The following is a 115,343-nucleotide window of genomic DNA, read 5'->3' as shown; positions in this document are numbered from 1 at the left end:
TACAGAAGTTGGCTGTACATTACCCTTTAGACTCCTTGATCTAAATGATTTTCAATATATTGAAGACTCTATAGGCGAAGGAGAATATATGCCACAATATTGTGAATCACCAAAAGACGGAAGCAAAGATGCATTAATATGGTTTTTTCATGGTGATACATGGGGCCATTTTGGCTATGACTTTGATAAAAGAGTCATACATGCTTATACAGAAGAAGGAATGGAAACTGTATATAACGATACCTATCCAAAAGGTAAAGATTTCCCTTATTCTCACCACTGGCATGCTACTGAAATAAAAACTGGTATAGATATAAAAGATGATTTATTCACTTGGTAAAGGAGAAGATTATGAAAAATAAATTTATTGTATTACTAATTTCAATAATGCTTTTAAGCACAGCTTTAGTAGGCTGTGGTGCTAAAGAAAAGGTTAATGAATCACAAATTGCAGACAAAAGCACAGAACAATCAGAAACTAAACAAGAACAAGTATCAGATAATGATGTGCAAAATGAACTAGCAGAAAGAGCAAAAAAAGAAGGTGTATCAACATCAAAAATGCAAGCAATGATAGATGAGCTAACTACCATGACTGCTGAGAAATATGGGGATACGGCTGAAAACTATAAAGCTAGCCTAAAGTCTGAAGGCAAAACTCCTTTTGACGAGTTTGCTACTGCCGCTGACTATATGGGAATTACTATCAAAGAGTATTATGAATTTGAAAAACAAAAGCCTGAAATGTCAGCAGAAGATAAAGAAACTATGCAAGGCATGCAGGATGCCGTGAAGGAACTTGAAGGTCTTGACATGTCTGAATTTAATGGAGATGTTGAGGAAGCTCAAAAAGTATTAGAAGGATTAACCGGTGCTGGCGACAGGGAGGTTACTGGAGATTATCGTAAAGTTGGCAAATATGAGGTAGCCGAAATATTAAGCGAAGAAAACAATGTAAGTGCAGGTGTATATCAAGTTATGTATAATAGTACAGCAAAAACTACGGATATTGTAGAATATTTTAACAACTTATTTGTAGGAACTCCTGATTATGTCTGTTTTAATGGTGGTGATATGGGTGCTAATATGCAAGGCACTCTAAATGGCAGCATAGCAACTGTACTAATTGACAATGAAGATGGTGATGATGTGACAGTTGTAGAGTTTGGATACATGGGGGAGCTTACGAAAAAGTAGATAGTTCTATTGCAAAGCAAAAAACACGGCCTATTAGATAGAGATTTTACACTTAAATTCCAGTAAAAATTTCACTTTTACTGGAATTATATTTTTATGCGAACATATTTTCTTGTTATGATTCTTTTTGGTCAAAACTAAAATAGTAGATTTTGATATGATAGCAAGGCGAAATATATTCTTCTGGCTTTTCAAATATATTTGCCCTCACTGGATTTAAATATGTATATGATGCACTTCTTCTTCCTATTAACTTTCCTAATGGTTCGGTATCTGTTTCAATCATTAAATGAACATGATTATCCAAATTTTTTTTCTACCCAGTGTTCCTTGGCGAACCTTTGGTGCGCCTAAAGGATACTAAATTCTATTGTTAGAATAAAATAATCTAATTTTTTTCTTTACTATTTTAGATACAGAAGTATCTATCACCGAAAGTATTCTTTTGGGATCATATATCTCTGAATTTTCTTCCAAAAATTTTCTTAACTCTTCATTAAATGCTTTTCTCAAATCAGTATCAATATTAAATTTGTTTATACCTTTAGCAATTGCTTTTTTTATACTTTCTTCCGGAACTCCAGATGATCCATGTAGCACTAATGGTACGTCAATTGCATTTTTTATATCTTCTATCCTTTTAAAGTCAATTCTAGGTTCCCCTTTATAAGGACCATGAGCTGTCCCTACTGCTATTGCTAAGTAATCTACTCCTGTCTCTTCTACAAACCTTTCAGCCTCTTTTACGTCAGTATACATAGCCTCAGTTTCTTTTATACTCACCTCATCTTCAGTCCCTGCAATTTTACCAAGTTCTCCTTCCACTGACACACCCATACCATGGCAAATATCTACTATTTGTTTTGTTCTTTTAATATTTTCTGCAAATTCATATTTTGATCCATCAAACATTATTGAAGTAAATCCACATCTTAAACACTTCATAATAATATTAAAATCAGTACCATGATCCAGATGCAATGCTATAGGTATCCTGATTTTCTTTGCAATTGTTGATACAATAGCAGCTAATTCTTCTACTCCCGCATATTTTATCGCACCCTGACTAACTTGAAGTATTACAGGAGATGATAATTCTTCTGCTCCTTTTACTACTGCCTTGCAAAATTCAAGATTATTAACATTAAAAGCTCCGACTGCGTAATTATTATTGTGTGCATCTAATAATATTTTTCTTCCTGTTACAAGCATTATATTACACCTCTTTCATATAAGTTCAATACATCCTCAATTGAGGGTATTGAAACTCTACCACCATTTTTTTCAACAGATAGTGCTGCTGTTATTGATGATATTTTTATTGATTTAACTATATCAAATCCTCTAGTTATACAATAAGCAAATGCTCCATGGAATATATCACCTGCTCCTGTGGTATCTAATGCATTTACTTTGTACGTATTTTGATGAATAACTTTTCCATCAGCTTTATACAAACTTCCCTTTTCTCCAAGTGTGATTATTATATTTTTCTTATTCAATTGTTCTAACTTTTTAAAAACATAATTTATACTCTCTTGTGTGTCAAACTTCTCTAATCCTAAATAATCTCGAACAAAATCCTCAGAACAGACTAAATAGTCAACTATTCTAGCAAGTTCAACATTGGCTACTTTATAAGAACCTGCATCTAATATTGATTTTGCATTTGGATATTTTTTTATTGCTTGAATAGATGCATCCAGCTCATGCCCATCTACTAAAATAGTTTCCGGTTCATCATCATCAAATGTCAATTGCAGTTGTGAGTTGTTTTTTTTATGATTAAATAAGGTTCTACTTCCATTTTTATTATTGGCTATTATAAAACTAAATGGTGTTGTGCTATTGTCATCCATTATTAAGTATTTTAAATCTACACCAATATTTTCATATTCTTCTCTAATTTTTGTACCATAAATATCATTTCCTAAGATTCCTGCATATCTACAACTCATGCCCCATTTAGCTATTAGGTATGCTGCATTTCCAGCAGGTCCACCACCACACTCTAAAACTGTTTTAACACCGTATTTTCTGTTTTCTACTGGAAATTCTTCAAGTGGAAGTGTAATATCATATGCAGAATGCCCTATGCATAATATTTTTGTCATGGTTTCCTCCAATTTTAAAATGCCCTTTCGGGCATTTTAATTATTTAATTAGTTTATTTTTCCCTACTCATACATTTCAATATTATTATTTATTGCATCATGCTTTGTTTTCATAAAATTTGGTATAAGCAATACTGCTAAAATCACAGCAATTATCGCATAAATTCCAACTGTGCTAAAACTACTAGCTGTCTTTCCAATTAAGATACCAAGAACACCAAAATCAAAATCACCAAATGTTGTATTTTCAAATCCTAATCCGCCTAACACTGGCAATAATACAGCTGGTAAAAACGCTAGTCCAAGTCCATTAACAAATGATCCAAATATAGCTCCTCTTCTGCCTCCTGTAGCATTTCCAAATATACCTGCTGTAGCACCGCAGAAGAAATGTGGTACTAGTCCGGGAATAATAAGAACTCCACCAATTCCTCCAAGTATAAACATTCCTACAACTCCACCTACAAAGCTACAAAGGAATCCTATAATTACTGCAGTTGGTGCATATGTGAAAAATACGGCACAATCAACTGCTGGTACTGCATTAGGTATAATTTTCCTTGATATCCCTTGAAACGCCGGAATTAACTCTGCTAAAATCATTCTTACACCGTTATATACAATTGTTACTCCAACAGCAAATTTAAAAGATGACATTATTGCAAATACTATAAAGTTTGTACCACCAGATAATTCAGCCTCTATATAAGTAGGTCCTGCTGCTATAGCACCTATCAAATAAAACACCAACATTGTAACTGCAGTTGAAATAGTAGTATCTCTAAGAAAACCATATTTTTCAGGTATTACAATATCCTCTGTACTCTTTGATTTATCTCCGACTAATTTTCCTATCCAAGCAGATAAATAATATCCCAAACTACCAAAATGTCCCATAGCGATGTCATCACCATCAGTTACTTGAAGTGTATACTTTTGACCAATAGCTGGTGATATTGCACTCCAAGCGCCTAGAATAAAACCACCTATTAATATTAAAGAAAATCCTTCAAATCCTGCTGTCCCTAATACAGCTGATAATAAACAAGCCATATAAAAACTATGGTGTCCAGATAAAAACACATATTTATATTTTGTGATTCTAGCTATTAAAAGGTTCATAAGTAGACCTGTCAATAAAATTGACATTGTTTCTACACCCAGCACCTTTTGTGCAACAGCAACAATAGCCTCATTGTTAGGAACAACTCCTGTGATATTAAAACCTTTTTCTATCATGGAGCCTAGTGGTCCTAAATTTGCTACAATAAAATCAGCTCCTGCACCAAGCATAATAAATCCTAGTATCGGTTTTAATGTACCTACAATGACTTTACTTGCTTGTTTCCGTAATGCTATTAACCCTACTAATGAAATTAGTCCCATAAGTATTGCTGGTTGAGTTAATAAATCTTGAGATATAATTTTTAATAATTGCATAAAACTACCTCCTTTTATTTGACTGGTATTTATTTACCAGCTTTTTTCAGTAAAATTTCTAAAATATCCTCTTTTATTTTCCTTTTATTTGTATAGCTTCTAATAACAGCTACATCCTTATTTTCAAATTGCTTGGCCAATTCTTTTATTGTTACTACTAAATCACATGGTTTACCCTGTGCTGAATTAAAGTCAGTAGATTCTACATCAGCTTTTATCCCATATTCTTCACATATTTCTTCTATTTTCATTTTAGCCATAATACTACTGCCGATTCCATTACCACAAACTGTGTAAATTTTTAGCATACTAACTCCTCCTAAAAAATATTTTATTTACCTAAAGAAATTCTTTCTATAACTTCTAAAACATCTTCTTTTTCTTTTGCATTTAATATACTTTGCACTGCTTCTTCATCTTCAAATAATACCATCAAATCTGATAGTGCCCTTAAGTGACTGCTTGAATTAATAGATGCAAAACATATCACAAGAGAAACAGGATCATTTTCTTCATTTCCAAAATTAACTGGATTTTTTAGTGTAATTAGACTTGCCCCTATTTTTTTCGCTCCCATTTCAGGTCTTGCATGAGGCATAGCTATACCTTTTTCCATTACGATATATGGCCCTATGTTTTTTACTGTGTCAACCATTGCTTGTATATAGTTATTGTTGATAATATTTTCTGCCTCTAATAGTTTTCCTCCTTTCCTTACAGCCTCCTCCCAGTCTTTTGCTTCAACATTTAGTCCTATCGTTTCCTTAAATACAATGTCTTTTAACATCTGTCCAACCTCTCTTTTATTTGAATTAATAAAACCAACCTTAATTAATTGTTCTACATCACTTTCAAGTTTTTTATAATCATTAATCGTACAACTTCTCTTTATTATTTCAATTAGATTTTTAATTTCTATTTTGCTTTCTTTTGCTCTTAAAAAATGTTTATCTAGTTTTTCTTTATCACTATCCGTGAGTATTGGATGAACACATAAAATCTTATTATCAAATTGATCCTCTATATGAATAGTACTAAGTATTATTTCCGCTTGATTTCTATTTAAGGAATCTTTCAAGTCCTTATGCGAAACTACATCAATTATTTTTACATGATAAATCGATGTAAGCTGTATAGATAACAATTCTGATGTTCCATATCCTGTATGACACACAAGTATTACTTTAACAGGTTTGATATCTTCATTTTTTATTCTCTCTATCGCCGCCGCAAAATGGATGGTTAAGTAACCTATTTCGCTGTCAGATATCTTTTTCCCTAAGCCTTCTTCAATTATCTCAGAAGATGATTTAACAATTTCATATAAACTCATATAGTTGCTTTTCACATTTGATAATATTGGATTATCTATCTCTATATCGTATTTGATTCTGTAAACCATTGGTTCTAGATGAATTAGTAAGCTTTTGTATAATTGCTTATCTTTCGTTAAATTTAATGAAATGCTTTTATCTACTTTGTCTATAAGGTTACGTGCCAAAAGTTGTTGGTAAATTAATTTATTTATATTATCATCATTATTTTCTTTCGAGTGGCTACCACCAAGAATATACTCAGCTATGTACGCAATATCATAATTCTCAAATTCTACTTGAAATTTCCCATTTAAGGTGCGACACATATGAGAAGTTACATCAAATTCTTTCGTATTAAACATACTTTCTAATTTACTAACTGAATACTCAATAATCCTAAAGTCATTTTTTATTCTCTTTATTGATGAATAAATATGAGATATTATTTTTACATATGAAATATCCGAAAATTTCATCTTTAACTCTTGCTCTACGTTTTTAATCATATCCTGAATATAACAAACCTCTTCAACGTCAATAATTCTATTCTGTATTAATTTATAACTCACCTCATTAACACTTCCATTAGAACTCTTTGACGAATTCAAAATATACCTAATTATGTCGGAATACATCTCAGAAATACATCTTCTGATGTCTTCTTCTTTCCCTTCTAATTTCAATCCATATCTTTGTTTAAAAGTAATATTGACTTTTTTTTGTTTAAAGTATTCCTTAACTAGTTTAATATCCTTTTTGATTGTACTGTTACTAGTGCAAAGTTTATGCGCCAACATATCTGTTGTAAGATAATTTTTTTCATTTGCAAAAGAATCAATTATTATATAAAATCTTTCTTCTTGAGTAAATGAATAATTTATATCATTTAAACAAGAAATACTTAAAAGAATCTTATCTTTTTCATCCTTTTCTCCAATAAACATTACTCCTCTATTTGTTTTCTTATATAGAGTGTTAACTCCTATTTCAGAAAGAAAATCATCAATTCTTTTTAAATCGTATCTAATTGCTCTTTCAGATACTGGCATTAAATTTGATAATTCTCGTACAGTTATAAAATCATTATGGTTTAATATATGAAGTAATGTTTCTGTACTTCGCTTATCTAACATTGGTGTTTCCTCCTATTCTCCTTATGGGAGATTACAAATTAATGGTATCATACACATGTATAGGTTTACAGTGTAATTTTTGACATAAATATTATTACAAAACTACCTTCCAAAAATTGTAGAACTCAAATTCTAACATTCACTATGGAACCCAGAGTAGAAAAAACTTCCACCCTGGGTTCCTTGTGAAATTGGATTAATATGATTTATACTTCATGTAAATTAATTTGTTTACTTAAATACAGTCCATGAGCAAATACTATGGTTAAATTTTTAGCATTCCCACTTAGTCACATCAAAACCTTAAAAACTATATATTATTATAACCCAATTTTTAAAGAGGTGTTAATATGAGAAATCTTAATTTAAAAAATTTTATTATAGGGGCTAATACCCCTATTGAAACTACAATGGGATTAACCCAAAGGATTTACTTTAACAATTCAGCTACCACCTTGATTTTAAAACCTGCAATGAAAAAGTTTTTTAGTCTTCTTCCAATATACACTTATGTAAATGTACCTTCATCTAATTCTGAGCTAATCACTAAAATGTACGAAAATACCAGAGATGTCATTCTTGAATTAGTTGGTGGCGACCCAAATAAGGATATAGCTATATTTACAAAAAACTCAACTGAAGCTATGAATGTATTAGCCGATGTATTCCAACAAGATGATCCTAATCAAGTTGTACTTTCAACAACCATGGAACACCTTGCAAATTACCTTCCTTATGATACGAGGATGCAAACCGAACTCATTAAGATTGGCGAAAATGGAAATATTGATTTAAATGACTATGTTTCGAAACTAGAAAAATATCAAGGCAGAGTTAAGCTAGTTGCAGTAACAGGTGCCTCAAATATTACTGGAGTAATTCCACCATACTATGAAATGGCAAAACTTGCTCACAAATATGGTGCAAAAATATTTGTAGATGTTGTTCAAGTGATTCAGCATTTACCATTCACAATGAAACCTCATAATTGTGAAGATCACATTGATTTTGTTGCTTTTAGTGCTCATAAAGCCTATACCGGTTTAGATGGTGGTACTCTAGTTGGGCCTTTTAATTTTCTAGAAAAATATCTTCCCCTTGATTTTGGTTCAGGGATCACAAAGTTTATTGATAACTCTCAAATAATATACTCCGATCCTCCTAAAAAGTATGAAACTGGTTATCCTGATGTGCTGGGAATAATAACTATGAGTACTGCACTTCAATTTTTAATGAAGGTAGGATTGTATAATATTTCCATATACGAGAGAAAACTTTATAAATATTTGTTACGTCAGATGCAAGAGGTATCTGGTATAACAATATACGAAGATAATTCTCCTTTTGTAGGTATTCCATATATATCTTTTAACTTAAAAGGGATTAGTTTTAAAACTGTTGCTAGTAAGCTAGGATCAGACTATGGAATAGAAATAGGTAACGGTAGGTTAGGTGCAGATTTATATGTGCAATTTTTATTAGGGCTATCTAACGAAGAGGCTTTTCAAGCATATATTAGTGGCAAGGGTTATGGTGTTAACCGTGTAAGCTTGGGTATGTATAATACCTTTGAGGAAATAGATTGCTTTATATATGCATTGAAAAAAATTGCATCTAGATGTTAAAGAAAATATTTATTTAGCCTTTGTAGCTGCCATTTTATAATTATCCCCACTAGCTTCATACCCATCAATCTAAGTTTGTTAACTTTTAGAACTAGTTGATGGGGATACTCCACTTATTATCAAACTAATAGGAGTTAATCCCTTTTAGAACTAAATATACGTGATCTTTGAAAATACTCAATGCAACATACAATAACATAATCGCCATAACGGTATTAAACAATTTGATTACATCTTTTCTTTTAATAAAAGTACTGGAAAATGAACCGATTACTGCATAAGATAATGGTGGGCAGGTAGCTAGCAATCCTAAAATAACTGACATGATTAATATTTTGATACCTACAATATCGTTTGCTGGGAAATTAATCGTTGCAATGGGCAGGGTTGCTAATGTTTCTTTTAGTTTTTTGTTAATACCCAAATTCAAACCCAAAAGGTTCATGGGACCTGGAGTATACATAATCCCTATAGCATATAAAAACATTTCTAACATATTAATACCTCCTATAACATGATGAGATAGATTTAATGTTTGAAAAAAGACTGATATTTATTTGGTGGTACACCATAGGCTTTCCTAAAACGATTTATGAAATGACTTAAATCGTGGAATCCATATTTATACCCAATATTTAAGGGTAGAAACCCCATTTCTAAATACTAACTGATCTTTTTTCATCTAATCACCTATCATTATTATAAATTAATTAATCAAAAAAACATTGCAAAAAATTGCTCATATCAAAAAATTCCAAACTAGTAAGGCATATATAGCTAGAAGGCCACTCCTCTTCTCTTAAATGTTCTATGTAAACTGAATAAACGAAACTCCTTCTTGGTAATAATTGAGATTACAATATATTACAAGAAAGAGTTGTTTATAGAAAAACCTAGCAGAACATTCAATCTCTACTAGGCTAATACTTTATTATTTTACTTGCTTTTATTTGCAAGAATCAATACTTTTTTCGAAAGCTTTCATCATAAGCATTGCTACTGCAGCACCTGGATCTAATAAAGTTCTAGAATCTTCTCCTCTAATTGCTGCTCTTCCGTGAACCGCAATCATAGTAGTTGTATTTTTGTAACCTTCTTCTGCTCCTACTAATGCTGCTTTTGCTCCTACAGAAAGAGATTCCCCTCTATTTAATGAAGCTTTTAATGCTTCTACTGCAGGGAACATTCCGTCAAGAAATGTTTTTTCACCAATTTTAGCTTTCCCTCTATTAGCTACTCCATCCATATAAGATTGAAATAACTCAGCAATATCTATATCTTGTAGTTCTGTTTTTCCTTTTAAAATTTTACCAGCATTCATAAAACCTGATGCCATAAGGGTTCCCATTGTTGAAGGTACAGCTACTGACATTGCTTTACCACTAGTATATAAAAGTTTACCAGCGTCATCACCTTCAAAATTTTCAGCTGCTTTATAAGCTGCTGAAAAACCATCACTCATAGTTAAACCTAAATCACCATCACCAACCATACTATCAAGGTCGATTAAATAATCTTTATTTTCTACCATAATATCCATTAAGTTTTTTAGCAAACTTCTCAAATACTTATTATCCATTTTCATGCCTCCATTTATCCTCTTATATTTCTATTGTCTAAAGAATGGTGTGTGAGCTGATTGTTCCATCAAATCTTTCAATTCATCATCAAGCTTAAGTATAGAAATAGAAATTCCTGCCATTTCTAATGCAGTAGCATATTCGCCAACATACAAATGGTGTACTCTAATCTTTTTTTCTGCCATGTACTGACTTACACGACGTGTAACTATATATTGTTCATCTAATGTAGTTGCACCTAATCCATTTATAAGAATATCAACTTCGTCACCTTCAACATATGGAATATCTGAAACAATCTTATCTAACATTTCATTAGTGATATCATCCGCACTTTCTATTTTCCCGTGACGAATACCTGTTTCACCGTGAATTCCCATTCCAATTTCCATATCATCTTCACCAATAGTAAAGCCTGGTTTACCTACTCTAGGAACTACACAAGGTGTAAGTGCAACTCCCATAGTTCTTACATTCGCTGCAGCTTTTTCTGCAACACGTTTAACTTCTTCTAATGTCATCATTTTATTTGCTGCTGCACCAGCACATTTGAATACAAAGAAAATACCAGCAACACCACGACGAGTATTTTTTTCATCTTCTGCAGATGGACCAGCAGAGGCTACATCGTCTCCTGCAACAACGCTTAACACTTTAATTTCCTCTTCAAAATCTGCCATTTCAGCAGCCATATCAAAATTAAAAATATCTCCATTATAATTTCCATAAATATAAAGAACGCCTGAACCAGAATCTATTTCTTTTGTTACAGCAAGCATCTGTTCTGCACTTGGTGATTGAAATACATCTCCAACAGAACATCCGTCTAGCATTCCCTTACCAACATATCCCAAAAATAATGGAAGATGCCCAGAACCTCCACCTGTAGCGATTCCAACTTTTCCTTCAACTTTATTTGCTGTTACAAGACAATGAAGGTCATCTCCTGTATAAGTAATCAAATCGCTATGGGCTATATAAAGACCCTCCAACATTTCTTTAACATAATCTTCAGGTTTATTAATAATTTTTTTCACAATTGTTACCTCCTTGTATAATGTAGTCATAATATTTGAAAGTAAACAATCTTATTTTCTTACAAATATTACAATTCATTTCTTTTATATTTTTCATAGAACCCAAATCTTTTAGGTTTACTATTCTCATCTAACTTAGTTTTCTAATATTCCTTAATTGGAACCTAAACTAATTAACTACATATTTCTATCTATAAATTCTTTTTTAATTTTATTTGACTACTACTAGCTGTTCTAAATTTTATTGGATGTTCTTGAAGTATCGCTTTTACAACCATTACTACAATTAACAAAAGCCCCCACGCAAGTGTTTTAATAAATGCGTTGAATCTTAAAATATTAAATGCACTTGATATCATTTGCAAAATAATAACAGCCAATGAAACACCTAAAACTTTTCCTTTTCCTCCTGAAGGTGCTACTCCACCAAGTACAACAATTAGTAAAGTTAATAGTATGTATGATGTACCATAATCAGACTTTGCAGACCCGTAGTGAGAAATTATTATTATTCCTGCTATAGCTGCCAATATTCCAGATAACATATATGTAATCAATGTTACACGCAAATTATTTATTCCCGCATAACGTGATGCAGATTCATTAGTACCCATAAAACTAAGCTGCTTTCCGTAAACAGTGTATTTAAGAATAAAATTTAACCCAATAGCAATTAGCACAAATATTACAAAAGCTATTGGAATAAATCCCAAAATAGAACCATTTGCAATTATTTGAAGTGATTCAGGTAAACCAGTAATAGCAGGTCCTTTAGTAATTACAACTCCTAGTCCCGTAAACAGTTGCCCTCCACAAAGAGTTACAAGCATAGCTGGTATTTGTAATTGCCCAATCAAATAACCATTAAACAATCCGCACAATGCACCTACAACAATAGCTGCAATAATTCCAATAATAATTGAAGTTTGAGTACTACCCATTGTAATAATAATTAGTGCTGCCACTATACCAGATAAATTAGCCGTACCAACCAATGATAAATCAATACCGCCTGAAATCATACAAATCATCATACCGAAACAAAGAATTCCAAACTCTGGAAACTGAAATGCCATAGAACTAACATTACTAACCTGTAAGAAATCAGGAGTTATAAAAGTCATAACAACAACAATACCAACAGCAATTCCAAATAGCGTTAAGATACTTTTATCATAACTTTTGATACCGTTTTTTAATTTTTCCATCTATCTAACCCTCCTATATCTTATATCTTAGGGCGATTTTCTTTGCTCTAAGGGAAGTAATTGATGTACCTAATACGATAATCAATCCAACAGCAAATGTCTGCCAGTAGTTAGGAATACCTAGCATAATAAGGTTGTTAGATACCAATGTAATAAGTAGTACACCCAAAACCGTTCCAATAACTGTACCATGTCCCCCAGTAATTCGTGTTCCGCCGATTACAACAGCAGCTATAGCCATCATTTCTGCGCCCATAAGATTTGAAGGATGTGCATTTCTCATAAGTATTGCATAAGTTATACCAGTAATACCAGTTAAAAAACCAGCAAACATATATATAATAAACTGTGTTCTAATTACATTAATACCAGCAATTCTTGCTGCATTTGCATCACCACCAATAGCATAAATTTTTCTACCTAACATTGTATACTTTAAAATCCAATGAAGAAAAAAGCATAGTACAATTGGTAATATTACAAATATAGTTATTGATGTTTTACCACCTGTAACATTTGCAATAGAAAATAAATATTTTTGTGATAATGCATCAACAGAAGTGGGAATATTTGAAATTTCTCTTCCATTACTGTAAACTAACGTTGCTCCATTTGCTAAACTGCTCGTCCCTAAAGTAGCAATCAGTGCTGGAATTTTAAATTTTCCTACAAGAAATCCATTTACCACTCCCCATAAAAAACCCAATAAGCCTGCAAAAGCAAATGCAAAAGCAACACTATCAATATTAAAAATATTCATAATTGAAATTGTAAAATACAACGAAAAACAAGCAATAGCAGGAAATGAAACATCTATTCCACCAGACACTATAATAATCATTTCACATAAAGCAAAAATCATCATAATAAGCATAGACCGTGATGTATCAAACACTGTACTCATGCTAAAAAAAGCTGGATTAACAAATCCTATTAATAGTGCAAGTGTTATTATAATATAGACAACAAACATTTCATTTGTAGTCAAATTCTTTGTGGAAATAATTTTTTTCATATTACTCCCTCCTGTTTATTTTTTCCATTAAGCATTGTTGCTAGTGCTGATTCATTAGTTTCTGAGCTATTAATTTCAACACTCACCCGCCCTTCACTCATTACAATAATTCTATTACAATTTTGAATAAGCTCAGAAAGGTCATCTGAAATAATAATAACTCCTACGCCATTGGAAGCAAGATTGTGTAAAATTTCATGAATATCTGATTTTGCACCAATATCTACACCTACAGTGGGACCATTTAAAATAATCAGATCCGGCTTAGTATTAATCCATTTAGCTATAACAACCTTTTGTTGATTACCACCAGAAAGTGTTTTAATCAAAGGTTCTGAAGATGGAGCTACAATATTCAAATCTTCAATCCATTTTTCAGCTACCTGTGTCATCTCACTATATTGAAGTCTGAATTTCTTGAAATAATTTTCAATAGAAGCTGCAATAGTATTATCAGCTATAGATCTTTCCAAAAACAGTCCTTGTGTTAACCTGTCTTCAGGCACATACGCAAATTTATGATTAATTGCATCTCCAATATTCTTGATGCATATTTCTTTCCCATGTAAAAATATCTTTCCGGAATTTGCGGGCATAACTCCAAATAAAGCATCTGCTATTTCACAACGTCCAGAACCCAAAAGACCTGATATTCCTAGTACTTCGCCTTTTCTTAAGCTTAAATTAACATCATTGAACGCACCTTTTCTTGATAAATGTTCTAGTCTTATAACTTCATCGCCAATTTCAGAAGGACGATAATTAGATTCTACTATATCTCTTCCCGTCATATATTTTACAAATGTGGGTCGATCAAAATCTTCAATGTCACCTGTAGCTACATTTGCCCCATTACGCAAAATGGTAAGCTTGTCTGCAATGCCATAAACTTCTTCTAATTTATGCGTTACAATAACAACTGCAATACCTTTTGCTTTAAGTTTCTCAATAATTATAAAAAGCTTATCCACTTCTTTTGCTGTTAAAGCAGTTGTTGGCTCATCAAGTATAAGCAATTTAGCATCTTCCACAATCGCCCTACATATGGCTACCATTTGTTTGTTTGCAACAGACAACCGTTCCACTAAAAGATCAGTATCCATATGTGCACCAATCTGTTCCATAGCTTTAATAGCAACTTCTTTACTCTTTTTCCAGTTCATTGTTTTTTTTCCGGTTTGTAATGCACTATTCATAGCAATATTTTCTGCAACCGTTAAATTAGGAAACACGGCGAAGTCCTGATAAATAACCTGAACACCTAATCGGATCGCATCAATTGGACCAAAGTTTTTCATTTGATTTCCATCAATATATACTTCACCTTCTGTTGCAGGATGGACTCCTGATATCACCTTAATTAAGGTAGATTTCCCACAACCATTTTCTCCAGCAAGGCAATGTACCTCACCTTTTTTTACGGTTAAATTTACTCCTTTTAAGGCATGAACTCCACCAAAGGATTTTTTTATTCCTTTTAATTCAAGGAAAACCTCTCCCACTCTCATCATCCACCTTCATTTTTTTTTAAGACACAAGCCCCATGATTTTATTAACATGAGGCTTGTACAACTTGAATATTAGGAATTAGAAGTTTAACGCTGGATCGTCTACATTGTTTTTATCAACATCAACCCAAGCCTCACCAGTTAATACTTTTCCGTCTAAAGTAAGCTTTTCATAACCACTTACGCCAAGGTCAATACCATCTGCAACAGTTTCACCAGATAGAATTTTTTCAGCAAGAACGTTCATAGCATAACCTGCATCAGCTGGGTCCCAGAATGAAATCATATCAATTGTACCTGATTTTACATATTTTCCTGAAACAGATACTAATGATGTACCAACAACTTTAATTTTTCCAGAGAGTCCAGATTCTTCAACAGCAAGTGCAGCACCGGCTACATCTCCCATTGCACTACCTTGTATAGCTGCAATATCAGGATTTGCTTTAATAGCCTCTTTTACTTTATCATAAGAAATTGATTGATCATCTTTTGTTTCAATCTTGTCACCAAACATTTTCATTTTAGGGAATTTAGTTTGTTGTAAAGCTGAAGCTGCATCTGTCCATTGTTTATGTGATTGAGAAGTTAAAGCTCCAACTTCTTGAATATATTGTCCTTCTCCACCTGTTAACTCCCCTATCTTTTCCATAAAATGTTCACCATAAGCATCATTATCAAATGCTTCTATATCGTAATCTATATTTGTCATACCAGCAGCTTCATGAGTTATAACTAGGATGCCCGCATCTTTCGCCTTTTTAAGAACAGGTTCAAGAGCTTCTGTTGAAAATGGTACAACACATATCGCATCTACTTTTTTTGCAATTAAATCTTCGATAACCTGTGCCTGTAATGCAGCATCACCAGTTGCAGGACCAGTATAATATGCATCCATTCCGCTATCACTAGCATATTTCTTTACTCCTTCTTCCATCCTTTGGAACCAAGCAATACTTGTTAATTTAGGAACTGTTACAATTGTATACGCTTCTTTAGCGTCTTTTGAATCTACTGTCTTATTGTCTGAAGATGTTCCACAACCTGCAAGACTTAAAGTAAGAACTAATGCCGTTACTAAAGATACAATTTTTTTCAAATAAATTACCCCCCTGGTTTTCGTTTAGAGATTAGTAAACATTTAGTCAATTATCATCTAAACGTTTTCTATATTGGAATTAATATACCACATATTAATTATAATGTCAATATATACATATATTTCTATGTATTATATTGACACTTTTGGTTAATATGATTAATTTTCCATTTTTGTGAATATGTAAACATTACTAAACTCATTTATTCGTTTATCAAATACACTCTTCGCATTTAATGAAAATCGGGTAAAATATAAGAACGTCCCAATTAATGAAACGTTCGATATCTATTAAATTTATTTTTCTGTATTTAAAACAGTACTGGATCTAAGTATGAGTTCTCCACCAACCTTAATCTTAACATCACTATAAGAAGCATGCTCTATCATATCACAAATCTGTCTAACTGCAAGTGTACCAATCAAAGCCTTAGGAATACGCATTGTAGTAAGAGGAGGTGAATTAATTTCAGAAAAGTAAATATCATCAAATCCTATTACTGAAATATCTTCAGGAACATGATAACCCGATTCTTTAAGAGCTTTTATCGCACCAATGGCAATTGAATCATTATCCGAAAAAGCACAACTTGGCAACGAAGTAGTAGTTAATAGTTTTTTCTTCATTTCACCATATGCACCAACTAAAGTAGGAGTAACCTTAAATTCAAAATCAGAAATAAATTCTAAACCAAACTCTTTACAGTACTTTCTAAAAGCAATATTTCTCTCATTAAAATTTGCAATAGCTACATTACTATGAAAATAAGCAATTCTTTTGTGCCCTAACTCAGCAAGATGAGAAAGTGCAAAACGTACCGTTTTATCGTTATTAATGGCAATACTGTTACACCAATGAATTCCAGCTGCATTATCTACCACTATAAAAGGCTTTACAATACCCTCTAAACAATTATACTGTTCTTCCTCTAATTCAGTACCCAACACTATCAACCCATCAAACATGCTAAAATCTATATTTCTAACAGTTTCTTCAAAATTATTATTAGATACAACAATACTAAGATTATATCCTTGCAAACGGCATTCAGCTTCAATAGCATCTAAAATTACGGATATAAACCCTTCGTTTTGTTCTACAAGCATGCCATGTTTTCTATGTTTAAGGAAGCAAATATTTTTTACAGAAACTTTAGTTTTTTTGTTATTTGTATAATTACATTGCTTCATAACATCCAAAACATGTTTCCTTGTCTTTTCACTTACTCCTTTTTTATTGTTTAGAACAATAGAAATCGTTGCAGGTGATACCCCCGCTATTTTAGCTAATTCTCTTACCGTCACATCAAACCCCTCCGTAAATGTTTTTACGATTGCTATTATATCAAACATATAATCACAACTCAATGTTTATTAAACAATTACTAAACTTTTTTTCTTTAAACCTAATTCTGTGAAAGTTTTTTGTTCAATACTCTTTATTCTATTATTATCTTTGTCTATTATATATCTCTGGATTGGATAATTAGAACATTCATAAAACTTCTTACCTTTATTGGGTCCTCTTCTAGTTTCTCTAAGCACCATAGGTACACTACATTTAGGGCATAGTGGTGTCTCATTTACTGTAGCTGCTAAACAACCTGAATTATTTGATCTATTATTTTTTATCTTTTACTACTTAATTTTACAATATTGGATATATTTAATCAATCTATATGCATTTTGCATTCCATTAATTTTCCTACTAAAAGAAACCAGTATCTACTTTCAATACTGGTTTCTTTTAGTAGGAAATAAAATTCATATTGATAACAAGTGGTATAAATATTATAACTATTTTTTTCTTGCATAAGATATAAATAATTGAAAGGAGTTGTTCCTAGAATATATAATAAATTTACATAATATATTATATAAGGGGGTGAGTCCTAATAAAAAAGTTTAAAAAAGTACTTTTAATAATAATAGGAACATTTTCAATAATATTAGGTTTAATAGGTATAATCTTACCACTTTTACCCACAACTCCTTTTCTATTACTAGGAGCTACATGCTATATAAGGAGTTCAAAAAAACTTTATAATGCTCTTATTAATAATAAATGGTTAGGAAACTATATTAAAAATTTCAAGGAAAACAAATCAATTTCCAGAAAGACTAAAGTACTATCTATTAGTTTATTATGGATAACCATTGGATATTCCGCTATTTTTTTAATTGCAATTCCGTGGGTTAAGCTTATATTATTCTTTATAGCTGTTGGAGTTACTTTACATCTATTATCTTTCAAAACCTTACCAAAAGAGGATCAATGAATTATGGAATAACAGATTGTAAATGATGGAATATCAATAGGTAATCCCTCTTTCATAGAAGCTTGCCTGCATGTATTCTGACCTAAGCCAGCTTGTAAAACGTTTCCCATAATTACTTCGTCTACTAACTCTGGTTTTATACTTGCTCTTTTAACCGCCTCTTTAATTACTAAAGCCCCAAAATCTACTGCTGAAACATTTTTTAAACTACCACCAAAACTTCCATGGCTGTTATAACCGCACTAGCAATTACAACTTCTCTCATTTTAAAACCCTCCTATAAAGTCTTAATACAATACATGGAGTGTTAAATTCTCTCTAGAATTAACACTCCATGTATTGTATTATTTTTTTCTATTTTGGAGGTATTACCGTAGCAATACCTTTAAGAACTACTACTCCATCTTGATTTGTGCAAATTGTATTTAACTTAATCTTATTTTTTTCTTCTATTTTTTCAATTACTTCTACTTCTGCTTTTATAGTATCACCAAATCTCACTGGTGCTGTAAACTTAAGCTCTTGACCTAAGTAAATTGTTCCTGGACCAGGCAATTTCATCCCCAATACAGCAGATATAAACCCTGCTGTTAACATCCCGTGAACAATTCTTCCTTTAAACATTGAATTTTCAGCTTCACGTTGATTTATATGTGCTGGATTTAAATCACCTGTTACACCTGAATATAAATAAACATCTGTTTCTGTAACTGTTTTTTCAAAGAAATCTTTATCGCCTATATTTAATTCCTTTATAGTTAATCCTTTCATTTCTATGACTCCTTTATATATTAGTTAAATTATTTTGAATAATCATAGAACCCTTTTCCAGTTTTCCTACCAAGTAATCCACCTCTAACCATTTTTATAAGTAAAGGATGTGGTCAATAAATTTTTGTTTTTCTTAGGAGGAATAACTATACACTCTCCATCAACCACAAGCATATTATTTTGATTTTTTACTATAGTTTTTAATTTAATTCTTTCTCTATCCATCTTCTCAATAACTTCAACCCTTACATGTATCCTATCGCCTATCCTAACAGGTGCTCTAAATCTAACATTTTGCGAAACATAAATAGTACCTGGCCCTGGTAATTGTCTTCCTAAAACAGGAGAAATGAAACTTGCTATTAACATTCCATGGCAAATCCTTGTCTCAAATATCATATCTTTAGCAATTTCTTCATTGATATGAAAAGAATCCAAATCCCCAATAATAGCAGCAAAGGTATTTACATGATTCTCATCAATTTTTTTTTCTATAAATGCTGTATCTCCAATATTTATTTCATTATAGGCTTTACCAAATTTCATTGTTTAGCACTCCTTATAGTAAGTTTCATATTAATCTTTTCCTTATTCTGATTTTGCTTCTCCCCATAATATTGCAGTGGCAGCCCATGTATATCCTGTACCAGAACCTAACATTACCGTAAGATCTCCATCTTTTAAACGACCAAGCTTCTCGCCTTCTACTAAGGAAATATATGCATCAGCAGATTGACAATGTCCATACTTTTCTAGAACAAAAGAGTTTTCTTCTGTTAGATGTATTCTTTCAAGTATTTTGTTTAGTATGGACCTTTTCATAAAAATAGGTGCTAGGAAATTAAGATCCTCAATTATATATCCACTTTTTTCAACTGACTTTGTGATGACCTTGCAAAAATTATCCAATGATATGGGATCAAGTCTTTCCTTCATAGATTTTGGATCTTTAACATCTAAATTTCTTAAATCATAGTTCAAAGTTTCATTATTATAATAATTCTGTGAGCCTACTCCATACACCGCAACATCCTCTGCAAATCTACCATCAGTTATCATATGAGTAGATAAAATCTGATTTTTTGTACATCCTTTAACTAGTAATGCTCCAGATGCTCCATCTCCAAAATTAAACATAAATCTTGCCTTTTGATTTTTATAATCAACTAAATCAGTTTCTTTTGAAGAAGATATTAGTAACACATTATTTATATCAGAATTAGTTAACATCATACTTTTCAAAACATTTAGCGACCACACCCCTGCTGAACACAATGAGTGTATTTCAAAGGCATTGGCATTCTTTGCTCCTATCTCATTTTGTATTTTAGCAGCCAAGTTAAATAAATAGTAATCCTTATATTCACTACCACAATAAACAACGAGATCTAAATCCATAGGATCAAAATTCTCAAGTGTAATTTTAGCAGCCTTTATTGCCATATCGGAAACATGTTCATCAACGCCAGCTTTATGTTTTTCAATAATCCCAAATTTATTTTTTATTACATCCTGTGGGATACCTGACTTTTCTGCAATATATTCACTACTCTCAGTTTCTTTTGGTACATATATTCCTATATTTTGTATTCCAACCACATCATAATTTATCATATCAATTTCTCCTTCCTAGTCCTGTGCTTTTCCATAAAGTTTCATCACACTTGCCGCTACAATTTTTCCTACATTGTTCTTTGGAAGTTCTTTAATAATCTGTATATATTTAGGAATTTTATAACGTGCCAATTTACTACTTAAATGATTTAATATTTCTTCTTTTGTAATTTTACTATCTGATTTTAACACAATTACTGCCTTACCTACTTCTCCCCAATTTTCATCAGGTACACCAATGACACATACTTCATGAACTTCTTCAATATCATATAATGCTCTCTCTATTTCTGGTGGAAAGACATTTTCGCCACCACTTATAAACATATTTTTCTTTCTTCCAACGATATAATAAAATCCATCTTCATCTTTCTTCGCCATGTCACCAGTATATACCCATCCATTTCTTATGGTTTTTGCAGTTTCTTCCTCATTATTCCAATATCCTGAGAAAATTTGTGGTCCACTCCAAATTAGTTCTCCAGATTCATCTATTCCTACTTCATTTCCTTCATTGTCTACAATTTTGGCTTGTGTAAAGTACATAGGCTTGCCCACAGACTGATATTTATCCTTTATCTGTTCAAATGTCATAAATTCTGCTGGAGCTGTAAGGTTATTAGGTCCTGCTTCTGTCATACCATAACCTAATACAAATCTAATTCCTCTCTCCCAGAATTTTTCCATAATGTTAATTGGTGTAGGCGCAGCACCTGCCATTACCCATTTAACAGAAGAAAAATCTGTTGTTTCAAATTCTGGTAAATTTACCATCATCCTAAAAATTGTAGCAGCTCCAAATATAAAGGATGGTTTCTCATCATTTATAATTTTTAATGATAGTTTTGGGTCAAATTGTTTATTTATAATAATTCTTCCTCCAGCATGCAATAATGGCAATGTGAGCAAATTCCATCCACCAGTATGAAATAGTGGAAGTAAAATGTGTGCACTATCATTGTGTGTTATTCCCCATGTCAATACCTCGTTCATTGAATTAAACAACATTGCTCTATGAGAAATCATTCCGCCCTTTGGTAAACCAGTAGTTCCTCCTGTATGGATAATCATATGAATATCCTCTAGATCTAAATCGCTACAATATATATCAGCATTATTACCATAATCAAGTATTTCCTCATAATGTAAATCATTATTTTCTGAATCTCCATTTGATAAAACAATATATTGATTAAGTTCTACTCTTTTCTTTAATTCTTCTACAATATCTTTGAATTTCTCTTCATAAAACAGCATTTTAGGAGTTTCATTTTTTATTAGTTGTTCTAATTCATCGACAGACAATCGTGCATTATATGGCACAAAGATTGCTCCTACCTTAGCAGTGGCATAATAAGCATCAAACAATTCTATACCGTTTCTAGAAATAAAAGACACTCTATCCCCTTTTTTTATGCCTAATACTTCAGCCATATAATTGGCTAAAATATTAGATCTATTGTCTAAATCATCAAAAGTATAATGCATATTATTATCCAAATCATAAATCGCTTCTTTTTCAGGTGATATTCTTGCTCTAAAATAAGAATAATTCCCTATCCATCCGGTATTCTTCATTATGCTTTTCCCCCTCTATAAATTTATTTCTTTAATTGCTTAATTACATGGGCCATATTATCCCCTAAATGTTTCATAATTCCTATACCTTCCATATCTTCATCTGCATCAATGTTTCCACCTTTTCCAGCAACACCTACATTCCAATAATGAGATCCTACTACAATACAGTCATTTACTGTAGCCCATAATAAAAGCTGTGCAAAGGTAAAATTTTGTCCAGCTCTTCTTGCCACTGTAATTGGGGCAACAACCTTGCCTGAAAAAGCAGTTCCATTCCATTCATAACTATCAGATTTATTCTTCATATCGTTAGATACCCACCGTCCAAGAAAACCTGCTCTATCTAATAATGCTTTTAATTTAGGTGTAATAGAGGAATGGTAGACTGGAGATCCTAACAGAATACCATCTGCTTCTATCATTTTCTTAAACACTTCTTGAAAATCATCTTTTATACTACACTCCTTGCTCTTTGTACATAAATAGCATCCATTACACTCATCAATTTTTTTACCTTTAAGCCTTATTAACTCAATATCAATTCCTCTATCTTTTAATTGTTGCAATGCTGTATTAATTAAAAATTCTGTGTTCCCTTCCTCTCTTGGACTACCTGTAATACCAATAACTTTCATCTTTTCTCCTCCTTAAAAAGATCTACATCAAATAGAGAAATTTATCTATTTGATGTATTTATCTTACAAATCTATTACAGCCTCAACTCTCTTATCAAGTTCATCGCCTGTAGCCCCTTTGGTAAATAACGAAACAAGCACTGTTACCACCAATGCAGCAGTAATTACGTTGACATACCAAGGCAAACCACCAGGCCATTTAAATCCATTTCTATTTAGAATTAGTGCAGTAACATTAAGTACTAATGCAGTTATCAAACCTGAAAATACTCCTTGACTGCTTGCTTTTTTCCATAACAACCCTGTTATAAAAACTGGGAAAGTTGCCGACATTAATGTACCCCATCCAAATGTACCTAATATAGCCACTGCTTCTCCACTTGTTAATGCAAACATGATAGCGAATATACCTATTACAAAAGTAGTAACTCTTGAAACTCTCAGTTGCTTTTTTGTATCTAATTTTTTACCCAAAGCACTAGGTAAATCTCTTGAAATTATATTAGATGATAGAGTTAAAAACATACTAGCTGTAGACATTGAAGCTGCAAGTATTGCGGTATAAACAAATAATTGAGCATATACTCCAACATGGTCTGCAACAGCAAAAATTGCATTATCGCCCTTTACTAATGGGGGAATAGCTCCCTTACCAACAAGATAAAGAGCTGCATATGCCATTGTTACTGCAAATAGACCCACTATCATATGTCCCATTGCTGCATATAATCCTAGTTTTGGCATATCTTTCGGATTCTTTAATGCATACATTCTTGTTAATACTTGTGGCTGTCCCATTGTTCCAAGAATAGGAATGAACATCCATGTCATTGCAATTGAACCCGGAAGTATTCCCCAAGCATCTAACATTCCTGGACTGAATGCTTTGGTAACCTCTTGCCCATCAATATTTGCAGTAATATTTCCTGCGTTTGAAACAACTTCAACAACGTTTTCAAATCCTCCAGTAATTGAGAAGAAGGCAATGATCATAATTATTCCAGCTATCACCATAACTAATCCTTGGAAAGCCTGTGTCAGAACTCCACCCACTTCTCCACTTATAGCAGTGTATATAGTAAGAATACCGAAGATGATAAAGCCTGCTAACATTGGATTCCATCCTAATAAATGAGCAAATAATGTTGAAACAGCACTGATTTGGGATGCTAAATATGCTATTGCACCCAAGAAAAGCACTACAGATAATGTAGCCTTAATTCCCCTATGGCTATTAAATCTTAGATCAGATATATCCCCTAAACTTGCTATAGGTCCTACTTCTGCCATTGCTCTTATTTTTTTACCAATAGCTAGATAAGCCATTGCAAATGCTGCCGATGATAACATCCATAACGTCATAGTATTACCAAATGAATAAATAATACCTGGAACACCAACTATAGCAAATGCACTTGCTACTGCTGCTATTGTAGATAAACTAATAGTTAAAGGTCCAAAAAGTGCTGTACCTCCAAAAAAAGATTGAGCATCAGAAGCTTTTTTCTTTGCAGTCCATCCTATTAAGAAAGATACTAAGATCATTCCAAAAGAAAAAAACAGTATTAAAGCCTTAACTCCACTTGTCATCTATTTAGCCTCCTTTTTACTATTTATTACTTCAATTTTCTTTTTAAAATCATCCCAATCTTCATTTGATAACCAAAGATCAGAATAGAAATAAAATCCCACTGAAAGTGTAAGTACTCCACCAATCCAATATGTTAAAATGGTAAAAGAAAAAGATGGATGAAAACCTAGTATTGTGAAATTGGGCATTTTACCTGCAAGAACATCTGCATAATATTTTGAAAAATAAAAACCAACATTCCATAAAACTGCCCATGATAATAATGGATAGAAAAGCAATTTTTTATTTAGCTTTCCCCCTTTAGCTGCACCAAGTATCATATAAAGCAACATTAGAATAACACTGGCAATCATGCCAACAAACCACTTACCATTCCACCCACAAATAGTAATAAGTACCCAAAGACATGTAATAATCAAAAAAATTCCCGTTCTTTTATTACCTATTTCCATAATATACCTCCAATGTTTTTTATTTTTATAAAAAATATCCTCCTTTCACAAAATTTATAATAGTAGATGGCAGAAATCTGGCATCTCTAAACTACATTTTTAATACATCAAATACTTGCATATGTACAACTTATTAAGTAATCGTTAACACTAATAATGAATAATGTTTGTCTTGAAAATATTTACAAAGAAAATAACTGTAAATGTATTGCATACTATTCTTAAAATTGATTTAATTGAGTAAGTTTGTATTATTTATGCAATATATTTTAGCAATTACTATGCCAATCAAACTTTTTTATCTACAAAGGCTAATTTCCCATAAAATTTTGATATATTCATAATTTGTGATAAAATGGATTAGTATCAAATTGTTACATATAAAATCAATTCTTTTAATCTATCGTTGTCCTTCCAATTAAATTATCCATGTGTAACAAATTGTTACATAGAACTATTTGTTACACATGCTAAAACTCTTGTTAATGTAAGACTGAAATATTCTAAATATTACTATGTTTTATAGAAAGGATGATAAAATTGAACAATTATCCAAGTTCAGATATTAACCCAGATGAAATTGCAGATATTTTTGTATCAATGACTTCCCTACTTTTTAATCAATTACCAATTCCAATAAACTTTGTTGATAGCAATAGTCGAATTATTATAATGAATCAAGCTTTCTTAGATTTTTTGGACTTAGAACTTAAAGATGTGATAGGAAAACCTGTTTCTGATATTGATCAAACTGTACGTCTGCCTATTGTGGTTAAAACTGGGAAAGCAGAAATTGGATGTAAACATAGATTTAAAAATGGACATAAAGCTATCGTTCATAGATTACCTTTATTTTATAAAGATGTAATAATTGGTGGTGTTGGTATAATACTTATTGAAGATTTAGAACAGTTTTATAATTTCTTTGATGAAAAAAATATTTTAAAGACTTTCGAGACCAATTCATCTAACAAAATTTCAGATATATACAAATCAAAATATACTTTTGACCATATATTAACTCACTCTCACTTAGGTAAAAAAACTAAAGCTAAAGCTAAAGCATATGCTGACACGGATTTTCCTGTTTTAATTACTGGAGAAAGTGGTGTAGGTAAAGAACTTTTTGCTCATTCAATACATTCATATAGTAGAAGAAAAGATGGCCCCTTTGTCCGTATAAATCTTGCATCTATACCGGAATCTCTTATTGAGTCAGAACTATTTGGTTATGAAAAAGGAGCATTTACCGGAGCTAAAAATTCTGGAAAACCCGGAAAGTTTGAACTATCAAACGGTGGAACTATTTTTTTAGATGAGATTGGTGAAATTCCTATGTATCTTCAAGTAAAACTCTTAAGGGTATTACAAGAAAAAGAACTTGAGCGAATTGGCGGTAATGAAATAATAAAATTAGATTTAAGAGTTATTGCTGCAACAAATTGTAATCTTGAGGGAAAGATTAAACAAGAAGAATTTAGACAAGACTTATTTTATAGATTAAACGTATTGAATCTAAAAGTCCCAAGTCTCAAGGAGAGGAAAGAAGATATCTCATTGCTAATAGATCATTTCAGAACTCAGATGTATCAGGAATTTGAAATTCATAAAAATTTCCCACAAGAAGTGAGAGAAATTCTTGTGAATTATTCATGGCCGGGAAATATACGTGAATTAAAAAATATTATTGAAAGAACAGCTGTTAATGCTTCTAGTGATAATGTTACAATTGAGGATATCCCAGAATATATTTTAAAAAGCACAAAAAAGTATAGTAACTTCGAATTTGGTGAAAATTATTTGAAAAATACACTCCTTGAGATCGAAAGAAAATTAATATTAGATACTCTAGAAAAAAATAACTATAACAAAGCTCAAACAGCTAAAGATTTAGGTATACCGAGAATGTCTCTTTATAGAAAGTTGAATGATATGGAATTAAATTGATAACGAATTCTTTTTGAATTATTAAAAGTTCTTCACAATTAGAGTTATTATTATATTTAGTTGTTGTGATTTCTTGATCTCCATATTCAATTTTTGCACTGTAACTAATATTATCCTTGTAAATTGCATTCAGAAAATCAATTATTGGCCTTTTATTAATATGAAATAGCTTCTTCATGATTTCATCTAAATTATATTAGATAATGAAAGGAGTAATTTTAATTTGATTCTAAATAAATTGGAACCATTCTCATGTGTTAGGCAATATTTAAATAATAATATTTAAAGACCATATAACTACGGTCTTTAAATGATACATTATGAGATTACTTTACTTCAAATTTAACTGATTTATCATATTCATCATCAATATAAAGTTTTACTTCATACTTACCAGTAGGAAATCCATCAATAGGTTTTGATAAATCAAAAACCACATTCTGATTAACTTCGGTAAGTTCAAGTTCAACCTCAGCGATAACATAATCGTTTTCATTATAGATCCATACTGCTTTAATTACAGTATCTTCAGGAGCATTATTTATTGTAGCTGTAACAAATATCATAGGTGAATCTACCGCAAACGTACTAATAAAATCAAGTGGTTTATAGGTGTTTTCATCAATGCTAGAAGCCGATTGAGCATTTTCAATCTTTGTTGACGTGTAACTAACTTCTCCACTACAAGCAACTAAGAGAAATAAAGTAAGTAAAACTCCTACAACTATAGAAATTCTCCTTAAAACCCTTTTGTTATTTAGCTTTTGATTTGAGTTATACGTTACTGGTTTCCTACATTTATTCTTTGCCATTACACTCTCCCAATATAATTTTTCTAATAAATAATGATAAAGGCTCCTTATTATATATGTTTATGGTAACCGTTATGTTACCATTTTTTTATTTAGTCATTGCTACATTAATATAAAGCTTTAGCATGAAGTCTCGTTCTCTCTGTGTCATATGAAATTTTAATTTCTGTGTTTGGAAGCTCCGCTAACATTTTTATTGCATTAAAATCAGATGCTGCCATATAAGATGTGGTGATTATTCTCTTCCATAAGCAACTAATAAATGGACTCCACTCCGTTTCATCCATTTATTAGAAGCACCCTTCGGGGGATATTACAAAATTATGAACAAAGCGAATAATTTTGTTTGCTACCAGAGGTCAAGCAATGACTGAAGTTACTAATTATTATCTTTACATTGTCTACTTTCACATTCACCCACATAAGGAATTTTCACATGGACAAGAGCTTTAGATTTAATTATTACTGTCATATTGATTGAGCAATATGCTACACAGTTTTCAATTTCATTAAATTCACAGTAAACATCTTTGACTTCACAAGTAACTTTAGTTCCTTCTGGTGCAAATAAAGTTACAGTCTTTGTGAATGAGCATGTTTTTTCAAAATTCTCAAGATAGCTGTCCCCGATTTTTAATTGCAAATTTATAATTCCCTCTACTTTTATTGTTGCTTTCACTTTTCCAGCTTCATCAGGTTGAGTCACATCTAATACAGTACATTTAATATCTTTAACTGAACAGCTAACATATTCTTTATTATTATTAATGATTAAATAAATAATTTGGTGCAACCAATCACAAGGTAGATTAATGGTCTCAATTTTATTTTCTTCTTGGGAACAAGAATCAAAAATTCTATTAGCCTCTATACAAATATTGTTGGATATAACTGTTGTATGCTCAATTGCAGTGTTGTTATATGGGTTAGGATCAATTTCATTACCTGACACAGTTGCACGATTTGTTATAATTCCTTCTTTTTGAGGCGTTACAACTATTTTAATTGTTGCTATTTCTCCATAAATAATGGTTCCTAAATAGCAAGTTACTATACCATCTTTAGTTGTGCAAGAACCTTGACTACAATCAGATGAAACAAACTTTACACTTGAAAGTAAAGTGTCAATTAGGCTTACTCCTGTTGCTGTATCGGGACCATGGTTCTTGACAAACATTGTATAAGTTAGAGTATCATGAACTTTTACAGGATCAGGAGAATCATTTTTTGAAATTGATAAATCTGCTTGTCCATCTTCCGGAATCAATGCTATTGCAATATCATAAGGATGTCCACCTGTAGCTATAGTTGTTTTAACACTATTGTTAGTTAAATCTAATACAGTTACATTATGAGAAGCCTCATTTGCAACATATGCCCATTTTCCATCTGGAGTTATTGCTATTTTTCTTGGATTATCCCCTACTGGAATAGTTTTAGGTAGTACAGTATCATTATTAAATAAGTCGATAATGTACACAAAATTACCAGTGTATCTACGATCAACTACATATGCATACCTACCATCAGGAGTTATGGCTATTCCATAAAGACTAGTTGAAACATCTATTGTAGTAACCTTTCGGGTACTTGTATCAATTTTATATACAACGCCACCTGAACTAAAGCCTGCTGCTACATAAGCGTATTTACCATCTGGACTTATAGCCACATCATTAGGATTAATAATATCTTTAATTCTATTTTCTTCGTTAGTTGCTAAATTTATTACTGAAACATCATTCGACCAATAATTAGTGACATAAGCAAATTTACCATCTGGAGTTATTGCTATACTAGAAGGATTATTTCCAACGGGTATTCCAGGTCCGTCTACTTCATTGGTAATGGTAGAAATTCTATATACTTTATCATCATCTCCTGAATTTGTAACATAAGCGTATTTCCCTTCAGGGGTTATTGCAATATCTGCGGGATTATACCCATTTGGTATTATTATTGGTGGTTCTATCACCGAATAAGTCTTTGTATTCATAACTGATGCATTTTGAGAAAAATAGTTTGTACAGTAGGCAAATTTTCCATCTGGAGTTACTGCTATACCGCCTCCACCTGAAACATCACCTCTATTAATTTTACCAACTAACTCATTATCCATTGTATCTATTACAACTACTTCATTATATAAGTGGCTTAAAACATAAGCTAAAATCTTAAATGCCATTATCTTATCATATCCTCTCATCATTAAGATTCTGTCAATATAGTATATTCACCCCAAAACACCATAGTTACGATAAAACGATAATTTTTCCAGATAATTTCTCAATTATGGCTAGCAAGCGCAACCTAAAGGTTTCACAAGCACTCCAAGCAACAAAAACTGTTCCAGTTTTTGTAAGGGGTCAGATTCATAGCCACCAAGTTAACAAATATTAAAAATAACTGTGAACTATGTTACTTCATCAATAATACATTGTAGTAATATAGTTCTTATTATTTAAATATTTTCTGTTAAAATTGCTAATGGTCCATCCTTTTTTTAATACCTGAACTGTACTTCTCAAACGATTTAGGGCACTTAAAAGAAGTAGCATCAGTTAAGGTTATTCTATTGAAAGAACTTTTCAATACATCAATTTTATCCTTCAATAATTTCTTTTGAGCCCCTAATAATTCTTTGAATAATCTCTTTAAGAATCTAACTGCATCATTATTGAAGCGTTGATTTAAGCCTTCGGCAGTAATGTCAATAATCTCATATAAATTAAGTAATCATAAATAAAAAAGGAGTCTATTCAATTAAAACAAACATAACTTTTTTTATCGCTATCCCAAGAAATCTAAATATGACAACAAGTAAATTATCAAATAAATTCAAATCATTTTGTTATCGTATTGACTCTGGTAACACAGTTTAATAATAAATCTATTAAACTAAATAGTGCAACAAAATGGAAAACCTCTACTATAACTCATTTTTTAAGTGCTATGTATTATAAAATCAATAATTCTTTTATATAAAGTAAAAAGAAAGTGTATCAATACTACTTAATACACTTTCTTCTCTTATTTCCTATGCTAATCTCTTCCTCAAATCAAAAATCAATTTATCCATAACAAACAAGATCAAAGCTGAATTTTCTGTGGCTACTTTAACAGCATCCCCACTTTCCCTGCTACCTACAATCCATGTCCCAAAACATAATATTTGTTGAATATCTGGATTATCATTTACATCAGTGACCATGAGATCTTTCATTATCTGGAAATTCAACTAATAAAAGTAGTGAATCTTTCAATATGATTGATCATAGTCTAAGTATTTTTTTTCAATATTAGGATATCTTTTGCTTATTACTAGGCTATAACCCATTTCACCACAATGCATCAAATTAATAATGATAAAATAGTATCTGCTAACTTTTTAGGGGATTGTCCCTCACCACCATCATATATCATTAAATGTTTACAAAATGTTTGCTTAGCTAGGGGATCTTTTTTGGTACGGAGTGTCCCAGTTGGTTTTTTTCGAGAAGTGACAGGTACCCTAGTGGGACAAATTTGTTTGGACCACTTACTCTTCTTCTACAGGATTAAGTTTTGCTATATATGGTTTTATATCTACTATTGGAGTTTTGTCCAACATATCAACACCTTGAATTTCAATCTTGCAGCCATCAATTTTTTTGAGTTTAACAACACTAATACCAATAGGATTTGGTCGTCTTGGAGACCTTGTTGAAAAAACACCTTTTCTTTCTTCACTCCAAGGTGTTAATGTATGTAAATCATACCCCTTTGATTGATGAAAATAAAATTGTATCACTATATGAGAAAAATTTTCTAGATCTTTAAGCCCTTCTTTATATTCTTCCAAAAGCTCTATAACAGCAGTTTTCTCATTGGCATATATACTTTGTGGAGGAATATCCTCTACTTTCTTAAATGGAGATTTAATATATCCAATAGGTTTTATTATAATATCATTCATATAAACACCCCTTTGTTTCTATTGTAAAAAAAATCATTTTCAAGATATGTTGTTTCTTTATTTTGATTAAATCCTTATAAAACTTCATCAACAAATCTTCCCTACCATAACCCCCAATATCCTTGCATCTTCAGAAGTTACCTGTATTGGCTCATAAGCTGGATTTTCTGGAACCAATAGCACAGTATCCCCCATTTTCATATACCTTTTAAGGGTAGCACAGCCATCTTGAGATGCTGCTACAATTTGTCTATTATCTGCAGTATTTTGTGCTTGTAACAATACATAATCGCGTGAGGTTATACCAGCATCTATCATACTATCCCCTTTGACTTTTAATATAAAATAATCTTTATTCTTAATAAGCCATTCTTTAGGCAAATAAAAATTATCTTCAAAAGTTAGTGTTGATAATGTAGATTTTAACTATAGACATACAATTACTCATATAACTAATCAACTGAGATTTAGCTTCCTTTGAATCTCTTCAAGGATAAATTTTGAATAAGAATCATCATTCTCATAACAATAATGATCCAACAAATATGGAATCCTATGAATAGCCACAGTTGTTTTACCTGAACCTGGAACCCCTCTTATTAGGCTATAGTAAAACTCCTTTCTTTGGTTGCTACTGGACGCAGAGTGTACCGGTTGTTCTAAATAAGCAAAACCAGTATCATTAAAATACTGGTTAGTTCAACTTTTTTTAGTTTTTGTACAACTTCTCAAATATCTACATAATTCGAGAAGTGACAGGTAGCTTAGTGGGGCAAACTTGTTTGGACCACTTATTAATAAATAAATTTTAACAACTACCTCCGCAGCCACAACTACAGTTGCTTGACTTATTATCTACATTTTCCATTAGTTTTATTGTATGATTTTCTGAGTGACCATTGAGTATCTTATCATAACTTTTCGAAATTTCTTTTGCCACTTTTTCTACCATTTCTTTATGTTCTTCTGTTAAATATCTTGTGGATACTAATTTTAGTTCAGCCATTTCCTTACCTATAATATCAGAAATTATTATAGTATCACTTACTTTACCACTATATTTTTCTGTAGCTATTTTTGCACAACATTTATCACAGCCTTCTACTACAATAGTAGGATATTTTTTTGCAAATCCTCTTTCTTCTTCTCCTCCAGCATTAAAAAGTGGTAAACATATAGTAACTGTTTTTTCAGGCATGATTTCGTCAAGCATTTTTCTTGTTGCTAATCTAGATATTGTTCCTCCTAAACACTCTTCCCCACTACATGATACAACACCAATTTTTAAGTTGTCTTTATTTTCTACCATAACTAAACAACCTCCTTACTTAATTCTTGTACTTTTTCAGCTAATTCATCTGCTAATTCATCGACTATTTGCCAGCCTTCTTCAGTAAGTTCTGTAGCCGTTCCCGCCTTAGCACCTCTATGCTTTCTGAATGCATCTATAACTCTATATTCTTCTTTCACTATTCCACCAATATTAGTTACATTTTTTGCAGCACACATTTTAGGACATCCATCAAGGGTGATACATCTTTGTCCCTTTATTAGTTTATTTGACTCTTGTCCATCTGTAGATATATAAGCAAGACACATATTTTCCGCTTGTTCAGAACATAACTCATTAGCTACCTTAAGGGCTGCCTCTCTAGAAACTAATCCTAAAACCTTCCCCATACCGCTACATGGAATAACTTTAATTTTATTAGACATGGAATTCATCAACCTTTCTCTTCAATATTTTAAAGTAATCTTCAAAATTTAGTAGAAAATCTTTATCTTCTTCTAAATCTGTAAGTTCAATTTCTACTATCCATCCCTTTTCATAAGGATTCTCATTAATTAACTCAGGTGCTAATATAATCTCATCGTTTACAGAAATTATTTTTCCAGATACAGGTGAAACAACTTCAAATACTGCTTTCCCTGATTCTATTGTTCCAAGTTCTCCAAACTGTTCTATTTCAGAATCAATTGCTGGCTCATTAAAAAACATTATATCTGAAAGACTTTGCTGTACATAATCTGTTACACCTATTCTTGCAATATTTCCTGATATATAAATCCAAGAATCATTTTCATTAAAATAAAAACCTTCTCTTGGAATTCTAAATATAAATTTGTCTTTTTTATAGATCTCATATTCTATACTTTCTGGAAAATTAACACTATTATCTAATGCTTTTTCTTCTTTATCTTCTTCTTTCAGAATATCTTTGCTTATCATATCAACTAATTTTTGTTCAACTAAACCAATTCTTAAAGCCTTGCCCATAGTAATATCTTTATTTTTTGCTTCTTCTGTTACGTTAATTTTCTTTGATACTTTTAGCCCTTTCTCTGCTGCCAATTTACTTGCACATCTAGTTGCACATCCATCAATTATAAAAAGTGGATTATCTTCAGCTACTTTGTTATATCTAGACTCAGCTACCCTATATAAAACCGGACATATTAGTTCACTTTCAGACTCCTCACAAACTTTTATTGCTACCTGACTAGAAACACATCCTGCACACTTATCAAGGCCATTGCAAGGTAAAATAGCATATTTTTTACTCATTTTCTTTCATCGCCTTTCTTGTTTGCTTGATTTTTTTAGTTACCTCTCCTTTATTAGGGAAAGTGATTGCATCAAGACCACATGCCTTTCCACATGCTCTACAGAAAACTACACAGTTGTTTGGATTTTTCACAACTAGTTTTTGTTCTTCATTTTCTCTCACTTCAAAAACATTATGAGGACAAAATTCTACGCAATCATTACAATAATTACATTTATCAAAATCTATTATTGGACTCCAATCTATGCTATCTCTTGGAACTCCCATGAAAGTTGCTTCGCTCATCTTTATACCTCCAACCCTAATTTTTCTAAGGCATCCTCTACTACACTCACTGCTTTTTCGTTAGTCATATCTCTGATATCAAGCATAACAGCATCTTTTTCTATATCTAAACCCGCTTCTTTAAAAGCATCTCTAAACATTTTTCTTTGCATATTAGGTGCACATGCTCCTATAATTACTTTTCTGTGAGATTTCAAGAAATCTGCCAAGAATCTATCTCCATCTTCTTCACAAAGTTGAGGGTGAATAAATCCATACTCTACAGGTAATTCAACTCTAACTTGGTTAATAAAATCCCAAATATCCATGTCTTGAAATCCAGGGCATTTTCCTGTACACACACACATAATAAATCCTGGTAACTGTTTTTCTTCCATAATAATATTCCTCCTTTTTTTGATTCTTTTATAACTTTGCTTTTGCAAAAATTATCATTTATTTATGAATTGCTAAACCTACTGCTTCTCTACAGGCTTCCATAATTGCCTCACTTAGCGTAGGATGGGGATGTATCAATTCTGCAATTGTATCAGCTGTTATTCCCTCACTAACTGCAAGTGTAAGCTCTGAAATCATTTCTGAAGCATTAGATCCTAAGATTTGAGCACCTAATACAACATTTGAATTCTTATCCACTATTATTTTTACAAATCCTTCTCTCTCACTAAGACACAATGCTCTACTGTTATTTCTAAAATTAAATTTCCCTATACTCACTTCAATATTTTTCTTCCTTGCTTCTTCTTCATTTAAGCCAACAGAAGCCATTTCTGGATGTGTATAAACGCAAGCAGGTACTGCATTATAATTTAATTTACATTTGAATCCCAAAGCATTTTTTGCCGCTACTCTTCCTTCAGCAAAAGCAAGATGAGCAAGTAATTTTCCACCAATAACATCACCAGCTGCATAAACATTTTTTATGTTTGTTTCCATATTGTCGTTTACAAGAATTTTCCCTTTTCGAATCTTTACACCCAACTCAACAATATCTTTTGATATACTATTTAATTTACGCCCAACAGCTATCAATACTTTTTCAGTTTCTATAGATTTCTCTTTTCCCTTTTCATTTGTATGTACTATTAATCCAGATTCAGTTTCCACAATATCTATGACTTTTGTATTCATATTTATTTTAATGCCTTGTCTTTTCATTATTTTCACTAATTCAGTTGTGATTTCTTTATCCTCTGAGGGTAGTATATTATCCATAAGCTCTACAACCGTAACTTTTGATCCAGCATATTTAAACATTGTTGCAAACTCAAGTCCAATTGCACCAGCCCCTATTATAACTATGTTTGCTGGAATTTCTTTTAGTTCTAATGCTTCATCACTTGTAATAACCTTTTGTAAATCAATACCTGGTATATCAGGTCTTAATGGTTCTGAACCAGTAGTTATTATTAATTTTTCACATTTTATCTGAATTTCTTCATTTTCCTTTTCAACCATTATTTCAGATGAATTTACTATTCTTCCTGCACCCTTTATTACTTGAATGTTGTTCTTTTTCATTAAATGTTCTACACCCATTCGTAGATTTTTAACAACTCTATCTTTCCTAGAGCCTGCAGTACTCCAATCTATTGCATTTAATGTTGAATCTATTGAAACCTCCTTAGATTTCTTAATTAAATGAGCTACTTCCGAAGTTCTAAGTAACGCTTTTGTTGGGATACATCCTCTATTAAGACAAGTACCTCCGATTTCCCTTTCCTCAATAACTACAACACTAGCTCCTAATTGTGCTGCTTTAATTGCAGCAACATAACCAGCTGGCCCTCCACCAAGTATTGCAATATTTACATAAAATGTTTTTGTCAAAATATCACCTCCTTCAAATAACCTCATGCAAATATATTTATATGCTCACATGGGTATATAGATATATATTATATATAATATTCCTTTTTTGGATTATAGTCAACATATTTTCATTCTATTTATATATTATTAATATTTTGCTTAAATTTCATTATATTTACATAAATACACCAATGAGTTATTAGCGTATAAGCTTCTTCCAATCTATAAATTCCTATACAATAAACAAAACCAGTATCATTAAAATACTGGTTAGTTTAACTTATTTAATTTTTGTACAACTTCTGAAATATCTACATAATTCGAGAAACGAGCGATACTCTAGTGGCACAAACTTGTTTAGACCGCTTACTCGCTAATGTTTCAAGCTTTTAACTACATCAATGGATAGTCCAGTTTTAGCAGCTATTGTTTCATCATCTAATAATCCTATTAAATTTTTAGCAATTGCTAATTTTTCTTTTTCTATTCCTTCTTTTATGCCTTCTTCCCTAGCACTCTTTTCCCTAGTTAATTGATCCATTATTTCTGCTTGTCTAGCCTCATATGCCATTCTAGTCTCTTTACTTTTACTAACTCTTTGTAGTATTTCGTACGCAGTTTTAATATTTTCATTTCTCTCTGCTAACATTTCCATTCCCTCCTTTGACTTCGCATCTATAAATTCAAGCCAATCTAAAATAGGGTCATCTATATCTTTTAAACTTTCTAATTTTGCAAGCTTTGGCAACTCTAGAAGATGAATTTCTAAAACATCCGTTATTTTTGGGCAAAGGAGTACTGCCAAAGAAAGGCTAGTGTCCCCGTTGCTTAAATTCCTATTGTTTAAAAATCCTTCCCCAACTAATACTCCCAACAACTCCATCTACTCCAATTTTTCTATCCTTCTGAAATTCCCTAACAGCTCTCTCAGTATTCTTTCCAAAATATCCATCAATACCGCAAATACCAATATCATAACCTAGTCTTATCAATTGCTTTTGAAGCTTAACAACATTTTCATCATACTTGTGAGAATTTTTCTTAATTAAATAACCTGGATAGAGATTTTTAGTAACTGAATCATATCCTCCTTTCTTAATCTCTTCAAAAGGAAAATTATTTCCTGGGCAATCCGTCTTTGCAAAGTCTCTATGACTATAAATTTGCTTTATAAGATATTTACCCATCAAATATTTGCAAACCTCACCAACCGCTTTTTTCTGAATTTCAGGCATTTTATCTATCATATAATTCCCCTCAACACAAACACCAATTGACCCAGTATTATGACCCCTGCAATGAGCCCCAACAGCATTCTCATCTCTTCCTTTATAGATAGCTCCATCTTTCCTAATAAAAAAATGATACCCGCAACCGGCCCACCCCTTCTTCAAATGCCAATAATGAACATCCTTGATACTGCAGTTAGAACTTGCTGCATGATGTAAAATAATTTTATGTGGCTTATTACCATACCTCATATTGCTCATAAACTTTAAATTTAAATCTATAATCTTCATTTTTATTATCACTCCAAACGAAAATGCACCCACTGTTTTAAGCGAGCGCATTCTGCAAATTTTCAATACTAATACTTTTTAATCTTTTAGTCACGGAAAGAATATATTGCGTAAAAGGTATTAGAACAAACTTTAGAAATTCTTAGTGAAGTGAACTACCTTTCTAGCTATATATTACTTTCTATAATTCATTATCAAACAAATCAGTTTCAGTTGTTTCAACAATAGTAGCCGAATCTTTTGCAGATAAAACATCTGGTCCAAATGCAAAGATATCTTTTGCAATTATTGTATCCATTAATGATTCTGCATCAGCTTTTGTAATACCATCCTTAACATCCGTAACAGTCATAGATTTTGACTCCCCAGCTGCATCTTTAAATTTCATAACTAATTTTTTACTCATTTTAAATACCCCCAATAGTTTTAGTTTAATATGTATTGCACTTTTAACAAACGTAGTTACAAGTTACAAGTGATAAGTGACAAGTTATAGACACCTTTCACAAATGAAAGCTTTTAATTAACCAAAGATAAAAAAAACTTTTTCCATATAAAATGTTCATTTCACCAGTAAGCGTAGCTAGCAGAGGCTTAGTCAAAGATTTTCTGCAAGAAAATTATCATTAACTTGTAACTTATCACTTGTCACTAAAATAATTACATCCCTTCTTCAAGTAATTCAGCATCTACTCTTCTGATCTCGAAGACTGGATGTGCAAGAACTTCTTTGATAGCATTTGCAACATCAAAAACATCTTGATCTATTGCATCAGTTTTTACTTTTGAAAAACTTTTAGTTCTTAAAACATCTTCACCTTCTTCAGTTTGTCCAGTAATTACTCTGAAAACCAAATCAGATTTCAATTTTGTTGCTTGAACCGCCATAGTGTACCCTCCTCTCTCAGCGTCTGCTTTTCAATTAGGCCTACTTTTCTTTCAAAAATATGAGGCAATTATCATTTTTTGAAAGAATCTAGTAGTAATTATTGATAAACAATCTCTTTTCTTATTGCCTTTCATTAAATACATACAAGTTATAAATGTCTTTTTACAAAAACAATTTAAAAAAATTAATTTGATATTTAGAATTCTATTTGATATTATAAATGGAAAAAGATGGGAGACAGCCCCCTCATCTTTTTTGATTTCCCATCACCGTCGTTATAACTACTGTTAGATCTTGAATAGATTTATTGAGAATTTCAATCTTCTTTTCAAATCGAACAAGAAGGTATACACTCACAGTTATTGGAAATCCAACGGATGATACCATGTTAACAAACTCCTCATACACTATCCTCCGCCTCCTTAGAGTCGGCTTAAGAATTAATTCTACTTTTCTTTCAAAAATATGTAATCCTTAAACATTTTTTGAAAGAAATTAGTAGAAGTTGTTCTTAAACGATCTCTTTCATTAAACTCGGCTTAAGAATTAGTAAAACTTATTCTTAAACGCTCTTTAAAAATTACTACAATTAACTCTCATTTCATATTATAAATACAATTTATAGTCCAATTTTTACGAAAAAAATTTGTGAGAATTAAATCAATATCCTCACAAACAATTAAGTATTATTTTGAAATTTTTTTAATGAAATCATCTAAACTTTCAGCAACTATAGAATACTTTAACCATATTTTTAACTTTTCAATATCAGTTTCCTTATTGACCATATTTATAATATCTTCAGCAACAGTGTCAATTTCACTTAAATTTTCTAATATATCCTCTCTTCTTGCCAAAACTGCGCCTTCTTCTCTGCCTTCCTTTAATCCTTCCTCTTTAGCTCCTTCTAACCTTGATATTTCATCCATTATTTTCTTTTTTCGTAGTTCTGCAAGTCTTATAGTTTCTTCATCTTCACTAAGATATTCTAAAATATCATGAGCTTTTTTTATTTTGGGATCAGCCATTTCTATCTCCTCCAAAACTTCATCCTCTGGATTAGCTAAAAATATTAGCCACCTATGAAGAGGATTATTAAAATCTTTTTTATTTCTTAAAAATTTAGGAATTTCTATAAAATGAATTTCTAATATATCACTCAATATTAGTTTATTTGTATCTTCATATATATGATGATTAGAATGGAAATTATCATATTGTAAATAATCAAAATTCAATAAATTAATAGTAATAGTTTTTTTCAAATCACTGTATTTACTACCGCTCTTAATTTGAGAAAAAAACAGCTTTGACCAATAAAATAAAGTCCTTTGTATCATATTATACTGGTTAATCAATTGTATTTCAATATTGATTTGTATACCTTTAGTTGTCTTTGCTCTTATATCTAGTATCCCAATTTTCTCATCCAAAATCATTTCATTATTAAGAATTTTCTCATCAAATTCTATTGATTGAATATCTATATTTTCATCCTCTAATATTGCATCTAAGAAACTTATTAATATATCCTTATTCTTTTGAATTCCAAATATTTTTTGAAATACAACATCATTTTTAGGATCAAGTTTTATTTTTGTATTGGATTTCATAGCATCATTTCCTTTCAAAAGTAATATAAGCATATTATTTCCTAGAACTTATGTTTGTATACGCATTTTACTTATTACATTTTCTTTTATATAAACAGCTTGTCTATACGTTATTTTACATTCATCTGCTATTGCTTTTAGCTTTTTTCTCTTTATATAAAAATCAACTATCACTTTCCTCTCTGTAGAATCTAGCTTCGCAATAGCTTTATTTATATTAAGTACCATATCATATGCAATAACCTGATCCTCAACAGTAAATGAATTCTCACTTGGCATATCATTGAGTAATTCTTCATTCTGAACTTCTCTATTATGCTTCATCTTACTTTTAAGTAAATTCACATTATTATTCTTAACAACTTTAGCAATAAATGAACTAAAAGATGTATCCCCAACTTTGTATAACTTAATCCCCTTTATAATACTAAGAATAGAATGCTGCACAATATCTTCGTGATCATATCCAGGTATTTTGTACTTATGTGCTTGGTTAATAACTAAAGGCATATAAACATTTATAATTTCTTCAACAGCACTACAATCCCCACTCTTGGCTTTCTTAATTAACTCTTCCACATAAAAACCCCCTCTTTTTAGTTAAGAGTTAAGAGTGATTAGTTAAGAGTTTAGTTATTGAGTTAGTAAACTCTAGTTAACTAAATAACTAAACTAACAACTATTAACTCTTAACTAAACTAAACTCCAAGCAGTTGTCGCTCAATACTAGCCATATCGTATTTTCTCTGTTTTCTATTGCTAAAACTATCTACTGGATTTTTGTTGTGATATGATGGTAAACCCCTATTGCTACAGGGTTTTTGATTTAGATAGCCCTCAAATTTTGTTCCAAACAAAGTCTGTGGCCTTAGATATTTTTCGTAATCTGTCCCCATCCATTCTAAAGATTTTATATTTATAACCTTGAAAAAATCATCAATTTTAAAACCTTCGTTAAGCCTTGCCTCAATAACTTTTTTATTTGCTCTTGTAGACGCTTTATAGCTTGTATTTGCTTTTTCATTTAGAAAATCTATTATTTTCTCTAGGGTGGAACTATATATATTCTTTTTACTCTCTGTAGTAATCTTTGTAGTATTCTCTGTATACGTCTGTTGTTGAAACTCCATACCTGTGTTATTAGAACTACACACCTCCCTAGTTTCAATGTTAGTAGTACTATCATTGAAACTACATACCTCTGTAGTTTTAACTTCAGTAGTAGTATCTAATTCAAGTATTCTTCTTCTACCAGAAATTTTTTTAACTTCCCTCATAATAGGCTCAACAAACATAACATTTGAAACTATTTGTCCAGACATTGTTGGAACATTACGAAATTCTATATGAATTAGTCCTCTATCTTCTAAAAATTTGCATGCTGCTTTAGCTTGGACCTTTGTAAGCCCAAAATTCTCTCCTAATGATTCATAACTTTTCTGAAGCTTGTCTGCTTTAAATTTCTTCTTATATCCAATAAGCCTACCAGTAACCTCATCTCTAACCTCAACAGGTTTATACCAATAAATAATCTCAGATAAAATAACAATTGCATTCAGATTTACCAATCCATTATCATATCTCAAATTCTGATACCACCCAAAATCGGCAATATTACCTTCTATATGAAAATTACCCACTTCTGAAACAACATTATTCATTTAAACAACTCCTTTTCTCAATTCACAATTATGAATTCACAATGCACAATTATTGACACCTTTCACTTACGTGAAAGCTTTTGATTTAAATATTTCCTTTTGCGATAGTAAAAGTACCTTATCCCATCAACGAAGATGATAAAAGCTTAATTCAAAGATTTTCTCCAAGAAAATCCTCCTAAATTGTGAATTGTAAATTGTGCATTGTGCATTGATTAAAACCCTGGTCCTTCAACAGCAACTTCCTCATCTACACTAAACCCAACATCATTAAACTCCTCAACATTATCCTCTTCCACATCTACAACAAGCACCGAATCTTCACTAACTCTTAAATTCACTATCTGGCTTTTGCTTTCTATTAGCTCGTTAATACTTTCTCTATTATCAATAAATATAGGTGCATTTACTTTGAAGTGTTCTGTTAGAGTATTTATTATATCCATACCTGCATTGAATTTTGCTGCAGTATTAGCATCTTCATATGGAACACCATTTATCAAAGTATCACAACACTCTTCAATAGCTCCGTTAACTAAAGTGTTAAATAGCTTAAACTTTACTTTTGAGAATTTGCTATTTATTCTCTCTTCCATCAAGTCTACTTTTGTGCGTATAAATTCTTCACACATAAATTCTTGACTCTCTAAACCTGCTATCATATTCCCTAATTCTTTTTCCCTAGCTTCCAATTCTTCAATCCTTATTTGAGCTTTCTCATATTGCTCTTTTGATCTTAAGATATCCTTTAGTTTGTCTAATTCTTTTATTTTCTCTGTTCTATCTATTTTTAATTTATTAATAACAGCTTCGTCAGGTAGTTCTTTGACCTGCTCTAGCCTGTTGATTTCTTCTTTAAGCTTTTTGTATTCATCTGTTTCTATAAATTTATCAAGAATAAAATTTTCATTTTCTCTTTTAGTTCCCTCAATTTTTTCCTCTAAGGATAATCTAGTTTTCTCTAATATATTAAGTTCATCTTTCTCTTTTTCCATTCTAAGGTCAATCGTATTTATCTCCTTGGAATATTTCTTTCCTTCATTTGATATTTGGGCCAATCTAGCATTTTGAGTCTCTTGAAATTTTTCTATCATTTCAGCTCTTTTCTCATCTGCATCCTTTTTAGGGAGTTCTCTTCCGCAGGTTGGACAAACAAAATCATTTTCTCCAAATTCCAATGTTTTTTCTTTAAGATTAAACCATTCTTCTCTTAGTGACTTAACTTTTTCTCTTAGGGTAATCAGATTTTCTTTCATATTTATAAGATTTTGATTTTTTATATTGATATCAAATTTACTTTTAGAAAACTGCTGCTCTAGATTAAATATCTTTTGTTGTAATTCATTTTTAAGGTTTTGGGATTTTCGCATATGCTCTGATTTGATTTCTCTCATTCTATCTTTTTTAGAAAATAAAACATCCATTGTTTTATCAATTTCTGCATAGTCTTTAGTAAGGTGGGCTAATTTTATATCCATATCTTTGATTTCTTTGTTTAGTATACAAGTTTTATTTTCTATTTCCACGAAATTTATTAATGTTATATTCTCTAATGAATTGTTTATTTCATCTAACCTATAGGGAATAGACATGATTTCTTCATTTAATTTTTTCTTTCTAATATATAGTGTTTTTCTAAGGTCTTCTAAGGTTTTGTTCTGAAGCAATTCACAGAGTTTTTCTAATTTCTCATTAGAGTTAATTACCTGAGCTTGAGGAATATCCCCTACAACAGTCATAAGTATTTCTCTTCTTTCCTTCCAACTAAGGATGTTGTTGAAATAAAGGGGATTTGTTAATAATTTAAATACATTTTCTTCCACAATATTGTTTATTCTATCCACATATTCTTTCTTTTGTATGGGGATATCATTAATAAAGTAGTTAGTAATATGACCTGTTAGAGTTTTATTAGCTTGTCCACGTTTCTTTGTCCACTTCTCCTTATATACTTTTTTTAATCTAATTTCCTCTCCGTTAACAATAAGAACTGCTTCCACCTCATGATCAATGCCAGGAATTACTCTTCCATTACTATCATAAGTTTTAATAGAAAAATCCTTTCTATTTCTACTATCTTTACCAAATAAAACCCAAATAAAAGCATCAAACACTGTAGTCTTGCCAGAAGCATTATCACCATATACATCGGTGGTTTTACCAAAAATAATTCTTAACTTTTTGATACCTTTAAAATTCTTTAAATGCAGCTCTTTTAATTTAATTACTTTACACAAAAGTTTTCCCCCTCTTTTTTTAATTTGCAAGAAAATCAACCTAAACTTGTCACTTTTTCTTTTGCATACTCCAGATGTATTGGCAAAGCATAGTTTTCAATAATACTCATTGCCTCATAAAATTTCTTCCTTGGTATTGCATCGTATTCATTTATAGAAAATATTTCCTTTACATTCCTTGATAAATCTGCGTATATTCTACTTCTAAGACTTCTATCTTTATAAGCTAAGCTGTTTTTCCCACCACAAATTGATAACACTTTTTTAGTTCTTGCATTAATTAAAGCTTTCTTTTGGAATGGTAATACATATGCTGTTTCTTCAACTTCTGTAATTCTATTTTCTATTTCATTTGTTTTTTTATCTAAGACAAAAATGGCTCTTAGTTCTTTTGATAAGTTTTGGTAATTTTCTTTAAGAGCTTCTTCCATTTTGTTGAAAGCTTCAATATATCTAAGCTTCCATTCTAGTGCTTTTTTACCCTGTATACTCATAACAAATAATAAAAATGCATCCTTTGTCAACCAATACTCTTTATAGGATTTATTATTGCCTGCAGTTTTATAGGTTGTTTCACTAAAATATTTCTGAGAGCTCAATTTTGAGTTTTCAGAAATTAACCTTTCAATAACTCTATTAGCATTAGATGGTCTAATATTAAAATTTTTAGCTACCTCACTGCTCCTGGCTAAAGGTATTCCATCTCTGTTATCTAGATTAATTAAATTTTCCAATCCAAACCCTCCATTCTAGTTTTCTTCACTTGTTGATTTAAATCAACAGTTTCTACAAAAAAATAATCATCCAAAGATTCTTTAGGATATACATTTTTAAATTTCATTATAAAGCCTTGTCCAACTGCGCTGCACTTCTTCTTAATCCTCCATAAATGTGAACGACTAATATCTAATTTTTTTGCCATTTGTTCTTCTGTCATATCCCCCTGTAATTTTGTAAAGTTAGATAAATTAAGTCTAATACTACTAGAGAGCATTATTAATTTCCTCCTTTAATGTTGATTTGCTGTTACATTAACAATATAACATCATCCTTTTAGTAATTCAATGTATTTTATTGAATATTTTTACATTGTTGCATTAATGTTACACACATGGTATAATACCCTAAGAGATAGGAGGTGATCTTTTGTCTGATAATTTATTGGAGAAAAAAATTACATTAGGTCAATATATCACTCAAAAAAGAAAATCAAAAGGATTAAGTCAACGCCAATTAGCAAAAGAAATTTCTATAAGTCACTCTACTATATCTAGAATTGAGAAAGATGATGGCATTTCTCCAGATAATTCCACTTTAAGAGCTTTAGCAAAAAGATTAGAAGTGGATTATAATTACTTACTTGCTCTAAATAAATCTATAGATGATGAACCTGAAATTCGTATTATTCAAAGAGCTGCAAAAAAAATGAATGCTTCTGAGAAAGAGAAAATGTTAAATATATTAAAGCTATCATTTGAAGAATTATTTAAGGAGGACATTGACGAATAGTGACCCCAAATTATAAGAATGCTATAATAGAAAGCATTAAAACATTACAAACATATGGAATCAATTCAATACCAATTGATTTGGATATTATTATAAAAAATTTATATAGAACAGTTAGAGTATGTTCATATAGTAAATTTTCAAAAAAATTTGGAAAGAGTATATCAGAGATATGTGTGTATTTTGATAGTGAATTAGGAGCATGTGCTTATAATAAAACTAGAGAACATTATATTATTTATTATAATGATACAAAAAATAATCCTGGATTAAAAAGATTTACCATTGCACATGAATTAGGCCACATACTTCTAAAGCATCACCATGATGCCAGTACTGAACTTTTACTAAGAAAGAATATATCACAACTAAAATATAAACGTTACGAAAATGAAGCTAATTGTTTTGCACGAAATCTTCTCTGTCCTGTACCCCTTGTCAGTACAGATATTCCTATTAATGATATTATGAAAGCTTTTGATATATCATATAGTGCAGCTAAAACAAGGCTAAACTTTTATGAAATAGATAATTATAGAATGACAGCAGAATTTTATACTTATTTTGAAAGCTATACTATTCCTTTTAAAAATAAGTATACTGATAACAACATAAATATTAATTTTTCTAGTAATAAACTTGTTAATTTATAAAAACTCCTTTCTTATCTAAATTATATTAGATAATGAAAGGAGTAATTTTAATTTTTTAATTCTTTAATTTTCTCTATAGGTAGTCCTGTTAACTTTTGTATTTGATTAATAGGCAAATTCATTAGAAGAGCATTCTTTGCAATCTCAATAGCCTTTTCATCCTTGCCTTGTTCCCTAGCACTCTTTTCCCTAGTTAATTGATCCATGATTTCTGCTTGTCTAGCCTCATATGCCATTCTAGTCTCTTTACTTTTACTAACTCTTTGTAGTATTTCGTACGCAATTTTAACGTTTTCATTTCTCTCTGCTAACATTTCCATTCCCTCCTTTGACTTCGCATCTATAAATTCAAGCCAATCTAAAATAGGGTCATCTATATCTTTTAAACTTTCTAATTTTGCAAGCTTTGGTAATTCTAAAAAATGAATTTCTAAAACATCCGTCAACTTATAACCTGTTTCATCTTCTAAAATATGAAACCTTGTGTGTATCTTATCTATTGGTATTCTCTCAAAATCAACAATATTTATCGTTATACACTTTTTAAGCTTATCATAAGTATCCCCTGGCTTCACTTGACTATTGTACATTTTTGACCAATAGAATAAAGTTCTTTCTGCCATAAACTCTGTAGGCAGTATCTGTATTTCTATATCAATATGCTCATTGTTCTTAGTTTTTACCCTTATATCTAAAATTCCTTTTTTATCCTCTTTGAATTCTCTTAATAATTCTGTATTTAATAATTCTATTTCTTTAAATTCTTCCTTTGATAATCTTAAAACTGCACTTAGAAATGCAATTGAATCACCTCGTAATTTTAAGATTTTATTTTAAAACAAAGCAAAGCTTATTTAAGTGAGTTTATTAATAAGTCTCTAAATATTCTTTACCTCTTTGCACCTTGGATAATTAGAACATCCATAAAACTTCTTACCTTTATTGGGTCCTCTTTTAGTTTCTCTAAGCACCATAGGAATATTACATTTAGGACATAGTGGTGTCTCATTTACTGTAGCTGCTTTTTCTTCTGTTGTTATGGTTTTCTTATTAGAAATGACCTTAGTATCAACCTGTTTTTGTATAGATTTCTGTACATTCTTAGTTATAACAGCTTTATTAGATTCCATAGTAACAGCTACCGCATCAATAGCTTCTTTCTTTGGATGCAAAACTGGCTCCAATTTTTCTTTAATTTCATTTAATTGATAAGCTTTCCTATTCGCAAATCTTATTAATGGCAAATTGGAAACTTTAAATACCTCATTAACAAATTTATCTCTTTCAATTCTATCTTTTCTACCATGAGATGAATCATCTAGCTCAATACCACAGATAGGCTTAAGATTATCTCTTCTACACAATAAAAAATCAACATGCTTTTTAGCAATCTTGTTAAAGTATGTAGCTTTCTCACTTAGGTCTTTTGATTTTACAAAGAAAATATCACTTAATCCTACTTTAGTACAAATAATTACCTCTCCTTGAAGTGCTTGTACTAAAACTTTATAAAAAGACAATTCAGCATTAGATAAAAAGTCATCCCTCTTTGCATAAGGAAGCTTTCCTTGCTTCTTAGGTTTAATTAATTTTAGAAATGGGAAAATAGCTGCTAAACAACCTGAATTATTTGATTTATTATTTTTCATTATGGTCTCCTTCTATATAAAAATCATATTTTACACTTTACTACTTAATTTTACATTATTGTATATAGTTTATCAATTACTCATACACTTCCCCATATTGTAAATTAATATTGAACAATTCCATATAATAGATTATTATTTAATTATTGGACAGGTTTCTTATTATTTATACTTATCACGAAAGAAGGGTACAAATGTTAAATATTATAGAGAAAGAAATACTCAATGAAATAAAATCCAAAGATATTGAACAAGCTAACGTAGCAAATGAAATAAAAAATAAATTGATTATAAACTCCAATGAAGGAAATCTACTTCATGAATTAGAAAAGTCATTAAAGGAATGTATTAGCTTTGATTTTAGCGTTGCTTTTATCAATTTTAGTGGGCTTCAACTCCTACTGGAAAGCTTTAAAGAGTTAGACGAAAAAAAGATAAGTGGAAAAATAATTACTTCAACTTATCTTAACTTCACAGATCCAAAAGCCTTAGAAAAAATAAAACGATTTGAAAATATTGATTTAAAGATATTTGTAGCAACCAAAGATTTAGGTTTTCACACAAAAGTATATATATTTGAATATGAAGAAGATTATAAAATTATAATTGGCTCCTCAAACATAACTCAAAGAGCTTTAAAAAGTAATATAGAATGGAATGTACAGGTTATTTCTAAAAAAGATCACCATTTTGTTCAGAATGTATTAAAAGAATATAAAAATCTATGGAACCGCACTGATGTTGTTGACGAAAACTTTTTAGCTGAATATGAGAAATATATAAAAGAGTTAAAGAAAATAAAAAAAACTCAAACAAAAGAATTTGTATATGAGAAGCCTATCGTCCCAAACACAATGCAAATGAAAGCTATAGAAAATCTAAATAGATTGAGGGATCACAATGAAAACAAGGCATTAGTTATTTCAGCTACTGGTACTGGTAAAACATATATGTCTGCATTTGATGTTAACAATTTCAATCCAGATAGGATGCTTTTTATAGTTCACAGAGAAGAAATTTTACGAAAAGCAAAAGATACTTTTGAAAAACTAATGGGTCCTACTAAAATATCTATGGGCTTATTTACAGGTAATTCAAAAGATAAAGAGACAGATTATTTATTCTCAACAATCCAAACTATGTCTAGGCATTTTGATGAATTTAGTGAAAACACTTTTGACTACATAATAATTGATGAAGCTCACCATGCTTCAAGTCCTAGCTATCAAAAAATCTTAGAATACTTTAAACCGCAATTTCTTTTAGGAATGACAGCTACTCCTGAAAGATGTGATAATGCAAATATATTTGAAATCTTTGATAATAATGTAGCTTTAGAAGTTAGATTACATGATGCTCTTGAAGATGATCTTGTAATTCCCTTCCACTACTTTGGAATAACAGATATAAAAGATGTGGATTTAAGCTTTATTAATCTAGATAATATTCAGGAGCTTACCAAAAGATTAAGCATAAATAAACGTGTTGACTTCATTATTGAAAAGATGAATTTTTATAGCTATGATGGAGAGAAACGAAAATGCTTGGGCTTTTGTGCCAGTGTAGAACATGCTCAATATATGGCTGATGAGTTTAATAAAAGAGGCATAAACAGTACTTACTTAACTGGAGATAATTCAGTAAATGAAAGAGAAAAATACATAAACAAATTAGAATCTGATGAAGATGAATTAGAAGTGATCTTTGTTATAGATATTTTTAATGAAGGGGTTGATATCCCATCTATAAACAGTGTTTTAATGTTAAGACCAACAGAATCACCAATTATATTCATTCAGCAATTAGGTAGAGGACTTAGAAAACATGAAAACAAAAACTTCTTAACTGTGCTAGATTTTATCGGGAATCACAACAAAGCTTTCTTAATTGCAATTGCATTAAATGGACAAAGATATTATGACAAAGACAGCTTAAGAGTTGCCTTATGTACTGGTTTTCCAAATCTACCAGGATGCACTCATATTCAGATGGATAAAATATCTCAAGAAAGAATATTGGCTCAAATCGAGAATGAGAACTTTAATTCTATGAAATATCTTAAAGAAGAATACTTTGAGTTCAAGAAAATGAATGGTGGTAAAACACCAAAATACTTATTAGATTATATTAAATATGAAGGTTCACCTGATCCTACTCGCTTCATTGATAGAGAAAAATCTTATCTTCATTTTGTTGCAAAGGTTGAAAAAGATGAGGAATTAAAAAACCTCTTGGATGATGGGATATTTACAAGTATATTGAAAGATTTATCAAGCTACTTACCCTTAAAAAGAATTCATGAATTTAGTATATTAAAATATTTATTAAACCATTCTGAAATAACTGTAGCTGCTGCAAAAGAAGAAGTCCTAAAATATTTAGAAAATATTAATAAGGATAGTGTAAAACACGCTTTTGAATGTTTGAATGGAGATTATCTTGATTCTGGTCAAAAGAGTAGAAAAATAAACCTAATTAATTATGAAGATGAAAAATTAAAGATAAGTGCAAATTTAAAATATGTACTGAATAACGATACTTATAAAGCCTATATAGAAGATGTTATAAACTACGGAATTATTAGATATAGAAAAGAATTTGGTGCAGAAAACTATGGTATTCCATTCTTTAAGCTATATGAACAATACAGCATGATAGACATTGCCCTGCTATCAAATTATAGGAAAATTCATAGTTCTTTTAGGGGCAGCGGACTGCTTGTGAATGGCAATGATTATTTCTTATTTATTGACTTACATAAAGAAGCTGACGTAAAAGAAAGTATAAACTACAATGACAAGTTCATAAGTAATGAAATATTTCAATGGCAAACACCAAATAGTACCTCAACTACTTCAGATAGAGGTAAAAATATAATCGATAATAAAAATAGAAATATTAATCTACATTTATTCATTAGAAAATACAAAGAAATAGATAGAAAAATCCAACCATATATTTATATTGGTAGAGGGGATGCCATAAAACACCATGGGGAAAAACCTATAACAGTTATAATGAAATTACAAAATGAAGTTCCATCAAAAATTTATACTGAATTTATTAATGATGTAAGACCACTAAAGGAAAAGGACATGTTTTAGAGAATTATTTATTTCGTATAGTTTCGAAAACAATTCTAAATCTAATTTAACTAATGAAGCTAAAATTTCCTAACTCGCAAGCTCAAACAAGGAAATTTCTTACGCTTCATGAGTTAAATTAAATAAGAATTGTAAATTCTCACTATAATGAACTCAATAATTCAAAACATATCCTAGCGATACTAAAGGAAGTTTTAAATGAATGAAAAACATATTCATTTAAAACAATCTAAAAAAAAGATAGTATTCTCTAAGGAGTACTATCTTTCATTTACTAATTTATCTACAGTGGAAATATCCGCTGGTGCCCATTTTAGAGATTCTAAATTTTCTCTTTTTAACCATATCAATTTTGAATGCTCAGAAGCTACTGGCTCTCCACTTTTTATTCTGCATTTTAGTGTTATAAGATTTACAATAATTTTATCGTATTCGTATGTAGTATCATAAAATACTTCTCCGCTTTCTATAATACAACCTAGCTCTTCATCAATTTCTCTTACTATAGCTTGGCCTAATTCCTCATCTTTTTCAACTTTACCGCCTGGAAATTCCCACATGTTTGGTAAACTCATTTCAGGAGAACGCAAAGCACATAATATTTCATTATTATCATTTTCAATAATTGCACCAACAACTTTAATAGTTTTTTTCATGTAATCACCCTAAGTTAGGGTATCATAAATTTTATCTAAATTCAATGTTATGGTTACTTATCATCCTCACATTCCCACTCAGTCCAATATGCTACATCTCTCTTATATAATTCGATATACTCATCTTCTGTTATTTCTTTATGTAAGCATTCATCTGTACAATAGTAATCTTCGCCATCGCCAATGCAATATCCTTCCCTCATATTGCTGCCACAAACTGAACAAATTCACATAGTAAAACTCCTTTCTGTCTTGATTATATCAGATGATGAAAGGAGTTTTTTTGATTTACTGGATCATAAATGCATTATTTGATTATTATTCATCATTTCATCAATGTTTATATAAAGCTTTTGGGGCACGTAGTGTCCCAGTTGCTAAATGAGGCCATGTAATGGCCGAAGTTTCTCTTAATACTCCAAATGATTAATTTATTTTATATTTTTATAAAACTATTATAAAATCAAATTTTTAAATATTATAATTACTTTTATTTGATTATTTTTTTTTTATCATTATCTTTTGTCACTGAAAAAATTTTACCTCCGCGTACTTACGAATCCTTTAGGTTGAGCATACTAAAGACTTATTAAAAAGTTATTTTTAATTCTTCCGCATAATCATAAGATATTAACTCATCAATATTACATTCAATCCATCCTCTTTCTTCATGAGATTTATTTGATATTTCTCCACAGCTCATGTTTTGAAATTTATTTATTACCTTATCAATAATCTCCAATTCTTCCTCTGAAAACATAGACATATCATAATTTTTTCTGCTTAATATTTTTGTTTTAATTGATCCATCATAATTCAAAGTTTCTGCTTTATAATATTTACAATCAAGTAAATTTATGATATCTTCGTATCCTTTCTCTTCAATTACTGGTCCAAATTGTTGTTTTACATACCTGAGCCCTGTTATTGACCTTACGTTTTCTTCAAAGCATTCAAAATCAATATACCATAAATACTTATTCAAACTGGTTTTATGAAGATTATTAACCTTATCTGCAATATAGCCAATAAGGTTTTCAACTCTTTCCAGATCAAACCTTCTAAAGCCATTATTAATATCTTCTGAATGTTCAAGCTTCGATTTTATAATAAGCTTTGCATAATTTCGTATTGCACTGCCAAAAACATTTTTTAGCTTATTATAAGTTTTATCATTTATTCTTCCAACGTTATGTGCTTCCTCAGCCTTCTCTTTAAATAATTCTTCATTCGTCATTATTGTTTTTAAAATATCACTATGACTTTGACTTGGTAAGGCTCCTCTTTCATATCTATTAATTGTCATTTTTCCCCATCCAAGTATTGATACAAGTTCTCTTTGTGAAATATCATATTTTTCTCTTAGTTTTACAATATCTTCTTCTGAAACTATACCTGATAGTTTTCTATATTGTTTATAGAGTTCTTTTAAATTTTCACTTTCAATTTCCGATACAAATATATCATCACCACATTCTGTACATACAGCTATAGTCTCTTTTACATTAACCTTTACACCTTTATATTCCTGTATTAAATTCTTTCTTGTAGTATACTCCACCTCTCTGTTGCATTTTGGACAAAATGCTTTTTTCATTATTATCTCCCCTATCTAGGTACTAAATTATAAATTTAATATATTAAAATCAATTTTTATTTGTACTCTATTTTTTTTAATTTGTTAATAATCATCTTCGTGAAATGATATACATATAACCTCGTCTGGAGGATTATATCTTATTTTTATATATGTAATTACCTCATCTATAACATCTGTTTTAAAAATATATATGTCACCTTCATAACCATCTCTATCCGCTTCTGGTCCACCTACGCAATCTCGATAACTTAAATTAAAAATAACTTCTTTGATATCCTCTGGAATCATTAATCCCTTATCTTTTATAAAATCCATATTTTTTGTTCTTTCAGCTAAAGTAAACTTTCCTTTTACGATTTCCTTTTTTACACTTTTTAAAAAACTTTTTATAAAAGAAATTCTTATATCTGTTATCTCGGAATTCTTTCTGTAAATATCAAACGCCTTCTTTCTGTTCATCGTGAGATGTATATACTATTATTATAGCATTTTTTTTGAAAAGTGCCACTATTTGAAGGCAGTTTTTATTTTTATTTTGAACCTAAATTTAAGATTTTATACTTACTTTTATAAAGAATCCTGATATAACAATTTTTATTATAAGTATTTAATTTATTTTTACATAAATATAAAAATAAGAAACGTTTGTAAAAAAGTTATGTCTAAATTTAGACTTAACAAAAAAGCAGTAGTGATACTGCTTTTTAATTATTTATAAAGACAATTTCTAATGATAGATTAGAACATAAATTAAATTAATAATCATCTTCACTTCCTTAATCACCTATTAGAAATATTAACACCCTAACCATTTCCGAAGAATTTTCACTTAAATTTGCACTTACGCATACTTTCTTATTTGTATACATATACTATGTATACAAATAAGAAAAGGAGGGTTAGAATGAATAATTATTTATTTTTAGGTGTTATATTTTTAATTCTATTATTTTCAAAAGTTAGTATTAATCTTATTAATATCAGAGAAATTGAGATTAATATCAAACTTAAACTTTTGAAATAAAATTTTTAAGTATAAATAATATATTGCCATATATGTGGTAATATATTGTACCGAATATAACCTAAAACAAATTAATACTCATTCTAATCCAATAAAATAAACTTAAAATATCCTATTAATCTACTTTTAACTAGGATATTTTAAGTTTTTGGCATATTTTTAATAAGTTACTCTTTTCAAAATAGAATTATTTTCTCTATATATCTCATTTGAAACCTTCAATACACTTCTATGATCCCCTAAAGGATGTTCAATACCATAAGTTTTATTAAAACTTATGGTATTGAAAAAACTAAATTAAATTAAATACAGTAATTCTTCTTCACAATATCTGGAAGGTCATCAATAATCTCACCTAATTCTTTTATAAATTCTTCATATGTTATAGTTTGATCATAATCATTGAATGACTTTGGAGATATATCAAAAATAAGAAGGAAATCTTCATTTTTATTTTGAAGTTTTGAATATGTTATTAGTTTTAATATTGAATATGGATTTGATGTAAATGGAATCATAACTTCGAAATCTGAGGTTACAACATTATTGTGAGTGTGCCATTCTTTAGGTATTTCATTAGTCAACATAACCCATGCTTCGCCAGATAGCTTAGTATATTTTTTATTTTCTTTATCTATATCAAATATTAATCCCAATTCCTTACAGTATTCAAATTCATCTTTATAATACTCTAAAACGAAATCTAATTTTTCTTTATCAATCCATTTATTAGCATTTCCCTGCATTTTCTCTATTATATTTAATAAATTCTTTATATCCTCAATATTTTTTGATTGTTTCTCACTAATATCCTTGTATAAATCAAAAATATTATTACTATCTATCCAATCTCTTACTTTTTCTTTATTTAAATTATAATCGTTTACTCCAATAAAATTTTTCGAAATCATAAAAGACTTTAATAATTTATTTTTACTCTCAAGTTTTTTAAGTTCCCTGGAATTAAGATTATCTTTATGAATTATTAGATTAATATATAATATTAATTTTAAGAAATATGAATATTTTACTTCAATAATAAAATCATCAATTTCGCATACAAACTCTTCCCTAAAAATCTCTCGAAAAATAATTGAAGTCTCTTCAGGTATATACTTTCCTTTATAAAGCAATCCTAGTTCTTTTAAGAATATTTTATTTTTATTACTAATAATGCTTGGACTAAAGCCAAAAGCTAATCTTTTTAAATCTAAAATCATGCTTTTATCTAATTTAATCTTATTAGGTGATTTATCCCCATCTGTAATCCACTTTAACTCTTTTCTAACTGTTAATCGTCGTGTTTCTAAACGTTTTTTTAATTCATGTTTATGGATATTTTTATCTTTTTCTTCATCCATTAATCCGTAATTTAGTGCTATATTTTTTAATTCATCACTATTTAATTCATCTAGCAATTCTCTGATTTTCAATCCTATCCCTCAATTCATCTAAACTTAAAATAATATATTTAAAACCATAATTAAGCATTTTTTTCATTGTTTTATAATAAGTTGCTTCTTCTTTGGAATCCTTTATTATTAATGCATAGTAATATCCTTTTTTTTCACAATCCAATGGATTACTACTCTTTAATTTGCCAATTCTTATATATTCATCTCTACTAGATTCACCCCTTATTGCTAACGTAATCATTGTATCAATGTCATTTAGTTGCAATCTTTCGATAATTTGAGTAGCTACAAGTTTTTTAATTATTCCTGCATTAAAATCTAAAACAATATTTTTAAATTCTTCTTCATTCAAATTTTTTCCTACACCATATAAAAGTTTACTATCGCCACAGTACTTATTAATCTCTTTTGCTACATGTATAAAATGTGAATAATATATTTTTTTGTCTTGCTTCATATGTTCGATAATTCTTAATGCCTCAATTTTCTTTTCTAAATTTTGAAGTACTATTTGCTTTAAATCATTTTCTCCTTTAACTGGTTTAAAATCTTTAATTGGCAATAAAACCAAGTTACATTCAACTGGAATTTGACCATATTTATATTCCATTTCATTAAGTGTGATATTAAAAAGTTTGGGACCAATTGCTCTATATATTTTTTCTTCTTTACCATCTCTCTCAATATATGATCCTAGAGCCAATTTAAATTTAGATGATATATATACCGTCTTTTTATTTTTAGTTGTAGGTAGTTTCCGTGCATCATCATATATTATTAAACCCCATTTATTCTGATACTTTTCAGTTAATAAATTTTGTGCTTCATCATATTTATATATATCTATAAATCCTTTATTTTCTGAGTTCATAATAATATCTTCCTGATAATTGGTTTTTTCTCTAATTTGATCTACCCAATTTTCATAACTATAATCATTTTGCACTATAATTAAAGTTTTTACTTTCAATTTTTCTATAACTTTAAGTCCAATAATTGTTTTACCTGAACCCGGAGGCATTGTTACAATTCCTCTTGCATTAACTTTATTATTCTTCAAATTAAATATTTTTTCTAATCCAAATTCTTGATATCGGTACAGACTACAATTGACCTTAAAATCTAATGCACGCTCTTCTAAAGCTCCATTAACCTCAACTATATACATATTTAACTTTAAAATTTTTCTCTTTATTAACTCAATATCTTTTAAATCCAATTTCAATCTATGCTCGTCCATTTTAACAACAGTTATCTTTGCCTTATCCAATTCTTCTTCAATAAGGCTTACTACATCTTCTTTTCCTAAAATAACTATATTATTACTTACATGCATCTCCACTGTCCAAAATTCTCGTATCTTTTTGCCAATGTATTCTTTAATTTTCTTTGATATTTTGTTCTTAGAATATTTACTCAATGTTTCAACAATAAATTCTTTACTGATACTTAGTGCAGCCGCTGACCAAAGTGAATCCGAATCTACAACGTATGTATGTATTCTGTGAGGAGATTTTACTAAGGTTGCAAACAAATATATTTGCGACTCCGCTTCATATACTACGCTATTTTTAGAAATATCATCTTGGTAAATATAAATCTTCCTATCATTATTTACAGCAATACATCTTCTTTCCACATTTAACTCCATTCATATTTCTTTCATTATATTTTATGTGTTTTTCTAGATTAATATAACAATTAACAAATTAAATTAGTCTCAAGACCCACTTAACATTCACTAGAGTTATTTCATCTAACTAAAAACCCAGTATTTCTTTACAATACTGGGCAATTTTTCACTATTAAATTAGTGGTGGAAATTCTAGAATTACTACCAAAATCGAGAAGTAGCTGATACCTTAGTGGAACAAACTTATTTGGTCCACTTGTTTCATTTATAACCTTGGACAATTTTACCATGTTCCCCCAAGGGTCTGCCCCCATAACGAAGGAGGCTTATCTGAGTGAGTTTGCTCATACTCATCCCTCTTTTCTTATTAAACTCATTCTATCACTACAAGTTCTAATCAGCAATTAGAATAAAATATTTCACAATCTATTTACTGAAATATCCTAACATGATATACTCAAAGAAACATTACGTACGTAACAAGGAGAAATTCAAATGAACTTCAATTATAGATTTCCTGCAATACGTGGATACCAAGCTGGTAAAGAGTTCTTTTCCATTATCTGTCCACTAGATGTACTTAGTAAACTTTTTACATTTTATAATAATGAGATACCTCAAGAATTCAGAGCGCAAAGGGTTATTAACGAAAAAAGAATACCTGAGATATCAAACTATATTCTTAATAATGCAGACAACTATGTGTTTTCTTCTATTACTGCATCCATTGATGGAGATTACAACTTTATTTCGTCCAATAATGTAGATGATAACATTGGAATGCTAGAAGTCTCAATGACAAGTAGTCTTCTAATTAATGATGGCCAACATAGAAAGGCTGCTATAGATGAAGCCCTAAATGAAAATCCTACGCTTAAAAACGAAAGCATATCTGTTGTATTATTTGTTGATCAAGGATTAAAACGCAGTCAACAAATGTTTTCAGATTTAAATAAACATGCTGTAAAAGTTTCAAAATCATTAGGTATTCTCTATAACCATAGAGATCCAAAAATTCAGTTCTTGAAAGAATTCTTAGATCAAAACAAAGAGTTCAACGTAATACTTGATAAAAGCCATGATGTCATTGCTAAGAAATCAAATAAGCTATTTTCATTGAATAACTTTAATACTGCCTTTGAACGTTCATATAACCATATTGAACTGAAAGATCATAATGACTTAAAAAAGTTCGTCATTGATTATTGGAATTACCTTTCAAAGGATTTCAAAGAATGGTCATTCGTTATAAACAAAGAATCCAGTGCGTACCATGCAAGACAAAACTCTGTTGCTGTATATGGTATCGTACTAGAATCTTTAGCTCTACTTTGTTATTATATGTATTCTGAGAATATTACTTCTTGGAAGTCAACATTAAGAAAACTAAACAAAATTGACTGGTGTAAATCAAATCAAGATGATTGGTTAAACCGTTGTATGCTTGAAAACGGATCAATGCATAAGTCAACTAAGTTTATATATAGAACATATTACAGAATAAAAGAACTACTTGATTTTGAACTGACTGAATCAGAATTAGCTCATGATCAAGATCTTAGAAAGGAAGTTTAAGATGGCAATAAATCTTATTCAAGAGCATGGCAAAGAAACTGTCATGAATCAAATATATAAAGAAATCCAACGAGTTTATCTTTCAGATACTCGCCCATGGGTAATTGGATATTCTGGTGGTAAAGATAGTACATTAACAGCAATGGTTGTTTTTGAAGCTATCAGTCAGTTACCTGAAGAACAACGATCAAAGGAAATCCACATAGTATCCTCAGATACTATGGTCGAGAATCCTCTTATCCTAAATTATCTTCAGAAAAATATTGATATGATGAATGACTTTTCTAAAGAGTCTCACCTAAATATCTATTCAAAATTAGTTAAACCTGAAACCTCTGAAACTTTCTGGTCCTTGTTGCTAGGAAAAGGTTATCCATCACCTAGACAGAAATTTAGATGGTGTACACATCGACTTAAGATTAAACCAATCGATGTATACATTAACCAGTTAGCAATAAAACATGGTTCAGTTGTAGTTGTATTAGGTGTTAGGAGCGCAGAAAGCAACTCTAGAAAGTCTTCTATAGAAGAACACACCATCGATGGAAAAACACTAAAAACACATACAACCAATAGTAATGCTTTCGTTTATGCACCGATTGAGCATTTATCAAACGATGATGTATGGGCTAGTTTATTAAACACCCATACTCCATGGGGATTTGACAATAATTTATTACTTTCTCTATATCGAGATGCCTCTGATGAGTCTGAATGTCCTGTTCAACAGGATGTTAATGCCCCTTCATGTGGACAGAGTCGATTTGGATGTTGGGTTTGTACTGTAGTTGTAAAAGATAAATCTTTAACTGGTTTCATATACACTGGGTACGAAGAACTTGAACCTTTACTTGAATTTCGTAATACCCTTGTTGAATTACGTGAGAATCCTGAATATCGACAGAACTACCGTATGAATGGAAAGATTTACTACGTTGGTTCAGAAGAAAATGGACGTCGTGGTTTAGGACCTTTTAGTCTTGAAGGACGCAAAAAATTAATGCGAAGTTTGCTCAATGCTCAAGTAGAATTTAACAAGATACTTAAGTATGCTGAAAAAATGCGTTTCACTATTAATCAAGATGAGTACTACGAATTAATTACTAAAGATGAACTTGAATATATCAGAGAGTTATGGATTGAAGAAGGAGACTGGGCTGATTCACTACCATCTATGTATGAGGAAATAATCGGAAAACCTTTCTATTCAGGATACATAAATCAACCATTTATTAGCCAATCAGATGAATCTATTCTTGAATCCATATGCTCAGATGTAGACATTGATACTGTCCTAATCAAGTCATTGATTACACTTGAGAACAAATACTTAGGACTTAATACAAGAACAGCTATATATAATAAAATTGATAAGATCTTAAACCAAGACATCGTTCACGAAGAGATCTTAGAATTGCATAGGAGAGATAGTAATGAGACTAAAACAACTGACAATCAATAACTTTGGAATATATATAGATGAGAACACCTTTTCTTTTCCATATTCAAATGACAAAAAGGTCTCTATTGTTATAGGCAAAAATGGTGCTGGTAAAACAACTTTTCTTAATGCAATAAAAATCTGTTTATTTGGTTCAATGATACTTAAGAATAGAACTATTACTAAGAGTTACAAAGATTTTATTATGGATAAATTAAACAAGGATGCTCTCAAAGAAACCATTCCAAGATTTGGTGTCAAGGCTACTTTTATATCCCGAGTCCATAATTATGATGGAGAATTTACAATTGAAAGAACCTGGGATGTTTCCAATAGTTTTAAGGAATCCGTTTATATGAAACGTAATGGAAAATCCTTAACAGATGATGAGCAAACTTCATTCTTCAACGCTTTGTATCATGCATTTCCATTGGACTTGTTTGAACTTTTCTATCTTGATGGTGAAAAAATAGATCAACTTAGTGTTCTCAACTCCAATATCTTCACTTTAATAGAATCTTCCATTAACATAGATCTATTTAAGAAGTTAAGAAGTGATCTCTTAACTTATGCCTCAAAAAGAGTCAATAGCAAGAAAATTGCTCAAATCACAGAGCGCAAAGAAGAATTAGAATTAAAACGTACTGAGCTGAATCAGTTAATCCAAGATACCTATCATAGTAATGACTTGTTGCATAAAAATATTGATTCAAAAGCAGATGAAATTAAAAACCTACGTGATTCGCTTCACATTAAGAGCTTCAATATTAGCTCTGTTGAAATGAATCGTATTGAAAGTAACATCAATGATTTAAAAAGATCAATAGAAGATGACCTTATCAAATATTTACCTTATACACTTGTTACAAACCAACTGTCTACTCTACTTGATCACATACTCAAAGAATATGATCAAAATAAAAACACTATAGTTACAGGTGCTTTAAACTCAAAAGAGTTATCTGCTTATTTAAAGGAACAGAATGCTTTCGATAAAGCAAGAGATCTTATCGAGCAAATATGTGCCTTCTATCCAACTGATAATGAAGATCTCATCCACAAATTGAGTGATGATGATTTCTATTCTCTGAAGGCTAAAGTTACAAACTTACTTAATTTTAATAAAGTAAAGTTAATCGATAAAATGAAGAAATTAGACTCCCTTGAACAAGAATATTCTGACCTATCTTCAAATGCAGCAGAAATTGAAGCACTTAAGTCAGCTGGTCAGTTAGATCATCTTCTTTCTCTACAATCTGAACTCAATGATTTTGAGTTAACTCAAAAGGAAAATGATGAAACTATATTGATTAACGAAGCCAAAATTAGCAATTTGGATAATGAACTTAAGGCACTAGAAAATGAACTATGGACGCAACTCAAAAAAAGCAATATCACAAATGTATTAGACCAAATCCATACAGTCCTTGATCAGTACATTAATCAAATAAAAGCTAAAAAAATAAAAGAAATCGAACATCATACTAAAACAATGTTTGATAGGTTAATTCGTAAAAAAGGATTTATCAATGACTTCAAGATTGAAAACGATGCTATCTACCTAATGGATAAGAATAACAATAAGTTAAATCACTCCAACCTTTCAGCTGGTGAAAAACAACTCTTTGTTTTATCTCTGCTCTATGCTGTATTGCAGTCCTCTGAAAGAAGAGTTCCATTAATGTTTGATACACTTCTCGGCCGACTTGATGAAGAACATCGAGATAATGTATTCAAAGAATTTATCAGTTCTTGTCCTGACCAAGTGATTATTCTAGCAACAGATAGCGAACTTTCAAATATTGACAAAGAATATCTTACTTCAATAACTAATACAGAATATACTATTGATTTTAGCAAATCAGAAAACCAAATGACGGAGGTAAGAGCTTAATGAAAACCAAAATTAATGTTTCATCAAAATCCGATGAAATCTTATCCAAAATTAAAAGTAAGTTTAATATAAGACCCAATATTATATGTAGATATGCCATACTTCTTTCATTAAGAGTTGATGAAGAACCAAAAGTATGTATTGATAACAGTGGTCGTGAATTTAACAGAATAACATTAACCGGTGATGACGACCTAATCTTGCGTGAGCTAATTAAAATGCATTACAATGCGTTTATTTCTGACGATGAATATATGGATGTATTACTTAAATCCCATCTTGAAAGAGGATTAACGATGTTATCGAACAATATTATCCAAGCAAAAAGCTTTGATAATTACCTATATCAATTAATTACGAATGGAGAATTAGCTTAATGATTTATTTAGACAATGCGTCTACTACTCCAATAGATCCTGAAGTTTTAGACGTTATGATTGATTATTTAAAAAATGAATATGGTAATCCCTCATCCAAATACTATCCTCAGGCAATCAGTGCTCAAGAAGCATTAAAGAACTCAAGAAAACAAGTAGCTGCGCTGATAGGCTGTGAGCCAGAACATGTTATTTTCACAAGTGGAGCTACAGAGAGCAATAACTTTATTATTAAAGGAGTAGCTGAAAAATATAAACGTAAAGGTAATCATATTATTACAAGTAAAATTGAGCATAAATCTGTTCTAGAAACGAGTAAACATCTTGAGAAACAAGGATATACTGCTACATATGTCAGCAATGATGAACTTGGTCGTGTTAATGTTGACGAAATTGAAGCAGCGATAACTGACGATACTATTCTTGTAAGTATCATGTGGGGCAACAATGAAATTGGTACATTGAACGATATTGAAGCAATCTCTCAATTATGCAAATCGAAAAAGGTTCTTTTCCATACAGATGCTACTCAAGTTATAGGGAAAATCGATGTTAATGTTTCCTCATTACCTATTGACTTCCTTTCTATGTCCGGGCATAAAATCTATGGACCAAAAGGTGTCGGTGTTGCTTATGTTGGTCCAGACAAACTCGGTTTGAGGCATCGTTTACCCTCTCTATTAGACGGTGGCGGACAAGAATACACACTTAGAGCTGGCACTCATTCTATGCATAATATTGTTGGATTAGGGAAGGCAGCTGAAGTAGCAAAATCAAAGATGAACAAATATGTACCTATACTCATTGAACTTGAAAAACAACTAAAAAATTCATTACTAAAAGTCAGACCTGATATCACGTTCAATGGAGACCAAGACAATAAAATACCGGGATTATTAAGTATTAATATCCCCGGCATTAATAATGAGTTGTTTTCTAAACAGATAAGTGAGTCTATCGCAATAAGTACTGGAAGTGCATGTAGTATCGGTGAGGGCAGTTATGTTCTATCATCGCTTCATATTAACCAACATGAAACACTCCGAATAACATTGAACAAGTATACTGATAATATAAATGAAATCATAAAAGTACTATCTTCTTTTCTGTAAAACAAGTGTAGAGCTTACATACTATTTTAATATTTGTAGGCTCTACTCTCTACACATTTATTACTTATACTTAATACAAGAATTACCAAATGAATTTCCATTCTAATTCCTAAACTTTATCACAAACCTACCTTCTAAGTTTTCATTCTTTATCCATTCAATAATTGTATCACTGATATCTGTTACTTTTGCTTTTCCTTGTGTCACTGAAATCACAAATTCTTTTACTTCATCACTTAAATCTAAACTTTCTTCTATTTCCTCAACTTCACTTATTCCATTCTTCAACAATTGAAGTCTTGTATTAATACCATTATCTTTCACCAATAAGTCTGTCCATTCGCTTCCATTGGTAATGTTTGTACGTATTGATGAAATTTTTTCTTTATCTGAAATGAGGCTACCAATTGTAGTTAGTTTCCCATATACCCCAGATGTTCTTCCCTCATGAAAAGCCTTCCACTCTTTAGCTAGTCCTGGTGTTATCTTTCTAGTTACATTCCTTTTAGCAACAACTAGTTCTTCTTCATTAACTACACCTGCCGAAATAACATTTTCCAAACGTTCAGTAACTTCATCCAAATTCTTCAACATTTTACCTGTAACTGTAAATTCTAATTCATTTGATGCAAACGAGAGTTTAGTCATAGAAAGTGAAAAATCATTTACTATGTTTGAAAATTCATTATCATTTTTCAGTTTCAATTCTTCATTACGTACAGCTGATTCTAATATGTCCAACTGCTTCAGCTGCCTTATTGATTTCCTAATATCATCACCTAACATTTCGTTTTTTCACCTCCTCAATCACTGTCTTACAATAGACAATCTTATCACGCTCATTCACATATTCAGTTATTTCTTCTCCTTGACCAGTTGATTTATTTTTCATTCGAATTTCAATCTCCTGATTTGCCTTCATTACATCCTTCTTAACTTGCTCTATTAGTTTTACAAATAAAGATAAACCTGCCAAAGGATCTCTACTTAATTTAATCAATGCTTCAACTGAATTTTCAAGCTTTTGCACTTCATCTGCTACTTTTAAGGCATTCAAAATAGAGCCAGCGTTCTTTTGGCAATTCTTGATTAGTATAGTATCAACATGAACTGCAACACTAATATGACTTATTTGAGCTTGGTTATAAAATTTATTTATATCTCTAACAATGTCTTTAATATCTTCTATGTCCTCAATATCATCAACTTCTATCATACTTTTAATTATTCCCATTTTTTCAGAAATAGTTTTAAGTTCATCTTCTACTACTGTATCCACTCTGTCTAGTATTTTTTTTAGGTATTCACTTGTGAGTCTTCTCTTCCTCACTGGATCATCCAATTGAAGATCTTCATCTTCAAATATTAGCCCTGTATTGATTACTTTTCTTACAGCTTTATTAAACTCAACGTAATCAAACTCATAATTTGTTGAAGCTTTCACATTCCCTTGAGGTAAGTTATAGTATTGTAAAATACAATTTCTATTGTCTACTCCATCTTTTGTACTTGTAATTTTTTGTAAATCTTTCCATGTTTTAGTGTGTCCACCTTCTTCGATTACAGCCTCATTTTGATTGAGCAACATCTCTGTATTAAAATTATTTGGGCTCTGAAAATTTTTACAATAACCATTCAATATTAATCTATAGTACTCTGCCGCAACTGCATAAGAAAAATAGTTTATAGCTTTACCTTTATAATTGATTACCGAGTCAATAATTTGAGGTTTAATAGCGTTTGTCCACCTTTGAACTCTATATAAATAATCTGTTGAATTCGGGAAATCCCAAGATTTTTTTCCTACTTCATTCCACCTGACAAAGGCTTCAATTATTTTTCTCGATTCGATTGATGCTGACAATAATATTACCGCATCACTCTCCATTGTTTGTCTCTCAAAAGCCACCAAATACTTATTACGTATTTTATGCATCGCATCAATTGAAACACCTTCTGAAATCCAATCTATCACATTGAATAGGTACTCATTAATATTTTTCCTTGCATCATTAAGTGCTTTTACATTCTTTGTTGTTGCACCTATACTTAATTTGTACTCTTTGTCCTCTATCCATTTATCTACTTCTTTCAATGCGATACTAACTTGTTCATTCTCTAATATTGAACTAGTACTTGAGTTGCTTTTTTTATCCTTGGGTACTAGTTTCTCAACCTTGGGTACAATCTTAGGTTTTGAAACTGTCTTACCATCTATTATTGGAAGACCTATTTCTTCATATACACTTTCTTGTATCCCTGCTATGTAACGTATGCCTTTATCGACAAATATATTATCCGTTCCATCTCCCCATATATACATGAAATGAGAAAGTCTAATCTTAGTATTATCATCAAGGTCAATTTGATTATATATTTTATTTTGGAGTTTGGGATTAATTCCCTCTAAAGTAGTACGTTTAACTGGGTAGTTTTCAAGATTATCTAAAGCATCCTTGACGTATGGTTCAATTAAATTTCTCATTATTGCTCTAGGATTTCTCTGTGTAATATCTTGGATTCTATATAGAAAGACTATTGCACGCTTACTGAAAGGAAATAAGTTCACCATTTTATCACCCAACTCATAATAATCCCAGCCTTTACCTAGAGTAACCTCGTGTATTGGATATAAATCTGGATTTGCTTTTTCTTTTACCCAAGAATTAATAGTATCATTATCAAGAGATACTGTGTTCAAATATCTTGCAAAAAATTCTACTAAACCATCAGTATCTCCATTAAACATCTCATCTGGAACAATAATAAACTGTTTTATTCTGCCCTTAGTATTTGTTCTGAAATTATCTCTATAATAACCATCAGCAACACCTACAATCGAATTTATACGGCACAACTTCTTATCAGAATAACCTTTCTTGTTAGTTAAAAGTGCATCCAGCAAAGAATCATCAACCCCTGATGCAGCCGTAATATCTTCAATTAATACAGTTAATGTGCAGCCTTGCTTATGAAGTTCCTGTCGAATTTCTTCAATTACAGCCCTCAAATCTCCAGGTTCAAGACCTGTACATCTTTGAATAACCTTTTCAACAAATTTATTTACATAAATAACAATTTTACTAACAAACTCAGGATTGTCTAATAACTTGTCTGCTATTTTACGAGCTTTATTATCAGCACCGACACTAATTAATTCCGTTCTGAATTTTGAGTCTACTTCAAAATCTACATCTTCAAACTGTGCCGCTTTGTCATTAATCTCAAATGTTTTATTCTCTGCAATCTTTGTATAAATCCGGTCAATAGGTCCTCCTGATTCCATTAACCTATCTTTAAACGTTGAGTTTTGTAATAAGGTTACAAGATGTTTTCTATTAACATTACTTATAAATCTTTCTTCACCGTTTCCTGCTTTTCCATCATCGCTTTCAATCAAGTTTACGAAACCATAATAGATTGTATTCTTTAGTTCCAGTTCTGGCACTGTTGTAGAAGCAGATGCTAGTTTTTTATATAAATCTTTATTCGGAAGATTTTTAACCTGTTCTAAATCAAGCAATTGTCTAATTGTACCTTTTAACGTATTATCTGCTCTACGTATATATAGAATAATTTCACTATCAGGCTTATGTATTTCTAGCATATAATCAAACCATCTTATTAGATGAGATTTACCTGCACCGCTGGCACCTTTAACCAATACAAATTGATCTTCGTCATGTTGAGAAAATATCATTTCATATAATTGTTCTTCAGATAAAGAGTGCTTTTTGTCATTCTCTAACAGTTCATCATGATCAGTAAAAAAAAGATTTTTCATTGGTACATGTTTTGCCAAAAAATCTCCTTTTGAGTTATCAATTACATCTGGCAGAAACACATCTTTATATCTTTGTCTTGCTATTTCATTATTCATCGTTTTACCCCCTTATAAATAATTGAGGCAACCTGTTCATTAAAAGCTTCATTTGAAGGATATAATACCCATCTACTTTCAGCATCACTACTATATACTAACTCAATTTCTCCATTATCGTGCAACTCTCTTAAAGCACTTGATAACGCAATATTCATATTTCTATCCGGCTTTAGATTTCCAGATAAAATTTTACCATATTGATTAAATCTAATCATGAAATCATCTATCTTATACTCTTTATTTTTTTCTAAGCGTAGCAACTTAAGAACACCTTTAACAAATGTATAAGCATTAGGTAAAAATACCATATTATTCATATAACCAAAACCAAAGAACTGTGCCCAAAATCTCCACCCCCGTAACATAGGTGCAGTAACCTGCTGTTTCGCATGGGATGATATTATATTCAACATATCCTTATCAGATATTGAAGAATATTTATATACACCATCATTCATATTCACAATAACATTTGTACATTTATAAAATTGCCCATCTTGAAAACTTTCAAGTTTTGATATTGCATACAGTCTAAATTCATCAAAATTTTTTAACTGTTCTTTTTTAACTAACGGAATAACGATATTATCTTGTACTTCGACTAATCTCAATTCTGTAGCAGCTTTTAATATGACTGAAAAATACGAACTCCCTTTGTATATTCCTTTTGGCTCCAACATCCCTTGTACTTCTGTTCTAGTTATTTCCTTTTTACTTGTTGCTATCCTATACAATGAATAAACTCTTTTAGGTATAGCTTCAGTAACCATATTTCCAATAAACATGTTTACCCTCCTATTTTTTTATTACAGTACCACCAATTTGCTCTGAAAGCATCTTCCCTGTTACATTAGATATCATGAAATCTTTTCCTGTGACATGTATGATATACCCTTTTTTATTAATATACTTATACATTGTATGATATTCTTCCTTTGCAACACTGGGAGAACTACTGTAAAATGGCATAATCAACCCTGAGATATAGAATCCATTATCTCTAGTCAACATATCCCTAAACTCTGCAAAATTCATGTAATTTATATCAGCGAATAACATATTATCATCCTGTACAATGTCTTCACATACGATAACATCAGGCTTATACTCATTTATTATCTCTGAGTATTCACAATCAGTTATTATTAACGCCTCTTTAGTACCAGAGAAAAAGTCTATCATCTCCGCAGATAGTAGCTTTTCAGGACCAGTTACATCCTCGAGTAGTGGAAAACGCCTTAGTTCATCTGCAACTATATTTTCATGATAATTACAACCTGGACAATATTCAGAAACTAATGGATAAGTATCAAAAAACATTTCTGACCAACATAATTTATCCTTCTTGGCAATTGCCATCTTTAAAAGATTAAAAGTACTCCTTGCTTTATTAGCTTCTTTATCTCTGATAGCTTCAAATAAATGCTTTGATTCATCTGTGTTTTGCATTAATAAATCATTCAAAATTTTGATTGTAAACATATACCTATTCTTTTCATCTAAGTCTAAAGCTACTATCTCAATTTGATGATATCTACTTAACAAAAGAAGAACATTTATGTTCCATTTTTCATCGGTATCATTTCCCTCTTCAAAATAGTTAATCTTATTATAATGAGGTTTTGTAGATGCCATTGTTGCAATTAATCCACCTTGCCACTGATTCTGCGGATTAGTATACATACTCCACCAACGTCCCCAAAATGTATCCTTTTTTAAAACCTTTGTTATGTGTTTTACACCTTCATTAATATCACTATCTTCCACACACATAACACTAAGACAAGGCAATCCATCTCTACCCCCTCTACCTAACTCCTGATAATAGGAATCCGGATTTTCTGGAACATATAAATGAATAACGCTTCTTACATCTGCTTTGTCCACTCCAACTCCAAAAGCTGATGTTGCTATCATTAAGTCATACTCATTTTCTCCCCAAGATTTTATTAATCTTTCTCTATCATCAGATTTAGTATCACCCGTAAATGTTCTGATGTTACCATAACCATACCTTTCTAGAAAGTCCTTCCACATTTTTGCTTGATATGGCGCATTCACATACAAAATCATTGGTCTTGGTAATAAATTCACAAAACGTAATACACATTCTTTCTTGTGATGATAATTTTTGGCTTTCTCCAAAATATATCGAGGTTCTCTTCTTAAAGAATCACAACGAATTTCTATCCACTTATCCTCACTAGAAAAAAATCTTTTTAAAGTAATAACTGTGTCATCTCTAAATGTTGCAGATAGTAAGAATGTTCTAATTGAAGGATTTACCTTTAATAACTCTCTTCTCCACGGCCCTAAACATTGATAATCAACACGGAAAAAATCTCCCCATGCCACAACTATATGTGCCTCATCAACAACTATATTCTTGATATACTTACTTTGGTTTGCATTACCTATAAGTTGCTTAAACTGATTATTTTTTATAAGTGCTTCTGGAGAAATAAACAGTAGTTTTGCAGTTTGATCTTTTATTGCATTTGATATTTCAGAGAAATTTTTCACTCCGCTATAATAACAAAACACTTCATTTTCTTTTATACACCTAATATTTTTCTTTGCAACTCTTACTTGATCAATTGCCAGAGAAACCGTGGGAACAATAACTATAGTTAAACCAATTGTCTCATATCCTAAAGCTTGTGTTACTAAACTTTTTCCCCCACCAGTTGGCATTGATACTAGTGTTGTGAATCCTGCTGGAGTATTTAAAGCTCCGTAAACACAAAGTTTTTGTTCCATCGATTTGAAGTAATCAAACCCTGTCACCTTACGTATATAACTGTTTGTCCTTAATAAATATTTTGTTTCATTAGTCGGCTCCTCTGTACTCACATCAATAAATGAATCCTTGACGAATGAATCAAATTTTATTGATGCTGGTATGCTATATGATGCATAATACTTATGAGATATAGAATCTTTAAATATACCAAATTCATTATTATCTGGAATATCTAAGTTATTTACCCTTAGTGATGTTTGATAAACAAGCATAAAATTACGTAGTGATACTAAGTAGTCTGAATGTCCACACAACCCATTAATATAGTTAATATATGTCTTAACTAACCTAATAGCCGTGCTTTCAAAAAATGTGTCAACTGAGTTATCATTATTATCTACTTTAATAGATTCATCTATATTTAATTCACCGTTAATTATAGATTCTACTTTATTTATTATATCTGTCTTATTCATTATTCACTAACCACACAAAACTTGCAGATTCTATCCTTATGATTGGCTTTGTTAAACTCTCATAGATTATCTCATATTGTCTCTTAAGTTCATCAATTGACTCATAACAGTCTTCACCAAAATAGCTCATCCTTGATTCTCTTGTTGAAATTAATTGCTCAATCATCTCTTTTGCACCCGCTAAATTTGATTCCTTTACAAATTTCTTTTTTGCATTTTTGTATGAAATATTATAACTTTTATCAACAAATTGTTCCCATCTTTCATCTCCGTATTGTCCTTTAAACCATTCAATATTACTTGATCTAGATCTTGATGGGATTCTTAAGAATCCATCTTCTTTTCCTCTTCTTCCAAGGTGGTCTATTGAGTCAGATCTGTTAAAATAGCCCATTTGTGAAATACGCTTATGCTCAGATAACACAGTTTTCTCATCAACATCATTATAAGCAGAAAATGGTACTGGTACAACTTGAATGGACGTTGCTAAATATTGCCTAAACATTCCAAGATTGTATAAAGATATTCCTTCGTCTAATAATAACCTTTCATTTGGTTCAATTGAATAGGTATAAATAAATCCTTTCCATTCAACAGATGCTTCAGCAGCAAAGGCTGTACACATACCACGATATGAATACAATGCATTATCCACAATACAGTCAAATATTTCATCACCTGGAGCATAAAAGTGAATGTAATCATTTTTTATTCCAGTATCTCTATCAAAAGTTCCTTTTATCATCCTATTATTATGAGATATATTCTTTTCGTTTTCCGCTTCAACACCTCTTTGAACTCTGATTACAGTTTCATTCTGTTTCTTTGATAAGTAATTTTCCCAATCTGGAGGGATTAAAAATGAGTTCTGTGCTGATCTAATTGAAAAACTATTTTCATCGAATGAGAATAATGAACTGTCCTTTCCTTGTCTTAATTTTCCAAATCCCGCTAAAGATGCCCAACTCATCATAGTCTCTGTGAATAGCTTATTCTCATTAAATTGATAATTAGCTAGAAGCTTCTCAAGCTCAATATACAGTGGACGAAACCTTAATGCAGTAGTATCAAAGATCTGTTCCCTATATACTGTTTCTCTCATCTCCTCCGCTTCTTTTATTAACTCTGGAATTAACCTATATAATCCAAATTCAAAATCTGTTTTAATCGAATCAATAATCTTTTGATTTATATCATTCATGATGATCTCCAACCCACTTAAAGATTGTTTGAATACATTTAACCCTTCATTCCAGAACTTAAAGAGTTGATCCTCATAACTATTGTTTGAATGAACAACAACAGATGTCACTGGAGACTCAACATCACGGCCTAACCTATCAAGTCTTCCTATTCTCTGTTCAATTGTATTTATATTCCATGGTAAATCTATATGCACTACATAATCCGCAATTTGAAGATTTCTTCCTTCTCCTCCTGTCTTATCACAAACAAGGATTTTACATTCTGGATCAGACTGAAAACGATATATATTCATTTCAGATTCTAATATGTCAATCTCTTTTGAAAAACCTGTCACCTCATCGCCATACATCTCTCTAAGGAGGTTATAATAAACATTAAATGTTTCAATATAATCTGTAAATATAACAACTTTTTTGCCAAATAGTTCTGTATCAATGAAATATAGTAACTTAATCAGACGTGATGGATGTTCGTTTACATCATCTAATAAATCTGCTATATTTTCAATAGCTTCATCTTCATCTACAACCCAACGTTCAGCACTCCTAACTACATTATCTGGGATCATATTTCCAAGACTTATTTGGTCTAACATAGCTTTATAAGCCCAAGGAGAACTAAAAAAAGTTTCTAACAAAGGTCTTATTGTTGTGATTATTTTTTCACTATCCAACTCATCTTGAATAGTCAATATCCATTCCATCAATGTACGATAAGCTTCATTTTCATAATACGTGTTTTCTTCATCAATTGTGTAGATAAGTTCTTCAAGTTTTCTTTCAGAAAACTCTCCATCAAGATTCTTTGGATACACACCTAAAATTGCTCTTCTGCCTCGTATAATATTTCTTTCTATCTGATAGTTATCACAAATATAAGAAATAATAACTTGTATTGAATACATTCCAAAATCTTCTGATTCAGTATCTAAATTGTCTATCATATTTGTTAATGTTTGATCACTTATAATAGTTGATAATTCTTCTAACGATTCTTGAATTTCTTCTAACTCATCTTGAATATCCTCATTATCATATAGATCCCCCTCGTCCACTTCTTGAAGAAGTTCATTCTTAAAACTGTCAATACCATCTAAAATTGAATGCGCCATCCTAGAGATTTTGTTTTGCTTTTCTACTAATTCCGAAAACTCCTCAATAGATATTTCATCATATTTTTCAGGTAAAATAAGTCTTAATAAATTTAGATATTCTTCTTTTCGTTGTTGAATAGGTGTTGCGCTAAGTAAAATTACATTTTCAGAATTTAAACTAAGTATATGTAACTTTTTATATAAACTAAACTCATTTAAGTAATTATGTACCTCATCAACAATAACAAAGTCCCAACTCTTTTCACAATTCATACTAGTTAAATCTTCAACAGCCATTAAAGAAATATGATTTGAACTTTCATTTTCTCCTTCAATTATTCCAAATTTAAAAAGGAGTTCAGTTCTCCATTGTGGCACCAGTGCTCTCGGCACGCTTATTAACACATTACCATCAGTATTGTTTAATAAATATATTTTTAATACCGAACATGCTTCTATCGTTTTTCCTAATCCTACTTCATCAGCCAACATATATCTACAAGTATCACTTTGTAGACATTGCATTATTGTATTTAATTGAAATGCCTTCAAATAAATTTTACAACCAGCTAATTCTTTAAAACCAAATATTGAATTATCAAGTATATTCATTGTTTCTTTCACAACTTGTCTACCTAAATACCAACAAGGATTTTGAAACTCATAATTTTTCAATTGTTGGCTAGGATTTGCACTACCTGAAAAAAAAGATGCTGTTATTTCCTCTTCTCCTAAACAAAGGTGGCCTTTAGTATCATTATCCTGTAAATAATACTCGAATCCCTCTTCAAACTTCCCTCTATACTCAACAATAGTAGCAATTTTATCTCCAACTTTAACTAAAGACCTCTTATAAATGTGACAATGTTCAAGAGCATCAATTGGCACTTCTTCAACTTCATCAGGTATAAAATCAAAATATTTTTTATGACCAAATGGATCCTCAAATTTTATGTGAGCTGTTTCGTTGAAATTATTTACACTTACTACTTTCCCCGTGGCAAATACCCTAGGATTCAATGGATGTTCTCTATCAATTGGACATCTTACAAACATTCCCTTTTCGATCATTGCATTCCCTCCTAGTTTTTCTTTATTTTAAACACTTCAAGACAAATATCCTTTTCTGTACATTTTTCACATAGAGTATTCAACCTTTTATAATACTTATCTTTAGATAAATTATCATCACATAATACATCATCCACTTCCGACTGTGTTGCATTTTTGAATATCTCTTTATCATGCTCATTTGCACGTTTACCAATTGGTACATATAAGAAATTTTCTCTTTTTATCATATAATCATATTCTTTATTTTGCAGTTTAGTGAACTTACCATTATTCACAGCCTGCTTTTCAATATAATCAGAAGCAACTCTTATTGTATCAACCATATCTAACTGATTCATAAATGGGAAATCTAAAGCAAGTGATTCCATTTCTTCAGCCAAATATCCGTAAACAATATTTTTTACATAACTCTTTCCAGAGAAATGTCTACGAGCTCTATGTTCAAGAATCACTGCCATATATAATTTCATCAAAAAATCATCTTTGTACACACTTCCACCTTCGATAACAGTTTCTAGTAGAAATCTAAAACTACATAAACGATACTTCATTAAATCATACTGCGAAAATTGCTCATATACAGGCTGATCAATATTTATAAATCTCCCATTCTTTATGCGTCCATCAACACAATCTGGCTCATATGGTATAACTTTACCACCAAGAATTTTTAGTAAATAATATAATTCTCTTTCATTATCAATTTCATTCCTTATGTAGCTGAGTTTTACTTTACACTTGCTAAATGCTAGGCCATAAACCAATGCATATCGCCTAAAATTTTTATATTCCATACGTGATGTTACATATACTTGGTACTTCCAATCTACAGGTGCTTGTGCAACCTCGAAAAATTCAATATCTAGTGGCCAAGGGAACTCATCTCTATGTGTAATGCTCATATCCTGGTCTGATAAACAGGCAAAATGATATATTTTTTCATAATCCTTATGGTTTTTACGAAGTACATCACCATCAATCTGTTCGAAATTTCTAACAATCCAATTTGCACCTTTCCCCTCTTTTGGAGTTTGGCGTAAATAAAGCTGCATAGTTTCTCTAAGGCAATCAAATGACGCACTTGCCTCAATATCTTCCACCTCATTCAAGCGAATCAATACTCTTTGTACTATGTCTTTAAATTCATCATCCAAATCCTCTTTTTCTAATACCTTTGATTTCAATACATCAGAAATCTTCTTATAAAATGTATTAAAATCATTTTGTTGATTATTAAAATCGATGAAAAATTGCTCTGCTATGCTATTTAATTCTCTTAAAGCTTTAATAAGATAATCGATCTCTATAACAGATACATCATAATAATCGACTCTTTTCAATTCCTCTTTTTCCTGAGGATCTCCATCTATATCATCAATTCTTCTTTTCAGCCTCTTCAACCTTTTAATGATACCTGTCAATGTAGTTTCATTTGAGAAAAATAATTTGCATTTATCTAGAGTAGAAACAAGACTTCCAGCATATTGCTCTTCAATAACTCCACATGTTAAACACTCATAAACATCTTTAATGTCACTAATACACATCGATTTTGTATCTGGAGACCACATGTTTGTAATAGAGATAAAGAAATGACCGATTGGATATTCCAAAAAATTTCTTTCACCAAATTGTTCTGGAAAATAAATCTTGAGTACATCATTCACCTTACTATTTGCTGAATAGATTTGTTCTTCCATATAAAATAGTGCAGAATGTATATACCCATTTTGCGCCCTTTTATTCTCTGCATCTTCAAATTTTCTAGCGATATATCCTGCAAACTCTGTTTGATTGTCAAATTCCATTATCTCAATAGGTTCTGTAAAATCTATTGCCGAAGTACTTCCTGAGATCATAGCTGCCATATTATCAGCTATTTTCCCTCCTACAAATGCTTGACTATCATTATTAAAATTTTGAGCAGGAACTATGATTTTTGATTCAAACCAAGAGTACACATTAAGCCAAGTTTGATATACGTTTTTATAGTCTTGCTGATAACTAAAAAGTATTATTACGTTTTTATACTTACTAAGACTTTCAATAGTTCTAAGAATTATAGGTGAAAACTGATGAATCCCATGTACAACAATCGTATCCTTTTTTATTTCATCAATTGCATGATTTTTATCATTTTCTTGAATCGCTTCATTAATAGTTTTAATTATTGCGTCATCAATTTCTTTATTAGTAAAATCATTCTTTAATAGAAAGGCTTTGTTCTTAGTATTAATCAATTCCTCATAAATTGAAACAACACATCTTTGCTCATAAGTTAAAACACTCTTTTTTATATGACTTGGCTCCATACCTAGTTCTATCATTATGCGAACACTATCTAAAACATAGCCACGGTTTCTCTTAAGAGATCTCACTACATCTTCTGGTGATATATCTTCAACAAACTCATGAAAATCCATGTACTCAATCAGATTATCAATAATAGCTCTCTGTTTAATAGCAAGAGCATCACTTTCCCAGTCGTTGTGTAAGTGATTAATGAATCTATTAATAGTTGTTAATTTTCCATTGTATAATTCTTTATATTTGTTACTTAATCCATTTACTAATGTCTGTGAAACGCATAAATGAAAGCTATTTTTTATCATTGCCCAATATGGCTCTCTATTAATCTTATATGGATTACTATATGTATAAATAATTATTGCCATTATCCTATTACCTCCATATAACTCCCCCAACTTTCATCTTCAACTATATCCAAATCATTTAACCAAACAAAGTTCCGAATTGCTCGTGTCATTGCTACATATAGTACTCTAGCCTCTTCACATGTTTTCTCTTTGATTTCCTTTTGTTCATCAAAGTCACCACTATAATCTGACCCTTGTCCTTTAGAAGATATACTGTACGATACTTTCCCTTTGATCACATTTACATTTAGACCTCCCACTTCAATGTTTGAGCAATCTTCATTTGTAAAGGGTAGTATGACAGTTCCATATTCCATACCTTTAGACTTATGAATAGTTGTACAGATCACACGTATTTCATCAGTCTCATTCTTCGTATTCCTTGAAGGTTCTTCTTGGTATGTTGTGATATTTATTTTCAGAAAATCACAGACTTTGTTAATCGTTAAATACTCTCTAGAGTACTTATAAGTTATCTTTTCAATAAGGCAGTCAAAGTTTTCTCTGTACTGTTTTTGTGATTCCTCATCTTTATAATGTATCCATGGTTTGCATGCCTCATAGACATCTCTTAAAACAACAAGCACAGGTCTTACATCGAAATCAGATACTAATTGATTCCAGTTTTTCCCCATATGCAACATAAAATACTCATTTAACAATCTAATCAATTCTTCTGTTTTTTTCTTTTTTGAATAACCAGATAATTCAGCAATATTTACATCTAATGTAACAAAATTAGACTTAATTATATTTGTCAAATATACCTTATTATGGGGATGTGTAATCGACAAAACCAGCTTGTACAAATCAAATGTTGAATTTAATCTATACAAGTCTCCTCCTTCAGTTACTCTTATAATATAATCAACGATATCATTTTTCTCTGCTTCTTTAACAATATTTGCAATTTGATAATTATAGCGTACAAGAATTGCAATTGTCTTTTCTTCAGCAGATAAATTCTTTGATTCACATAGTTTTTCAAGTTTTGTTATTTGATTCTTAACTTGTTTAAATAAATCATCGTAAAAGCTTTCTTTATCTTTGCTGTGAACATCTACCTTCTTAATCAAATCCTCATCTATATATTCTTTAACTAGCTGACTTTTAAGTCGATCATCTTCCTGTATATATGGAAGTATTCCATTGTTTCCCATTTCTAAAAAAACCTGATGGAAAATGTCAAGCAAACGTCTATCTGTTCGATAATTTCTATTCAATGAATAATCTACCCACTGCCCAATTCCTTTTATTCTTTTAACTTGTTTAAAAGCACTTAGAGATGCTCCTCTAAATCTATAAATGCTTTGCTTCAAATCTCCTACGATGAATAGTCTACACTGGGTACCAAACAATTTTTGCAGTTCAGTAAGTGTATCGATTTGAATATCATCCGTATCCTGAAATTCATCTACAAAAACATATTTATATCTATGATTATGTTTCATAAGTTTCCCATTGCTAACTAAATCATGAATCTGAATCATGCATTCACGTAGTCCAAACATATTCATTTCTTTAAGGTCATCTGCATAGTCTTTCTCTGCTTTTATAACAACATCCATTATAAGCTCATTAAAATATGGTATTGATGCCATCGGATTACCAAAGTCTTTCAATTCAAGTCGCTTAATATCAATACTTCTGTCATAGAGTTTGTCGCAAAATTCAATTAAAAGTTCTTCAAGTTTATACGTTGGCATAGTTAGTTGACGTACAAAATCTGGGTCCTCTTCACTTTTTATTTCCAAGTATTCATTTAAATACTGATGATATAATTGTTTTCTATTATAAGTTTCATTCGAGATTTGACTGTCATAACCCAAACCCATTCTCATGCAATCTTTTTGTAGTAAAGAAATTGCAAACTTATGAATTGAAGATATTTGTACTTGACTCATATCTTCAATTAAACGCATAAATTTTTCATTCGATGTCAGAACAAAATAATTTATAAACATTTGCTTAACTCTACGTTTCATATTTTCTGCTGCGTCATTTGTGAATGTAATCATAGCTATTTCACCAGATATGTTCACAACCGCATCAGCTGTTCTGTTACATAAATAGGCCACACGAGATACCATCGAATAAGTTTTTCCTGTCCCTGCCCCAGCTGCAATCAATATATTTTTATCACTCGGTGAATGTTCTATCTCAAATTGTTGAAAATTAAATGCTGAAATTTCGGAAAGCTGCTTAATGATTTTCTTTTCTTCATCTGAACATAGACCTTCTTCTATCAATAGATCTTCGTCAATATATTCTTCTAAATTAGAAATTAATTCAACTTGCAAGTTAAAAATACTAAAACTATCCTTCAGAGTTTCAAGTTCAATAGGTTTTATACCTACTGACAAATTATTTTTTTCCGGATGTATTTTACGTTCAACAAAGTACTTATCAATCATGGAACTAATTTTTAAAAGTGTTTCTTTTGAGTCAACAAAAACTATTTCCTTGATTCCTTTAAAGTATTCCTCTACAATTTCACAAACTTCTATATCACTTATTTTATTTTTAAAAGTTCTAAGTCTTGAGTATCCTGGATTCAGATCTTCTACATCCATTTTTAAATCATAATTAGGTTCAAAGTTATGCCTTAACAAAGCAAATCTTTTTGAATCTAATTCGTCATGTTTTGCACCTTTATCAATATTATAACGTCCAGTGAATTTTTGAAAAAGTTTAGCAGAATCTAATAAGTCTTCTTTGAAGATAGTTTCATTAATCTCTGAAACAATGTTCAACCCTTTTTCACTATATTGCTGTTCAGAAATCAACGGATAGCATACAAAACTCATTACCAGTGGATTCATACCCAATTCTTTTTGAATCTTCTTTAACATATTAAAACGATATCCTCTAGCTTGTCCACGCGGACTGTCTTCTGCTTCTTCTCTACCAGTAATAAAAATTGTATTCTGATCAACAACGGTAAGAATTCCTGATGGTTCCCATCCCTTTACCTCAATAATAAACAAACCTAAGTTTGGTGCCATAACGCAAAAGTCATATTCTCGACCATTAACACTTCTAGTATTATAAACAACCCAATGTTGAGGAAGTTTTGCCGAAAAAGCATTCCATACTATTTTCTCACCTTCGTACTTCGGCTCTTTATCTATTATTTTTGCCATTTATTTAACTCCTTTTTCAACCCATTCTCATCTCATTGCTTAATTTATGATTTATAACTGAAACGAGTACAAAATCTAGGCGACTAGATGTTGTACTCCACCAAATATATCAATTATAACAATTAATTTCCAATTTACCGTGACAAAATTTAGTCAATTTTCCTTATAATATATTATATTCCACTTGGCTATTGGTTGCAAGAAGATTTCTAATTTAGTCCTAATATAACAGCCTCATCTATTATTATGTAATCAAAGTGGTTAGCTTTGAAATATTCTTTATTAAGGTATTCTTTTTTTCCCAAGGTTTGAACTGTGGCAAAGAGTATATCTGACTCCAGCTCTTTTTTACCCTTGCATAAGAATCCAGTTTTGGATTTTGGTCTTACATTTTTAAAACTTCTTTCTGATTGTATTAATATTTCTTCTCTGTGAGCTACAAAGAGTATTCTCTTGAATTTAATTGAATCAAAAGCTGCGAGGTATGTCTTACCTATCCCAGTAGCAGCCACAACTAAGGCTTTATCCATATTATCTAGTCTTGTTTTCTTTAGCTCGTACAATGCTTCAATTTGAGCACCACGAGGCTTGTATAATTTCTTTATATTACTCTGTTCTTTTTCTCTTTTCTCAATCTTCTTATTTGAAACCCATTTCTTTGAGTATGCTTTTTAGTAATCCTGTAATTCCACTCAAGACCTCTAGTAAGAGCTGATAATGACATATCTATAGATTCTACCGCGAAATTTGATTTATACATGTTCCAAAATCTCGCGTATCAACGAGTTATGGTACATGTATAAATAATTTATTGAGCTGAGATATCTATGGAAGAACCTATAAATATTTCACCATCTTCACCATAGTTGAAGATATAAGCTTTGGGGTGAAAACTTCTGGATTTATCCTTATAGAATCTAAGGTCTACTTTTTCTCCAAAAATATCTTTTATAAGGTATAGAGCTGATGGCTGGGTGATGTTTAGATAATCACCTGTTAGAATTCTTATAGGAATATTTTTATTAGCCAATTGGATAAAATCTTCTTCTAAAAGCCTTACCCCTGATTCCATAATAAAAGATACTATTATATCTACACTGGTGGCTTTTGCTATGGCTATTTTTAGGTAGTTGTGAAGATGGTCTTTATCCCCAGTGATACAGTTTTGATTATCTGTTTCTTCTATAGTTTTGTGGATAGGCATTGGTTGCTCCATCACATCATTTATTATTCTTTTTTCGGTTATATTTTCTGAAAGCTCAATATTGAGCTCTCCGGATTTCTCACTTACCATTATTTTTACCTTATTCCTTATTGAGTCTTGTAATATAAACTAATCCTTATCTTACATTTATATCTAAATTATATTTTATCACAATTTGACAATTCCCCTTGTCGACTCATGGAATGGAAAAACAAAAATATTTAAAAATATTCAAGGCTTTTTACAGATTTTATTATTCAAATTAAAAAAACCACCATAGTGGTGGTTTCAAATACTCAATCTACTTTTAGACATAAAAATACTGCAAGATAAATATATATCTTTAACTTGCAGATAAAATATTTTTCGTTATACTTTTAAAATATTTTGTATCAATTTCTTCTTGAATTAATATATACATCAATATCTTCCACTATATAATCCTGTCCATTTGAATGAAGCACATCATAAAAAGATTTAATATATTCAAAAACCTTGTTATCATTAAAAATTTTAAGTGCTGCTTTACCAGTTAGTTTATGTGACTGCTTATAACTTTCAAGACAAAATACTGTAAAATCAATACTTTTATTCATTACTTCTCACCTCATACCTGCGGAAAGCTTATCTTTCCGCTGTTTCTTTGTTCTAAAAACATTTCAAAAAGTTTTTCTGTGCTATACTGCCAAAGCTTTGTTTCCTCTTTTTCCAACATTTCATATAGAAGGGATGAATATAATTCTGCAACAGCATCTTTATCAGATAGATTTAATTCCACCGCAATTTTTTCTACAAGAGCAGCCGATATGATTGGAAACACCGCGTCAAATTTATTTTTATCCATTACTTTTCCCTCCCAAATCTATATATTGGTCAAATAAGCAAAAGCTTAATGCTCTATTAGTATGGAATAATATCTGATTAAAAAGTTTCTCAACTTTTAATCTTTTTAAGGCTTCTTCTTTTTCCAACACACCCGTTTCAAAAAGTTTTACAGTCAAATATACATTATCGTCAGCTACAGGACCAATTATTATATCATATTCTTCTAAAATTTCTTTTCCTCTTCGGTTTGCAGTTATAAATTCTAACCACTTTTCATCAGGCTGTGTGAATTCTATGATGTTAAGTTCCTTTTTTGCATTTTCTATATCAAAGTTATATATAGACAAAAATTTTTCACCTGTATTATTTCTTAAACTCACCTTTTCTGCCCAACGAGTTGCTTGTTCCTTATTACTCGTGGTATAAAAACCTATTCCAAAATCAAGCAGACGATTACTTTGTAAAATTTTTGGTTTTTTCACAACAACATCACTGCCATGATAGATATTCACTATAATCCCCCCATTATTTTATGCTCTTTCAAAAGTACTGATTACATATTTTTATAATGCATTTGCCCTTTTTTATTAATTCTGCAATTTGTGCTACCTTATCTTTATTTTTGCCAATATAACTAGTTACAATCATACTTCTAACTAATATTATTTTACCCCACTAATAAGCTTTAATCAATTATTTAGTAACTATACATTGTTTCATAGTTATTTTACATCATGGAAGCATAAAAAACGGACTAAATCAGTAAACCTCTTGTGTTTAAACGGTTTCCTAATTTAGTCCTATTATAACAGCAGCATCTATTATTATGTAATCAAAGTTGTTAGCTTTGAAATTATATTACTCTGTTCTTTTTCTCTTTTTTCAATTTTCTTATTTGAAACCCATTTCTTTGAGTATGCTTTTTGGTAATCCTGTAATTCCACTCAAGTCCTCTAGTAAGAGCTGATAATGACATATCTATAGATTCTACCGCGAAATTTGATTTATACATGTTCCAAAATCTCGCGTATCAACGAGTTATGGTACATGTATAAATAATTTATTGAGCTGAGATATCTATGGGAGAACCTATAAATATCTCCCCATCTTCACCATAGTTGAAAATATAGGCTTTTGGATGAAAACTTCTGGATTTATCCTTATAGAATCTTAGGTCTACTTTTTCTCCAAAAATATCTTTTATTAGGTAAAGAGTGATGGCTGAGTGATGTTTAGATAATCACCTGTGATAATTCTTATAGGAATATTTTTATTAGCCAATTGGATAAAATCTTCCTCTAGAAGTCTTACCCCTGATTCCATAATAAAGGAGACTATATTATTCTCTTTTCAGTTATATTTTCTGAAAGCTCAATATTGAGCTCTCCGGATTTTTCACTTACCACTATTTTTACCTTATTCCTTATTGAGTCTTGTAATATAAACTAATCCTTATCTTACATTTATATCTGAATTATATTTTATCACAATTTGGACTATTCCCTTGTCGACTAATGGAATAGAAAAACAAAAATATCAAAAAATATTTAAGGCTTTTTACAGATTTTATTATTCAAATTAAAAAAACCACCATAGTGGTGGTTTGATTGTATCTTTTTCTGAAAAGCTATTTTTGGCTTTTGAAAATTTTTAGCTTTCATAATTCTCAACTTGCATTATATCATCCGAATAAGCTATTACTTTTTCTTTCTAACTATCCCTTCTGTCAACTTCAATAAGTTATCTAACAACTCTTCCTTCTCAACAACCTTACCTAAAACACTATACTTCTCCATACCTTCACCATTCAAATAAATATTAAGTTTATTGAATACACAATCATCATGCAAACTATTAATAAATACCCTCATCTCATCAACAGTATAATCCTTATTTTCTATAAACTTCTGTGCTTCAATACCTTTCCTTTTTATATAAGTGATCACAAACATTCTACATGATCTGTATATAGAGATATAATCTTGTTCTTCAATTGGTGTTAAGCTTGTGCATTCATTTACTAATAAAGGAGGTGTTGATTTAAACAATTCAAAAAAGAAATCAGTTATTGCTTTTTTATCTATATATGTAGTATCATCCGGCCATGATACAAAAGCTTTAGGTCTTAGTATCAATGTATTTTTTAATATATCCCCTTTAAAACTCTTATTCAAATCTTTTCTTACCTCATTTATATCAATCTTATCCTGAAATAAATTTGCATAAAGAGGTACATTGGGGTATGTATCAATATTTTCAAACTTGTATTCAATTATCTCTTTTCTCTTTTTACTTTTAACTATTATTTTGTTTTCTCTAAAAATTACAACATATATATTTCTCATTTGTTTTCTCCTTGCTTCACTATTTTCTAATAATCAATTCACTAATTAGCTCTTCCCTATCCTTTTAACTGTTATTTCTAAAAACTAAAAATTGAGTTCTCCAAATTTTTCACTTCCCTTTATTTTTACCATATTCCTTATTAAGGCTTGTAATGGAAACCACATCTTTTTATATAATAACATTAAAATAATAGGATATACATAAAAAATTAACAATAGGTTATATTTTATATTTTTGATATAATATACATATCTTCTATGATTTAGAAGACTTTTTTATATAAATTATTCAATATAGGAGTGAACTCATTCAATGAAAATATATAACAAACTTATTCGAGATAAAATTCCAGAAATAATATCCGCTGCTAGTAAATCCTTCGATACTCATATAGCAACTGAAGAAGAATATACAAATAGGCTAGAAGCGAAACTTAATGAAGAAGTTTCTGAATATCTAGAGGATAAAAATCTAGAAGAGCTTGCTGACATTATGGAAGTAGTTTTTGCTCTAGCAAAAAATCTTGGATATTCCGAAGATGATTTAATTGAAAAAAGGAATGAAAAAAGAGACAATCGTGGTGGTTTTGATGATAAAATAATTTTAGAAAAAGTATACGATTAGCTACAAATTTAGAAAAGCAAATTTTTGCTTTTCTAAATTTATATTGCTTTCTTAACAAAAACCTCTTTTCCTTCAAAAGCAATTCCAAGCTCAATTATATTTTCTATTCCTAAATCTAAAAGTTCTTGTTTATATTTCTTTTCTTTTATTTGTTTCAACGCTTCATCTGTAGCTATTTCTAAAGTTTCGTTATCATAATCATCAACTTTTTTGAATTCAATTATTATTCCTATCTTACTTTTATCTTTTGGAATTATCATTATGTCATATCTTCCATATCCACTTTCCCTGTTGGACTTCACTCTATATTCATTAGATAATGAAACCAGTAGCCCAAGTACAAAAGCATGATAGAATTTCTCACTCTCATTTTTTCCTGTATCAAAATAACTTACACTATTTAAAACATATTCTCTAAGTATTCTGCTAAATACTTTTATATCCCCATTCACAAGAGACTTTAACATTATATTATACCTATCATTGCTTATATTCTCATTAAACCAAGATAAAATAATATCTTCAAACAAATATTTAGCTTCCTTGTTAGGCACTTTTAAGGTACATATATTACGTCCCATTTCTACTGAATTTTTTACTAGCTTCAAATATCCTGTAAAAAATAAAAAGCTCCACAGGTTCTGACTATCTCTGTGAATATCAGCCATTACTATATTTTCATCTACCTTTTTAGTTATACTATTTCCCTTTACAAGTTCTTCAAGATCTTTTTTAATATCTTCTCCACCTTTAGCCAAAAGTTCTTTAACTATATTATTACTACTTGTATTGACCCAGTGGGGCATAGCTCCTCTTTCGCTATTGTCTAAATAATTCAAAATAGACCAAGGATTATAAACTGTAGAATCCCCAAATTTATATCTATTGTACCAATCCTTCACATCATAGATACTCTTCTCTTCTCCAATTCTGGTTGATACATTTTCTCCTTCATCGCCTTAGAATAACTGCCTGACAAATTATATTTCTCTTTCAATTTATTTACTCTCTTATATAATGAATCCTTATAGGCCTTATTAGCCACCTGTCTTATATAGAACTTGTAACTTTTCATATATTTCAGGATATTCTTTTGATATAAAATCAAAAAAGACTCCTCTTGTTTTTCCCCTTAAATAAAGTAAAGTAGCTGATGAATTATTGTTGAAAAATAAAGATTAGATAGTATGCCACTCACTAATATGAGCAGGCTTATTAAAAGTTTCTTATTTTTGAATTTAATAAGAAGTTCTCCTTTCTAAATTGAATTTTGGGGATAAAAATAAGACCTATCAATGATAAGTCTTAAAATTATTTATAAAATTTTAATTAGTCTTTAACCATTGAGACCATGTAATCTTAAAGTTATCATCATTTTGAAGTGCATATTCATAGAATTTTTTTATAAATTCACTTCTTTCTTCTGCATTTTTAGATGTATTAACCGTATCATCTAGCAAGTCTTGTCCACCAATTAAAACCTGCCTGTTCATTATATCATCAAGGCTAACTCTTTTAGCATTTTTTATAATATCATACATTACCATAAAAGTAGTTGTTCTCCCAATTCCCTCTTCGCAATGAAAATGTACCCAGATATTTTGGGGTAAGGATTGAACAAATTGTACAAAATAATCAACCATATCATCACTTGGTTTTTCTTTATCTGTGACAGGTATACGTATATAAGACATGCCATTATTCTCAACTAATTGTTTCTCATTTTGTATCTTTGTAGGTATTAATTTTTGATTTTGAATTAATATTTCTTTGTTATTTTCAATACTACCCAATTTATTATTTTCATTATCTAATATTTGCTCTTTAGTTAATCCTTTGTTGGATGTATTCTTCTTATTTACCCAACTTATCGGTATTCCATTTATAAATCCATGATGCTCTTGCTTTAGATCTACAATAATTATGGAATTACTATCTATTGCCTTTTTTATCACATCTAAACTATTCTCTGAAAATTGCCCACTTCCAGAAATTTTCAAATCAGATAATCCAATTGAATTTTGTACCACATCATCTTTTATATTACTATTACACATACGAAAGTTTTTTGGCAATTGTTCTATATTAGTTGAATCAATAATAGGATTAATACTATTTGTATCAAATTTTCCTATAAAAAAATCTTTAAAGTATATAAAAAATATACTAATAATCACTATAAAAGTAACTACACATATTTTTTTCTTTCTATTCATCATATATTCTTCCCTCCCCGCTCTCATTTATATAATAATGCATAGAAATATTAATTTTATATTTTCTTACTTATCTTATCATATTCTAGAAGTTGTTCAAGTAAAGAAATTAAATATTTATACTCTGTAAGATTAACTATTCCTTCTTTATTCATCTACTTCACCCTTTCCTTGTGACTTAAAATATAATTCCAAAGCTTTTTCAATAACATCTTCAATTTCTGGCTGTTTAGTTTCAGGTGCAAAGAATTTATTGATAAGCTTAGGTTTTAATTTAATAGTTGACGACTTATTTACCTTTCGTTTTTTATTTAACTCTCCTGAAAGAATTGCATAAGCTGTATCTTCATTTAGTTTTTTTGCTTCTGAATAAGCTCTTAAACTTTCAGCTTTCTTCATATCTACTTTGAAGTTATGTTCAGAAAGAATAATTTCTACAATATATTGATTTTCCTCTGTTAGATATGAAAGAGTTACTGAAGCTGTAAAAGGTATTTCTTCCATATCCAACCTATCTTTTAACTCTTTTATAAGATTGCATATTCTTAAATATCTTGATACAGACCTCCCTGAAAGATTATAAGTTTTCCCTGTTTCATCTGCTCTTGTCAACTTCTCGCCAACTTGTCTAGAAGTTTTATTATCCGCTTTTATTTCTCAAATTAGATTCTCCAACCTTTACTGATGTTGGTATCTTGCTTTCAAAGATGTGAATATGACTTCCATATGCTTCTTGTATAATTGATAGAACTTCCTTTGACAATTTCATTCTTTCTGCATACATAGTAAGAAGTATCCCATCAACTTCAATTTTAGGGTTAATCCTTTTTTTACACTTATGATATTTTTTAATAATAACTCCAATCCTTTAGCCGAAAGATATTGAGGAGTAACAGGTATAATTACACTATCACATGCTGCAAGAGCATTAATTGTTAACATTCCAAGCGATGGAGAACAGTCAATAATAATATAATCATAAGCTTCCTTAATTTCATCAATAATAGACTTTAAAATAAGTTCTCTACTCATCACATTAACAAGTGCTATTTCTATTGCCGATAATTCTAAGTTACATGGAATAAGATCAATGTTTCCTGTTGAAAAAATATACTTATCTTTTTTAGGTAGAGTTTTCTCTTCAATAGCCAGTGACATCAGGTTATATATTGTAGTGTTAATACTATCAGTGTTATAATATCCAAAACATACAGTTAAACTACTCTGTGGGTCAAAGTCTATAAGTAAAACTTTCTTCCCCATTTCAGATAAAGCATACCCTAGATTTAAAGCTGTAACGGTTTTCTAATTTAGTCCTATTATAACAGCGCCATCTATTATTATGTAACAAAGTGGTTAGCTTTGAAATATTCTTTTTTCTGAAAGCTCAATATTGAGCTCTCCGGATTTTACGGTTGTCATTACTTTTATCCCTTAATTCACTATTGACTTATTATTAATTCAGTACTCAATTCTTTCCCATCTTTATCATAAAATTTTGTCCAATCATACATACCAAATTCTAAATCTCCTTTATATACTTTAATGAAATAATCTTCTTCTGAAATATCCTCTATCACTGTTTCATTATCCATTACCGTTTTAAAATTAGAAATTATTTTATTTGGATTGTATCCATACACTGCATATGTACTTACATTTTTATCTTCTAAACAATACCTGCCAACGCAATGATTATTTAACTCCAAAATGCTATCTATATACCTGTCAAACAAATCCTTTTTATATATCACTAATAAATATTTCTCTTTTGCATAATTATTTTCATATTTTACAGAACACAAGAAGTACTCGTCACTATATTTATTCAATTTCTTTTTTATATTTAGATCAACTATGCTATTATCACCATCCTTAACTCTTCTTTCAATATCATGAAGCACCTCATTGTATGGCACAGTTCCTCTATTGTAAACAATTCTTACTGCTACTATTATTATTATAAAAACAATAACCTTATCTCTATATTTTCTCATTTCCAAAAACCTCACCTATTAAAATTCACATATTTGTCTATGTACTACCTAATTTTATCATAATTTGGATTATTCCCTTGTCTACCCATGGAATAGAAAAGCAAAAATATTTAAGGCTTTTTATAGGTTTTATTATTCAAATTAAAGAAACCACCATAGTGGTGGTTTAAAATGCAAGTATTATTGGTCCAGGGAGCTTTCTGGGCTCATAGCATCCCAGTTGCTATGAATAATCAGTGCATTAGCAAATCCCTTAGTTAAGCATGCTATATTGAATTTAGTTTGATTTCAGATTGCAATAAGCATTTTTCATTCGATTTAATGCTTTTGTTAATAATAAACGTGAAGTAGCTAAATTTATTCGAAAGAAACCTTCACCATCTTTACCAAAGGCGGAACCCATATAAACTTCTACATTTGCTTCTTCAATAAACCATTTTTCAAGTTGCTTTTCTGTAACATCTAGATTTTCATAATTAATCCATAAAAGGTAAGTACCTTCCCTTGGCATTACTTTAAATTTAGGCATATGTTCTGATATATAAGAACGGAACATTTTTTCATTATCGTCAATATAAGAACAAGCTTCTTCTAACCAATCATCACAATAATTATATCCAGCTTCTACTGCTACAACAGAAAAAATATTAGGATTATGTATTCCAATGCGGTCAATATCAGCAGCTATTTTATCACGAATTTCTTTATTTGGAATAATCATATATGAAATAATCGTTCCTGGTACATTGAATGTTTTTGTTATAGAATTAGCACATATAAGATAATTTTGAATATCACCTTTTATTTCTAACATACTAGTATGTGTTATATTTTTGGATGATAAATTAGCATGTATTTCATCTACAAATAAATAAATATGATGCCTTAGGCAAAATATAACTAATTGTTCTAGTTCTTCTTTTGACCAAACTCGACAAGTAGGATTGTGAGGATTACACAAAATAAGCATTTTTGTATTTTCATCTACCACAGATTCTAATTGTTTAAAATCAATGCAATAACGGTCATTTTTAAAAATTAACGGACTATCAACAACAGTACGGTTGTTTTTAATAATAGCATTTCGTAAAGGTGAATATGCAGGTGTATTGATAATTACTTTATCATTAGGATTGGTAAAAGTATTTATACAAATTCCAGCAGCAATATTGATTCTAGAACAAAAAATAATCCATTCTCTTGGTATATTAATACCATTATGTTTTTTTATCCAACGTTGAATACTAGTGTAAAAAGAATCATTTAAATCTGTGTATCCAAAAACTCCATGATTTACTACTTGTGAAAATGCATCAAGAATTGGCTTTGGAGACATAAAATCCATATCGGCTACCCCTAAATGAATCAAATCATTCCTACCATACTTTTTCGCTATAGTATCCCATTTCCCACAGTTTGTATTACGTCGATCAATAATTTTATCAAAATCATATGAATATGTAGACATTTTGTCAGTTTCCTTTCATTGAAAATTATTTATTAATAGAATTCAGCTTGATTCATGGACTAATATAGACTAGGAAGTATTTATTTTTTTAAACTGTGCTGGTGTATAATTAGTGTGTTTTTTGAAATATTTAGAAAAATAATTAGGATCATTTATACCAATTTGTTCTGCAATTTCATAAATTTTAAGATCTGTTCCCGCCAAAAGTTTTTTCGCCTTTTCAATTCTTATGTCTTTCAAATAATCACTAAATGTACTTCCCATTGTAGTTTTAAACATTCGACTTAAATAAGATGAATTTACATAGAATATTTCCGAAATTTTTTTGCATGATAATGTACAGTCAGAAATATTTTCATTGATATAATCTAGAATATTATTAATTACCTTATTACTTGTACTTTGTTTGAATTTCTCTATTTTTTGTATAGTGTATTCCGCAAGGTTCAAAATGTACTTTTGTATACTTTTTATATCTTTTAACTTTAAAATATGTTTATATGGCAAATTATCTGTTGAATATAATTCATTAACACTAATTCCCATTTCCGAAATTGTATTCAATATAACATTTACAATAGATACAGATATTACAGTAATATTCGAAAACGGCATTGTGTGCTTATCTTGTATAATATCAAAAACAATATTAATCTGCTCTAATACTTTTTCTTTTATTGGAATTTTTAAATATAAGGAAAGATTATCCTCAATTTCGTGTAGGGTATCCCTAAATTGAGTGTATTGACTTTCAGAATTTAAATTAACACTTAAAATTTTATCTTGACTAAATTCTTCAATTTGCAACATCCTATAAGCATACTTGTAGGATACTCTAATATCAGTCAATTCTTCCACTGGCTTTCCTATACCAGTATGAATATTAACATTAAATTTTTGATAGATCATTGTTGTAAAATAAGAATCATAAGAATACAGGTTTATTTTTCTATTTTCACTCAAAACCACAATATTTTGATGAATATCTAAAAAAGTTATAACTCCAGATGTATTATTAGTAACTGCTTTAATAGTATCTTGAATTCTAATTGTCTGTAAAATATTCTCCTCTACATCAGATCCTAAATCAAAAGAAATTAGAAGTATATTGTAATAACCTTTATTCATATGTAGAGGGATTTCATAATATTTCAATTTATTATATAACTTTTCTTTTGAAAAGACATTTATAATCATATTATTTAAAAAATGTTGAACAATATATTCCCAATTATCCTTTAGTTTATCCTTTAAACTTATATATTCATTAAATTGTTTTTTTTCTTCAAATATATTGTATTTTATATTATTCATTACTTGAATTATTTTATCCCTTTTTATAGGTTTCAATAAAAAACCAGAAACTCCAATATCTACACCTTTTTGTGCATAGTCAAATTCATTATGTGCTGTTAACACAATTACCTTAATATTGGGATATTCTACCTTTACTATTTGCGCAAAATCAAGTCCATTTATAAATGGCATTTCAATATCTGTAATAATAACATCTGGTTTTTCTGTACTAATTAATTCCAATGCTTCATTGGCACTAGCGGCGCCTAAGGTAACTTCATAACCCAAAGCATTCCAATCAATGCATATTTCTAATAATTTTCTAGTCTTTTTCTCATCATCAACAAACATAACTCTTAATAATTCACTATTTAATTCCATATTCACACCTTTTTTTCTTTAAACTAATGGTATAATAATTTTTACTACAGTCCCATGATGTTTTTTACTATTGATATCAATTATTGCATTATTTCCATAAAAGATATTAATTCTTTCCATTGTTCCTATCAAACCAAATCCTAATCTATAATTTTTATCATTTAATTTAGCATTTTTCAAGCTAATAATTGTATCATTATCCATTCCTACACCGTTGTCCTCAACCATAAAGCAGATATTGTCTTTTTGTTTTTTCACTGAAAATCTAATCATTCCAAGACTCCCCATTGGCTTAATGCCATGATATATAGCATTTTCTATTAATGGCTGAGTAATTAATTTTAAAACTTTATAGTTAAGCACTTCTTCATCAATATCATAACTTACATTAAAAAGCGATTCATACCTTAATCGTAGAAGGCTAATATAATCTTTTACAATTTGAATTTCTTGATCCACTGTAATTACTTGACCACCGCTACTTAAACTTCCCCTATAAAAACTTCCTAAAGTTTCTATAGCCTCATAAACATGTTGGGGTTCTTCAGCCAAAGCCATATATCCAATTGCATCAAGAGTATTATATAAAAAATGAGGCTTTATTTGCTCTTGTAATACTCTAAGTTCTACCTTACGTTTAATTTTTTGCTCCTTTACTAATTTAGTAATTAATGATTGAATTTCATTAACCATTAAATTATAATTTTTTTGCAAAATTCCAACTTCACTATTGCTATATTTCACTTCAATAGTCTCAAAATCACCATTTTTCATTCCTCTCATAGCATTAATTAGCTGATAAATAGGCTTTGAGACTGATTTGGATATTAACAAATAACTCAATAACATTAATATAGCATTAAAAAACAAAACTAGTAGTGATATTGTAACTAAGGAATCTGATAGATACTTTGTTTTTTTAACAGGAAATTCAGCTATTATTTTCCAATCATGTTCTGGTATATATAGAGCTGCTGTTAATTTATCATCATGAATTTCACTATAATACAATTGGTTTTCCCCTATATTTTCTAGAATTCCTTTTGTATACAATGTTGCATTTATTCTATCAGACTGAACCATCAAACTATTATCTTGATCATATAACCCTACATAAGTGTTATTTGATGTAAAAACAGTTTCAAATAATTCATTAATAGATTTTATTGGAATATTAAATATAGCAATCCCAATAGGTTCTTGTGTTTCTAAATCATTTATTACTCTGATAGCTGAAATAAAATCTGATTGATATGTTTTCTCGAATATATTACCTGCATTATAGTATAAAATATATCTACCTCTTGCTTTAATTATTTCTTCATACCATGATGCATTCTTAATTGACTCTATAGATAGTTTTTTTCTACCTTTTTTATCAATACCATAGAAAAATTTATCAAAATCTGTAATGTAGATTGCATCTAAGTTATTATACGTATCAACTAAAGTAAATATAAAATTATCATAAATTTTACGATTTTCCAATGTCATTGGTTCTTTAAGAACATCTTTTATCCCGAACTTAAGCAGCAAATTATAATTATTATTAGCTGTGTCTATCATTTCAACAAGGTTTGTTTTTACCGATATCAATGTTTGTTTTGATGAATTATTTTGACTAACCGCTGAATAAGTTTCCAACACATAGCTATACAATAGATATGTAAAAATTATACTGGACATTATAAATAATACATAAACTAAAGCTATTTTTCGTGATATTTTTTGATTAAAAAGTAACCTTTTTAAATGGTCAAAAATTTTTTTTAGTCTATTTGTTTGATTCATTCTATTTTTATCCATATAATTATCTCCAATTTAAGATATCTATAGTTTTAATTTCCCACCCAAAAGTCATTGAATTGTAATATATTATTATATAAAAGAAAACACCAACCTTTGTTTATTAATTTACTCTCTACAAACCCATAATATCACAAGGAGGTGCTTTTTTCTATTTTCAATTACCCTATAATAATTTATCCTATAAAACCACTGAAAATTTTTAATAAACTATACTTCTTTAGAAAATTTATTCAATATACTAAATATTTGATAGAAATTCTAATGCATACTGTACGTAAAGTCTGCTGCCAAGTTCTAAAGCTTTTTCATCAATCTGAAAACATTCATGATGAAGTGGATAGGATGTGTTTGGTGTTCCATCGCATGCACCTAAAAAAGCGAGAACACCTGGAACTTTTTCTAAATAGCGTGAAAAATCTTCTGATGTAGTCATTTTTGATTTTGTAGTAAGAGCTTGCATGCCCGCAATTTTTTTAACTGCATTTTCAGCAATTTTACTGCAATAAGCATCATTAATTACAGGAGAAAGAGATTTAGTATAGTTAAGTTGTACTGAAGTATTATACATCTGTGCCGTATGTGTAGAAATTCTTAGTAAAGCATCCTTAAAATAATCCTTTAATTCAGGATTAAAATATCTAAGATTACCAGATAAGACAGCTTCTGAAGCTAAAATATTTGCTTTAGTTCCAGAGGTAAATTTCCCTACAGTTATAACTACCGAATCTAATGGATTAATTTCACGAGATACAATTTCTTGTAAATTAACTACGAGTTTAGCCCCAACAAGAAGTGCATCAGTTCCTAAATGCGGCATTGCTCCATGACCACCACTGCCCTTTATTCTTATAGTAAAATCATCAACCCCTGCCATACGTGGACCACTTTCAATAGATATTTTACCAGTAGGAAGATCAGTCATTACATGAATAGCAAATATGGTATCTACTTCATCTAAAATACCAGTTGCAATTATTTCTTTAGTAGCTTCTCCCGTTTCTTCAGCTGGCTGAAAAATGACTTTTATACAACCGTTAATACTTTGTCTATTTTCATTTAAAATTTTTATTGCTCCAAGTAGCATAGCAATATGAGCATCATGTCCGCATGCATGCATTATACCAGATGTTTTAGATTTATAACTAAATCTATTTTTTTCTTCTATAGGAAGCGCATCAATATCTGCTCGAAGAGCAATAGTCTTTCCAGGCATACCTTGAATAGTCGCAACAACCCCTGTTTCACAAATAGTATAATATGGAATTCCCATGGATTCTAATTCTCCAATAATTTTTTTGCAAGTATTAAATTCATTTAAGCTTAATTCTGGATTTTGATGAAAAAATCGCCTAAGCTCAATAACATATTTTTTAAGATCAAAAGATAATTGATTCAAAAAAACATCTCCCAAATTATTGATTTTTTCTAGCCTTTTACTGAACCTGCAATTAAACTTGACTGTACTTGTTTATTAAGTATCAAGTAAATAATAATAATAGGTAAAGTTGCAACAACTAACCCCGCACCAATTGGACCCCAATCTGTGGTATATTGTCCTACAAGGGATTGAATTCCAACCGTTAGTGTCTTATATTTAGGATTACTAACAAATACTACAGCATACATTAATTCGTTCCATGATTGCAAAAATGTAAAAATAGCAATAGTAGCAATAGAAGGGCGCATAAGTGGTAAAATAATTTTGAAAAATATTCCATAAATCGTACAACCATCTATGCAGGCTGCCTCTTCCAATTCTTTTGGAATTGCAGAGATAAAACCAGAATTAATCATTATTGCCATTGGAATTGCAAAAGCAGTATAAGGAATAATTAAAGCCCAATAAGAATTTAGTAAATGAAGATTTCGCAGCATTATAAAAACAGGTAGTAATGCAGCATGTATGGGAATAGTTATCCCCATTAAGAAGAATGTTTGCATAGGTTTTCTTAATTTCCATTTCATTCTTACCAATGCATATGAAGCCATTAATGAAAATATTGATACGAACATAATCGTTACACCTGTAACTATTATACTGTTTAATAAGTATCTACCAACATTACCTCCCATAAATGCATGTTTATAATTTTCAAATCTCCATATTTGGGGCAATCCAATCATATTACCTTGAAATATCTCCACATTATCTTTTAATGAAAATGTTATTAGCCAATAAAGTGGGAAAATTTGTATCATTGCCCAAATAGCTAATATAACTTTAATGATAATTGATGAAACTGTCTTTTTAGAAAAAGCTTTCGTCTTCATATCACAACACCTCCTTTTCTTTAAGCTTCTTTAAATGATTTACGAATAACATATGCAAATATAAAACACTCTACAATAATAAAAATAGCCATTGAACTACCATAACCATACATATTCCTTGAAAAAATTGTTTCAACCATTAAAGTACTTGGTAATTGACTAGCTCCAGCTGGACCTCCTCCTGTCATAACATATACTAAGTCAAAGTTCTTTAGAGAACCTACCACTGCAAAAATAACACAAACTTTAATAATTGGTTTTATTAATGGAATAGTAATTTTTGTTGCTTGTTGGAAAGCATTTGCTCCATCTATTTTAGCGGATTCAAACACTTCAGCTGGAATTGATTTTATTGATGCGTACATTAACAACATATGATAACCTATATACTGCCATAATACTGGTATAATAACCGATATAATAACTATAGATGTATCACCTAACCAATTTCGTGTTAATCCATCAAGATTAAGAAAACGAAGTGCCGTATTTAATAGCCCGTATTCTGGATTATATATTTTCATCCAAAGTTGTCCAATTACAACAGTAGAAATTAAGACCGGCATAAAATAAACACTCACATAAAAACGTTCATATTTAACTCCTGAAGAAAGAATAAGAGCTAAAATCAAAGCAATTGGTAATTGAACAAAAACAGATCCCGCTGCGAAAATCAAAGAATTTTTCACTGCTCTCCAAAAACCATCACTGTTTTGTAGAAATAATTCTTTATAGTTTTCAAATCCAATAAATATTTTATCTCCAATTCCATCCCATGCATGTAAACTATAGTATGATGACATAAAAATCGGCATAATAATAATTGCTGCAAAAAACAATAATGCAGGAAATAAGAAAAAAAAGATTGCTTTTTTATCTGAAAGAACTCGATTCAAAATTAATTCCTCCTTCTGTATATTAATCAAATAAACCTTCTATGGTTATTCCACAAAAAGTAATTTAGTTGAACTCCGACCACAATATATAGCAAGGATCTTCCACTCTAATTATATTAGAAGTGGAAGGTTTCCTTTAAATAACTATTTAATCATTTAATTTTTTAAGTTCTTCAACATATTGTTCAGGTGTAATTTGACCGATAAAGAGCTCTTGAAGTTTATTTAAGTATACTGTTGCATCTTTTCCTTCCATTAGGTTGTCCCACCAAATAGTATAACTACTTGCATCTTTCGTCATATCATAAATATCTGCTAATAATGGATTAATACTAGACTCATCTACTTCAACATTTGTATATGGTAAAAGACTAGAACCAATCAAATATTTTCCAACTGCCAATTCATATGCAATATATTGAGCTATTTCTGCAGTTAATTTCGGATCTTCAGTCTTTTTGCTTACTGCAAATCCACTATCCGGCCCACCTGTAAAATCTTTCGCACCTGCCTTACCGTCTTTAAACACTGGGAAAGGAGCTACTACAACTTTATCTTTCACCTTAGATGTATCTTTATAAACACGAGTTGCAGTCCAACTTCCATTTAAATACATTGGAATCTTACCTTCAAAAAATGGAACTTCAGATTCTTCACGAGAAATTCCCGCTGAGCCTTCTGGAAATGCCCCTAAATCAACAAGCTCTTTAATTGCATTAGCAGCCTTTAGATATCCTGGATCATCAAAGCTTACTTCTTTACTCATTGTTTTCTTAATTCCTTCGCCACCTACTGCACGTAAAGCAAATAAATCTTGATACATAGCAATAGTCCATGATTCTTTAGCTCCTACAGTTAATGGAGTAATACCATTTTCTTTGAATTTTTTAACCGCATCAATTAAATCATAATAAGTTTCTGGAATTTTTATAGAATATTTATCAAACATTTCTTTATTATAAAACATACAAGCTACTGATTGATCTGTTGTAAGTGCATATGTTTTCCCATCAGCTTGAAATCCTTTTAAAACCTCTGGAGTTAAATGAGATTTATATTCATCTGTAAAATATTCATCTAATGGTAAAAGCCTATCTGCTGAGATAAAAGGTTTAATGAACCCGTGGCCCCAAGTATAGAAAATATCTGGCGTTTCATCTGCAGCAATGGCAGCCTTTATCTTAGTTTTATATGACTGATTTTCAGCTGTATCTACTTCAATTTTTACATTAAATTTCTCCTCAGCCTGCTTAACAATTTTATCTATAACAGCTTTATTAGGGTCATTGTCTCCACCAAAAATATGCCAAATTTTTATTGTCTTAACGTTTTCATTTTGAGCAACATTTCCGTTTACTTGCGAATTCTTTTCTCCTTCACCATTTTTTGCACCACATGCTACCAAACTCATTAGTATAGCAATAATACATATAATACATGTACCTTTCTTGAAAAATTTATACATTAAACCACCTCCATAATTTAATAATACATTTATTTTATATGAATATTATTTAAAAGAAAATGTACTTTTAATATTATATATGGTAAAAACATGACAAAAAAATAAGTAGTAAAAGTATCATAATTTACTTCTGGAATCTCGTTACATTTTATAGTAATATTATTACTTTTCTATAATAGTAAAATTTAGCTCATACGTTAATATTTAATCAATTCTATCCAATTAATCATGGTATCTAAAGTAAGTTTTGTATTTCCTATATTGCAATGATTAGAAGCACATTCTTTGTCTGTAAATAGTCTGAAAGTTAAAGAATGTACATTACTCAAAGAATTTAATTCCTCCTGAAAAAGCTTGTAATCAATAAAATGATCTTGATTTGCTCCTATCACTAACATATCTTGATTAATCAAATGCCCCACATCTATCATTTGAAATTTATTCAATTTTACTACATACTCATAAGGAGATTTTGCATCATAAGCATACATACCGTGCTTGATTCCCCAGTCTACTGTAGTATCTTTTTTTGCCTTCATTTTAAAAGCTAAATTAAATATAGGCGCTGCGTGAAGCTTCATTAATATCTTTACTACTTTTTGAAACCATTTTGGAAACATACCTAATGCAACAAAAAAGAAGTTAGGAAAAATAGACCATGCGATTACTCTCTTAATTCTCTTTTCATAAGCCGCTGCTCTAGGTGCTAGCATTCCACCTAATGATGCACCTATAATAGTAACATCATCAAGTTTAAGATAATCTAGTATAGTTGTTACCGGTTTTTCCCACTCATATGTAAAATGTTTTCCCTGGGTACGCATAACCCCTCCTTGTCCCGGTCCTTCAAAAACATATACATCAAAACCATTCTCTGCAAAATATAGCATTGCAAAAAATAGTTCTTCCATATAAGAGTCATTTCCACCATGAAGCAAAATAGTATCCTTCTTTTCTCCTACTGCTTTTGTATATAACACTGGAAGTTTTACTCCTTCATAGGGGACTTCATAACGAATTACAGTCCCATCTTCAAAATACTCTTTATAATAATCATAAAACATACTCGTAGCTAATTTATAATGTTTCTCTTTATCTGGGTCTCCATCATACATAAAAAATTCACTCATTCTATAATATGCAATAGCTTCTTTTATTCTTCCTTCACTCTCAGCCTGAGCCCCTATACCGATCAACTCTTTTTTCCATGTTGCACTATCTTTGATTTTATCAGCAATTTTCATAACATCTTCCAAATCACCCTCATTCCACATTACAACACGATTTAATTGAAAATTGAAATTAGGTTGTTCATTTAAATTATGCAATCCTTTTGCAAAAGTAATCTTATCTTTTTTCATTTTATCTTATCTCCTATCTTAAATTTAAAAGACATAGTCTTTTATTCCTTTGACTATGCCTTATTATAATTAAGAATTTAAAATAAAACTTCTAAATAATAGCTAAGTTTCAAATACTATAACACTTTATAAGATTTTTATCATATCCGTAAAAAATATTTTTTATTATACCTGTATAAATCTTACGTCTTTTCGAAATCCATTTGCTGTAATTCCAAACATATTCTTATTAGTTGTAGCAAAATGTGATGGGCTATGAAAACCAGCCTTTATGCTTGCTTCTGTAATATTTTCTCCTGCTAATATATATTCGTAAGTCTTTGCTATCTTTATCATCACAAGAAAGCTATTTAGTGATATCTTTGTCTCTTCCTTAAATAAATGAGAAAGCCTACTTTGAGATAAGAACACCTTTTTGCCCAACTCACTTATCATACCTTCTGTTATTTCTTCTCTATCTCGTAGCAAAGACAATACTTTTTTGATTCTATCGTCTTTAATATATGGTCTCTTTGTATCTAAATGACAAGCGCTTAGTATTCTTTCATAAGTATTAGAATAGGTCTTTTGTACTTGATGAACATCTTTTCTGCTTTCCATATTCTCATTCCAAATTTTCTTAATTTCCTGTACAGTAGCTAAATTCAAAGTATAGTAGGGAATATTCTCTAAATATTTTTCTTCAATTTCCTTAGCTATATCTGTAGTTTCATCAAATAGGTATAATAAAAGATCATTTCCATTGCTTTCAATGGTATGAGATACATTTGAAGAAATCATGATACCTTCACAAGTCACCTGTTCATCTTCAATAAAACAATTAATTTTTCCACTTAAGCTAATCAGTAAATGCTTTGCCCAATGCTTATGCTTTTCTGGATCGTTATAATCAGCTAATAAAAGCACATGATCCATGGCCCAAAAAATTTCTGTCATAGTCTCACCCCTTTTACCCGTTTTAAAGCATTAATTTTTGTCCATATAAAAAAGTTCCCAATTATAAACACTCTAAATAATTAACCAATAAGATAATAATTGGTGCTGCAAAAAGCATTGTAATTGCATATTTCAGATTATATTTAAAAGTTACATTAACAGTCTTTTCGCCTATAGTGTCTGCAACTATAACTGCAAAAGGAACAAAGGGAGAAATGCTCATGGCAATATACCAACAAGTTAGTAAAGTTAATGCAAAGGCGACATTTGATAATCCTATAATTCCAGGTGTAATAGTAAGTGCTAAGGTAGTTATTGTAACCATCATATGAACCCCACATAAACTTAACAACATTGTTGATAATATAAAAATTTGAATAATTATATACAAAGGGAAATTATTTAGATAAACCAGTACACTTCCAATATTTTCTTTAATGGGAGTATAAGCTACCATTGAACCAAGAAAGCTTGTTGAAATTAAAAATGGTAAAAAAGTTCTAAATAACTTTCCATTGATTTTAAATATTGCCCATGTTTAATTGGAAAAGAAATCATAGGTATAGCAACAAAGAGTACCGGTATACCGATACTCTTTATTAAACTATTATACCAAATATCAAAACTAAGATTATATTTAAATAAAATCAAGTGTGCCACACAAAGGGAAATTAGCGAAACATATAATTGAAAACCTCTTGTCATACTAAGGGATGACATTAATAAAAACAACATACTTATGGATGTAAAGAATACAAATATACTATCCTTTAGGACCCCAAATTCATTTACATAAACTAAAATAAAAATGAAATACATACTAATATAATATATCTTTCTCATCAAACTAAACCTCCATTATATTAATTATAAAAGTTAAGAGATTTATAATCATCCATATCGATAATTTTATATCATCCAAATAGAGAGAGGTCTCATATTCAAAGGCGCTCTATAATGTCCGTCATTATCCCATGCTGCAGGAGTTCTAAACTGTAAACCAGTGTTATCATAAATCAAATTCCTAATATTATTTGATAGTTCTCTTGCCTCCTCATTAAAACCAAATTCTAGTAACATATCAACTAAAATCCAATTTGAACCAACTAGAACTTCGTTTACTTGCATCTCATCTCCGCCATCTTTTTCATATTTACATTTTCCAGGCTCAGCTACTAACAACGCACCATATTTACCATCAGCATAAGCCTTAACATTATTCTCATATATACTTAAAATATGTGATTTTATCTTCTCATCTGGAAGCAAGTTATTAATACCCGCTTTTTTCGCTAACAAAATACCTAATAATGAATCTGTCATAGTAGCATTCTTATATTTTCCTAGTTCATTGGTATTGTAGTACTTTCCATTCCAAAGAAGATTAGTAGTTTTCTGGCTTTTAACTAATTTATCATCATAATATGAGACTGATGTATCATTGAATTTTTCAGCAAGTTTCTTCATAATTGCCCAAGCAGCAACACATAAGCCACCACAATAAATAGAAACTCCTTTCATGTCTAGATTATCCCAAGTACTATCCCCAAATTCTGTATGTCGTGGAACTCCTATGTCGAAAACATCTTGTTTTGCCACAAAATCCATGATAATTTTCATAATTTCATACTCTTTCTCTGTAATCTCCTCTTTGCATAAGCTTTTATGCAAATAAAAAGCACAAACGAAAGATGGATTATGATCTATCCACATATTGGGATTATCTCTAAAGTTATAACCATTTAATCTAACAAATAAATCTTCTGCACAACCTCCGAAATCATGTGGAAGTTTTCCATAAACTAAGTTGTCTTCTTTTTTACCATTTCTATAAATCATATTTTTATGGTTATCAGCTAAGATTGCACTTGATAGATAATCCTTAAAAACACTTTCTGCAAGTTCTGGCCAATTCTTAGTAAGTGCAGGAAAAGCATAAACCCATAAATCAAGAGTATTATAATAATAATATCCAGTATCAAAGCCTTCTAATACACCATAATGAATTTTATTATCAAGTTTTTTTGAATCCTCATCATGTCCATCAACTGGATCAGTAACTAATGTTGAACCTCCACCCGGTACAAAATAAAGTTCATTGATCTTTGCACCTAATACTTTTTTATCTAAAATTTCATTGTCATTAAAAACTGAATCATGGTATATATCAATTTGTTTTAACCATTCTTCATTATTTTGTAATGCATAATTTGCTAGTTCAAGAGTCCTACTGCAATCTTTTTCGAAATATTCTGTATATGCCTTATACCAGCTTCTTCCCATTCCAAAAGTTGTAATAGGCATGTCCATAGTAATACCAAATACTAAAGATGCTTCTTTGCCTAATAACTCAGTTTTTGCTGCTACTGCGCTACAAATAGGCTCATGCCAATGAGCCTCCCAACCTTCACAATTATTGCTAAGGGCTCCTTTGCTTTGAAAATCATACTCAACTTTACCAATAGTTTTTAACTGGTCTTTATCCTGGAATCCAGTAGTCATTTTAGATTCTCTAAAACAGCAATCAAAAGACGGAGTCCATTGATCTCCAGCATCCATAGAAATCATAATATTTCCATTCATATCTTGTTTTCTATTTCCAACCATAGTTTTACATTGCATTATGTGTATAATATTATTGTCTTCATATTCAACTTTTCCTGTATTACCACCATTTTGATGTGATGGCCAAAGCTTATCCTGTCTCTGTTCACTTGTCATATAAGAGTTTTTCCATCCCAAAAGATTAGGCCAGCAAAGTCCAATACTTACATCTACTTTAGATTTAGTTTTAGGAATTAAATGAACATTAAATAATGTAATAGGTAAAATTGAATCTTTATAATTATGCGGAATCATTGGAGAGTAATATTCTAAAATTAATTCAAAGGGCATATCTTCTCTATTATATTTTTCATATACTTTTGGAAAAAGCGCAGTATATTCTACATCATTATTACTAAAGTCATCCTTTGAGATTCTAATCTTTTTATAACTTATTTTACTATCACATTCCCACCTAATCATAAAAAAGGCAGAATCAATAGCTTCATTGATATGTACACCTTGTTGTAAATGCCAACGACTAAAATACCCCAATGCATCTCTTGAAAAATTTGAAGTACCAATTCCTCCTAAAAATGGACCATTTATAGGGCCGTCATCATGGCTTCCTACTTTGGGTTTATATGGAGGATTACAGTCTTTATTTTTAACATGTTGAATTCCATAATCCAAAGCATTTCTATAAGTTTCTTGGGAATAATAATTACTATTTTTATCAAATCTGAACGAAAAACCATATTCCTTTGCCTTTTCAAATCTTTCAAAAGTATTTTTCAATAACATAACTGTTTTCTCCTTTTTCAATTCTTTAAAATGGTTAGAATGTCTATATTTAGTTTATAATACTTGTTTAGTATTTACAAACTTCCATATCTAATAATTTACCTAAGATTTCAAGTTCCTCTGCAACATTTGCATAAATAACAACAAAGTGGGGTTCCCATCCATCTTTAACACTTCTATTTACTAATTCTCCTGCATCTGAGTCAGTTTTAATAACTAATGATGTTCCGCAGAATTGTTTCGGTACGTCTAGTGCTTCCCCAGTAGAAATAAAAAATCTAAATTGCCCATCTGGTTTTCTACCAATCCTAAATATAGTAATTTCATCAGCTGGTTTACATCCAAATTCCATTGTTGGTCCTACTTTTCTATTAGGATGAACACCTATTTCGCAACCAATATCCTGTCTAGCTAAAGAACATGCTGCTGTTCCGCAGTGCCAAAAAGTCACAGTATTATCTTTTTCGTCTAATGATACAGGATCTCCAAAGAAAGTTGGTCCCCCAGATAGTTCTATTCCTATATACATTGAAATTGCACCAAACAAGTCTGATTCACAACTTGCTGCAATATTTATATCATTTAACATCCCAAGTACAGCACAAACCGGTGTACCATATTCCACAAAATAATCTGGCCAGCATCTAGATGCTAAAGCTTTGATGTTTTTGGAATCTATAAATTCTTTATAGGCTTTGTAAAGTCTTGCAAAAGCATCTACATTTTCCTCAGGTAGTTTATCTAAACCGATCATTTTAGATCTTGCTTCTGTCAAAACATCTTCATATTCTTCTTTTTTATATGTTTTAGCTTTTAACATTAATTCTCTAGCTTCAATAGATTCTAAATTTGATCCGAAAGCTCTTGTAACTTCTGAATCTAATGCTCTACCAAAACCAAATCCTTGAGGAGTTTGTCCAATAGCCGCAACATTTAATGAACGTAAAGATTTTTTAATCTGTGCCGCACGAATTGTTGCTTTAATTTTTGAAATAACTTTTTCTTCAGTCGGTGCACCAAATATATATTCAAAATTTTCTCTTCCTAAATGGTGCATAGTATTTCCTGCTGAATATGCACCTGTTAAAGAATTTAATCTAAGCCTTCCGCCATCAATTACAGGTTCTCTTAAAGTCCACAGAAGTATAGGACAGTCAAAAGCTCGTAGAACCTCACTAGCATAAGCTGAATTAGCAAAGGTATTGTTTTGCAATACAATTAAATCTGGATTAATTTCTCCTAAATAAGATATTAAATCATCAATATTTAGTAAAGGCTCTTCAGGATAAACACCTTTATCTGTTAATGATTTCATCATCTCTATTGATTTTTGAAACTGTTTATTTGCACTCTCTAGATGGAAAGTTGGTACTCCTATTGGAATATAAGCAACTTGAAAACTTGACATAATTTCATCCTCCTATTATAAAAACATAAAAAATCCTGATATCAACAACACGCCATAAACAACTTTTATAAATACTTTTTCATCTATAGAATTATGAGCCTTGTTACCTAATAACATTCCCACAACTAAAAAAGGAATAGTACATAGTAATAGCTTTAATACAGATCCTGTTATAAGACCACCATAAATATTTTTACCAATTATTACAGAATTCAAGGATAGCCAAAGTAGGCATATGGTAGCTCTAAAATTACTTTTGTTTGGAAGAGCTTTTGAAGCATATATAACTACAAATGGTCCGCCGCTTCCAAAAGCACCATGTATAATTCCTCCTAAAAATAGAATAAGGTTCATCACATATTTATTTAATGAAATTGTTTTAGCATCACTTCTAAAACTTGTGTATAATCCTCTAATGGAGACCACAATCATAAATACTCCAAGTATCCATTTCAATATATTTTCAGGAAGTTTACTGAAAAGTATCATCCCTATAGGAAGTCCTAACCCTACGAATGTTACAATTCTTATAAACTCCTTCCATAAAATATTTTTAAAATCAATGATAATTACATAAAGCGCTAATATCCATGCCAGGATAACTAATGTGGGAACTGCCGTTTTAATTCCAACTAGTAAAACACAGAAAGGAAGGGCCAAGACTGTGCAGCCAAAACCCGTAATCCCTTCAAGAAAATGAGTAATTAAAACTACCACTCCAAATAGTAGTATAGATACTAAAGTCATATTATTTTAAATCCTTGTACATCTTAATTAAACTTTCCTTATTCATAGCCACAGGATTGTTTAACATATTGGGATGCATACTTAGTTCTGCTAAATTTTCAATATCTTCATCTTTTATTCCGGCATTAGAAAGTGTAGTTTTTACATTTAGTGCTCTTTTTAGGTTTGAAATTTCATCAGCCATTTCATATGCATCTTTAAAACCTATTTCTTTTGCAAAATTATTAAGTCTTCCATTTTCAGCTTCTGCATTTATTTTTGTAAAGTAATCAAGAGTGAAAGCACAAGCTTCCCCGTGAGGCATATGGTATAAACTTGTTAATGGGAATGAACAAGCATGAGGACCTGTGGTTTTAGGCAAACCAAAAGCTAGTCCTGCCAATAAACTTGCTTCACACATTTTTTCTTTTGCTTCTATATCATTTGCATCGTTATATGATCTTAAAAGATATTTAAATACAAGTCTAGTTGAATGTTGTGCTACTGCATCACAAATTGGTTGGTGATGCTTACTCCAAAAACCTTCAAGTGCATGAGCTAAAACATCTAATCCTGTTGAAGCAGTTACAAAATTAGGCACTGTAGTAGTAAGGATTGGATCAACTATAGCACACAATGGGTAAAAGTTATCACTTACCAAAGGAGCTTTCTTGCCTATATGTGGATTTGAAAGAACTGAAACAGGTGTAACTTCACTTCCAGTACCAGCAGTAGTTGGCATAGCTATCAGTGGCAAATGATTCTTTGGTAATTTCTTTTCCCCGTTGTGATAAGGAACTATTGAATCTTCAGTCATACAAATGCTGGCAGCAGCTTTGGCACAATCTAAAGAACTTCCACCTCCTAAAGCAACGACAAATTCCAAATTATTTTCTCTGATCAATTTAGCACATGCATCCACATTATCAACAGTAGGGTTTGGAACTATGTCTGAAAAAACCTTTATTAATAACCCCTTAGAATGTTCTACTATTTTATCAGCCATTTTATTTTCTAAAAATATAGGATCACTTACTAATAAACCATTCTTCAAACCTAAGTCTGTGAAAATATCATATAAAGACTCTATTTTATTATTACCAAAAATTATTTTAACGGGTTGAGAATACGTCCAATCCATCTTTACCACCTCTTAATTTTTTTCTTTTTCCAATTCGCTAACTTTATTGTAAGCATTTTTTAGAAAGTCTTGTCTCCAAGGTTCTAAATCTTGTGTAAATTCAGTATTTACAAAAGCATCTACCATTTCTATACCAAGCTCTGGTGCAACAATCCATCCGCCCATAGTCATTATATTAGCATTATTTATAGCTCTACATTTTTTTGCAGAATAAACACTTTCAACAGCAACTGCATAAACACCTTGATATTTGTTTGCAACTATAGCCATTCCAGCTCCAGTACCACAAACTAAAATACCTCTTTCAAATTCTTTGTTTTGAATAGCAGTTGCTATTACAGGTGCTACATCATAGAAAGGTTTAGGACTTTCAATGTCTTGAGTACCTGCATCTGTAACTTCATGGCCTAATTCTAATAAATGAGCTTTTACAGCCTCTTTTAAAGTAAAACCTGATTTGTCTGAACCAATAATTATTTTCATGTGAATCCCTCCATAATTAAATCATATAACTTCTAATTAACTTACATAAATCACAATACCCAGAAATAAAGGTTGAAAGTGTATCTCTAAAGCCATCATATTTTTCAAAATCTTTACTTTCCATACCCTTTTCATCAAATGCTTTATAAAACTCTGGTATTTTCCTTAGTTGTTCCATATATTTTTCATCTACACATTCATCTATTCTATTTAAAACTTCAATATCACAACCATTAAGCTTTTTATGCCATCCATAGTTGATAGTTTGTGCTAAATCTCCACCAATAAGTGTTGACCAATGGTAATGATTACGATTTGCAGCGGATAATAATCTAGTTCTATATCCTCTTTCTTTATAAATACGATATGCCTCTTTTATAACTGCAATTCCTGCCCACTCAAGACATTCAGGATCAACAATCATACCTGTTTTGTTTACATATCTCTTTAGACTGTCATCTGTTCTACCAATCATTATTGTGCAAACAGGTGCCATTTTTTCTGTAGAAAGTCCTTCAGCTTCTCTTCTAGCCATTCCTCTTTCTACCGCCTCTGCTACTGCCACTGCTTGAGCTACTGTGAATGAAACAGTTGCATTTATGCTTACCCCTTTATATGTAGCTTCTTCCATTGCTTTAATACCAGCTGCTGATGCAGGTATTTTAACTTGCATATTTTCCCCTAAACTATTAAGCATTAATGCTTGTTCAACCATTCTATCAGCACTTCTATAATATATTGCATTTGTTTGAATAGACAATCTACCTTTTTTCCCTTTATATTTTTCAAAAATAGGTAATAATTTTTTAGCTCTTAGTTCTCCCATCTCATGAATTAAAGCCCAAGTAATCTCATCTTCTGATGCCTCTGGCATTTCTTCAATTAATGCTTTAATACGATCTTCCCATATTGAAAGTTCACTTTTAATTACGTTCCCAACAATAATAGGATTGCTTGTTGCACCTACAATTCCTCTTTCTAAACCATAATTTAATTCTTCTTCACCACAAGAATCCATCCAAATATCTGTTTCAGGGAATTTAACTGCTGATTCATGTAATTTTCCTTTGAATTCACTCATACTACTTACCTCCAATTTTATAATATTACCTAAAATGTATAATTTTCTATAATTAATTTATGATTATTCTTTAACTGTGCCATCCCAAGCATCTCTAAATACGCCTAATCCATAATTAGTGAATGGATGCTCAAAGCTTGCTTGATAAACACCTATCCCACATGTAACTATATCTGCACCAAGAGCAGCAAATTCAGCAATTTGTTTGCCATTTCTTACTGCTGCTACTATAATTTCAGTTTTATAATCAAAATTTCTATAAATATCTACAATGTCAGCAATATAATCTGCTGTATCACCACTGTTTTCTTTCCAGCCAACAAATGGAGATACGAATTTTGCACCAAGTTTTGCAACAGGAATAGATTGTGATGCAGAGAAAACCAAAGTAACATTTGTACGAATTCCCATTTGTTCTAACTTTTTAGCAGCAATAAGCCCTTGTTCACAACATGGAATTTTAATAACATAGTTAGGTGAATAAGAAGATACTTCTTTTGCTGCTTCAACAATATCTTTCCATTTATCTAAATGAGGATTAATTTCAAATGAAACAGGAAATTTATCTATTCCTTCTATGCCCTCTTCTCTTATCCATTCTGCCACTTCTTTAACAACTTGCATGAATGGTTTTCCACTCATTTTTATATGTTTTGGGTTTGTAGTTACCCCATCGATACAATAATTCTCATATGCATATTTGATTTCCTCTAATTTGGCACTATCTAAAAAATATTTCATGATTTTTATCTCCTTCTTTTATAAATTTCATATTTAAGCTTTTCAATAAGGTACACTCTATCTTAATATTAAAACATCTTCTTCTAAGTATGTTTTTCCATCAATTTCAATAGGTATATACTTATAATTTCCTGTATAAGTTAAGTTTTCATATCCAGATTCAGTGATTAAAATAGTATTTTCTACTTTAGTACCTTGAACCGTCGGATTCCAACCATATGCCTCATTGGCTCTTACAGTATGGTCAACATCACTCATACCTTTTAACTCTCTTGGTACATACCCCGTTATGCCTCCTTGATGATGTAACTTCCATTCACCTTCAAAACTTTCTTCTTTATAAGCATTCATTGCCTTTTCAAATATTTCTCCAATATTTCTACCAGGTGTTGTATTTGCTAGGAAAGTTGCATCTACATAAGCAGCTGCCCTTTGGCGTCTTAGCATCTCGTCTCCTGGATGCTTTAATGCAACCATTCTAGTTGCAGAAGCTATTAATCCATCTCTTCTTGTACAAACAGCAATAAGTGCATAATTTTCTAATTCATTTCCTGCAGGAACTGGATGACGATAACTTAAAGCTCTATCATCAAATGCAACCAATATTGTAATAGGTTCTAAATCACTACTCCACATTTTTTTAGAAATTTCACCTGCAAGTTCATATTCTGTGATTCCCTGTTTTAAGTTATAACAAATTCCTTCTAAAATAACTGCTGTTGTCTTACATATATCACGATATCTTTCTATGTCGTAATCACTTAAAACAGTTCTTAATTGAAACAACTCTGAACTAACTGAACCTTCATCTAATATATCTTCTTTACCACATATTTCATTGATAATTTCAACTTTTTCCCTTGGGCTTTGCCAAGGATATTCTTTAAGAATTATGTCGGGATTTTCACCACATTGTTCTCTATACAATCTATTTACTTCAATATTATCAGCTACCAGATAAACCTTATCTAATGTAATGATTAAACTTCCACAGGCAGCTGTGCTAGCCAATCCAATAAAGCCTCTTCCACCAGTTAACCAACTAAAATGATTTTGGTTATTAATTATTAATCCTTTAGCCTGTTTATCACCAATTATTTTTCTTAATGATTTTATTTTCTGGCGGAAATCCTTTAATTTTTTTTCACTAATCATTACTCATTCCACCTTACCTTCTTCATTTCAATTGCTTTTTTTGCTGCTTCAACAATGTTACTTGCCTTTAACTGATATTTTTCTTTTAAGAATTCTGTAAAGCCAACTTCACCAAAATGATCTTTCACACCTACTCTTTGCATAATAGTAGGATAGTTTTCACCAAGAAATTCTGCTACTGCTCCACCAAGCCCATTAATAACTGAACCATTTTCTGCTGTAACAACTGCATTTGTTTTCTTAACACTATCTAGTAAAAGTTCTGTATCTAAAGGTTTAACTGTATGGATATTGATTATCTCTGCATCAATGCCTCTTTCTTTTAACATTTCTCCTGCTTCAATTGCTTCTGCAGTCATAATACCACTTGCTACAATTGTCACATCTTTACCTTCTCTTAATACAATTCCTTTTCCTAATTGGAACTCACAATTATCATCAAAGATCTGAACTGCATTTCTACGTAATAAACGAATATAAACTGGTCCATAGTGCTCCAAAATTTGTGGAAATGCTTTTCTTAATTGAGCACTATCTGTAGGTTCAAATATAACCATACCGGGAATATTTCTCATTATAGCAACATCTTCCATACTCATATGAGTACCACCATTTAATTCCGCAGTAACACCAGGATCACTACCCATAATTTTTACATTAAGTCCAGCATAAGCAACGGATAATGTTACCTGATCACATACACGCCTTGTTGAAAAAGGAGTAAATGTATGAGTAAATGGGATTTTACCCATTGCAGACATACCAGAAGCCACACCAATCATATTAGCTTCCGCAACACCTACATTGACAGTTCTGTTTGGGAAAGCTTCTTGAAAACGTCCTGTCCCAGCTGCTTTCATTAAATCAGCTTCTACAATAGCAATCCTTTCATCTTTTTTTGCATATTCTATTAATAAATCAACATAGGTTTCTCTCAACCATTTTTCCTCTAATACCATGTTATGCTTCCCCCTTTTTCAGCAACTCTAATGCCTTTTCACACATTTCTTCTGAAACTGCCATATTATGCGAAGCTATCATGTTTTCACAAAAATATCCGCCCTTACCCTTAACTGTGTCTAATAAAATCATGGAAGGTTTGCCTTTTATTTTCTTCGCAATATCAATAGCATGTAAAATTGCATTAATGTCATGTCCATCAACACTTTGAACATGCCAACCAAAAGCTTCCCACTTTAAATTTAATGGTTCTAATCCATTTACTTCTTCTACATATCCATCAATTTGCATTTTATTATAATCTGTAAATGCAATCACATTATCTAATTTTCTACTTCCACCTAGCATTGCTGCTTCCCAAATTTGTCCTTCTTGTGACTCTCCATCACCTATTATTGTATAAATATATAAGTCTTTACTGTCCATCTTTGCTGCAACCGCCATACCAATTGCAGCTGAAAACCCTTGTCCAAGAGATCCTGTAGACATATCAATTCCATTAGTTAATCTCATGTCACAATGACTTGGAAGATTTGTGTTTGGAGTATTTAGAGTGTCTAAATCTTTAATATCTAGAAATCCTTTTAATGCTAATGTAGAATAAAGTGCTGGTCCAGCATGGCCTTTTGATAATACGAAGCGATCTCTATCTTCCATTTTGGAATTCTTAGGATCAACATTCATCACATCAAAATATAGGGCAGCTAATACTTCACATATAGATAAGGAACCACCAATATGCCCCACTCCTAGATTTCCTATTGACTTAATAGTCAATTCACGTATTTCATTTGCTTTTTCGTAAATCATTTCAATATTTTTTTTCATATTATTCATTCCTTCTTTAAGATGAATTTTTATAAACTTTTGCATACTGATTAATTAACATTATATCGAAAACGATATTTTAGGGTATCTTAAGCCCAAAGTACAATTAACATATGAATATCTTCTAACATTTATAATATATATCTTTTCCAAGACCTTCTTTTGGCTTGTTAGTAACATTTTCATAAATATTAATATGAATATTATTGTAATTACTAAAATTGCAATACTTATTGGTCTTTTAATAAACATCTTCATGCTACCTTCAAATAAAATCATAGAACCAGTAAAGTTTCGTTCTGTAATTGATATTAATGTTGATCAATCTATTTCTTTAAAGGTTTCATTTACAATACCAATTATATCGTTTGCGATATAACCAGTCAACAATTTTTGTTATAATTTCCACTTTTTTATTAATCTAGGTTTAATGCAATAAATTTTTTAATTAATAATATTGTAGTATTCTTAGGAAATAATCCAATCCTAGTAAAGCATATTTTTGCTTTACTAGAACATTTTAATTATTTAAAATAAACGCTAAAATTTTGACACTTAAATCGTTATTGAGTCAAACAACGCTTTAAAGGGTGAATCTTTTCTATAAAATACGGGTATATTCCCAAGTTGAGCCGGAACCGTTACCATTCCGCCACTGTAACTTTCTTTGCTAAATAAGTGAATCCACTCATCTTCAGGCAAATACACTTCCCACTCCGTAACATTTTCTTTATATACCGGTGCAACCAGCAAATCTCTACCAAGCAGATATTCATATGCTATATCCAAGCATGCTTCCGCATCATAATGCATGAATAAAGGGCGTATAGCTCCGATACCCTTTGTTGCATTTTCTTCAACCACATGTCTAATATATGGCTTCAATTCTTTTCTTAATTGTGAAAAGGCCGCGAATTGTTTCAGGCAGTGATCACTGTCATCATATTGAAAATTCTCACTCGGTCTGTTGCACTCATGGGTTCTCATATAAGGTGTAAACACGGAATACTCAAGATATCTGAGCATTAATTCTTCTGTACGTACATTGTCAAACAGTGAAGTATATCCCCCGATATCAAAGTGTGTCAGTCCGTTACCAAGAAGCCCCAATGATATAGCTGCAGGTATCGTTGACGCCAAACCATCATGAATAGTGAAATCAACGCTTTGGTCACCGGCCCACATCAATGTGCAGTATTTTGCATTTCCTACACCGCCGGAACGCATAAAGTAGACTATCTCACCTAATTTTCCACTTTCTTTAACCGCCTGGTAATTGCATTTTGCCCAAAGGGCAGGATATTGATTGTGCATTTCAAATCCCCTTTTGCCATTGTAAAACAACGCATCTACAGGAATATACTCACCAAAGTCAGCCATCCAGCCACTGATACCCAAATCAATCATATTCTTTGTGATAATTTTCTTATACCATTCCATTGCTTCGGGATTGGTGAAATCTATCGTTCCGCAGAAAAATTCTCCGAAATCGCAAATATAAGCTTCACCCTTGGAATTCTTAATGAAATATTCATGCTCTAGGGCATAATCAAACAAATCCGTTCCTTCCAACAGGTATGGGTTGATATATGCCAAAAATCGAATATTGTCCTTTGCCAATTCCCCAATCAGTTTTTCAAACTCAGGATAGGCTTCGTCACTCTTTTCCCATTTCCAAAACAACCTTTTTCCAAAGGATGTAATTTTCTTGCCAACCCAATCCTGACACCATACGCCGTTAACATTAATGCCGTATTGTTTTGCCTGTTTCACCTTTTCATAGACTACATCGGTTCCCCCTTGCATACCCAAAGTTACGCCGTCCAGTAGCCAATCAGGCAACATAGGCTGGGTACCAAAGCTCTCAGTAACAATGTCCATAATATCAATAAAAGATGTACCGGATTTAATAAATATAGAATTGGGTTTTCCCCACACACAAATTTGTGTAGTTTCATCCTCGGAAA

Annotated in this window: 109 protein-coding genes and 2 pseudogenes (2 of these 111 only partly in view); 14 read left to right on the top strand and 97 right to left on the bottom strand. The window is 30.6% G+C overall.

Translation table 11 applies throughout. The features are described 5' to 3' along the window. Positions 1-340 carry the final stretch of a hypothetical protein gene (locus tag ACQ3F0_RS10385; RefSeq protein ID WP_428865159.1) on the top strand. It extends 881 nt beyond the left edge of the window, so the window shows 340 of its 1,221 coding nt (coding positions 882-1,221); its start codon lies beyond the left edge, outside the window; it ends in the stop codon at positions 338-340. Between the two features lie 11 nt (positions 341-351). Next, positions 352-1,197: a hypothetical protein gene (locus tag ACQ3F0_RS10380; RefSeq protein WP_428865158.1), complete on the top strand. Its 846-nt coding sequence runs from the start codon at positions 352-354 to the stop codon at positions 1,195-1,197. A gap of 115 nt (positions 1,198-1,312) precedes the next feature. Here the strand turns inward: ACQ3F0_RS10380 and ACQ3F0_RS10375 are convergent, their stop codons facing one another. The 6 genes from ACQ3F0_RS10375 to ACQ3F0_RS10350 form a co-directional block, all read right to left on the bottom strand. Then, on the bottom strand, positions 1,313-1,504 hold the full coding sequence (locus tag ACQ3F0_RS10375) for a hypothetical protein (protein ID WP_428865157.1): 192 nt from the start codon (positions 1,502-1,504) through the stop codon (positions 1,313-1,315). 53 nt (positions 1,505-1,557) lie between these two features. Then, positions 1,558-2,412 (bottom strand): class II fructose-1,6-bisphosphate aldolase, encoded by an 855-nt coding sequence (locus tag ACQ3F0_RS10370; RefSeq protein ID WP_428865180.1) that lies wholly within the window; start codon positions 2,410-2,412, stop codon positions 1,558-1,560. After that, a complete protein-coding gene (locus ACQ3F0_RS10365; protein ID WP_428865156.1) occupies positions 2,409-3,311 on the bottom strand; it encodes a carbohydrate kinase family protein in 903 nt (300 codons plus the stop codon). The genes ACQ3F0_RS10370 and ACQ3F0_RS10365 overlap by 4 nt, the downstream gene beginning before the upstream one ends. 63 nt (positions 3,312-3,374) lie before the next feature. Next, positions 3,375-4,751 (bottom strand): PTS ascorbate transporter subunit IIC, encoded by a 1,377-nt coding sequence (gene ulaA, locus ACQ3F0_RS10360; RefSeq protein WP_428865155.1) that lies wholly within the window; start codon positions 4,749-4,751, stop codon positions 3,375-3,377. 29 nt (positions 4,752-4,780) lie between these two features. Then, complete coding sequence (locus tag ACQ3F0_RS10355; RefSeq protein WP_428865154.1) at positions 4,781-5,059, bottom strand: PTS sugar transporter subunit IIB; 279 nt, start codon at positions 5,057-5,059, stop codon at positions 4,781-4,783. 23 nt (positions 5,060-5,082) lie between these two features. After that, the gene (locus ACQ3F0_RS10350) at positions 5,083-7,200 is read right to left on the bottom strand and encodes a BglG family transcription antiterminator (RefSeq protein WP_428865153.1); all 2,118 of its coding nucleotides are present in this window, start codon (positions 7,198-7,200) and stop codon (positions 5,083-5,085) included. 350 nt (positions 7,201-7,550) lie between these two features. On the opposite strand from ACQ3F0_RS10350, the gene ACQ3F0_RS10345 reads away from it, so the two are divergent. After that, on the top strand, positions 7,551-8,825 hold the full coding sequence (locus tag ACQ3F0_RS10345) for an aminotransferase class V-fold PLP-dependent enzyme (RefSeq protein WP_428865152.1): 1,275 nt from the start codon (positions 7,551-7,553) through the stop codon (positions 8,823-8,825). A 124-nt stretch (positions 8,826-8,949) separates the two neighbouring features. Here ACQ3F0_RS10345 and ACQ3F0_RS10340 read toward each other — a convergent pair whose 3' ends face one another. The 9 genes from ACQ3F0_RS10340 to ACQ3F0_RS10300 form a co-directional block, all read right to left on the bottom strand. Further along, positions 8,950-9,321 carry a hypothetical protein gene (locus ACQ3F0_RS10340; RefSeq protein WP_428865151.1) on the bottom strand — a complete coding sequence of 124 codons (372 nt, stop codon included), beginning with the start codon at positions 9,319-9,321 and terminating at the stop codon, positions 8,950-8,952. A gap of 450 nt (positions 9,322-9,771) precedes the next feature. Continuing rightward, positions 9,772-10,404, bottom strand: coding sequence for a dihydroxyacetone kinase family protein (locus ACQ3F0_RS10335; RefSeq protein WP_428865150.1), 633 nt, complete (start codon positions 10,402-10,404; stop codon positions 9,772-9,774). A gap of 30 nt (positions 10,405-10,434) precedes the next feature. Beyond that, positions 10,435-11,442, bottom strand: a complete 1,008-nt coding sequence (locus tag ACQ3F0_RS10330; protein ID WP_428865149.1) for a dihydroxyacetone kinase subunit DhaK — start codon at positions 11,440-11,442, stop codon at positions 10,435-10,437. 191 nt (positions 11,443-11,633) lie between these two features. Then, the gene (locus tag ACQ3F0_RS10325; protein ID WP_428865148.1) at positions 11,634-12,650 is read right to left on the bottom strand and encodes an ABC transporter permease; all 1,017 of its coding nucleotides are present in this window, start codon (positions 12,648-12,650) and stop codon (positions 11,634-11,636) included. Between the two features lie 13 nt (positions 12,651-12,663). Beyond that, positions 12,664-13,665 carry an ABC transporter permease gene (locus tag ACQ3F0_RS10320; protein ID WP_428865147.1) on the bottom strand — a complete coding sequence of 334 codons (1,002 nt, stop codon included), beginning with the start codon at positions 13,663-13,665 and terminating at the stop codon, positions 12,664-12,666. Then, positions 13,662-15,167, bottom strand: a complete 1,506-nt coding sequence (locus ACQ3F0_RS10315) for a sugar ABC transporter ATP-binding protein (protein WP_428865146.1) — start codon at positions 15,165-15,167, stop codon at positions 13,662-13,664. Before ACQ3F0_RS10315 ends, ACQ3F0_RS10320 begins: the two co-directional genes overlap by 4 nt. Before the next feature lie 85 nt (positions 15,168-15,252). Continuing rightward, a complete protein-coding gene (locus tag ACQ3F0_RS10310) occupies positions 15,253-16,272 on the bottom strand; it encodes an autoinducer 2 ABC transporter substrate-binding protein (RefSeq protein WP_428865145.1) in 1,020 nt (339 codons plus the stop codon). Positions 16,273-16,569: 297 nt separating this feature from the next. Next, the gene (locus ACQ3F0_RS10305) at positions 16,570-17,577 is read right to left on the bottom strand and encodes a LacI family DNA-binding transcriptional regulator (RefSeq protein ID WP_428865144.1); all 1,008 of its coding nucleotides are present in this window, start codon (positions 17,575-17,577) and stop codon (positions 16,570-16,572) included. 69 nt (positions 17,578-17,646) lie between these two features. Continuing rightward, positions 17,647-17,904, bottom strand: a complete 258-nt coding sequence (locus ACQ3F0_RS10300; protein ID WP_428865179.1) for a topoisomerase DNA-binding C4 zinc finger domain-containing protein — start codon at positions 17,902-17,904, stop codon at positions 17,647-17,649. A gap of 263 nt (positions 17,905-18,167) precedes the next feature. On the opposite strand from ACQ3F0_RS10300, the gene ACQ3F0_RS10295 reads away from it, so the two are divergent. Further along, a complete protein-coding gene (locus ACQ3F0_RS10295; RefSeq protein WP_428865178.1) occupies positions 18,168-18,551 on the top strand; it encodes a YbaN family protein in 384 nt (127 codons plus the stop codon). Positions 18,552-18,565: 14 nt separating this feature from the next. On the opposite strand, the pseudogene ACQ3F0_RS10290 reads toward ACQ3F0_RS10295, so the two are convergent. The 8 genes and pseudogenes from ACQ3F0_RS10290 to ACQ3F0_RS10255 all read right to left on the bottom strand — a co-directional run. Then, positions 18,566-18,816 (bottom strand): annotated as a pseudogene (locus tag ACQ3F0_RS10290) (thiolase family protein); the annotation flags it as partial. Between the two features lie 89 nt (positions 18,817-18,905). Further along, the gene (locus tag ACQ3F0_RS10285) at positions 18,906-19,322 is read right to left on the bottom strand and encodes a MaoC family dehydratase (RefSeq protein WP_428865143.1); all 417 of its coding nucleotides are present in this window, start codon (positions 19,320-19,322) and stop codon (positions 18,906-18,908) included. Between the two features lie 84 nt (positions 19,323-19,406). Next, positions 19,407-19,868, bottom strand: coding sequence for a MaoC family dehydratase (locus ACQ3F0_RS10280; protein ID WP_428865142.1), 462 nt, complete (start codon positions 19,866-19,868; stop codon positions 19,407-19,409). Between the two features lie 42 nt (positions 19,869-19,910). Then, the gene (locus tag ACQ3F0_RS10275; RefSeq protein ID WP_428865141.1) at positions 19,911-20,936 is read right to left on the bottom strand and encodes a 3-oxoacyl-ACP synthase; all 1,026 of its coding nucleotides are present in this window, start codon (positions 20,934-20,936) and stop codon (positions 19,911-19,913) included. A gap of 15 nt (positions 20,937-20,951) precedes the next feature. Next, a complete protein-coding gene (locus ACQ3F0_RS10270) occupies positions 20,952-22,514 on the bottom strand; it encodes an AMP-binding protein (protein ID WP_428865140.1) in 1,563 nt (520 codons plus the stop codon). A gap of 23 nt (positions 22,515-22,537) precedes the next feature. Beyond that, entirely contained in the window at positions 22,538-23,152 is a 615-nt protein-coding gene (locus ACQ3F0_RS10265) for a flavodoxin family protein (RefSeq protein ID WP_428865139.1), read from the bottom strand. 63 nt (positions 23,153-23,215) lie between these two features. Continuing rightward, the gene (locus tag ACQ3F0_RS10260; protein WP_428865138.1) at positions 23,216-24,742 is read right to left on the bottom strand and encodes a sodium:solute symporter family transporter; all 1,527 of its coding nucleotides are present in this window, start codon (positions 24,740-24,742) and stop codon (positions 23,216-23,218) included. Then, positions 24,743-25,195: a hypothetical protein gene (locus ACQ3F0_RS10255; protein WP_428865137.1), complete on the bottom strand. Its 453-nt coding sequence runs from the start codon at positions 25,193-25,195 to the stop codon at positions 24,743-24,745. It abuts the gene before it with no gap. Between the two features lie 540 nt (positions 25,196-25,735). On the opposite strand from ACQ3F0_RS10255, the gene ACQ3F0_RS10250 reads away from it, so the two are divergent. Next, positions 25,736-27,142: a sigma-54 interaction domain-containing protein gene (locus tag ACQ3F0_RS10250; protein ID WP_428865136.1), complete on the top strand. Its 1,407-nt coding sequence runs from the start codon at positions 25,736-25,738 to the stop codon at positions 27,140-27,142. A gap of 326 nt (positions 27,143-27,468) precedes the next feature. On the opposite strand, the gene ACQ3F0_RS10245 is transcribed toward ACQ3F0_RS10250, so the two are convergent. The 23 genes and pseudogenes from ACQ3F0_RS10245 to ACQ3F0_RS10135 form a co-directional block, all read right to left on the bottom strand. Next, positions 27,469-27,954: a hypothetical protein gene (locus tag ACQ3F0_RS10245; protein ID WP_428865135.1), complete on the bottom strand. Its 486-nt coding sequence runs from the start codon at positions 27,952-27,954 to the stop codon at positions 27,469-27,471. A gap of 107 nt (positions 27,955-28,061) precedes the next feature. Beyond that, positions 28,062-28,241 (bottom strand): phospholipase D-like domain-containing protein, encoded by a 180-nt coding sequence (locus ACQ3F0_RS10240; RefSeq protein WP_428865182.1) that lies wholly within the window; start codon positions 28,239-28,241, stop codon positions 28,062-28,064. Positions 28,242-28,333: 92 nt separating this feature from the next. After that, a complete protein-coding gene (locus ACQ3F0_RS10235; protein WP_428865134.1) occupies positions 28,334-30,139 on the bottom strand; it encodes a beta-propeller fold lactonase family protein in 1,806 nt (601 codons plus the stop codon). Between the two features lie 852 nt (positions 30,140-30,991). After that, complete coding sequence (locus ACQ3F0_RS10230; RefSeq protein WP_428865133.1) at positions 30,992-31,177, bottom strand: hypothetical protein; 186 nt, start codon at positions 31,175-31,177, stop codon at positions 30,992-30,994. Positions 31,178-31,492: 315 nt separating this feature from the next. Next, the gene (gene tsaA / locus ACQ3F0_RS10225; protein ID WP_428865132.1) at positions 31,493-31,909 is read right to left on the bottom strand and encodes a tRNA (N6-threonylcarbamoyladenosine(37)-N6)-methyltransferase TrmO; all 417 of its coding nucleotides are present in this window, start codon (positions 31,907-31,909) and stop codon (positions 31,493-31,495) included. Between the two features lie 87 nt (positions 31,910-31,996). Further along, a pseudogene (locus ACQ3F0_RS10220) lies at positions 31,997-32,302 on the bottom strand (LexA family protein); the annotation flags it as partial. Positions 32,303-32,717: 415 nt separating this feature from the next. Continuing rightward, positions 32,718-33,218, bottom strand: a complete 501-nt coding sequence (locus ACQ3F0_RS10215; RefSeq protein WP_428865131.1) for a putative zinc-binding protein — start codon at positions 33,216-33,218, stop codon at positions 32,718-32,720. 2 nt (positions 33,219-33,220) lie between these two features. Beyond that, the gene (locus ACQ3F0_RS10210) at positions 33,221-33,625 is read right to left on the bottom strand and encodes a putative zinc-binding protein (RefSeq protein ID WP_428865130.1); all 405 of its coding nucleotides are present in this window, start codon (positions 33,623-33,625) and stop codon (positions 33,221-33,223) included. Then, the gene (locus tag ACQ3F0_RS10205) at positions 33,618-34,475 is read right to left on the bottom strand and encodes a putative zinc-binding protein (protein ID WP_428865129.1); all 858 of its coding nucleotides are present in this window, start codon (positions 34,473-34,475) and stop codon (positions 33,618-33,620) included. Before ACQ3F0_RS10205 ends, ACQ3F0_RS10210 begins: the two co-directional genes overlap by 8 nt. Further along, positions 34,468-34,761: a 4Fe-4S dicluster domain-containing protein gene (locus ACQ3F0_RS10200; protein ID WP_428865128.1), complete on the bottom strand. Its 294-nt coding sequence runs from the start codon at positions 34,759-34,761 to the stop codon at positions 34,468-34,470. Before ACQ3F0_RS10200 ends, ACQ3F0_RS10205 begins: the two co-directional genes overlap by 8 nt. Positions 34,762-34,763: 2 nt before the next feature. Next, complete coding sequence (locus tag ACQ3F0_RS10195; RefSeq protein ID WP_428865127.1) at positions 34,764-35,138, bottom strand: hypothetical protein; 375 nt, start codon at positions 35,136-35,138, stop codon at positions 34,764-34,766. 58 nt (positions 35,139-35,196) lie between these two features. Then, complete coding sequence (gene lpdA, locus ACQ3F0_RS10190; RefSeq protein ID WP_428865126.1) at positions 35,197-36,591, bottom strand: dihydrolipoyl dehydrogenase; 1,395 nt, start codon at positions 36,589-36,591, stop codon at positions 35,197-35,199. Between the two features lie 355 nt (positions 36,592-36,946). Further along, positions 36,947-37,450 carry an Rpn family recombination-promoting nuclease/putative transposase gene (locus ACQ3F0_RS10185; protein ID WP_428865125.1) on the bottom strand — a complete coding sequence of 168 codons (504 nt, stop codon included), beginning with the start codon at positions 37,448-37,450 and terminating at the stop codon, positions 36,947-36,949. Then, entirely contained in the window at positions 37,410-38,093 is a 684-nt protein-coding gene (locus tag ACQ3F0_RS10180; RefSeq protein WP_428865124.1) for a peptidoglycan recognition protein family protein, read from the bottom strand. Before ACQ3F0_RS10180 ends, ACQ3F0_RS10185 begins: the two co-directional genes overlap by 41 nt. A 181-nt stretch (positions 38,094-38,274) precedes the next feature. Further along, positions 38,275-38,499 (bottom strand): DUF2922 domain-containing protein, encoded by a 225-nt coding sequence (locus ACQ3F0_RS10175; protein ID WP_428865123.1) that lies wholly within the window; start codon positions 38,497-38,499, stop codon positions 38,275-38,277. Between the two features lie 254 nt (positions 38,500-38,753). Further along, positions 38,754-38,981, bottom strand: coding sequence for a DUF1659 domain-containing protein (locus tag ACQ3F0_RS10170; protein WP_428865122.1), 228 nt, complete (start codon positions 38,979-38,981; stop codon positions 38,754-38,756). A gap of 247 nt (positions 38,982-39,228) precedes the next feature. Next, complete coding sequence (locus ACQ3F0_RS10165) at positions 39,229-39,390, bottom strand: YvrJ family protein (RefSeq protein ID WP_428865121.1); 162 nt, start codon at positions 39,388-39,390, stop codon at positions 39,229-39,231. A 278-nt stretch (positions 39,391-39,668) separates the two neighbouring features. Continuing rightward, on the bottom strand, positions 39,669-40,595 hold the full coding sequence (locus ACQ3F0_RS10160; RefSeq protein WP_428865120.1) for an Rpn family recombination-promoting nuclease/putative transposase: 927 nt from the start codon (positions 40,593-40,595) through the stop codon (positions 39,669-39,671). Positions 40,596-40,643: 48 nt separating this feature from the next. Next, entirely contained in the window at positions 40,644-41,174 is a 531-nt protein-coding gene (locus ACQ3F0_RS10155) for a sigma-70 family RNA polymerase sigma factor (RefSeq protein WP_428865119.1), read from the bottom strand. Positions 41,175-41,293: 119 nt separating this feature from the next. Next, complete coding sequence (locus tag ACQ3F0_RS10150) at positions 41,294-42,256, bottom strand: conserved phage C-terminal domain-containing protein (RefSeq protein ID WP_428865118.1); 963 nt, start codon at positions 42,254-42,256, stop codon at positions 41,294-41,296. Positions 42,257-42,471: 215 nt separating this feature from the next. Continuing rightward, positions 42,472-44,493, bottom strand: a complete 2,022-nt coding sequence (locus ACQ3F0_RS10145; protein WP_428865117.1) for a recombinase RecF — start codon at positions 44,491-44,493, stop codon at positions 42,472-42,474. A 35-nt stretch (positions 44,494-44,528) separates the two neighbouring features. Continuing rightward, positions 44,529-45,227 (bottom strand): ORF6C domain-containing protein, encoded by a 699-nt coding sequence (locus ACQ3F0_RS10140; protein ID WP_428865116.1) that lies wholly within the window; start codon positions 45,225-45,227, stop codon positions 44,529-44,531. Continuing rightward, positions 45,215-45,487, bottom strand: coding sequence for a hypothetical protein (locus ACQ3F0_RS10135; protein WP_428865115.1), 273 nt, complete (start codon positions 45,485-45,487; stop codon positions 45,215-45,217). Before ACQ3F0_RS10135 ends, ACQ3F0_RS10140 begins: the two co-directional genes overlap by 13 nt. Before the next feature lie 152 nt (positions 45,488-45,639). Between ACQ3F0_RS10135 and ACQ3F0_RS10130 the strand changes: the two genes are divergently transcribed. Further along, positions 45,640-46,002 carry a helix-turn-helix domain-containing protein gene (locus tag ACQ3F0_RS10130; protein ID WP_428865114.1) on the top strand — a complete coding sequence of 121 codons (363 nt, stop codon included), beginning with the start codon at positions 45,640-45,642 and terminating at the stop codon, positions 46,000-46,002. Continuing rightward, positions 46,002-46,655 (top strand): ImmA/IrrE family metallo-endopeptidase, encoded by a 654-nt coding sequence (locus ACQ3F0_RS10125; protein WP_428865113.1) that lies wholly within the window; start codon positions 46,002-46,004, stop codon positions 46,653-46,655. Before ACQ3F0_RS10130 ends, ACQ3F0_RS10125 begins: the two co-directional genes overlap by 1 nt. 47 nt (positions 46,656-46,702) lie before the next feature. On the opposite strand, the gene ACQ3F0_RS10120 is transcribed toward ACQ3F0_RS10125, so the two are convergent. Both ACQ3F0_RS10120 and ACQ3F0_RS10115 read right to left on the bottom strand, forming a co-directional pair. Beyond that, a complete protein-coding gene (locus ACQ3F0_RS10120; protein ID WP_428865177.1) occupies positions 46,703-47,458 on the bottom strand; it encodes an Rpn family recombination-promoting nuclease/putative transposase in 756 nt (251 codons plus the stop codon). 75 nt (positions 47,459-47,533) lie between these two features. Then, the gene (locus ACQ3F0_RS10115; RefSeq protein ID WP_428865112.1) at positions 47,534-48,304 is read right to left on the bottom strand and encodes a DUF2726 domain-containing protein; all 771 of its coding nucleotides are present in this window, start codon (positions 48,302-48,304) and stop codon (positions 47,534-47,536) included. A gap of 194 nt (positions 48,305-48,498) precedes the next feature. On the opposite strand from ACQ3F0_RS10115, the gene ACQ3F0_RS10110 reads away from it, so the two are divergent. Continuing rightward, a complete protein-coding gene (locus tag ACQ3F0_RS10110) occupies positions 48,499-51,408 on the top strand; it encodes a DEAD/DEAH box helicase (protein WP_428865111.1) in 2,910 nt (969 codons plus the stop codon). Positions 51,409-51,668: 260 nt separating this feature from the next. Here the strand turns inward: ACQ3F0_RS10110 and ACQ3F0_RS10105 are convergent, their stop codons facing one another. The 6 genes from ACQ3F0_RS10105 to ACQ3F0_RS10080 all read right to left on the bottom strand — a co-directional run bounded on the left by ACQ3F0_RS10105 (position 51,669) and on the right by ACQ3F0_RS10080 (position 57,742). Beyond that, positions 51,669-52,064, bottom strand: coding sequence for a (deoxy)nucleoside triphosphate pyrophosphohydrolase (locus tag ACQ3F0_RS10105; protein WP_428865110.1), 396 nt, complete (start codon positions 52,062-52,064; stop codon positions 51,669-51,671). Between the two features lie 53 nt (positions 52,065-52,117). Further along, positions 52,118-52,267, bottom strand: a complete 150-nt coding sequence (locus tag ACQ3F0_RS10100) for a hypothetical protein (RefSeq protein ID WP_428865109.1) — start codon at positions 52,265-52,267, stop codon at positions 52,118-52,120. A 386-nt stretch (positions 52,268-52,653) separates the two neighbouring features. Beyond that, positions 52,654-53,661: a type II TA system antitoxin MqsA family protein gene (locus tag ACQ3F0_RS10095; protein WP_428865108.1), complete on the bottom strand. Its 1,008-nt coding sequence runs from the start codon at positions 53,659-53,661 to the stop codon at positions 52,654-52,656. Positions 53,662-53,745: 84 nt separating this feature from the next. Then, positions 53,746-54,123, bottom strand: coding sequence for a hypothetical protein (locus ACQ3F0_RS10090; protein WP_428865107.1), 378 nt, complete (start codon positions 54,121-54,123; stop codon positions 53,746-53,748). Positions 54,124-54,990: 867 nt separating this feature from the next. Further along, positions 54,991-56,121 (bottom strand): hypothetical protein, encoded by a 1,131-nt coding sequence (locus tag ACQ3F0_RS10085; RefSeq protein WP_428865106.1) that lies wholly within the window; start codon positions 56,119-56,121, stop codon positions 54,991-54,993. Next, positions 56,096-57,742, bottom strand: a complete 1,647-nt coding sequence (locus ACQ3F0_RS10080) for a helicase-associated domain-containing protein (protein ID WP_428865105.1) — start codon at positions 57,740-57,742, stop codon at positions 56,096-56,098. The genes ACQ3F0_RS10085 and ACQ3F0_RS10080 overlap by 26 nt, the downstream gene beginning before the upstream one ends. Before the next feature lie 489 nt (positions 57,743-58,231). Between ACQ3F0_RS10080 and dndB the strand changes: the two genes are divergently transcribed. From dndB to ACQ3F0_RS10055, 5 genes are read left to right on the top strand one after another with little or no spacing between them, the layout of a single operon-like run. Beyond that, a complete protein-coding gene (dndB, locus tag ACQ3F0_RS10075; protein WP_428865104.1) occupies positions 58,232-59,311 on the top strand; it encodes a DNA sulfur modification protein DndB in 1,080 nt (359 codons plus the stop codon). Between the two features lies 1 nt (position 59,312). Beyond that, positions 59,313-60,773 (top strand): DNA phosphorothioation system sulfurtransferase DndC, encoded by a 1,461-nt coding sequence (gene dndC, locus ACQ3F0_RS10070; protein ID WP_428865103.1) that lies wholly within the window; start codon positions 59,313-59,315, stop codon positions 60,771-60,773. Beyond that, on the top strand, positions 60,745-62,646 hold the full coding sequence (dndD, locus tag ACQ3F0_RS10065; protein ID WP_428865102.1) for a DNA sulfur modification protein DndD: 1,902 nt from the start codon (positions 60,745-60,747) through the stop codon (positions 62,644-62,646). Before dndC ends, dndD begins: the two co-directional genes overlap by 29 nt. Further along, the gene (locus ACQ3F0_RS10060; RefSeq protein ID WP_428865101.1) at positions 62,646-63,023 is read left to right on the top strand and encodes a DndE family protein; all 378 of its coding nucleotides are present in this window, start codon (positions 62,646-62,648) and stop codon (positions 63,021-63,023) included. Before dndD ends, ACQ3F0_RS10060 begins: the two co-directional genes overlap by 1 nt. After that, entirely contained in the window at positions 63,023-64,135 is a 1,113-nt protein-coding gene (locus tag ACQ3F0_RS10055) for a cysteine desulfurase family protein (RefSeq protein WP_428865100.1), read from the top strand. Before ACQ3F0_RS10060 ends, ACQ3F0_RS10055 begins: the two co-directional genes overlap by 1 nt. Before the next feature lie 102 nt (positions 64,136-64,237). On the opposite strand, the gene ACQ3F0_RS10050 is transcribed toward ACQ3F0_RS10055, so the two are convergent. From ACQ3F0_RS10050 to ACQ3F0_RS09985, 14 genes are all read right to left on the bottom strand, one after another. After that, complete coding sequence (locus tag ACQ3F0_RS10050) at positions 64,238-64,921, bottom strand: hypothetical protein (RefSeq protein WP_428865099.1); 684 nt, start codon at positions 64,919-64,921, stop codon at positions 64,238-64,240. Continuing rightward, positions 64,911-68,015 carry a hypothetical protein gene (locus tag ACQ3F0_RS10045; protein WP_428865098.1) on the bottom strand — a complete coding sequence of 1,035 codons (3,105 nt, stop codon included), beginning with the start codon at positions 68,013-68,015 and terminating at the stop codon, positions 64,911-64,913. Before ACQ3F0_RS10045 ends, ACQ3F0_RS10050 begins: the two co-directional genes overlap by 11 nt. Further along, the gene (locus ACQ3F0_RS10040; protein WP_428865097.1) at positions 68,012-68,803 is read right to left on the bottom strand and encodes a hypothetical protein; all 792 of its coding nucleotides are present in this window, start codon (positions 68,801-68,803) and stop codon (positions 68,012-68,014) included. Before ACQ3F0_RS10040 ends, ACQ3F0_RS10045 begins: the two co-directional genes overlap by 4 nt. A 10-nt stretch (positions 68,804-68,813) precedes the next feature. Beyond that, a complete protein-coding gene (locus tag ACQ3F0_RS10035; protein WP_428865096.1) occupies positions 68,814-71,237 on the bottom strand; it encodes a DEAD/DEAH box helicase in 2,424 nt (807 codons plus the stop codon). Then, positions 71,230-74,607, bottom strand: a complete 3,378-nt coding sequence (locus ACQ3F0_RS10030) for an SNF2-related protein (protein ID WP_428865095.1) — start codon at positions 74,605-74,607, stop codon at positions 71,230-71,232. The genes ACQ3F0_RS10035 and ACQ3F0_RS10030 overlap by 8 nt, the downstream gene beginning before the upstream one ends. Positions 74,608-74,618: 11 nt before the next feature. Next, positions 74,619-77,285 carry a hypothetical protein gene (locus ACQ3F0_RS10025; RefSeq protein WP_428865094.1) on the bottom strand — a complete coding sequence of 889 codons (2,667 nt, stop codon included), beginning with the start codon at positions 77,283-77,285 and terminating at the stop codon, positions 74,619-74,621. Next, the gene (locus tag ACQ3F0_RS10020; RefSeq protein ID WP_428865093.1) at positions 77,285-80,410 is read right to left on the bottom strand and encodes a UvrD-helicase domain-containing protein; all 3,126 of its coding nucleotides are present in this window, start codon (positions 80,408-80,410) and stop codon (positions 77,285-77,287) included. Before ACQ3F0_RS10020 ends, ACQ3F0_RS10025 begins: the two co-directional genes overlap by 1 nt. A 209-nt stretch (positions 80,411-80,619) precedes the next feature. Beyond that, positions 80,620-80,973: a DEAD/DEAH box helicase family protein gene (locus tag ACQ3F0_RS10015; RefSeq protein WP_428865092.1), complete on the bottom strand. Its 354-nt coding sequence runs from the start codon at positions 80,971-80,973 to the stop codon at positions 80,620-80,622. Between the two features lie 38 nt (positions 80,974-81,011). Next, entirely contained in the window at positions 81,012-81,170 is a 159-nt protein-coding gene (locus ACQ3F0_RS10010; RefSeq protein WP_428865091.1) for a hypothetical protein, read from the bottom strand. Between the two features lie 48 nt (positions 81,171-81,218). After that, on the bottom strand, positions 81,219-81,704 hold the full coding sequence (locus ACQ3F0_RS10005; protein WP_428865090.1) for a phospholipase D-like domain-containing protein: 486 nt from the start codon (positions 81,702-81,704) through the stop codon (positions 81,219-81,221). 302 nt (positions 81,705-82,006) lie between these two features. Then, a complete protein-coding gene (locus ACQ3F0_RS10000; RefSeq protein ID WP_428865089.1) occupies positions 82,007-82,210 on the bottom strand; it encodes a DUF3791 domain-containing protein in 204 nt (67 codons plus the stop codon). Between the two features lie 11 nt (positions 82,211-82,221). Continuing rightward, entirely contained in the window at positions 82,222-82,458 is a 237-nt protein-coding gene (locus ACQ3F0_RS09995; RefSeq protein ID WP_428865088.1) for a hypothetical protein, read from the bottom strand. Then, the gene (locus ACQ3F0_RS09990; protein ID WP_428865087.1) at positions 82,451-82,951 is read right to left on the bottom strand and encodes a DUF3990 domain-containing protein; all 501 of its coding nucleotides are present in this window, start codon (positions 82,949-82,951) and stop codon (positions 82,451-82,453) included. The genes ACQ3F0_RS09995 and ACQ3F0_RS09990 overlap by 8 nt, the downstream gene beginning before the upstream one ends. Positions 82,952-84,136: 1,185 nt before the next feature. Continuing rightward, on the bottom strand, positions 84,137-84,784 hold the full coding sequence (locus ACQ3F0_RS09985; protein WP_428865086.1) for a hypothetical protein: 648 nt from the start codon (positions 84,782-84,784) through the stop codon (positions 84,137-84,139). Positions 84,785-85,097: 313 nt separating this feature from the next. Between ACQ3F0_RS09985 and ACQ3F0_RS09980 the strand changes: the two genes are divergently transcribed. Further along, a complete protein-coding gene (locus ACQ3F0_RS09980; protein ID WP_428865085.1) occupies positions 85,098-85,409 on the top strand; it encodes a phosphoribosyl-ATP pyrophosphohydrolase in 312 nt (103 codons plus the stop codon). A 38-nt stretch (positions 85,410-85,447) separates the two neighbouring features. On the opposite strand, the gene ACQ3F0_RS09975 is transcribed toward ACQ3F0_RS09980, so the two are convergent. The 29 genes from ACQ3F0_RS09975 to ACQ3F0_RS09835 form a co-directional block, all read right to left on the bottom strand. After that, positions 85,448-86,311, bottom strand: coding sequence for a PD-(D/E)XK nuclease domain-containing protein (locus ACQ3F0_RS09975; RefSeq protein ID WP_428865084.1), 864 nt, complete (start codon positions 86,309-86,311; stop codon positions 85,448-85,450). Then, positions 86,308-86,517: a hypothetical protein gene (locus tag ACQ3F0_RS09970; RefSeq protein ID WP_428865083.1), complete on the bottom strand. Its 210-nt coding sequence runs from the start codon at positions 86,515-86,517 to the stop codon at positions 86,308-86,310. Before ACQ3F0_RS09970 ends, ACQ3F0_RS09975 begins: the two co-directional genes overlap by 4 nt. Positions 86,518-86,734: 217 nt before the next feature. Then, positions 86,735-87,628: a phosphatase domain-containing putative toxin gene (locus tag ACQ3F0_RS09965; RefSeq protein WP_428865082.1), complete on the bottom strand. Its 894-nt coding sequence runs from the start codon at positions 87,626-87,628 to the stop codon at positions 86,735-86,737. 144 nt (positions 87,629-87,772) lie between these two features. Beyond that, a complete protein-coding gene (locus ACQ3F0_RS09960; RefSeq protein ID WP_428865081.1) occupies positions 87,773-88,237 on the bottom strand; it encodes a hypothetical protein in 465 nt (154 codons plus the stop codon). Positions 88,238-88,265: 28 nt separating this feature from the next. Continuing rightward, positions 88,266-88,409: a hypothetical protein gene (locus ACQ3F0_RS09955; RefSeq protein WP_428865080.1), complete on the bottom strand. Its 144-nt coding sequence runs from the start codon at positions 88,407-88,409 to the stop codon at positions 88,266-88,268. Continuing rightward, entirely contained in the window at positions 88,391-88,888 is a 498-nt protein-coding gene (locus ACQ3F0_RS09950; RefSeq protein WP_428865079.1) for a ParA family protein, read from the bottom strand. Before ACQ3F0_RS09950 ends, ACQ3F0_RS09955 begins: the two co-directional genes overlap by 19 nt. 179 nt (positions 88,889-89,067) lie before the next feature. Further along, complete coding sequence (locus tag ACQ3F0_RS09945; protein ID WP_428865078.1) at positions 89,068-89,622, bottom strand: hypothetical protein; 555 nt, start codon at positions 89,620-89,622, stop codon at positions 89,068-89,070. A 277-nt stretch (positions 89,623-89,899) separates the two neighbouring features. Continuing rightward, positions 89,900-91,090, bottom strand: a complete 1,191-nt coding sequence (locus ACQ3F0_RS09940; protein ID WP_428865077.1) for a MalY/PatB family protein — start codon at positions 91,088-91,090, stop codon at positions 89,900-89,902. A 69-nt stretch (positions 91,091-91,159) separates the two neighbouring features. Next, the gene (locus tag ACQ3F0_RS09935) at positions 91,160-92,767 is read right to left on the bottom strand and encodes a response regulator (RefSeq protein ID WP_428865076.1); all 1,608 of its coding nucleotides are present in this window, start codon (positions 92,765-92,767) and stop codon (positions 91,160-91,162) included. 18 nt (positions 92,768-92,785) lie between these two features. Next, the gene (locus ACQ3F0_RS09930) at positions 92,786-94,573 is read right to left on the bottom strand and encodes a sensor histidine kinase (protein WP_428865075.1); all 1,788 of its coding nucleotides are present in this window, start codon (positions 94,571-94,573) and stop codon (positions 92,786-92,788) included. A gap of 241 nt (positions 94,574-94,814) precedes the next feature. After that, positions 94,815-95,972, bottom strand: a complete 1,158-nt coding sequence (locus ACQ3F0_RS09925; RefSeq protein WP_428865074.1) for an amidohydrolase — start codon at positions 95,970-95,972, stop codon at positions 94,815-94,817. A 29-nt stretch (positions 95,973-96,001) separates the two neighbouring features. After that, positions 96,002-96,847 carry a carbohydrate ABC transporter permease gene (locus ACQ3F0_RS09920; protein WP_428865073.1) on the bottom strand — a complete coding sequence of 282 codons (846 nt, stop codon included), beginning with the start codon at positions 96,845-96,847 and terminating at the stop codon, positions 96,002-96,004. A gap of 20 nt (positions 96,848-96,867) precedes the next feature. Continuing rightward, a complete protein-coding gene (locus tag ACQ3F0_RS09915) occupies positions 96,868-97,743 on the bottom strand; it encodes a carbohydrate ABC transporter permease (RefSeq protein ID WP_428865072.1) in 876 nt (291 codons plus the stop codon). Positions 97,744-97,891: 148 nt separating this feature from the next. After that, positions 97,892-99,208 (bottom strand): ABC transporter substrate-binding protein, encoded by a 1,317-nt coding sequence (locus tag ACQ3F0_RS09910; protein ID WP_428865071.1) that lies wholly within the window; start codon positions 99,206-99,208, stop codon positions 97,892-97,894. 197 nt (positions 99,209-99,405) lie between these two features. Beyond that, positions 99,406-100,569 carry an alpha/beta hydrolase gene (locus ACQ3F0_RS09905; protein ID WP_428865070.1) on the bottom strand — a complete coding sequence of 388 codons (1,164 nt, stop codon included), beginning with the start codon at positions 100,567-100,569 and terminating at the stop codon, positions 99,406-99,408. A gap of 165 nt (positions 100,570-100,734) precedes the next feature. Continuing rightward, positions 100,735-101,505: a helix-turn-helix domain-containing protein gene (locus ACQ3F0_RS09900; RefSeq protein WP_428865069.1), complete on the bottom strand. Its 771-nt coding sequence runs from the start codon at positions 101,503-101,505 to the stop codon at positions 100,735-100,737. A 61-nt stretch (positions 101,506-101,566) separates the two neighbouring features. Continuing rightward, a complete protein-coding gene (locus tag ACQ3F0_RS09895; RefSeq protein WP_428865068.1) occupies positions 101,567-101,830 on the bottom strand; it encodes a hypothetical protein in 264 nt (87 codons plus the stop codon). Positions 101,831-101,985: 155 nt separating this feature from the next. Further along, positions 101,986-102,348: a hypothetical protein gene (locus ACQ3F0_RS09890; protein ID WP_428865067.1), complete on the bottom strand. Its 363-nt coding sequence runs from the start codon at positions 102,346-102,348 to the stop codon at positions 101,986-101,988. A 66-nt stretch (positions 102,349-102,414) separates the two neighbouring features. Further along, positions 102,415-104,853, bottom strand: coding sequence for a GH116 family glycosyl hydrolase (locus ACQ3F0_RS09885; protein ID WP_428865066.1), 2,439 nt, complete (start codon positions 104,851-104,853; stop codon positions 102,415-102,417). A gap of 67 nt (positions 104,854-104,920) precedes the next feature. Next, positions 104,921-106,261, bottom strand: a complete 1,341-nt coding sequence (locus ACQ3F0_RS09880) for a fucose isomerase (RefSeq protein WP_428865065.1) — start codon at positions 106,259-106,261, stop codon at positions 104,921-104,923. A 15-nt stretch (positions 106,262-106,276) separates the two neighbouring features. Then, positions 106,277-107,008, bottom strand: coding sequence for a sulfite exporter TauE/SafE family protein (locus ACQ3F0_RS09875; protein WP_428865064.1), 732 nt, complete (start codon positions 107,006-107,008; stop codon positions 106,277-106,279). 1 nt (position 107,009) lies between these two features. Next, positions 107,010-108,128 (bottom strand): iron-containing alcohol dehydrogenase family protein, encoded by a 1,119-nt coding sequence (locus ACQ3F0_RS09870; RefSeq protein WP_428865063.1) that lies wholly within the window; start codon positions 108,126-108,128, stop codon positions 107,010-107,012. A 12-nt stretch (positions 108,129-108,140) separates the two neighbouring features. Continuing rightward, positions 108,141-108,611 carry an RpiB/LacA/LacB family sugar-phosphate isomerase gene (locus tag ACQ3F0_RS09865; RefSeq protein WP_428865062.1) on the bottom strand — a complete coding sequence of 157 codons (471 nt, stop codon included), beginning with the start codon at positions 108,609-108,611 and terminating at the stop codon, positions 108,141-108,143. A 16-nt stretch (positions 108,612-108,627) separates the two neighbouring features. Then, complete coding sequence (locus tag ACQ3F0_RS09860; protein ID WP_428865061.1) at positions 108,628-109,692, bottom strand: transaldolase family protein; 1,065 nt, start codon at positions 109,690-109,692, stop codon at positions 108,628-108,630. 63 nt (positions 109,693-109,755) lie between these two features. Continuing rightward, positions 109,756-110,433: a transaldolase family protein gene (locus tag ACQ3F0_RS09855; protein ID WP_428865060.1), complete on the bottom strand. Its 678-nt coding sequence runs from the start codon at positions 110,431-110,433 to the stop codon at positions 109,756-109,758. A 57-nt stretch (positions 110,434-110,490) separates the two neighbouring features. Further along, entirely contained in the window at positions 110,491-111,588 is a 1,098-nt protein-coding gene (locus ACQ3F0_RS09850) for a M24 family metallopeptidase (RefSeq protein WP_428865059.1), read from the bottom strand. Continuing rightward, positions 111,588-112,547 (bottom strand): transketolase family protein, encoded by a 960-nt coding sequence (locus tag ACQ3F0_RS09845; RefSeq protein ID WP_428865058.1) that lies wholly within the window; start codon positions 112,545-112,547, stop codon positions 111,588-111,590. The genes ACQ3F0_RS09850 and ACQ3F0_RS09845 overlap by 1 nt, the downstream gene beginning before the upstream one ends. A gap of 1 nt (position 112,548) precedes the next feature. Next, positions 112,549-113,376 carry a transketolase gene (locus ACQ3F0_RS09840; protein WP_428865057.1) on the bottom strand — a complete coding sequence of 276 codons (828 nt, stop codon included), beginning with the start codon at positions 113,374-113,376 and terminating at the stop codon, positions 112,549-112,551. 555 nt (positions 113,377-113,931) lie between these two features. Beyond that, on the bottom strand, positions 113,932-115,343 hold the 3' portion of the coding sequence (locus tag ACQ3F0_RS09835; RefSeq protein ID WP_428865056.1) for an alpha-glucosidase. Its footprint extends 571 nt past the window's final position; only the last 1,412 of its 1,983 coding nucleotides appear in the window; the start codon falls outside the window, past its right edge; the stop codon is at positions 113,932-113,934.

Origin of the sequence: Clostridium sediminicola, assembly GCF_050402865.1 — a bacterium.
GTDB classification, from domain to species: Bacteria; Bacillota; Clostridia; order Clostridiales; family Clostridiaceae; genus Clostridium_AF; species Clostridium_AF sediminicola.
The sequence above is the reverse complement of the archived record's forward strand: the minus strand, read 5'-3'. Positions and strand labels throughout refer to the sequence as shown.

Bases quoted from the DNA above. Each gene is read 5' to 3' on its own strand.
- ACQ3F0_RS10380 (WP_428865158.1), top strand. From the start codon at position 352: ATGAAAAATAAATTTATTGTATTACTAATTTCAATAATGCTTTTAAGC.
- ACQ3F0_RS10365 (WP_428865156.1), bottom strand. From the start codon at position 3,311: ATGACAAAAATATTATGCATAGGGCATTCTGCATATGATATTACACTT.
- ulaA (WP_428865155.1), bottom strand. From the start codon at position 4,751: ATGCAATTATTAAAAATTATATCTCAAGATTTATTAACTCAACCAGCA.
- ACQ3F0_RS10355 (WP_428865154.1), bottom strand. From the start codon at position 5,059: ATGCTAAAAATTTACACAGTTTGTGGTAATGGAATCGGCAGTAGTATT.
- ACQ3F0_RS10350 (WP_428865153.1), bottom strand. From the start codon at position 7,200: ATGTTAGATAAGCGAAGTACAGAAACATTACTTCATATATTAAACCAT.
- ACQ3F0_RS10345 (WP_428865152.1), top strand. From the start codon at position 7,551: ATGAGAAATCTTAATTTAAAAAATTTTATTATAGGGGCTAATACCCCT.
- ACQ3F0_RS10340 (WP_428865151.1), bottom strand. From the start codon at position 9,321: ATGTTAGAAATGTTTTTATATGCTATAGGGATTATGTATACTCCAGGT.
- ACQ3F0_RS10335 (WP_428865150.1), bottom strand. From the start codon at position 10,404: ATGGATAATAAGTATTTGAGAAGTTTGCTAAAAAACTTAATGGATATT.
- ACQ3F0_RS10325 (WP_428865148.1), bottom strand. From the start codon at position 12,650: ATGGAAAAATTAAAAAACGGTATCAAAAGTTATGATAAAAGTATCTTA.
- ACQ3F0_RS10320 (WP_428865147.1), bottom strand. From the start codon at position 13,665: ATGAAAAAAATTATTTCCACAAAGAATTTGACTACAAATGAAATGTTT.
- ACQ3F0_RS10285 (WP_428865143.1), bottom strand. From the start codon at position 19,322: ATGAAAGGATTAACTATAAAGGAATTAAATATAGGCGATAAAGATTTC.
- ACQ3F0_RS10280 (WP_428865142.1), bottom strand. From the start codon at position 19,868: ATGAAATTTGGTAAAGCCTATAATGAAATAAATATTGGAGATACAGCA.
- ACQ3F0_RS10275 (WP_428865141.1), bottom strand. From the start codon at position 20,936: ATGATAAATTATGATGTGGTTGGAATACAAAATATAGGAATATATGTA.
- ACQ3F0_RS10270 (WP_428865140.1), bottom strand. From the start codon at position 22,514: ATGAAGAATACCGGATGGATAGGGAATTATTCTTATTTTAGAGCAAGA.
- ACQ3F0_RS10265 (WP_428865139.1), bottom strand. From the start codon at position 23,152: ATGAAAGTTATTGGTATTACAGGTAGTCCAAGAGAGGAAGGGAACACA.
- ACQ3F0_RS10260 (WP_428865138.1), bottom strand. From the start codon at position 24,742: ATGACAAGTGGAGTTAAGGCTTTAATACTGTTTTTTTCTTTTGGAATG.
- ACQ3F0_RS10255 (WP_428865137.1), bottom strand. From the start codon at position 25,195: ATGGAAATAGGTAATAAAAGAACGGGAATTTTTTTGATTATTACATGT.
- ACQ3F0_RS10245 (WP_428865135.1), bottom strand. From the start codon at position 27,954: ATGGCAAAGAATAAATGTAGGAAACCAGTAACGTATAACTCAAATCAA.
- ACQ3F0_RS10240 (WP_428865182.1), bottom strand. From the start codon at position 28,241: ATGGATGAAACGGAGTGGAGTCCATTTATTAGTTGCTTATGGAAGAGA.
- ACQ3F0_RS10235 (WP_428865134.1), bottom strand. From the start codon at position 30,139: ATGGCATTTAAGATTTTAGCTTATGTTTTAAGCCACTTATATAATGAA.
- ACQ3F0_RS10230 (WP_428865133.1), bottom strand. From the start codon at position 31,177: ATGAAAGATCTCATGGTCACTGATGTAAATGATAATCCAGATATTCAA.
- tsaA (WP_428865132.1), bottom strand. From the start codon at position 31,909: ATGAATGATATTATAATAAAACCTATTGGATATATTAAATCTCCATTT.
- ACQ3F0_RS10215 (WP_428865131.1), bottom strand. From the start codon at position 33,218: ATGGTAGAAAATAAAGACAACTTAAAAATTGGTGTTGTATCATGTAGT.
- ACQ3F0_RS10210 (WP_428865130.1), bottom strand. From the start codon at position 33,625: ATGTCTAATAAAATTAAAGTTATTCCATGTAGCGGTATGGGGAAGGTT.
- ACQ3F0_RS10205 (WP_428865129.1), bottom strand. From the start codon at position 34,475: ATGAGTAAAAAATATGCTATTTTACCTTGCAATGGCCTTGATAAGTGT.
- ACQ3F0_RS10200 (WP_428865128.1), bottom strand. From the start codon at position 34,761: ATGAGCGAAGCAACTTTCATGGGAGTTCCAAGAGATAGCATAGATTGG.
- ACQ3F0_RS10195 (WP_428865127.1), bottom strand. From the start codon at position 35,138: ATGGAAGAAAAACAGTTACCAGGATTTATTATGTGTGTGTGTACAGGA.
- ACQ3F0_RS10180 (WP_428865124.1), bottom strand. From the start codon at position 38,093: ATGAAGATTATAGATTTAAATTTAAAGTTTATGAGCAATATGAGGTAT.
- ACQ3F0_RS10175 (WP_428865123.1), bottom strand. From the start codon at position 38,499: ATGAGTAAAAAATTAGTTATGAAATTTAAAGATGCAGCTGGGGAGTCA.
- ACQ3F0_RS10170 (WP_428865122.1), bottom strand. From the start codon at position 38,981: ATGGCGGTTCAAGCAACAAAATTGAAATCTGATTTGGTTTTCAGAGTA.
- ACQ3F0_RS10160 (WP_428865120.1), bottom strand. From the start codon at position 40,595: ATGAAATCCAATACAAAAATAAAACTTGATCCTAAAAATGATGTTGTA.
- ACQ3F0_RS10150 (WP_428865118.1), bottom strand. From the start codon at position 42,256: ATGAATAATGTTGTTTCAGAAGTGGGTAATTTTCATATAGAAGGTAAT.
- ACQ3F0_RS10135 (WP_428865115.1), bottom strand. From the start codon at position 45,487: ATGCTCTCTAGTAGTATTAGACTTAATTTATCTAACTTTACAAAATTA.
- ACQ3F0_RS10115 (WP_428865112.1), bottom strand. From the start codon at position 48,304: ATGAAAAATAATAAATCAAATAATTCAGGTTGTTTAGCAGCTATTTTC.
- ACQ3F0_RS10110 (WP_428865111.1), top strand. From the start codon at position 48,499: ATGTTAAATATTATAGAGAAAGAAATACTCAATGAAATAAAATCCAAA.
- ACQ3F0_RS10105 (WP_428865110.1), bottom strand. From the start codon at position 52,064: ATGAAAAAAACTATTAAAGTTGTTGGTGCAATTATTGAAAATGATAAT.
- ACQ3F0_RS10100 (WP_428865109.1), bottom strand. From the start codon at position 52,267: ATGAGGGAAGGATATTGCATTGGCGATGGCGAAGATTACTATTGTACA.
- ACQ3F0_RS10095 (WP_428865108.1), bottom strand. From the start codon at position 53,661: ATGAAAAAAGCATTTTGTCCAAAATGCAACAGAGAGGTGGAGTATACT.
- ACQ3F0_RS10090 (WP_428865107.1), bottom strand. From the start codon at position 54,123: ATGAACAGAAAGAAGGCGTTTGATATTTACAGAAAGAATTCCGAGATA.
- dndB (WP_428865104.1), top strand. From the start codon at position 58,232: ATGAACTTCAATTATAGATTTCCTGCAATACGTGGATACCAAGCTGGT.
- dndC (WP_428865103.1), top strand. From the start codon at position 59,313: ATGGCAATAAATCTTATTCAAGAGCATGGCAAAGAAACTGTCATGAAT.
- dndD (WP_428865102.1), top strand. From the start codon at position 60,745: ATGAGACTAAAACAACTGACAATCAATAACTTTGGAATATATATAGAT.
- ACQ3F0_RS10060 (WP_428865101.1), top strand. From the start codon at position 62,646: ATGAAAACCAAAATTAATGTTTCATCAAAATCCGATGAAATCTTATCC.
- ACQ3F0_RS10055 (WP_428865100.1), top strand. From the start codon at position 63,023: ATGATTTATTTAGACAATGCGTCTACTACTCCAATAGATCCTGAAGTT.
- ACQ3F0_RS10050 (WP_428865099.1), bottom strand. From the start codon at position 64,921: ATGTTAGGTGATGATATTAGGAAATCAATAAGGCAGCTGAAGCAGTTG.
- ACQ3F0_RS10045 (WP_428865098.1), bottom strand. From the start codon at position 68,015: ATGAATAATGAAATAGCAAGACAAAGATATAAAGATGTGTTTCTGCCA.
- ACQ3F0_RS10040 (WP_428865097.1), bottom strand. From the start codon at position 68,803: ATGTTTATTGGAAATATGGTTACTGAAGCTATACCTAAAAGAGTTTAT.
- ACQ3F0_RS10035 (WP_428865096.1), bottom strand. From the start codon at position 71,237: ATGAATAAGACAGATATAATAAATAAAGTAGAATCTATAATTAACGGT.
- ACQ3F0_RS10030 (WP_428865095.1), bottom strand. From the start codon at position 74,607: ATGATCGAAAAGGGAATGTTTGTAAGATGTCCAATTGATAGAGAACAT.
- ACQ3F0_RS10025 (WP_428865094.1), bottom strand. From the start codon at position 77,285: ATGGCAATAATTATTTATACATATAGTAATCCATATAAGATTAATAGA.
- ACQ3F0_RS10020 (WP_428865093.1), bottom strand. From the start codon at position 80,410: ATGGCAAAAATAATAGATAAAGAGCCGAAGTACGAAGGTGAGAAAATA.
- ACQ3F0_RS10010 (WP_428865091.1), bottom strand. From the start codon at position 81,170: ATGTATAAATCAAATTTCGCGGTAGAATCTATAGATATGTCATTATCA.
- ACQ3F0_RS10005 (WP_428865090.1), bottom strand. From the start codon at position 81,704: ATGGTAAGTGAGAAATCCGGAGAGCTCAATATTGAGCTTTCAGAAAAT.
- ACQ3F0_RS10000 (WP_428865089.1), bottom strand. From the start codon at position 82,210: ATGAATAAAAGTATTGATTTTACAGTATTTTGTCTTGAAAGTTATAAG.
- ACQ3F0_RS09995 (WP_428865088.1), bottom strand. From the start codon at position 82,458: ATGGATAAAAATAAATTTGACGCGGTGTTTCCAATCATATCGGCTGCT.
- ACQ3F0_RS09985 (WP_428865086.1), bottom strand. From the start codon at position 84,784: ATGAGAAATATATATGTTGTAATTTTTAGAGAAAACAAAATAATAGTT.
- ACQ3F0_RS09980 (WP_428865085.1), top strand. From the start codon at position 85,098: ATGAAAATATATAACAAACTTATTCGAGATAAAATTCCAGAAATAATA.
- ACQ3F0_RS09965 (WP_428865082.1), bottom strand. From the start codon at position 87,628: ATGATGAATAGAAAGAAAAAAATATGTGTAGTTACTTTTATAGTGATT.
- ACQ3F0_RS09955 (WP_428865080.1), bottom strand. From the start codon at position 88,409: ATGTATGCAGAAAGAATGAAATTGTCAAAGGAAGTTCTATCAATTATA.
- ACQ3F0_RS09950 (WP_428865079.1), bottom strand. From the start codon at position 88,888: ATGGGGAAGAAAGTTTTACTTATAGACTTTGACCCACAGAGTAGTTTA.
- ACQ3F0_RS09945 (WP_428865078.1), bottom strand. From the start codon at position 89,622: ATGAGAAAATATAGAGATAAGGTTATTGTTTTTATAATAATAATAGTA.
- ACQ3F0_RS09940 (WP_428865077.1), bottom strand. From the start codon at position 91,090: ATGTCTACATATTCATATGATTTTGATAAAATTATTGATCGACGTAAT.
- ACQ3F0_RS09935 (WP_428865076.1), bottom strand. From the start codon at position 92,767: ATGGAATTAAATAGTGAATTATTAAGAGTTATGTTTGTTGATGATGAG.
- ACQ3F0_RS09930 (WP_428865075.1), bottom strand. From the start codon at position 94,573: ATGGATAAAAATAGAATGAATCAAACAAATAGACTAAAAAAAATTTTT.
- ACQ3F0_RS09920 (WP_428865073.1), bottom strand. From the start codon at position 96,847: ATGAAGACGAAAGCTTTTTCTAAAAAGACAGTTTCATCAATTATCATT.
- ACQ3F0_RS09910 (WP_428865071.1), bottom strand. From the start codon at position 99,208: ATGTATAAATTTTTCAAGAAAGGTACATGTATTATATGTATTATTGCT.
- ACQ3F0_RS09905 (WP_428865070.1), bottom strand. From the start codon at position 100,569: ATGAAAAAAGATAAGATTACTTTTGCAAAAGGATTGCATAATTTAAAT.
- ACQ3F0_RS09900 (WP_428865069.1), bottom strand. From the start codon at position 101,505: ATGACAGAAATTTTTTGGGCCATGGATCATGTGCTTTTATTAGCTGAT.
- ACQ3F0_RS09895 (WP_428865068.1), bottom strand. From the start codon at position 101,830: ATGGTTACAATAACTACCTTAGCACTTACTATTACACCTGGAATTATA.
- ACQ3F0_RS09890 (WP_428865067.1), bottom strand. From the start codon at position 102,348: ATGAGAAAGATATATTATATTAGTATGTATTTCATTTTTATTTTAGTT.
- ACQ3F0_RS09885 (WP_428865066.1), bottom strand. From the start codon at position 104,853: ATGTTATTGAAAAATACTTTTGAAAGATTTGAAAAGGCAAAGGAATAT.
- ACQ3F0_RS09880 (WP_428865065.1), bottom strand. From the start codon at position 106,261: ATGTCAAGTTTTCAAGTTGCTTATATTCCAATAGGAGTACCAACTTTC.
- ACQ3F0_RS09875 (WP_428865064.1), bottom strand. From the start codon at position 107,008: ATGACTTTAGTATCTATACTACTATTTGGAGTGGTAGTTTTAATTACT.
- ACQ3F0_RS09870 (WP_428865063.1), bottom strand. From the start codon at position 108,128: ATGGATTGGACGTATTCTCAACCCGTTAAAATAATTTTTGGTAATAAT.
- ACQ3F0_RS09865 (WP_428865062.1), bottom strand. From the start codon at position 108,611: ATGAAAATAATTATTGGTTCAGACAAATCAGGTTTTACTTTAAAAGAG.
- ACQ3F0_RS09860 (WP_428865061.1), bottom strand. From the start codon at position 109,692: ATGAGTGAATTCAAAGGAAAATTACATGAATCAGCAGTTAAATTCCCT.
- ACQ3F0_RS09855 (WP_428865060.1), bottom strand. From the start codon at position 110,433: ATGAAATATTTTTTAGATAGTGCCAAATTAGAGGAAATCAAATATGCA.
- ACQ3F0_RS09850 (WP_428865059.1), bottom strand. From the start codon at position 111,588: ATGATTAGTGAAAAAAAATTAAAGGATTTCCGCCAGAAAATAAAATCA.
- ACQ3F0_RS09845 (WP_428865058.1), bottom strand. From the start codon at position 112,547: ATGGTATTAGAGGAAAAATGGTTGAGAGAAACCTATGTTGATTTATTA.
- ACQ3F0_RS09840 (WP_428865057.1), bottom strand. From the start codon at position 113,376: ATGAAAAAAAATATTGAAATGATTTACGAAAAAGCAAATGAAATACGT.